Source organism: Shewanella psychrophila (assembly GCF_002005305.1).
In the GTDB taxonomy this organism is placed as follows: Bacteria; Pseudomonadota; Gammaproteobacteria; order Enterobacterales; family Shewanellaceae; genus Shewanella; species Shewanella psychrophila.
Map to the genome: position 1 here is coordinate 2,133,844 of NZ_CP014782.1, position 115,343 is coordinate 2,249,186.

General features: G+C 44.3%; 96 protein-coding genes and 2 pseudogenes (2 of these 98 only partly in view). 43 read left to right on the forward strand and 55 right to left on the reverse strand.

Annotated elements, in window-relative coordinates; translation table 11 throughout:
• The 8 genes from sps_RS09300 to sps_RS09335 form a co-directional block, all read left to right on the forward strand.
• A protein-coding gene (locus sps_RS09300; RefSeq protein WP_418346769.1) for a DmsE family decaheme c-type cytochrome crosses the window boundary here: on the forward strand, window positions 1-369 show its end. The gene continues 594 nt to the left of window position 1, outside the view; the window shows 369 of its 963 coding nt (coding positions 595-963); the start codon falls outside the window, past its left edge; its stop codon occupies window positions 367-369.
• Between the two features lie 10 nt (window positions 370-379).
• The gene (locus sps_RS09305) at window positions 380-2,509 is read left to right on the forward strand and encodes an MtrB/PioB family decaheme-associated outer membrane protein (RefSeq protein WP_237158039.1); all 2,130 of its coding nucleotides are present in this window, start codon (window positions 380-382) and stop codon (window positions 2,507-2,509) included.
• 89 nt (window positions 2,510-2,598) lie between these two features.
• On the forward strand, window positions 2,599-4,524 hold the full coding sequence (locus sps_RS09310) for an OmcA/MtrC family decaheme c-type cytochrome (RefSeq protein WP_077752277.1): 1,926 nt from the start codon (window positions 2,599-2,601) through the stop codon (window positions 4,522-4,524).
• Between the two features lie 113 nt (window positions 4,525-4,637).
• A complete protein-coding gene (locus sps_RS09315; protein WP_077752278.1) occupies window positions 4,638-6,797 on the forward strand; it encodes an OmcA/MtrC family decaheme c-type cytochrome in 2,160 nt (719 codons plus the stop codon).
• Between the two features lie 598 nt (window positions 6,798-7,395).
• A complete protein-coding gene (locus sps_RS09320) occupies window positions 7,396-9,609 on the forward strand; it encodes an OmcA/MtrC family decaheme c-type cytochrome (protein ID WP_077752279.1) in 2,214 nt (737 codons plus the stop codon).
• 431 nt (window positions 9,610-10,040) lie between these two features.
• On the forward strand, window positions 10,041-12,050 hold the full coding sequence (locus tag sps_RS09325) for an OmcA/MtrC family decaheme c-type cytochrome (protein ID WP_077752280.1): 2,010 nt from the start codon (window positions 10,041-10,043) through the stop codon (window positions 12,048-12,050).
• A gap of 93 nt (window positions 12,051-12,143) precedes the next feature.
• On the forward strand, window positions 12,144-13,145 hold the full coding sequence (locus sps_RS09330) for a DmsE family decaheme c-type cytochrome (RefSeq protein WP_077752281.1): 1,002 nt from the start codon (window positions 12,144-12,146) through the stop codon (window positions 13,143-13,145).
• Window positions 13,146-13,159: 14 nt separating this feature from the next.
• Complete coding sequence (locus sps_RS09335) at window positions 13,160-15,271, forward strand: MtrB/PioB family decaheme-associated outer membrane protein (RefSeq protein ID WP_077752282.1); 2,112 nt, start codon at window positions 13,160-13,162, stop codon at window positions 15,269-15,271.
• Between the two features lie 664 nt (window positions 15,272-15,935).
• Here sps_RS09335 and sps_RS29220 read toward each other — a convergent pair.
• Window positions 15,936-16,007: pseudogene (locus sps_RS29220) on the reverse strand (transposase); the annotation flags it as partial.
• A gap of 388 nt (window positions 16,008-16,395) precedes the next feature.
• Here sps_RS29220 and sps_RS09340 point away from each other — a divergent pair.
• A complete protein-coding gene (locus sps_RS09340) occupies window positions 16,396-17,313 on the forward strand; it encodes an IS5 family transposase (RefSeq protein ID WP_077751965.1) in 918 nt (305 codons plus the stop codon).
• Between the two features lie 45 nt (window positions 17,314-17,358).
• Here sps_RS09340 and sps_RS09345 read toward each other — a convergent pair whose 3' ends face one another.
• The 4 genes from sps_RS09345 to sps_RS09360 all read right to left on the reverse strand — a co-directional run bounded on the left by sps_RS09345 (window position 17,359) and on the right by sps_RS09360 (window position 19,796).
• Window positions 17,359-17,727 carry a hypothetical protein gene (locus tag sps_RS09345; protein ID WP_149027251.1) on the reverse strand — a complete coding sequence of 123 codons (369 nt, stop codon included), beginning with the start codon at window positions 17,725-17,727 and terminating at the stop codon, window positions 17,359-17,361.
• A gap of 404 nt (window positions 17,728-18,131) precedes the next feature.
• Window positions 18,132-18,455, reverse strand: a complete 324-nt coding sequence (locus tag sps_RS09350; RefSeq protein ID WP_077752284.1) for a hypothetical protein — start codon at window positions 18,453-18,455, stop codon at window positions 18,132-18,134.
• Window positions 18,456-18,471: 16 nt separating this feature from the next.
• Complete coding sequence (locus tag sps_RS09355) at window positions 18,472-18,792, reverse strand: hypothetical protein (protein ID WP_077752285.1); 321 nt, start codon at window positions 18,790-18,792, stop codon at window positions 18,472-18,474.
• 86 nt (window positions 18,793-18,878) lie between these two features.
• Window positions 18,879-19,796: an IS5 family transposase gene (locus tag sps_RS09360; protein ID WP_077751965.1), complete on the reverse strand. Its 918-nt coding sequence runs from the start codon at window positions 19,794-19,796 to the stop codon at window positions 18,879-18,881.
• Between the two features lie 196 nt (window positions 19,797-19,992).
• Between sps_RS09360 and sps_RS09365 the strand changes: the two genes are divergently transcribed.
• The 4 genes and pseudogenes from sps_RS09365 (at window position 19,993) to sps_RS09380 (ending at window position 24,025) form a co-directional block, all read left to right on the forward strand.
• Window positions 19,993-20,667: a uracil-DNA glycosylase family protein gene (locus sps_RS09365; protein ID WP_077752286.1), complete on the forward strand. Its 675-nt coding sequence runs from the start codon at window positions 19,993-19,995 to the stop codon at window positions 20,665-20,667.
• A gap of 94 nt (window positions 20,668-20,761) precedes the next feature.
• On the forward strand, window positions 20,762-21,751 hold the full coding sequence (locus sps_RS09370; protein ID WP_077752287.1) for a sensor domain-containing diguanylate cyclase: 990 nt from the start codon (window positions 20,762-20,764) through the stop codon (window positions 21,749-21,751).
• 144 nt (window positions 21,752-21,895) lie between these two features.
• Window positions 21,896-22,696, forward strand: a complete 801-nt coding sequence (locus tag sps_RS09375) for a hypothetical protein (RefSeq protein ID WP_077752288.1) — start codon at window positions 21,896-21,898, stop codon at window positions 22,694-22,696.
• Between the two features lie 179 nt (window positions 22,697-22,875).
• Window positions 22,876-24,025, forward strand: a pseudogene (locus sps_RS09380) (sugar diacid recognition domain-containing protein).
• Between the two features lie 886 nt (window positions 24,026-24,911).
• Here sps_RS09380 and sps_RS09390 read toward each other — a convergent pair.
• Both sps_RS09390 and sps_RS09395 read right to left on the reverse strand, forming a co-directional pair.
• Entirely contained in the window at window positions 24,912-27,971 is a 3,060-nt protein-coding gene (locus tag sps_RS09390) for an efflux RND transporter permease subunit (protein ID WP_077752290.1), read from the reverse strand.
• A 2-nt stretch (window positions 27,972-27,973) separates the two neighbouring features.
• The gene (locus sps_RS09395) at window positions 27,974-29,122 is read right to left on the reverse strand and encodes an efflux RND transporter periplasmic adaptor subunit (RefSeq protein ID WP_218919641.1); all 1,149 of its coding nucleotides are present in this window, start codon (window positions 29,120-29,122) and stop codon (window positions 27,974-27,976) included.
• A 324-nt stretch (window positions 29,123-29,446) separates the two neighbouring features.
• On the opposite strand from sps_RS09395, the gene sps_RS09400 reads away from it, so the two are divergent.
• The 6 genes from sps_RS09400 (at window position 29,447) to sps_RS09420 (ending at window position 35,319) form a co-directional block, all read left to right on the forward strand.
• Window positions 29,447-30,172: a TetR/AcrR family transcriptional regulator gene (locus tag sps_RS09400; RefSeq protein ID WP_077752291.1), complete on the forward strand. Its 726-nt coding sequence runs from the start codon at window positions 29,447-29,449 to the stop codon at window positions 30,170-30,172.
• 571 nt (window positions 30,173-30,743) lie between these two features.
• Entirely contained in the window at window positions 30,744-31,343 is a 600-nt protein-coding gene (locus tag sps_RS09405; RefSeq protein ID WP_077752292.1) for an RDD family protein, read from the forward strand.
• A gap of 102 nt (window positions 31,344-31,445) precedes the next feature.
• Complete coding sequence (locus sps_RS09410) at window positions 31,446-31,781, forward strand: DUF2489 domain-containing protein (RefSeq protein ID WP_077752293.1); 336 nt, start codon at window positions 31,446-31,448, stop codon at window positions 31,779-31,781.
• A 55-nt stretch (window positions 31,782-31,836) separates the two neighbouring features.
• Window positions 31,837-32,118 carry a hypothetical protein gene (locus sps_RS28090; protein ID WP_149027252.1) on the forward strand — a complete coding sequence of 94 codons (282 nt, stop codon included), beginning with the start codon at window positions 31,837-31,839 and terminating at the stop codon, window positions 32,116-32,118.
• A gap of 183 nt (window positions 32,119-32,301) precedes the next feature.
• Window positions 32,302-33,330 (forward strand): transposase, encoded by a 1,029-nt coding sequence (locus tag sps_RS09415; RefSeq protein WP_077752294.1) that lies wholly within the window; start codon window positions 32,302-32,304, stop codon window positions 33,328-33,330.
• Window positions 33,331-34,089: 759 nt separating this feature from the next.
• Window positions 34,090-35,319, forward strand: coding sequence for a glycosyltransferase (locus sps_RS09420; RefSeq protein ID WP_077752295.1), 1,230 nt, complete (start codon window positions 34,090-34,092; stop codon window positions 35,317-35,319).
• An 86-nt stretch (window positions 35,320-35,405) separates the two neighbouring features.
• Here the strand turns inward: sps_RS09420 and sps_RS09425 are convergent, their stop codons facing one another.
• The 11 genes from sps_RS09425 to sps_RS09475 form a co-directional block, all read right to left on the reverse strand.
• The gene (locus tag sps_RS09425; RefSeq protein ID WP_077752296.1) at window positions 35,406-36,410 is read right to left on the reverse strand and encodes an OmpA family protein; all 1,005 of its coding nucleotides are present in this window, start codon (window positions 36,408-36,410) and stop codon (window positions 35,406-35,408) included.
• Window positions 36,411-36,481: 71 nt separating this feature from the next.
• On the reverse strand, window positions 36,482-37,585 hold the full coding sequence (locus sps_RS09430) for a hypothetical protein (protein ID WP_077752297.1): 1,104 nt from the start codon (window positions 37,583-37,585) through the stop codon (window positions 36,482-36,484).
• Window position 37,586: 1 nt separating this feature from the next.
• Window positions 37,587-38,357: a fimbrial biogenesis chaperone gene (locus sps_RS09435; protein ID WP_077752298.1), complete on the reverse strand. Its 771-nt coding sequence runs from the start codon at window positions 38,355-38,357 to the stop codon at window positions 37,587-37,589.
• 3 nt (window positions 38,358-38,360) lie between these two features.
• Window positions 38,361-41,288: a TcfC E-set like domain-containing protein gene (locus sps_RS09440; protein ID WP_077752299.1), complete on the reverse strand. Its 2,928-nt coding sequence runs from the start codon at window positions 41,286-41,288 to the stop codon at window positions 38,361-38,363.
• Window positions 41,285-41,818: a hypothetical protein gene (locus sps_RS09445; RefSeq protein ID WP_077752300.1), complete on the reverse strand. Its 534-nt coding sequence runs from the start codon at window positions 41,816-41,818 to the stop codon at window positions 41,285-41,287. Before sps_RS09445 ends, sps_RS09440 begins: the two co-directional genes overlap by 4 nt.
• A 39-nt stretch (window positions 41,819-41,857) precedes the next feature.
• Complete coding sequence (locus tag sps_RS09450) at window positions 41,858-42,436, reverse strand: hypothetical protein (protein WP_077752301.1); 579 nt, start codon at window positions 42,434-42,436, stop codon at window positions 41,858-41,860.
• Between the two features lie 375 nt (window positions 42,437-42,811).
• Window positions 42,812-45,703, reverse strand: coding sequence for a hypothetical protein (locus tag sps_RS09455; protein ID WP_077752302.1), 2,892 nt, complete (start codon window positions 45,701-45,703; stop codon window positions 42,812-42,814).
• A 320-nt stretch (window positions 45,704-46,023) separates the two neighbouring features.
• Entirely contained in the window at window positions 46,024-46,953 is a 930-nt protein-coding gene (locus tag sps_RS09460; RefSeq protein WP_077752303.1) for a hypothetical protein, read from the reverse strand.
• A gap of 218 nt (window positions 46,954-47,171) precedes the next feature.
• Window positions 47,172-47,654 carry a nuclear transport factor 2 family protein gene (locus sps_RS09465; RefSeq protein WP_077752304.1) on the reverse strand — a complete coding sequence of 161 codons (483 nt, stop codon included), beginning with the start codon at window positions 47,652-47,654 and terminating at the stop codon, window positions 47,172-47,174.
• A 40-nt stretch (window positions 47,655-47,694) separates the two neighbouring features.
• Window positions 47,695-49,353, reverse strand: coding sequence for a 2Fe-2S iron-sulfur cluster-binding protein (locus tag sps_RS09470; protein ID WP_077752305.1), 1,659 nt, complete (start codon window positions 49,351-49,353; stop codon window positions 47,695-47,697).
• Between the two features lie 200 nt (window positions 49,354-49,553).
• Window positions 49,554-50,099 (reverse strand): carboxymuconolactone decarboxylase family protein, encoded by a 546-nt coding sequence (locus sps_RS09475; RefSeq protein WP_077752306.1) that lies wholly within the window; start codon window positions 50,097-50,099, stop codon window positions 49,554-49,556.
• A gap of 192 nt (window positions 50,100-50,291) precedes the next feature.
• On the opposite strand from sps_RS09475, the gene sps_RS09480 reads away from it, so the two are divergent.
• From sps_RS09480 to panP, 4 genes are all read left to right on the forward strand, one after another.
• Window positions 50,292-51,191, forward strand: a complete 900-nt coding sequence (locus sps_RS09480; protein WP_077752307.1) for a LysR family transcriptional regulator — start codon at window positions 50,292-50,294, stop codon at window positions 51,189-51,191.
• Between the two features lie 273 nt (window positions 51,192-51,464).
• Entirely contained in the window at window positions 51,465-52,823 is a 1,359-nt protein-coding gene (locus sps_RS09485; protein ID WP_077752308.1) for a GntP family permease, read from the forward strand.
• A gap of 99 nt (window positions 52,824-52,922) precedes the next feature.
• Window positions 52,923-54,092 carry a glycerate kinase gene (locus sps_RS09490; protein ID WP_077752309.1) on the forward strand — a complete coding sequence of 390 codons (1,170 nt, stop codon included), beginning with the start codon at window positions 52,923-52,925 and terminating at the stop codon, window positions 54,090-54,092.
• Between the two features lie 256 nt (window positions 54,093-54,348).
• A complete protein-coding gene (panP, locus tag sps_RS09495) occupies window positions 54,349-56,001 on the forward strand; it encodes a pyridoxal-dependent aspartate 1-decarboxylase PanP (RefSeq protein WP_418346726.1) in 1,653 nt (550 codons plus the stop codon).
• 40 nt (window positions 56,002-56,041) lie between these two features.
• Here panP and map read toward each other — a convergent pair whose 3' ends face one another.
• Together map and sps_RS09505 are read right to left on the reverse strand one after the other, a co-directional pair.
• On the reverse strand, window positions 56,042-56,815 hold the full coding sequence (gene map, locus sps_RS09500) for a type I methionyl aminopeptidase (RefSeq protein WP_077752310.1): 774 nt from the start codon (window positions 56,813-56,815) through the stop codon (window positions 56,042-56,044).
• Window positions 56,816-56,848: 33 nt separating this feature from the next.
• Window positions 56,849-57,067: a ParD-like family protein gene (locus sps_RS09505; RefSeq protein ID WP_077752311.1), complete on the reverse strand. Its 219-nt coding sequence runs from the start codon at window positions 57,065-57,067 to the stop codon at window positions 56,849-56,851.
• Between the two features lie 272 nt (window positions 57,068-57,339).
• On the opposite strand from sps_RS09505, the gene sps_RS09510 reads away from it, so the two are divergent.
• From sps_RS09510 to sps_RS09525, 4 genes are all read left to right on the forward strand, one after another.
• A complete protein-coding gene (locus tag sps_RS09510) occupies window positions 57,340-58,233 on the forward strand; it encodes a metal ABC transporter substrate-binding protein (protein ID WP_077752312.1) in 894 nt (297 codons plus the stop codon).
• The gene (locus sps_RS09515; RefSeq protein WP_077752313.1) at window positions 58,226-59,089 is read left to right on the forward strand and encodes a manganese/iron ABC transporter ATP-binding protein; all 864 of its coding nucleotides are present in this window, start codon (window positions 58,226-58,228) and stop codon (window positions 59,087-59,089) included. The genes sps_RS09510 and sps_RS09515 overlap by 8 nt, the downstream gene beginning before the upstream one ends.
• A 69-nt stretch (window positions 59,090-59,158) precedes the next feature.
• Window positions 59,159-60,088: a metal ABC transporter permease gene (locus tag sps_RS09520; protein ID WP_077752314.1), complete on the forward strand. Its 930-nt coding sequence runs from the start codon at window positions 59,159-59,161 to the stop codon at window positions 60,086-60,088.
• On the forward strand, window positions 60,072-61,010 hold the full coding sequence (locus sps_RS09525; protein ID WP_237158040.1) for a metal ABC transporter permease: 939 nt from the start codon (window positions 60,072-60,074) through the stop codon (window positions 61,008-61,010). Before sps_RS09520 ends, sps_RS09525 begins: the two co-directional genes overlap by 17 nt.
• Window positions 61,011-61,028: 18 nt before the next feature.
• On the opposite strand, the gene sps_RS28480 is transcribed toward sps_RS09525, so the two are convergent.
• Genes sps_RS28480 through sps_RS09535 form a run of 3 tightly spaced genes read right to left on the reverse strand, consistent with a single transcriptional unit; the run spans window position 61,029 to window position 62,346 of the window.
• Entirely contained in the window at window positions 61,029-61,208 is a 180-nt protein-coding gene (locus tag sps_RS28480) for a hypothetical protein (RefSeq protein WP_169915728.1), read from the reverse strand.
• 58 nt (window positions 61,209-61,266) lie between these two features.
• Entirely contained in the window at window positions 61,267-61,899 is a 633-nt protein-coding gene (locus tag sps_RS09530) for a GNAT family N-acetyltransferase (protein WP_077752315.1), read from the reverse strand.
• A 45-nt stretch (window positions 61,900-61,944) separates the two neighbouring features.
• Complete coding sequence (locus sps_RS09535; RefSeq protein WP_077752316.1) at window positions 61,945-62,346, reverse strand: thiol-disulfide oxidoreductase DCC family protein; 402 nt, start codon at window positions 62,344-62,346, stop codon at window positions 61,945-61,947.
• A gap of 250 nt (window positions 62,347-62,596) precedes the next feature.
• Between sps_RS09535 and sps_RS09540 the strand changes: the two genes are divergently transcribed.
• The gene (locus sps_RS09540) at window positions 62,597-63,076 is read left to right on the forward strand and encodes a hypothetical protein (protein ID WP_077752317.1); all 480 of its coding nucleotides are present in this window, start codon (window positions 62,597-62,599) and stop codon (window positions 63,074-63,076) included.
• A 149-nt stretch (window positions 63,077-63,225) separates the two neighbouring features.
• On the opposite strand, the gene sps_RS09545 is transcribed toward sps_RS09540, so the two are convergent.
• On the reverse strand, window positions 63,226-64,497 hold the full coding sequence (locus sps_RS09545; RefSeq protein WP_077752318.1) for a transporter substrate-binding domain-containing protein: 1,272 nt from the start codon (window positions 64,495-64,497) through the stop codon (window positions 63,226-63,228).
• A 223-nt stretch (window positions 64,498-64,720) separates the two neighbouring features.
• On the opposite strand from sps_RS09545, the gene sps_RS09550 reads away from it, so the two are divergent.
• From sps_RS09550 to sps_RS09565, 4 genes are read left to right on the forward strand one after another with little or no spacing between them, the layout of a single operon-like run.
• The gene (locus sps_RS09550) at window positions 64,721-65,638 is read left to right on the forward strand and encodes an AraC family transcriptional regulator (protein ID WP_077752319.1); all 918 of its coding nucleotides are present in this window, start codon (window positions 64,721-64,723) and stop codon (window positions 65,636-65,638) included.
• Between the two features lie 46 nt (window positions 65,639-65,684).
• Window positions 65,685-66,401: an AzlC family ABC transporter permease gene (locus tag sps_RS09555; RefSeq protein WP_077752320.1), complete on the forward strand. Its 717-nt coding sequence runs from the start codon at window positions 65,685-65,687 to the stop codon at window positions 66,399-66,401.
• Window positions 66,398-66,700: an AzlD domain-containing protein gene (locus sps_RS09560; RefSeq protein ID WP_077752321.1), complete on the forward strand. Its 303-nt coding sequence runs from the start codon at window positions 66,398-66,400 to the stop codon at window positions 66,698-66,700. Before sps_RS09555 ends, sps_RS09560 begins: the two co-directional genes overlap by 4 nt.
• A gap of 55 nt (window positions 66,701-66,755) precedes the next feature.
• Window positions 66,756-67,064, forward strand: coding sequence for an NIPSNAP family protein (locus tag sps_RS09565; RefSeq protein WP_077752322.1), 309 nt, complete (start codon window positions 66,756-66,758; stop codon window positions 67,062-67,064).
• A 45-nt stretch (window positions 67,065-67,109) separates the two neighbouring features.
• Here the strand turns inward: sps_RS09565 and sps_RS09570 are convergent, their stop codons facing one another.
• From sps_RS09570 to sps_RS09590, 5 genes are all read right to left on the reverse strand, one after another.
• Window positions 67,110-67,796: a helix-turn-helix transcriptional regulator gene (locus sps_RS09570; protein ID WP_077752323.1), complete on the reverse strand. Its 687-nt coding sequence runs from the start codon at window positions 67,794-67,796 to the stop codon at window positions 67,110-67,112.
• A 154-nt stretch (window positions 67,797-67,950) separates the two neighbouring features.
• The gene (locus sps_RS09575) at window positions 67,951-68,475 is read right to left on the reverse strand and encodes a GyrI-like domain-containing protein (RefSeq protein WP_077752324.1); all 525 of its coding nucleotides are present in this window, start codon (window positions 68,473-68,475) and stop codon (window positions 67,951-67,953) included.
• Between the two features lie 115 nt (window positions 68,476-68,590).
• The gene (locus tag sps_RS09580; RefSeq protein ID WP_077752325.1) at window positions 68,591-68,974 is read right to left on the reverse strand and encodes a VOC family protein; all 384 of its coding nucleotides are present in this window, start codon (window positions 68,972-68,974) and stop codon (window positions 68,591-68,593) included.
• Between the two features lie 122 nt (window positions 68,975-69,096).
• Window positions 69,097-71,952 carry a M16 family metallopeptidase gene (locus sps_RS09585; protein ID WP_169915730.1) on the reverse strand — a complete coding sequence of 952 codons (2,856 nt, stop codon included), beginning with the start codon at window positions 71,950-71,952 and terminating at the stop codon, window positions 69,097-69,099.
• 244 nt (window positions 71,953-72,196) lie between these two features.
• Window positions 72,197-73,147 (reverse strand): hypothetical protein, encoded by a 951-nt coding sequence (locus tag sps_RS09590; protein ID WP_237158041.1) that lies wholly within the window; start codon window positions 73,145-73,147, stop codon window positions 72,197-72,199.
• Window positions 73,148-73,644: 497 nt separating this feature from the next.
• Between sps_RS09590 and sps_RS09595 the strand changes: the two genes are divergently transcribed.
• Window positions 73,645-73,851, forward strand: coding sequence for a cold-shock protein (locus sps_RS09595; protein ID WP_077752327.1), 207 nt, complete (start codon window positions 73,645-73,647; stop codon window positions 73,849-73,851).
• Window positions 73,852-73,917: 66 nt separating this feature from the next.
• Here the strand turns inward: sps_RS09595 and sps_RS09600 are convergent, their stop codons facing one another.
• From sps_RS09600 to sps_RS09615, 4 genes are all read right to left on the reverse strand, one after another.
• Window positions 73,918-74,793, reverse strand: coding sequence for a helix-turn-helix domain-containing protein (locus sps_RS09600; RefSeq protein ID WP_077752328.1), 876 nt, complete (start codon window positions 74,791-74,793; stop codon window positions 73,918-73,920).
• A gap of 127 nt (window positions 74,794-74,920) precedes the next feature.
• Window positions 74,921-75,757 (reverse strand): GNAT family N-acetyltransferase, encoded by an 837-nt coding sequence (locus tag sps_RS09605; RefSeq protein ID WP_077752329.1) that lies wholly within the window; start codon window positions 75,755-75,757, stop codon window positions 74,921-74,923.
• A 370-nt stretch (window positions 75,758-76,127) separates the two neighbouring features.
• Window positions 76,128-77,045 (reverse strand): IS5 family transposase, encoded by a 918-nt coding sequence (locus tag sps_RS09610; protein ID WP_077751229.1) that lies wholly within the window; start codon window positions 77,043-77,045, stop codon window positions 76,128-76,130.
• A 30-nt stretch (window positions 77,046-77,075) separates the two neighbouring features.
• Window positions 77,076-77,351 carry a hypothetical protein gene (locus sps_RS09615; RefSeq protein ID WP_077752330.1) on the reverse strand — a complete coding sequence of 92 codons (276 nt, stop codon included), beginning with the start codon at window positions 77,349-77,351 and terminating at the stop codon, window positions 77,076-77,078.
• Between the two features lie 251 nt (window positions 77,352-77,602).
• On the opposite strand from sps_RS09615, the gene sps_RS09620 reads away from it, so the two are divergent.
• From sps_RS09620 to sps_RS09630, 3 genes are all read left to right on the forward strand, one after another.
• Window positions 77,603-77,827, forward strand: a complete 225-nt coding sequence (locus sps_RS09620) for an amphi-Trp domain-containing protein (RefSeq protein WP_077752331.1) — start codon at window positions 77,603-77,605, stop codon at window positions 77,825-77,827.
• A gap of 246 nt (window positions 77,828-78,073) precedes the next feature.
• Window positions 78,074-78,361: an HU family DNA-binding protein gene (locus sps_RS09625; protein WP_169915732.1), complete on the forward strand. Its 288-nt coding sequence runs from the start codon at window positions 78,074-78,076 to the stop codon at window positions 78,359-78,361.
• Between the two features lie 2 nt (window positions 78,362-78,363).
• The gene (locus sps_RS09630; RefSeq protein WP_169915734.1) at window positions 78,364-78,642 is read left to right on the forward strand and encodes an HU family DNA-binding protein; all 279 of its coding nucleotides are present in this window, start codon (window positions 78,364-78,366) and stop codon (window positions 78,640-78,642) included.
• A 90-nt stretch (window positions 78,643-78,732) separates the two neighbouring features.
• Here the strand turns inward: sps_RS09630 and sps_RS09635 are convergent, their stop codons facing one another.
• Window positions 78,733-80,454 carry a phospho-sugar mutase gene (locus sps_RS09635; protein WP_077752334.1) on the reverse strand — a complete coding sequence of 574 codons (1,722 nt, stop codon included), beginning with the start codon at window positions 80,452-80,454 and terminating at the stop codon, window positions 78,733-78,735.
• A gap of 390 nt (window positions 80,455-80,844) precedes the next feature.
• Between sps_RS09635 and sps_RS09640 the strand changes: the two genes are divergently transcribed.
• Together sps_RS09640 and sps_RS09650 are read left to right on the forward strand one after the other, a co-directional pair.
• Window positions 80,845-81,171 (forward strand): DMT family transporter, encoded by a 327-nt coding sequence (locus sps_RS09640; RefSeq protein WP_077752335.1) that lies wholly within the window; start codon window positions 80,845-80,847, stop codon window positions 81,169-81,171.
• A gap of 454 nt (window positions 81,172-81,625) precedes the next feature.
• Window positions 81,626-82,498: an RluA family pseudouridine synthase gene (locus sps_RS09650; RefSeq protein WP_077752336.1), complete on the forward strand. Its 873-nt coding sequence runs from the start codon at window positions 81,626-81,628 to the stop codon at window positions 82,496-82,498.
• 778 nt (window positions 82,499-83,276) lie between these two features.
• Here sps_RS09650 and sps_RS09660 read toward each other — a convergent pair.
• The 10 genes from sps_RS09660 to sps_RS09705 form a co-directional block, all read right to left on the reverse strand.
• Window positions 83,277-84,485 carry an IS256 family transposase gene (locus tag sps_RS09660; protein ID WP_077751066.1) on the reverse strand — a complete coding sequence of 403 codons (1,209 nt, stop codon included), beginning with the start codon at window positions 84,483-84,485 and terminating at the stop codon, window positions 83,277-83,279.
• Between the two features lie 423 nt (window positions 84,486-84,908).
• A complete protein-coding gene (locus tag sps_RS09665; RefSeq protein WP_077752338.1) occupies window positions 84,909-85,769 on the reverse strand; it encodes a LysR family transcriptional regulator in 861 nt (286 codons plus the stop codon).
• A 76-nt stretch (window positions 85,770-85,845) separates the two neighbouring features.
• Window positions 85,846-86,721, reverse strand: a complete 876-nt coding sequence (locus sps_RS09670; RefSeq protein WP_077752339.1) for a DMT family transporter — start codon at window positions 86,719-86,721, stop codon at window positions 85,846-85,848.
• A gap of 104 nt (window positions 86,722-86,825) precedes the next feature.
• Complete coding sequence (locus sps_RS09675) at window positions 86,826-87,308, reverse strand: hypothetical protein (protein WP_237158042.1); 483 nt, start codon at window positions 87,306-87,308, stop codon at window positions 86,826-86,828.
• 71 nt (window positions 87,309-87,379) lie between these two features.
• A complete protein-coding gene (gene oleD, locus sps_RS09680; RefSeq protein ID WP_077752340.1) occupies window positions 87,380-88,456 on the reverse strand; it encodes a 2-alkyl-3-oxoalkanoate reductase in 1,077 nt (358 codons plus the stop codon).
• 3 nt (window positions 88,457-88,459) lie between these two features.
• Window positions 88,460-90,223 carry an olefin beta-lactone synthetase gene (gene oleC, locus sps_RS09685; protein WP_149027253.1) on the reverse strand — a complete coding sequence of 588 codons (1,764 nt, stop codon included), beginning with the start codon at window positions 90,221-90,223 and terminating at the stop codon, window positions 88,460-88,462.
• A 93-nt stretch (window positions 90,224-90,316) separates the two neighbouring features.
• Window positions 90,317-91,204 carry an alpha/beta fold hydrolase gene (locus sps_RS09690; RefSeq protein ID WP_077752341.1) on the reverse strand — a complete coding sequence of 296 codons (888 nt, stop codon included), beginning with the start codon at window positions 91,202-91,204 and terminating at the stop codon, window positions 90,317-90,319.
• Window positions 91,205-91,316: 112 nt separating this feature from the next.
• Window positions 91,317-92,366, reverse strand: a complete 1,050-nt coding sequence (locus tag sps_RS09695; RefSeq protein WP_077752342.1) for a 3-oxoacyl-ACP synthase III — start codon at window positions 92,364-92,366, stop codon at window positions 91,317-91,319.
• 248 nt (window positions 92,367-92,614) lie between these two features.
• Window positions 92,615-93,874, reverse strand: coding sequence for a methyltransferase (locus tag sps_RS09700; protein ID WP_077755625.1), 1,260 nt, complete (start codon window positions 93,872-93,874; stop codon window positions 92,615-92,617).
• 129 nt (window positions 93,875-94,003) lie between these two features.
• A complete protein-coding gene (locus sps_RS09705) occupies window positions 94,004-95,191 on the reverse strand; it encodes a chemotaxis protein (RefSeq protein ID WP_077752343.1) in 1,188 nt (395 codons plus the stop codon).
• Between the two features lie 325 nt (window positions 95,192-95,516).
• On the opposite strand from sps_RS09705, the gene sps_RS09710 reads away from it, so the two are divergent.
• Window positions 95,517-95,762, forward strand: coding sequence for a DUF1289 domain-containing protein (locus sps_RS09710; protein ID WP_077752344.1), 246 nt, complete (start codon window positions 95,517-95,519; stop codon window positions 95,760-95,762).
• A 70-nt stretch (window positions 95,763-95,832) separates the two neighbouring features.
• Here sps_RS09710 and sps_RS09715 read toward each other — a convergent pair whose 3' ends face one another.
• The 6 genes from sps_RS09715 to sps_RS09740 all read right to left on the reverse strand — a co-directional run bounded on the left by sps_RS09715 (window position 95,833) and on the right by sps_RS09740 (window position 104,680).
• Window positions 95,833-96,195, reverse strand: coding sequence for a YajD family HNH nuclease (locus tag sps_RS09715; RefSeq protein ID WP_077755626.1), 363 nt, complete (start codon window positions 96,193-96,195; stop codon window positions 95,833-95,835).
• A 158-nt stretch (window positions 96,196-96,353) separates the two neighbouring features.
• Window positions 96,354-98,330 carry a BCCT family transporter gene (locus sps_RS09720; RefSeq protein WP_077752345.1) on the reverse strand — a complete coding sequence of 659 codons (1,977 nt, stop codon included), beginning with the start codon at window positions 98,328-98,330 and terminating at the stop codon, window positions 96,354-96,356.
• Between the two features lie 615 nt (window positions 98,331-98,945).
• On the reverse strand, window positions 98,946-99,656 hold the full coding sequence (gene phoU, locus sps_RS09725; RefSeq protein ID WP_077752346.1) for a phosphate signaling complex protein PhoU: 711 nt from the start codon (window positions 99,654-99,656) through the stop codon (window positions 98,946-98,948).
• Window positions 99,657-99,733: 77 nt separating this feature from the next.
• Complete coding sequence (gene pstB / locus sps_RS09730) at window positions 99,734-100,552, reverse strand: phosphate ABC transporter ATP-binding protein PstB (RefSeq protein WP_077752347.1); 819 nt, start codon at window positions 100,550-100,552, stop codon at window positions 99,734-99,736.
• 140 nt (window positions 100,553-100,692) lie between these two features.
• On the reverse strand, window positions 100,693-102,345 hold the full coding sequence (gene pstA / locus sps_RS09735) for a phosphate ABC transporter permease PstA (protein ID WP_077752348.1): 1,653 nt from the start codon (window positions 102,343-102,345) through the stop codon (window positions 100,693-100,695).
• Between the two features lie 79 nt (window positions 102,346-102,424).
• On the reverse strand, window positions 102,425-104,680 hold the full coding sequence (locus sps_RS09740; protein ID WP_077752349.1) for an ABC transporter permease subunit: 2,256 nt from the start codon (window positions 104,678-104,680) through the stop codon (window positions 102,425-102,427).
• A 182-nt stretch (window positions 104,681-104,862) separates the two neighbouring features.
• Here sps_RS09740 and sps_RS09745 point away from each other — a divergent pair, with 182 nt between their 5' ends.
• Together sps_RS09745 and sps_RS09750 are read left to right on the forward strand one after the other, a co-directional pair.
• Window positions 104,863-105,363 carry a glycine cleavage system transcriptional repressor gene (locus tag sps_RS09745; protein WP_077752350.1) on the forward strand — a complete coding sequence of 167 codons (501 nt, stop codon included), beginning with the start codon at window positions 104,863-104,865 and terminating at the stop codon, window positions 105,361-105,363.
• 220 nt (window positions 105,364-105,583) lie between these two features.
• Window positions 105,584-106,399 (forward strand): DUF2797 domain-containing protein, encoded by an 816-nt coding sequence (locus sps_RS09750; protein WP_077752351.1) that lies wholly within the window; start codon window positions 105,584-105,586, stop codon window positions 106,397-106,399.
• Window positions 106,400-106,782: 383 nt separating this feature from the next.
• On the opposite strand, the gene sps_RS09760 is transcribed toward sps_RS09750, so the two are convergent.
• The 5 genes from sps_RS09760 to sps_RS09780 form a co-directional block, all read right to left on the reverse strand.
• Complete coding sequence (locus tag sps_RS09760; protein ID WP_077752352.1) at window positions 106,783-107,187, reverse strand: cupin domain-containing protein; 405 nt, start codon at window positions 107,185-107,187, stop codon at window positions 106,783-106,785.
• A 75-nt stretch (window positions 107,188-107,262) separates the two neighbouring features.
• On the reverse strand, window positions 107,263-108,462 hold the full coding sequence (locus sps_RS09765; protein WP_077752353.1) for an outer membrane protein transport protein: 1,200 nt from the start codon (window positions 108,460-108,462) through the stop codon (window positions 107,263-107,265).
• 11 nt (window positions 108,463-108,473) lie between these two features.
• Window positions 108,474-110,600, reverse strand: a complete 2,127-nt coding sequence (locus sps_RS09770) for a hypothetical protein (protein ID WP_077752354.1) — start codon at window positions 110,598-110,600, stop codon at window positions 108,474-108,476.
• 240 nt (window positions 110,601-110,840) lie between these two features.
• Complete coding sequence (locus sps_RS09775; RefSeq protein ID WP_077752355.1) at window positions 110,841-111,281, reverse strand: hypothetical protein; 441 nt, start codon at window positions 111,279-111,281, stop codon at window positions 110,841-110,843.
• On the reverse strand, window positions 111,274-111,927 hold the full coding sequence (locus sps_RS09780) for a transcriptional regulator (protein WP_077752356.1): 654 nt from the start codon (window positions 111,925-111,927) through the stop codon (window positions 111,274-111,276). Before sps_RS09780 ends, sps_RS09775 begins: the two co-directional genes overlap by 8 nt.
• A 265-nt stretch (window positions 111,928-112,192) precedes the next feature.
• Between sps_RS09780 and sps_RS09785 the strand changes: the two genes are divergently transcribed.
• Window positions 112,193-114,340, forward strand: coding sequence for a TonB-dependent receptor (locus sps_RS09785; protein ID WP_077752357.1), 2,148 nt, complete (start codon window positions 112,193-112,195; stop codon window positions 114,338-114,340).
• Between the two features lie 443 nt (window positions 114,341-114,783).
• Window positions 114,784-115,343: the 5' portion of an esterase/lipase family protein gene (locus sps_RS09790; RefSeq protein ID WP_077752358.1), read on the forward strand. It continues 370 nt past the right edge of the window; the window shows 560 of its 930 coding nt (coding positions 1-560); it begins with the start codon at window positions 114,784-114,786; its stop codon lies beyond the right edge, outside the window.

The window sequence follows — 115,343 nt, forward strand, 5'->3', positions numbered from 1 at the left end:
CAACAGATGGTCTGTAGTGATTGTCATAATCCCCATGGAAGTTTAAGTGATTCTAGCCTTAAGCAGATGAGTGTGAATGAAAACTGCTATTCATGCCACGCAGAGAAACGCGGTCCAAAACTGTGGGAGCATTCACCAGTCACCGACAATTGCGCCAATTGTCATAACCCCCATGGTAGCGTGAATGAAGCCATGCTGATCAGTAAACCACCTCAGCTATGCCAGAGTTGCCACGCTTCAGACGGCCATGCATCAAACCCAGTATTTGCCAATCAAAAGAATGCCTTCAATGCAGGCCAATCTTGTATGAACTGTCATAGCCAAGTCCATGGTTCTAATCACCCGTCCGGCAAGCTACTACAGCGTTAATAGGGAGTAAATGATGAAACAGAATATGATGAATACCCTAGCGCAACACTCGATAAAAATGAGCATAGTAGCAATCGCCATTACTGGTGTATTTTCCCCCGCCATGGCCGATGGCTACGGCCTGACACAAGTGAATCGTACCCACTTAAAACTTGATAAGTGGGAATGTAAGCGCTGCAAGGTTTCAATTGACGCCCAAGGCAGTATCGGTACAGGTGTTGCTTATAATGACGGTTCAGATAGCCACTTCGGGAATTCTAGCGGAACAGATAAAGACGGTATCCTAGGCCACTTAGATGCCAACGTGACGTTAAAGAGTGAGTCTGGTTACCGCACCGAAATTTTGGCAGATAAACTCGGTTATGACAATGGCAGTGCAGCACTGACCACTGGTAAACCTGGACAATATGAAGTCGCTTTTGGCTATCGAGGTATCGCAAATTACGATACTGACAGGGCTATGACACCTTATAGGGTAAAAAGTGATGCCATGATCCTTGCTGAAGACTGGCAAACAGGTGCCACTACAGGGCAAATGGTTTCCCTAACCAATAGCGTTAAACCAGCTGAGCTAATGACACAGCGTGACAGGTTTTCTCTGGATGCACATTATAAAGGCAATTTCTATAAAGCTGAGCTGAATTATCAGCACGAAGTACGCTCAGGACAGCGTGCCTTTAGCGGTAACTTACTCACAAACAGTGCCATGTTGGCACAACCAATCGATGACTCCATCGATAATCTAGGGGCAAAAATCTACTTCAATGGCGATGGCTGGCTTGCGGGCATAGATACCATGATCAGCCTATATAATAACGATCATGATGCACTAAGCTGGGATTCAGCGTTTAGCCCAACCTTTGGCGCAGCCTATTCGGGCCAAAGTGCAACAGCACCAGATAACAAGGCCTACCGAATAGCGGGCAATGCGCAATTTAGCGACAATGGCCAACAAATTCTAATGCATTCAGGTTTTAGCCGCTTCACCCAAGAGCAAACATTTCTACCAGCGACGATTAACGGCCCCTCTCCAGATTTACCTACTGCCAATCTGGATGGTCAAGTCGATATGATTGAAATGACCATTAAGTATTCGGGGCGTATAACCAGTGAGTTAAGTTTACGTGCCAGCTATGACTATAAAGACAGGGATAATAAAACAGAGGTAAATGATTATCCTCAGGTGATCACCGACAGCTACTTTGCAGGTACAGCTGCAAACCCTGACTATGATCGCACCCGTCAAAAGGCAAAACTTGCGGCTAAATACAGATTTAGTCGTAATGTCTATCTCGATGTCGGTTATGAATATGATCATAACAATTATAGTGGTTTGGACAGGGATACATTACATGAGTCCAGCATATATGGACGTTTACACTATCGGCCTTCTCAATCATGGTCATTTGGCTTTAAAGCCAAAGCACAAGATAGAAGTGGCAGTGAATACAAGCCAGTCAGTAGAACAGATAGCCCCAGCAATCCATTACTGAGAAAAACCTATCTTGCAGATAGAGAACTTCAAGAATATAAGCTCTCGGCAAATTACACCGGCTCAGCATCATTCTCAGCCTCTGCAAATCTACACATCAGCCAGCAAGACTATACCGACACCCAAATCGGCCTAACCGATGTCGACACTTCCGGTTATGACATTTCTGGCCAATATCTTATCAATGAAGATCTGAGCTTCAACGCTTTTCTCAACCAGGACTGGCGTGAGAGCGAACAAGCCAGTAGCAGTAACTTCAGTACACCTAACTGGTACGCGAATGCGGATGAGCAATCCACTGTCGTCGGTCTTGGAATGCTCTACCAAAACCTATTGGATAAGCAGTTATCTCTGGGGGTCGACTACAACTATTCAGATGGCCAAAGTGACACCGAAGTCACCCAAGGCTTAACGACCCCTTATGGTGCTTATTTCTCCACCAGCCATAACGTAAATGCTTTCGCCGATTACCAAATGAGTGAATCAATGGGTATACGCTTCGATTGGATTTTTGAACAGTATCAGGATGCCGACTGGAGTAACCAGGGCTTGAGTGTTGATTCCATTCCAAATGTATTGATATTTGGCGATCTCAGTCATGACTACAATGCTCATTACTTCGGAGTGACATTGAGCTATCAGCTATAAAGATTAACGATAAATATAAGATTTAAATGATTTATTTAGTAGCCGTTTTTTAGAAAACCAGTGAGTGAGGATGTTCCAAGGAAGAGATGATGAAACTAATGACCAATCTAATGTGTGTATTTAACGTAAAACACTCAGGACCGCTTATCCTTGCTGTACTCCTAACAGCGTGTGGAGGGGATGACGGAGAGCCAGGTAACCCAGGAAATCCTGGAGGCCCACCCGCTACCGATATCTCTTCACTTAAGGTAGAAGTCGGTGCAGTGACTTTAACCAATGGCGTAGCGACAGTTAACTACAGCGTCAACAACCAAGACGATGAGCCTGTTGTCGGCATTCCTAGCTCAACCTATATTGCCGCTCAGCTTCTCCCCCAAGGTTTTACCAATGCAGGAAACAGCAGTCAGTGGCAATACTTTACTTCTGAGAGTTGCACTACGACTTGTACTGGCGAGCTTATCGATCACAAGAATGGAAAATATAGCTATACCTTTAGCGCAGCTTTTGATGGCATGAATGAGATGAGCTATATGCCGGGGGCTACTCAGCGCATAATCATAAAAATTGGCGGAGATAGCCTACCTGACGGAACAGCATTACCAACAACTAACCAAAATTTCGATTGGCAAGACTCAGGCGCTCCAGCTTACACTCGTAATTTGATCGTAATGGAGACGTGTAACACCTGTCACAACGATCTCGCTTTTCACGGTAGCAAGTACAACGAGGTTGAAACCTGTGTGACTTGCCACAGTGAAGGTAAAGTGAGTAGCAATGACAATATCTTCCCCCAGATGATACACAGTAAACATCTGACAGGCTTCCCGGGCTCCTTGGCTGATTGTCAAACTTGTCATGCCGACGATGAAACACTGACTGAAAATATGAACTGGGCCCGTGTGCCGGGAATGGAAGCATGTGGTTCATGTCATACCGATATTAACTTCCCAGCAGGTGAAGGACACCCAGCCCAAGTCGATAACAGCAATTGCGTGGCTTGTCATAATCCCGATTGGACCATGAGTGTACATGATGGGGGTAACGATGAGGCATTAGCGCAATTTAATGCCCAAATAACCGCTGCTAGCCTATCTGGCACCACAGTCACTTTCAGTATCAAACTGACCAACCCAGAGACGGGTGAAGTATATACTGACAGTGTAGACAAACTTAATTTCGTCTCCAGTTTAGGGATAGAAACCAACTGGGGAACCAGTTTTGACTATTCCAGCAATTCAGCAAAACGATTAACAATAAGCAGTGATGCTCCTGATTCTGGCGCCGATGGCATATACACCTATCAAGTAACGGGGCTAACCATCCCCGCAGGAAGTGAGACAGATAAAGGCACAATTGTAGTCAAAGGCAGCATCTGTGCTAATGGTAATCAATTAGCGGACTGTGAACTGGACACGAGTACCGCTTTAGTTTTACAAGCCAGTCATGAGTTTTTCGATACCACCAACCTCACAGCGACAGGCCGCAGAGTCGTAGTCAGCAACGAGACTTGCTCCACATGTCATGTACTGACTCAATTGAAGAAACACGGCGGCGAGCGTAACGATGCAGAGGCTCAATGCCAGCTTTGTCATAACAACTTCAAGACAGCAGATGAAACCGCCGAGAATCCTCAGGCAACCACCAGTGACTATAAACACTTAGCCCATACCTTACATGCAGGGATGAGGTCTAACTATGCCGATATCAAGTACCCCGGTGATATCGGTAATTGTGCTCAATGTCATATTGAAAATGAAAACGGTGTGCTTACCGCAGCACTACCACTTAATTCCGCGGTGCAGCCGTTAATGTTAAATGATGGTTCATTCACAAGCCCAACAGCTGCCATCTGTAGTGCTTGTCACACATCAGATAGCGCTAAGAACCATATGACTCAACAAGGAGCTGTATTTATGGGAACTGAGGCAGATGCAACCGCAGGCACTGAAAGCTGTGCGACCTGCCATGGGCAAGGTGCTGCGGCGGACGTACTGGCAGTCCATCCAATACAGTAGCAATACAGTAGCAATACAGAATGAACTTAAAGAGTGAAGCACTCATAAACTCTGCCATATAAAAGAGTGAATGCTTCAATCCGAGATGATATATAGATAATGGAACGCAAATTATGGATATCAAAAGAAAAGGTTCGAAGCTAAGCCTTATCGCACTAACCTGCTCTGCCCTGCTGCTTGGCTGTGGAAGTGATGGTAAAGACGGTGAAGATGGACAAGATGGAGAGGTCGGCTTCTCTGTTGCACAAGCTAATGAGCTAGTCACCAACATCAGTGCAGTGGACATTATGGATGGTGTTGTGAAAGTCAGCTTTAGTGTTGAAAATGCTAATGGTGTGCCCATCACAGATTTTGATACCTATGAAGGCGTCGACACATTAGGCATGGGGATAGCCAAACTGCTTCCTCAAAGCGGCAAAGGATATAAAACACCGCAATGGATCAGTTATATCAACAATATGGTTGAGCCGGTAACCGACAATATACCTGTCGGTTATGAAGACATGGCAGGTTCTCAGATCCAACCATCTCTTGAAGGAAGTTGTAAACAAGCCTGTGTTGAAAAAATCTCTGGGGGTGAATATACCTATACCTTCCAACTGAATCTCAGTGCCATTGACCCTGTCGGCGATTTAGACCTGACATTTGATGACAGTTTAACTCACAGAGTCACCATGGAGATGCGCGCCGATGGCGACATCAATAAGCTGGTTAATACCCATTATGATTTTTTACCGTCATCGGGTGAAATGGTCAGCGCCGATGCCACACGCACGGTCGAGTTTTTAGAAGACTCCTGTTTACGCTGTCACAGTGATAATTATGGTCACGCCTGGGCACCTAAACTCATCATGCATGGTTCAAAGCGTTACGCCATCGAAAACTGTCAGATATGTCATACCAGCTATGCGGGCGATCCAGAAACGGGAGCTCCAATAGACATGGGTTATATGGTGCATAAAATTCACAAGTCCGAGTATTTTATGGTGGGCTATGGCGGTAGTGTCCATGACTACCAAGATGTCACCTTCCCTGCCGATATGTACGACTGCCGTACCTGTCATATTGAAGGAGAAACTGCGCCAGCCGATGCAGCAAACTTTAAACATCACAGAGCCCTCGCTTGTGGTTCCTGTCATTCAGACTCGACCGATCCCGCGGTGATCAAAACAGAGATGCATGATAGGTATCAACCCGACCACAATTGTAGCACCTGTCATGCAGACCAAGGCCAGGAAGGTGCGGGGCACCATATGACAGATGCGATAGCCAAAGATAATGCCAAAGCAAGCTACTCGGCGAGCTTAATGCTCGGCTCAGTATCCATAGCAACAAGCATGCTCACCTTCGATGTCGAATTTAAAGACAGCTCGCTAACCAGCGCGGTCATGAGTCCCGACGCAGATGCTCGAATTTCATTGAGCAACCTCTATTTTGGTTTTGGTAATGACATCGACTTTGGCGCTGGCACACAAAAAGTAGACCTTAGATCAATCACTCCCACTCCAGTCAGTGATGGTGTGTATCGATACACCACCTCAACCTCATTAACACTAGATACCGACCAAGCAGCCACAGGGGTTATCTCCACTAAGATGTGTGTCGACCGAGATACACTGATGGGAGTGGATTGTGGTACAGGAAGTGATGAATCTATTAATCCCGCTGTTATCACAGGCGATCTAATTGCATTTAATCTCAATGGCGATACCGATGTGATGGCAAGAAGAGTTGTTGTCAGTAGCGACACTTGCGCAAATTGTCATGATGAGAAGTTTATCGGTAAATTTGGTATCGACTTCAAACACGGCGGCAGTTACAGCAACTTTGAAGGCGAGTGTCAGATGTGTCATAACCCGACTCGCTCGGGCGCAGACTCGAAAACGATTGTCGATCATATCGATTTCAAAATCCGTATTCATGCACACCATGCCAGCAAGCGCTCAACGCAAAATCCTGTGACCTTCCCTGAGCATTATGGTAACTGTGCAGTCTGCCATGATAAGGGTCAATTAAAGATGGATGGACTTAGCGCTATGGTCGCTACACCATCAACTGACTCTGTATTAGATGCTGTTGAATTTTCACCTATCGCAGCAACCTGTGTGAGTTGTCATGGCGTAAAAGACGCTTTAGTGGCGCATATACGTGCGAATGGCGGCGCAGCTAATGACACAAGAGGCAGTTATGTGCCAGGCAGTGAGAGCTGTGCAACTTGCCACGGTGAAGGTAAAACTAATGGCGTCGATGCGGTACACCCAACTCAGTATTAATCTCATGTAGCTACGAGCTACGAAAATCAATATAAGTCATCCCCCAAAAGCAGGGAGTTTACCTTCCTGCTTTTTCATACCTATTTATACCTACATATATCGTTCACCTGAACGTAACCCTCCATGCTACCTTCCAAATTCAATCGCTATTATACCTCTTTTCTAAACAAGTAAATTTGTTTCATGCTCATCAACTTCTGACACACCGACAAGACACAATCAGTAAAAACAATGACTCTCTACAAGCCAGTCAGCCAAAGCTCTTACAGTCCTGCATGAAAGAGCAGCAGACACAAGCAGATAACCATAAACAAAAAATACTAACTCTCAAGCCCACTTCAGTCTTAAAACAGCTTTAAAAAACGTACCCGAGACTACCCCTAAAGAAATAGTCAGACCTAGTTCACATAACGCGATTAAAACAAATGCTAAAAATTCGTTGCTTAGTTAGCCTTACTGAGGGAAATAAATTCCACACACTAAGTTACTGTTTAACAAGAAGTTGATAATGAGAATCGATCTTATATATCACCAAGCTTAAGTAGCAAGCTATTAAGTAATAACTCAGTGATGATTAAAACTATTGCAGGGAATAATCATGATGAAACAGTTCAACTCTTTTAATCCAAATATCAGTGCAGCAGCCAAGGCTATGCTCAGTGCGGGGATACTCTCACTTGCACTTTCTGGTTGCGGCAGCGACGGCAATGATGGGGAAGATGGCAAAGATGGTGTTATTGGCGTCAGTATCGATTCTGCAAAAAGTGTCAATGCCGTACTTACTAATGCAGCTGTTGATGCAGGCACGGTTACCGTCGACTTTACACTCGAAAATGATAATGGCGTCGCTGTACTCGGCCTGACTAAAGATCACGATCTGCGTTTTGGTATTGCACAGCTTGCACATGTTACCGAAACAATGAATGACAAAGATGGCGTACCGACGCAATACGATCGTGGTTTCCAGTGGCAGGCTTATATCAATAGCCAAAAAGAGCCTGGCACTATGCCAGACGAGACTTCGCATTTAGATCCAAAAACACAGTTTCAAGCTGAGGTAGAAAAAGCCAGTGATTGTGGAACCTGTTTTGTTGATAATGGCGATGGCACTTATACATACACTTTCCAGCAAAATATCGGCAACGTCACCACACCAGTTGAAGTCATCTACAATGCCGATGACACTCAACGTGCCACATTAGAACTTGAGTTATCTAGTTTTGCAGCAAATGCTAGCTTCGACTGGCAGCCATCTACAGGGGCCACCGAAGATATTCAGACACGTGAAGTGGTATCAATAGAAACCTGTTACACCTGTCACCAGCCAGAAAGTTTAGCGCTGCACGGCGGCCGTCGTATCGACCTTGAAAACTGTGTGTCATGTCATACTGCAACATCGGGCGACCCAGAAAGTGGCAACAGCGTAGACTTCACCTACCTAATCCACGCTATCCATAAAGGTAATAGCAGAACAACATACAGCCCTGACTCACCAGATGCTGATGAAAATGGCAATATTGCAGCCCCGTACAAGATTGTCGGCTACGGCGGCAAACTTATCGATTACGGTAAGGTCATGTTCCCGCAAGGTCCAGCTGCCGATTGTAGTTCATGTCATGTAACCGGTGAAAGTGCACCGGCTAATGCTGATCTTTTTGAAGCTAATCAAAGCAACCAAGCATGTATTGCCTGCCACACGACTATGCCTAAGGCATACCATGACCCAAGCAACGAAAACTGCATGTCTTGTCATATCGAAGAAGGCTATGCACGAAGTGCTAAAGAAGCCCACGGCGATATCATGAAAGCCTACAATGAAACCCAAGAGATGAGTGTACAGTTCTCAGATATTGGTGTGGATGCTGATGGTAAGTTCACCACGACTGTTCAGGTGCTAGGTACCGATGGTCTGCCGCTAACGGCTGAGTTCGTCGATACAAGCTCTCGTATCGTGATGGCATGGGACAGCGATAAAGACTTCCCTTCATATGCTGAAGCCTCCTATAACAGCCGTCGTATGAAGCTAAGCGAAGGCAGCTATGATGCTGCAGCTAATGCATGGGTGATGACCTATTCGGGTATCGAACTTCCAACTGACGCCAGTGGCAAAACCTTCGAGCTTTGGTCTGCACTAAAGGTTTGTTACAACAATGGCGGCTACGGACGTCCTCTTGTTGAATTAACCGATTGTACAACTGAAGGTGTGCGTAAAGTTGAAGTTAAAGATGAGCCATTCCATTTTGTTTGGAGTGATACTGGCGCAGATTTAGACACAGCTCCTCTTGCTCGTCGTAACATTATCGACCCAAGTAAGTGTGCAGGTTGTCATAATCAGGAAATTTATCACTACAACAATGGCGTGAATTGTCAGACATGTCATACATCAGACAAGACCACCAAGAGTAATGCCAGTGATCAATATCCAAATGCTAAAAAGCCAACCAGCTTCGCTTATAAAGCCCACGAAGCCGAAGGCCATTACCTCAAGTATGCCGGTGTAGGTTCGAGCACTGTGGTTAAAACCGATTGCATGACTTGTCACACCGATGACGGCATTCAACTTGGCCGTGCACCTGAGCGTACATGGCGCTACGGTAACATGATGACAGGTGATGATATCTGGGTTTCTTCTGATGCAGGTGCCTGCATGAGCTGTCACCAGAAGTACTTAAGCGACTCAGGTAAATCTCACATCGAAACTAACGGTGGGATCTTAGACGGTATCAGCGCAGAAGATGTGCAAAACCGTGCAAAAGAGACCTGTTCAACTTGTCACTCTCCAGAGAAATTGATGCAGCTACACGGTAATTGAGTATCCTGTATCGCTTTCTCAATATGTTCTATCAACTACTCCTATGTAGTAGTTGATTATCATATTTCATATCCAAAGGGAGGCTTAGGCTCCCTTTGTTTTTACTCAGTAAAAATCGAACAATAAAAATAAACACTTACCATACATAACATCAACTTATGTGATAACCATTCTCAACTACTGAACTCATTTATTGATCTAAATTAAGGTTTAACCCCACACTAAACTACCACTTTATAAATAGACAGATCTTGGTCACACATTAACACCTGATTTGCAGATTTTACCCCCCTATTACGTTAGCCTTCCCCTAGGGAATTATATTTCCAGCATCGACTTAAGTAGCCACTAATAATCAAATCATCTAAATGATAATCGGTTAGTTCAGCTAACCAGCACTTGAGCCAATGTCAAACCTATGCAGGGAAAAAATGATGAACGTTAAAAATAATAAGTTTGCGCTGCTATTGGCGGCAAGTGCTGTATCACTAGCCTTAGCGGGTTGTGGTGGCAGTGACGGTAATAATGGTGATGACGGTAACCCAAGCGGCCCCGCTGCCGATGTGGTTAATGTCCTCAACCTTGATGTGACAAAAGTGACATATCAAGACGGTAAGCCAACCATTGAAGTTTTCGCAAGTAATGAAGAAGACCTTCCGGTTGTTGGTTTAAAAGACTTGGAAGTTAAAGCCGTTGCCCAACTTCTGCCTCAAGCTTCTACCGGCGCAGGTGACAGCGCTCAGTGGCAAAAAATTGGCTCAGAAAAAACCTTTACCGACCACAAGAATGGCAGCTATAGCTTCACTATTGAAGTTGAAGGCTACAATGCAGAACTAACCCAAAGATACAACGTGATTGCCAGCGCATCGACATTGCAAGATGGCGTCACTTCTGTACCACGCACCGAGCTGTCAGAAGATTTCTCAGGTGACGGTTACCAAGCGCTTTATACCAAAGACATAGTGTCAACTGAAACCTGTGCTTCTTGTCATGCCGCAGGTGAAGCTATCTATCACGGTTACACCTCAGCAGAAACCTGTGCATCTTGTCATACCCAAGAATGGGCCGAAGGTCGCGGTAAGCCTGAAGTTGCCTTTACTCATCTAGTTCACAACGTTCACAACTCAGCCAAAGGCTATAAAGCTGACAGAGATACAGGTGAATTTACCCAGGATGCAGAAAAAGCGCACGCTTTACTGCAAGACAACTGCCAAACTTGTCACGTCGAGCCAGACGCTGATAGCGGAAAACTCACTGAATGGGGCAACTGGACACGGGTTCCAACTATGGAAACCTGTACCAGTTGTCACGTTAATATCGACTTTAAAGCCGGTGAAGGTCACTCTCAGCAAAATGACAACAGTAACTGTATCGCTTGTCATAACGCGAGTTGGACAGAAGAACTTCATATGGGGGTCTTCGTTGAGAAAAAGGCGCTTATCGACCAATACGGTATGGAAGCGACTCTTACGGCGATAGCAACTGATTCAGGTAGTGATACGACCCTCAGTATTACCATCACAGATGCCGACGGAACAGTCATCGATGCCACCTCTTTATTGGCTAACATCGAGCAGCTAGAATCTATCACTAACGTGGGTCCTAACTTCCCGATAATGGGTTACAACCCGAATCCTTCAACAGGTGAGCATAAGGTGCTTATCGACTTGGTTAAGAACGGCATTCTGGATGATAAAGCCTCAATCGTTGATGATAAATTTGTCACAATAATCGCTAATCTTCCTTACGGTGAAGTCGGCGCAGATACTGATACAGCGTTTAGCTTTATCGGTTTAGCCCTGTGTAATGACGGGACAGATCTGGTTGCTTGTGGTGAAGGCGTTGAAAGTACATCAATGAAAGCTGAACTTGCCCACGGCACACTTTCTGGTGAAGCACCGAGTGTACGTCACACTGACTCAGTTAACTTTGCAGCCTGTGAAAGTTGTCACGGCACCGAGTGGGAACTCCATCAAGAGTACCATGCAGGTTTCGTGATGACAGATCAGCTAGGCCGCATCAACGAAGCTGGTGACATGATTGTCGGTGTTGATGGCTGCGTCGCTTGTCATACCCCCGATGGTACTTACATGAGCGGCGGTAACAAAGGTGCGCTTGAAATGAAACTGCACTCGGTCCATAGCTCAGGTGATTACGGCATCATCTCTGGCATGACCTGTAGCCAGTGTCATAACGACTTTAACCTTGATGCTTTCAAGGTGAAAGGTGCGCTAGCAACCTCATCAGGCAAGTACAGCACGCCAATCGCGGCGACATGTAGCTCGTGTCACGGTTACAGCGATAGCTTCAAAACACACGCAGAAGGCCAAGGCGCTGTCATCGACGGATCTTATGAAGCCGCCAACGATGCAGCCCAGCTTGAAACCTGTTTCTTGTGTCACAACCCAAGCATCAATGATCACACTTCGGTGAAGATGTAATTTGCTCAACTCTTAACGATAAATAGAGAGTTTGAAAGGGGGAGTCCTCTCCCCCTACTTTCAAGCGAATTTGTGCAGATTAGGAAGCCAAATATGAAAATAATCAATACACTAAAATCTGTTTCACTGTCAGTGCTACCCGTACTGATCGTGTCTGCCGTCTTGTCTCTCGGTGTGACTTCTATCGCTCACGCGTCGAAGTGGGATGCCAAGATGACTCCCGACGAAGTCGAAGCCACTTTGGATAAAAAGTTTGCCGAAGGTAAATACTCCCCTAAAGGCGCCGACTCTTGCTTAATGTGTCACCGTAAATCTGAAAAAGTGATGGATCTGTTTAAAGGTGTCCATGGCTCAATCGATTCAAGTAAGAGCCCAATGGCTGGTCTTCAATGTGAAGCCTGTCACGGCCCTCTGGGTAAGCATAACCGCGGCGGTAATGAACCAATGATCGCCTTTGGCCCAGACTCGACGCTCTCAGCCGAGAAACAAAACAGTGTTTGTATGAGCTGTCACTTAGATGATAAACGCATCGAGTGGAACGGGGGACATCACGACAACGCCGATGTGGCCTGTGCTTCATGTCACTCAGTTCATACAGAAAAAGACCCAGTTCTGTCTAAGAACACCGAGATGGAAGTCTGTACCAGCTGTCACACGAAGCAAAAAGCAGACATGAACAAACGCTCAAGCCACCCGATGAAATGGGCCCAAATGGTCTGTAGTGATTGTCATAATCCACACGGCACCATGGCCGATTCTGACTTAGTTAAACCTACAGTTAACGAGACCTGTTACTCCTGTCACGCCGAGAAACGCGGCCCAAAACTGTGGGAGCATGCACCCGTAACTGAAGATTGTGTCGCTTGTCACAATCCACACGGTTCGGTGAACGAAGGGATGCTGAAGACTCGTGCTCCACAGCTTTGTCAGCAATGTCATGCCAGCGACGGTCATGCCAGTAGCGCCTACATGGGCAACACAGATCAAGGCTCAACCGTAGGTGGCAATGCATTCACCGGTGGTCGTAGTTGTTTGAACTGTCATAGCCAGATCCATGGTTCTAACCACCCATCTGGCAAGCTATTTCAGCGTTAAACGGAGTCGAGAAGATGAAATTCAAATTAAATTTAGTCACCCTCGCCCTACTCGCTAACGCTGGTATAGTCAGCACAGCAATGGCGGCTGGTGGCTATGGTATTCAAGATGCGAATACCGACAAAGTTAAATTCGACAAATGGGCTTGTAAGCGCTGTGTCGTTGAAACTGGCGTTAATGGTACTGTCGGTATAGGCATGGGCTATAACAACAGCGATGATATTCGCTCAGCCAACGCATTTGCTGCCGAAGACGAGTTTGCCTATAAGGTCGATGCGGATCTTAAATATATCAATGAATCCGGTTACCGTGCCACAGTTGAAGCCGATAATCTCGGCATGGAAAATGGCCGTCTAGATGTTAATGCCGGTAAAACGGGTCAATACAACCTAAACCTTAACTACCGTCAAATTGCAACTTACAAAACCGATAGCGCCATGACGCCTTATCAGGGGGTGGGTGGAGACCATCTAACCCTACCCGATAACTGGCAGACGGCAGGTTCGAGTCAAGATATGACTCAGCTATACAGCAGCCTGAACCCTATGGAGTTATCACTTAAGCGTAAACGAGCCGGACTTGGTTTTGACTATACATTCGATGCTGAGCCAGGTGAGGAGCTATGGACCACTTATCTTAATTACCAGCGTGAAGATAAAACCGGACTTAAGCAAGCCTCTGGCAGCTTCTATAACCAGTCTATGATGCTAGCAGAGCCCGTTGATTACACCACAGATACGGTAGAAGCAGGTATTAAGCTTAAAGGGGACAACTGGTTCACGGCACTGAACTACTCAGGCTCAAGCTTTAAAAACCAGTATAGCCAGCTGACATTTGATAATGCCTTTAACCCAACCTTTGGGGCACAAACTCAAGGCACAATGGCATTAGATCCTGACAACGAAGCGCACACGGTTTCATTGATGGGCCAAGTCACTGCAGATAAGACAATCTTGAGTGGACGGGTTCACTACGGACAGATGACCCAAGATCAAGCATTTGTCACCTCAGGTTATGGTTACCAGATGCCGGCAGAATCCCTCGATGGCCGCGTCGACATGACAGGCGTTAATTTGAAGCTAGTCTCTCGCTTAAATCGCAGCGTGCGTATCAAGGCAAGTTATGATTATAGCGACCGTGACAACAAGACGAATGTTGAAGAGTGGACACAGATAAGCATCGACTCAACCTCTGGCCAAGTTGCCTACAATACGCCCTATGACATCACCACACAAAGGGCTAAATTAAGTGCTAACTACAGTATCACTCGTGGTATGCGACTCGAAGCAGGTTATGACTACCGTCAGGATGACCGTAGCTATCAAGATAGAGAAACCACCAACGAACACACGCTCTGGAGCAAGTTCCGTCTGAGCAAGTTCGACAACTGGGATATGTGGATCAAGGGGAGTTATGGTCAGCGTGACGGTTCTGAATACCAAGCTTCAGAGTGGACTTCAAACGAGTCAAACGACCTGTTGCGTAAATATAATCTAGCCGATCGTAAACGAACTATGGTAGAGGCGCGAGTCACTCACAGCCCTACCGAGGCGTTAACTATCGACTTCGGGACACGTTATGCACTCGATGACTACAACGACACTCAGATTGGTTTAACAGAATCTAGAGATCTTAGCTACAATGTCAGTGCAAATTACCTGATCAACGATGATATGACATTGACGGCATTTTATAGCCGTCAGAACATAGAATCAGATCAATCAGGTAGTTCGAACTTCAGCACACCAAACTGGTTTGGCGTGGTCGAAGACGAGGTCGATGTCATAGGTGCAGGCTGGAGCTATAACAATCTGATGGAGAAGAAATTACGCTTAGGCGTTGATTACACTTACTCTAAGTCAGACAGTAATACTCAAGTCACCCAAGGTGTCACCGGAGATTATGGTGATTACTATGCAAAATCTCATAACATCAACATCTATGGTCAATACCAAGCCACCGAAAAGATGGCGCTACGTGTCGACTATAAGATGGAGAAATACCAAGATAACGATGCTGGCAATGAGATAGCACCTGATGGGATCTGGAACGTTGTGAGCTTTGGCTCTAATAGCCACGATTACAACGCCCACCTGATCATGCTGAGTATGAGCTATAGACTTTAGACTTTAGACTTTAGACTTTAGACTGATACAGTTTATTGAATATAAGTATTAAAAACCCGCTTTGGCGGGTTTTTTATTGGGTAAACGAAAAAGCCCTTAAACGGACACGCAGCTTAAGGGGGACCAATGGATATCAATGGTTAAGGTTGGGGATGAACCTGTTTTGCAAAATCTCGATAATAGTTTTCGTTAATAGGTCTCGCTTATAGCAGATAGCCTATTTGACCCTTATGGTTAACTCGCCGCTTATCACGCCTTCACTTCTGCCGCGCACGGCGACATAACAAGTGCCAGCCTCGGGACTGGCAACAGAGAGATATTTACCACTATTGTCTCTGCTCAGATATGCTCGTAGCTTTTACCTGTGAGTTTATCCTCTCCGCACAAAAAGCCCTTCTAATCCCAATCGGTATAAGAAAGTGGTCAGTTCAGAGTTATTTTTGGCCGCATAATTCAAGGCGAATGAGTGAGGGAATAGTGATCCCTTTTGAACTTATTCAACACAGAAGTAGGCAGCCAAAAACACTCCTATTAGGCGAGTTTTAGCACTTCTGATACGGCGTTAACGAGCTTAAACGTAGAATAACTATGTCTCTCACACGTTGCCTTGTCCCACAATCGCTAAACTCTCGCTGAATGGCCACATCTTTATACCGATTGGTATAACACAACGATTTATTATGTGGTAAAACGGAGTCGGTTCTGCATCGATAAGGATTCTTCGAGCTGAAGTCATAATCTTTATCCTGAAAAAAACTAAGTTGAGGTAGTTTAACGCCTAGTAGGCAATAAGCTAAAGCACAAAAGATATGGCTGTCCGTCTTTATTTTAGTTGTATTCATTATTTTGGTGTGTTGTTTAACAAAGACAACGAAACCCTAAATGAAAACTAGATTATTCCGAGCCTAATATAATTGAAAACAGCTGAGAAATAGGAGCCGTTTTAGTCCCGAGTTAATTAAATGAAATTTATACTACGGTTAAATTTTATTGTATCTCATATTTATTTTAAGCGGTGTAGCATGTACTAATTATAGTATTAAGGGGCCTTGTTTCCTAAATCGATTGAACCTTTTGCAGCTTATGTGATCTGATCTTCCAATGTGGTTATTGGAAACATCAAGATGGGTAAAGCTAAGCGTAAAATGACCAATTGGTCTCAGTACAACAAGGCATTGATTAATCGAGGGTCCTTGACCTTTTGGATTGATGAGCACGCCATTAGCTCTTGGTGTTGCTCTGAACATCACGGCCGCCGTGGCCGTGGGTATATTTACTCTGATGTTGCTATTGAAACTGCATTGGTTGTTAAAGGTGTATTCAACTTATCACTGAGAGCACTAGAAGGTTTCACTACCTCGGTTTTCCAGCTTATGGATGTGCCACTAACCTCACCAAGCTATAGCTGCATTAGCAAACGTGCCAAGACCGTAAATATCAAATATCGCTCACCGAGTCGTGGCTCTGTGGCACATGTAGTGATTGATTCAACGGGCCTCAAAGTTTACGGCGAGGGAGAATGGAAGACTCGAAAGCATGGTAAAGAAAAGCGTCGTACCTGGCGTAAGTTACACCTCGCAGTAGATGCTAATACGCATGAAGTCGTAGCAGCAGAAGTCACTCTGGTTAACGTTGCTGATAATGAAGTGTTACCCACATTAATCAAGCCGTTAAGAAGACAGATTAAACAAGTTTCTGCTGATGGAGCATACGACACCAAAGCGTGTCACAAACTACTTCAGCGTAAAGGTTGCAAACCCACTATCCCACCAAGAAGCAGTGCTGGGTTTTGGGAGGATGGGCATCCTCGAAACGAGGCAGTGAGAGCCCTCAAAAATAATGAGTTAGCGCAATGGAAGAAGGAAAATGACTATCACTTACGGTCACTATCTGAAACAGCAATGTACCGATATAAGCAACTAATTAGTCCGAAACTTAGCCTACGAGATTATAATGCTCAAGTAGGTGAAGCGCTGGCAGGTGTAAAGGCAATGAACAAAGTCATAAGACTAGGAATGCCAGTTAGGAAAGAGGCTGCCTAGTTAGCTCAAACCCTTGGAGTAGCTGCATCTATAGCGAGGATTTGATCAACAACGCCTATTTGCATTGTTAATAAATGCGACATGGGCGGCAGCAATCGCAAAAATTGCAATGGGTTGTATCAAATAGGAGAGAGCTAGGAATCCAGCAGCGCCAATAGTGAGTAATAGACTGGTGTAGCTATGCTCTCTTTTTTGGTGCAAACAGAGCTGAAGAGGTAGAAGAGCTAACCCAATAGCCATTATGATAAGGCCGATATTCAGTGCCAAATCAGCAAAGCCCACATGATCGACTACAGTCCAGAACAGGGCTACAGCAGGCAAACTGAGACTGATAATAGTGTGAGTTTTGCTAAAACGCTTACTCTGGTATTTCCCTGCAAAAAAGAATAACCCATTAAGTACAAGGTTCATCAAGATAAACCCACCCAGTACCAAGATAATAAAAGCCGTCGCGGTATAAGCGGTGCCATCAATTGCATAGGATCAGAAAGAGGCTGTTAAAAGGAGACTAGATAGTGCAGCTTTATGCGTTGTACGTAGAAACATATAAGTTTTGCAGGTTAAATAATGGTGGCTTAGCTTCTCCTAAAGTGCCGATGATTTCAAGCTAGAGTATTGTTTTATGGGATCTGTATTAGCGGCCTTTTCATTCTAAAATGGGGCATGGGGCTTAGGCAAGAAGAATAACATACCGGAGCAGATCAGGCTTTTCTAGAAAATTCCCCCTGTATTAATAAGGTATGATCCCGCCCTGATTTCGCTATTACAGCTTGCCACGAAGAACAATGATAGAATAAATATATCTTATTTATAAATAGTTAAAACAAGTTATATTGGGGGCTGGAACGAATATCATTCGTTGACTCAATATTATTATGGTGATAAATCCATGCCATATTGCTCCGAGGGAATTCGACTTTAAGTGCCTTTTTAATCACTTTCCCAACCTCGGTAATATCACCTATAATAACTTCCTCTATATAGCCAAATTGCATTATTATGAATTTATCATTCGTACTCTTAGCGACTCGAAATCCACGATCTTTTTTAAACGTCAACACTTCGAATACATCACCCAACTGCATTGTTTTCATAAAACGTTCGCATGAAGATTTAACCTGACCAATATGTAATTTTGACATACCTACCTCATTCTTTTTAATCAAGAAGAGCAGTTTTGGCTAATAACTTACAAAACTGTGCTTTAAATAATATATCGCTAATAAAGATCACCTTAATAGTATGCTTATCAACAGTAAAAGCCACTCGACAAGCCATACACCCATCAAAAACCACTTTATATTCCAACACTTGCAACTGGTGATGTTTTGCATGCTTTACGGGCTTAATTTTACCGTTATGCAACGTTAACAAACGGGGTAAACGTTCAGTAATATCGGAAAGAATCTCAGTATGATAATCAGCATACTGATAGAAAAACCTACGCAAGTGACGATTATCATCAATACAAATATTCATCGACTACCTAGTTTGAAAACACCTTAATACGGCGTTGTTGATCAAATCCTCGCTATAGATGCAGCTACTCCAAGGGTTTGAGCTAACTAGGCAGCCTCTTTCCTAACTGGCATTCCTAGTCTTATGACTTTGTTCATTGCCTTTACACCTGCCAGCGCTTCACCTACTTGAGCATTATAATCTCGTAGGCTAAGTTTCGGACTAATTAGTTGCTTATATCGGTACATTGCTGTTTCAGATAGTGACCGTAAGTGATAGTCATTTTCCTTCTTCCATTGCGCTAACTCATTATTTTTGAGGGCTCTCACTGCCTCGTTTCGAGGATGCCCATCCTCCCAAAACCCAGCACTGCTTCTTGGTGGGATAGTGGGTTTGCAACCTTTACGCTGAAGTAGTTTGTGACACGCTTTGGTGTCGTATGCTCCATCAGCAGAAACTTGTTTAATCTGTCTTCTTAACGGCTTGATTAATGTGGGTAACACTTCATTATCAGCAACGTTAACCAGAGTGACTTCTGCTGCTACGACTTCATGCGTATTAGCATCTACTGCGAGGTGTAACTTACGCCAGGTACGACGCTTTTCTTTACCATGCTTTCGAGTCTTCCATTCTCCCTCGCCGTAAACTTTGAGGCCCGTTGAATCAATCACTACATGTGCCACAGAGCCACGACTCGGTGAGCGATATTTGATATTTACGGTCTTGGCACGTTTGCTAATGCAGCTATAGCTTGGTGAGGTTAGTGGCACATCCATAAGCTGGAAAACCGAGGTAGTGAAACCTTCTAGTGCTCTCAGTGATAAGTTGAATACACCTTTAACAACCAATGCAGTTTCAATAGCAACATCAGAGTAAATATACCCACGGCCACGGCGGCCGTGATGTTCAGAGCAACACCAAGAGCTAATGGCGTGCTCATCAATCCAAAAGGTCAAGGACCCTCGATTAATCAATGCCTTGTTGTACTGAGACCAATTGGTCATTTTACGCTTAGCTTTACCCATCTTGATGTTTCCAATAACCACATTGGAAGATCAGATCACATAAGCTGCAAAAGGTTCAATCGATTTAGGAAACAAGGCCCCCTAGTGCTTATCTGCGGGTATTTAGTTATCGCTAACTGGGGAGTACAAGCCTGGCAAGCCTTCACTCAATAAATGAGTCATAATGATGTTTCATCGCAGTGAATTATGATCATGAATGCAATCATCAGATAGTTGTCTACAGCTCAAACAGCAAATATTGGCCTGTCACTTATGTCAGGCTGAACTCCCCTTGCCTGCAAAGCCAATTGTTCAGTTCTCTCAACACTCGAAAATACTTATCGCCGGACAAGCACCTGGGTTAAAAGCTCACGAGAAAGACGCGCCGTTTCACGACCCTAGTGGTAAAAGACTAAGAGACTGGTTAGGGGTGACAGAAGATCAATTTTACGATGACCAGCTTTTTGCCATTCTGCCCATTGGGTTTTGTTTTCCTGGCACGGTTATCCGTAATGGCAAGAAATCCGGCGACAAGCCCCCCATGCCCCTATGTGCCAAGACGTGGCGAGCTGATGTATTAAAAGAACTCAATCAAATTGAGCTAATCATCATTCTTGGTCAATATGCTATCGACTATCATTTAACAAAGAGTCATATAAACCAAAGCCACTTAGCAAAGAGTCATTTAGTAAAGAGCCACTCAACAAATACTCAGCCAAAAAAGCTATCGGTAACAGATGCAGTGATGAACTGGCAGGAATATTGGCCGCAAAAGATGGTTTTGCCTCACCCTAGCCCGAGAAATAATATTTGGATAAAACGCCACCCTCAGTTTGAAATAGAGATACTGCCAATCCTGAAACAGAGGATTGCGGATATCATAAGATCATAACTCACGCCATTTTATTTAATATTCTTACCCCGCAGCCCGCAAAATAATCTGTACTTGCTAAACTTAATAAAAATGACACGGAGCAGAGGCTATTGTGAGTCAGCATGTCAAAACCATTCCAACTCCATACCCCTATACTTCAATTTTAGAACTGGAAATTGAAGAGATTGATTGGTACCGATGGCAACGTTTGGTCAATACTGTCGCCGACATGTTTAATGCCCCTGCCACCTTTATTAATCAAGCGAATCTCAAAGGCATCGAAGTCATCATAGCGTCAGAAAAACCCGAAACCCATTACCAGCCCGGCAGTATCGATTTAGACACTAATATCTATTGTCATCACGTAGTTGAGAACTCAAGCGAGCTGTACGTTAAAGATGCCAAACTCGATCCCCAATGGTGCAATAATCCCGAATATACCGAAGACAACTATGTGTCCTATTTAGGCCTACCAATCTCATGGCCCGATGGCAGCATTTTCGGCACGCTTTGTGTACTGGACACTAAGGTCACCGATTACCCTGAAACCTATATCAATGCTCTCGGAGTGATAAAAGAGGTGATCGACAGTGACCTTCGTCATCTGTATAAAGAGAATCAACTGCTCACACTCAGCTACACAGATCCATTAACGCAAATCTATAATAGACGTGGCTTTGAAGACTTACTTCTTAGCACTCAAGACCTAGCCCAGAGGCTCAACAGGCAGCTTATCTTGTTGTATTTCGATCTAGATCATTTCAAAGAAGCCAACGACATTTTTGGCCATGAAATTGGAGATGACATCTTAAAGGTCTTCGCAAAAACACTGAAAGTGAACAGTCGGAGTTGTGACTTAGTCGCCAGATGGGGCGGCGATGAGTTTCTGGTGTTGATCCATGCTGAAAACGAGCACTGTGTCGAGCTATTCAATCATAGAATGGCGGAGCACTTATCGGCTTGCTCCATAAAGGCCGAGATAAAGTACTCTTTCGGTTATGCAGTACTCAAACCAGGTGAAAATACCGATCTCGAATCACTGTTAAAAACAGCCGACGAGTACATGTATCAACATAAGCTTGCCAAGAAATCTCAGACGTAACCCGAGAGGAAGCTGCCTCACGATAGTGACTTAATCAATAAATGCGATAAATATTAGGTCCAACAATATATATACCTTGATGTCATACCTGTAACACATATAAAATCACATCAAAATGGATTAGTTTAGACGGAACCTAAATTTATGGCCTCAGCAGTAGCTTCTCGCTCCGCACTATTTCACTTACCTTTTTTATTTACCCTATTATCAGTGGGCATGCTCACAGCATGTGGCGGTGGCGGCGCAAACTCCAGCGAAGAGACTAATGGTGCTTCTGGCAGTTCAAACACCCACCAATTTACAGCTGATTTTATTAACCTCATCCCCAGTACGAATACTCAACTTGCCACTAAAGTCGACCTCTTCTACGAGCATGTGGGCATAGATGAAGTTGAAATAGCCACCAATATCGATTATTTAGAGCAACAAAGAACATCTAACTTTGGCTGGACTGGCCTAACTCAAGCTAATTTAAGCTTCACAGTAAAAGACTCACTCAATAATCAGTCTTTGCTCAGCTCAAACACCATGACTTATAGCAATACTCAACAAGGCTTATTCCTACTTGCTACAGGTGAGAAACCTTCATCTCAAGCGGTGTCGCTTATCCGTGTCAACAAGCTGGAAGGTGAACAAACGAGTTATCGCTTGTTTCACGCTAACGCCTTAGATAGCCGCAGTCTCGATATCTATAATGCTGATGCTCAAACCGCTATCGCCCTCAACTTGGCCTTTAATCAAATATCGACAGCTATCGAATATGATCAAAGTCTGGCAGAGGTCAATATCTTCGCGGTGCCAGCTGGCACAACCCCGAATTACAGCAATACCAGTGGCTACCTGCTACAGGCCGTTATCACACAAGAGTCGAATGACACTCTCAGTGTATTGGTCGCTAAACCTGGAACAACATCTAGCTGGCAAATAAATCACTATTCCGAATAGCGTTATTTATACCATCGAGCCATAAAAGCCCCTGCTCTTGTTTGCCCCCAGTCTTTGGACAAACAAGAGTTGTAAATAAGATCGATAAACAAGAGTATCACCATAAAAGTTTGCCATCTCTCATAGTTAGCCCAGCCAAAATACCTTAAGCTAATGAAAACCCCTTCGAGACGCTCAATGTGTATTTTCTAGATCCTAGCCTAGCCCAACAGATCGTTGAACGCACAATGAAGATTATTGGCCATAACATCAATGTGATGAATAATCGCGGCGTGATTTTAGGCTCTGGCGATCCCCATCGTATTGGCTCGACTCATGAGGGAGCCCTGTTAGCCATAAGTCAAAACCGCACAGTGGAGATAAATTCAGCCGCAGCAGCCAATCTTCATGGGGTAAAAGCCGGTATTAACTTACCCCTGCACTATAAAGGTGAGATCATTGGCGTCATCGGCATCACAGGTGAGCCTGAAACCTTGCACAATTACGGCGAGTTATTAAAAATGACCGCCGAAATGATAGTCGAGCAAGCCAACTCCATAGAACAGGCTCAATGGCAATATCGCCAGAAAGAAGAATTTATTCTACAGCTGATTAAATCAGACGCTGAGTTTTCACCTCAGCTCAAAGACTGGGCACTGCAGCTCAATATCGAAATAGACGCCCCTCGTGTCGTCGCAGTAATTAAAGTCCAAGGGGATGAAGAACAAACCTCGGCAAACTCGCTGCTGAAAAAAGTGCTCAACCTACTGGAAACCCCCTCACGTGGTAACTTAGTCGCCATGACCTCTATGACTGAATTGGTTATCTTAAAACCCGCGTTTTTGGATGGCAACAAATGGGATCCACACCTTGAGAGTCAACGTATCGATCAGCTTCTCACCCGTATCCCCGAAGAACTTAATGCCCGATTAAAGATTGCACTAGGCCACTTTTTCCCCAGCCCTGCCGATATTCAGTCGCTCCTACACCACAGCTAGAGAAACCTTAGCCCTAGGTCAACAGCTCAGACCCGCTGAAAGTAAATATCTCTATGAAGACTTCTCGCTACTTGTATTACTCTCCGGACTCAAGGGAGACTGGCGGGGACAAGAACTAACAACACCCTATCAGACGCTCGTTAATGGGGACAAGAATGGTCAACTCAGTAAGACCTTAACCGCTTACCTGCAACACTTCGGTGATCTACAGCAGTGTGCTAATGAACTCTTTATCCATAGAAATACCTTAAGATATCGCCTGGATAAGATCCAACAACTGACTGGTGTCGATATTCAAACACTCGATGGCCTACTTCAGCTATATCTAGGGTTGGTATTAAACAAACAATGAGTTTGGCCTTCGAATGAAGGCTGATTACATTTTTACTTTGGTTCATTTTGTTTTGCTTGTTCCTTCTCGTCATTCCGGTAGAGCTTTTGAGCCGGAATCCAGTCTTGTATGTTGGGCAGTATGTTTGAACGTCGTACCTTCAATTTAACCTAACGCCTGTCCGGCGAGGAATGTACAGCTACTTCTGCGAGACGCCGTGAACACATCCATGTGGGCTCTACCAAAACATCCCTGTTTTGGAAGCTCGCAGCCGCATCTGCACTGAGTTATTTTCTCTCTTCGATTGAGCTTTTTATGCTCTTCTTCGTGTCCTCTGTGTACTCCGTGGTGAATTGCTTTTGCCGAAAGTTAGCTAGCCTTCGAATGAAGGCTTATTGCATTTTCTTGTTGTTTGTATAATCGTCATTCCGGTAGCTCTTTTGGGCCGGAATCTGACCTCCATGGATGGAGAAAATGTCGAATGATGTCTGGAACATTTTCGACCAGCTGTTGTTGGGTAGTGTGTTTGAAGGTCGTACCTTCATAGCTACTTATCGCTTGCAGCGGGCTTTTATGTACTCTGGTTTTGAGAAAGTTCTGCGAAACGCCGCAAGCACTTCTGACCTCCAGGGATGGAGGAAATGCCAAATTTTGTATGGAACAAAATTGGCCCTGTGGGCTCAGCCAAAACATCTGACCCACATGGATGTGGGGAATGCCAGAAAATGTAGGGAACATTTTTGGCCATGTTTTGGAAGCTCGCAGCCGTATCTACACGGGGTTATTCAAAAGAAGGTTATTTATTTAACTTCCCTGTAAACAATCTTGAATCGTGAGGCCTACCTAATTCGATACGACCCCTTTGTTTCTTGAAATGGTGAGTTACTACACTCACCATTTTCAATGTTTACTTAGTTAACACGGCTTGCCTCTCATCAAACGAGGCATCTGTAGATTTATTAAGATTTTCTGCTAGAGCCAAATAGACTGCCGGTAACACAAATAGGGTAAAGATTGTGCCGATAAACATGCCTGCTACCAAAATAATACCGATACTATTCCTGGCTTCTGCGCCTGGTCCGGTCACTAAAACTAAAGGAAAGTGACCAAGTACTGTCGCAGCTGTTGTCATCAAAATAGGTCGTAACCTTAACTTTGCGCTATATACGACAGCGTCCAATTTTCGATACCCTTTTTGTTGAAGCTCATTCGCAAACTCTGTAATTAGTATTCCATTTTTAGCGACTAAGCCCACGAGAGTAATAAAACCGATTTGGGCGTAGATATTCATCGTTGTCATACCAAGAAACGAAAACGACATACCGCTAGCAAGAGCCAAAGGTACGGATCCGAGTAATACCACTAATGGCGAACGAAAGCTGTTGAACTGTATAGCTAGAACCATATAAACCATGAATAAAGAGATGGCAAGCACAGAGAATAAACTGTTTCCTTCTTGGCGTAGTTGACGAGAGCTTCCCGCATAATTCACTTGGTATCCTGGCGGTAATATCTCCTCTGCCTTTTGTTCCAGAATACTCAGCGCTTGATCAGGTGTTGTCCCTGGCACCAATCCACCTAAAACACGAAACGAGTTAAGTTGATTGAATCGGTTCGCGCTGCGTACGCTAGCAGTTTGCTCTAAGTTTGCGATGCTACTTAAGGGTACAAAATCGCCATTCGGTGTTTTTATTTGTAGGGTGAGTAATGTTTCACTGCTATCTAGCTGTTGCTCCTCAATCATGGGGATCACACGATAGGCCCTACCATCACTATCAAAACGTGTCACGTCTTGCTCTGACACCATCAATGATATTTGGTCTGTTACCGCTTTGGTTGTTAACCCCAAGTCCATCATTTTTGTACTGTCAAACTCGAGTCGTGCATGAGGCATATCTAGCTTCAGGTCCGTATCAACAAACATGAATTTGCCACTTTTTTGCGCGGCCTCTAGCAGTGCATATGAATACCTAAGCATATCGCTGTGACTATCTTGCGATTGAATGACCATTTCTACATCAAATTGCCCAGCCGTCGGCAGTGGCATCGGTGACGTTGGGTAAACTCTCAAGCCAGTGATTTCTTTGAGTGCAAAATAAATATTTTGTACAACATCTGAGGTTGAGTATGAGCGTTGGTCGTATGGAACGAAGTTAATGCCACTGAAGCCGCCTGACTCAGTAAGGGTCTGCCATACCATGTCTATGCCTTCCATTTTCTCAATAGAGCTGACCGCCTTTTGCATAAATTGATTGCTATAGTCTAAAGAACCACCTGAAGGGGCTTCAGAAATAACAAATAGCGAACTTTGGTCTTCAACAGGCGCAAGCTCTTGCTGTGAAAATAGATAGAAAGGAACGATCAAAAGCGAAAGAACAAATGCTCCAGTCAATAGGGCTCGGTCATGAGAGAAAACACGATATAGTCCACTCTCATAACGCGCTGACAACCGATCGAATATCAGGTTGACCTTGTGCGTTAGGCGACTTTCTTTCCCCTTTTCTTGAGAGACGTAGGCACTCATGATTGGCGATAAAGTAATAGCAACGATACCGGAAACAAGAACAGCAATGGCTAACGTAAACGCGAACTCTTTAAATAGAGCCCCAGACAAACCGCCGACAAAACCAATGGGGACAAATACTAAAGCCAAGGTGATTGTCATAGAGAAAATAGGGCGCAGCAGCTCTCTTGAGCTTATTAATGCAGCTTCAATTCGGCCTTTACCATTTCGCATATGACGTGCGACATTTTCTACGACGACAATCGCATCATCGACAACCAGTCCTACAGATAAGACGATTGCCAAAATGGTCAGTAAATTAAGTGAGAAACCCGCTAGTAGCATCGCTGCGATACTGCCTAAAATTGAAATAGGAATAGTCACCAAAGGCACCAACGCCGTTCGAAATGATCCCATTAGCAACAGAATCACTACGCCTACCAGCAATACAGTTTCGACAAGAGTGGTGAAAATTTCTTTGAGTGCATCTCGCATATATTGAGTGCCATCATAGCCAATGGTAATACTTGTTCCTTCTGGTAAGCGTGAATTAGTGACCACAAGTTGCTCGTATAATGCATCACCAATTGAAATTTCGTTCGAACCCGGTGACGTTACGATGCCGATAAAAACCGACTCACTAAGATTTAGGCGTGCAGAGTCGGTACCGCGATCCTCTCCAAGCTCTATACGAGCGAAATCGCTAAGGTAAATAAAAGTATCACCACTCTTTTTCACGATCATTTGGCGAAAATCATCGGCGCTTTGGTACAGTGCATTACTCATGATACTTATGTTTTGGCTCGCGCTTTCTACATGACCTAAAGAAGCGATAACATTGTTATCGATTAAAGCCTGATGAACTTGATCGGCACCAATATTCAAGCTTGCCATTTTCAGAGGATCGAGCCATACACGCATAGCCGGCTTGCGTCCACCAAGTACATCCGCACTTTGAACGCCAGGCACAGACGCAAACCAAGGTGTTACGTCGCGTTCTAAAAAGTCGGTGAGCTCTGATCTGTCCATTGTAGTGCTAGAAACATTCAGATAAAAAGTGGCTCCTGGCCTATCGACACGGGTAACAGAAACGCTTGGGTCTTGCACGCCATCTGGCAGTTCATAAGAGATCTGGCTAAGGCGTGAGTTGAGTTCAGCAAGCGCATTGGTGCTATTTTCGTTGAGCTTGAGCCATACCGTTACCTTACTCAGCCCTGCTGTTGTTGATGAATCGACGTAGTCGACGCCCGGAACACTCATTGCAACTCTTTCGATTGGTTCTGTAACGAAACCTTTTACGACATCAGCAGAGACACCAACATACTCAGTGGTGATGATAAGAGACGAACTTTCGATCTGGGGGAACTGCGAAATCGATAGTCGTTGCGATGCCATCAAACCGGCAATGATAATGATCAAAGAAATGACGATTGCTATAACTGGCTTTTTAACAAAGATATCCACTGTTATTCTCCAACAATAGCTGCAACGAGAGGCGGCTCTTGTGGTAAAGCTCCTTCCCTTGAGCGAACCAACAAGCCTTCATAAAGTTTGAATGCGCCAGCCGCCGCAATTTTCTCACCTTCATGAACGCCTTCAGTGATTAGTTTCGATCCATTAATCTCTGAGATAACCTGTACGGGAACGCGTTTTGCCCGGTAAGCTCCGGGCTCACTGTCGAGTGCGATTAGCTTCATGACATATGAGCCATAAAGATCCTGATTAACTGAAATAACAGGGACTTGATATACCGTCTTGTTCTCACTTATCGGAATGAGCACTTCCAATGGCATGTTTGGTGTGTAGGGGGCGAGGGTTCGGCTAATCTCTGCGCGATATCTCAGGCTACGAGTTGTCTCCGATATTTGTGTGTCTTTTGCTATGACTGTTGCCTGCTGGAAAGACGATGTACCAAGAGAATCAATGTTTCTTACTCGTATCTGAGAGCTTATGTCGAGCTCTGGGTAGAATTGTGGAACACTAAAATCTACCCAGACTTTATCACTGTCTCCAATAAACGTTGAAAGTACTTGGTTAGCAGAGACATAGTCGCCTAACTTGATATCATGAAGCCCTATTACCCCATCAAATGGCGCAATAACGGTCTTTTGTTTGATTGTGACTTGTAGTACCTCAATTTCAGATTCAATCACGATAAGGTCAGCGTAAGCTTGATCATATTGCTCTTGGCTAATCGATTTTTTTTCTAGCAAAGTTAGATAACGTTGAAGTACTGATTGAGCATGTTTTTTGCGTGCTTGTGCCGATTTTATTCTCGCGCGTTCTTCAGAAATATCGACCTGAAATAATAGATCTCCTCCATTAGCCTTTCCACCAGCTTGGAAACCAACAGAGGCAACTTTCCCCGACAGCTCCAGTGATAAATTAGATTGCAGTGGCGATGCCGCACTGCCAAGTACGCTGACAGTCGGTGTATGCTCCGAAACTTTTACGTAGGTGGCATCGACGACTTCGTAGTGCTCAGGGAAGGAGGACGCTATATCTATTGCGACTTTTATTTGATTGTATTTGTAATACCCTAAACCACCTATAATCAAGGCTAAGCTTGATAGCACCCATAGCCAACCTACGAATGAAGACCTTTTCTTTTTCATATAATCACCACAAAAGTTTAAATAACCGCATTCGAACCACATTAGAACCACATTCGAACCACATTCGAACCACATTCGAACCACATTCGAATTATGAATTGTTGGAATTTTTTGTCAAACTGAAAGGTTTAAGTTTCAAGCAATGGTGAGAGCTGGAAGGTAACTTTACTCTTTAAATATCAATTACTTTAAGACGGCATACTTGTGTTGAAATTATATTCATTGACAACCTTTTCGTATTCATAGCAGCTTATCCATAAAGATTGACTCAGGTAGGGAGATTTATTAGCATTCACCCGAATATTATTCGAATGAAGGTCCACTATGCCAGCCCCTAAACACACTATCGCTGAACAAGAGAAGCTAATATTAGATGCTGCTGCACAATGTATTCTCGATACTTCGTTGATCGATTTTAAGATGTCGGCGATTGCTAAAAAAGCTGGTTTATCAATGGGCTCAGTTTATAAGCACATCCAATCTAAAGAAGATGTATTGGTTGCCCTGTCTGTACGTCTTGATAGTCAAGCATCCAATGTTATTCGATTCATTCTTGCTCTACCATATTCACTTCCAGCGAAGATCGTGGCAATTAATCTTGTGTCACAAGAATCAATGTATATTTATTCTTTTTCTTATCAGCTTCTTACGATGATAAGCAGTAGAGACTTGCTAGCCAAAGCCTCTGATAAATGGCTAGCTAAATTATCTTTAGTGTCTACAGAAATTAGGTTTCAGTTTCAAGATGCGTTACGAGAGGCAGTAGGTTCAGAAGAATTACTTTGTGAAGAGGAAGAAAAAGAAGCTCTGATTGAAGAGTTTATGCTGCTGCATTGGGCCGTAAATATAGGCTCCCCTCAAATCCTTAACCACCCCCATGAGACTCATATAAATGAAGCTAAGGTAAACGTTAATGTACCGCTGACATTGGGTCACCCATTAATGAGAGCGACTATCCGTATGACAAATTGCTACCCTTGGAAATACCCAGTGACACGAAAAGAGCTATCTGAAATTGAGCAAGTGCTCATCAAAAATGATTTACGATAGATTTAGATTCTTTCTTAATTTATATAGCCCTTTTAGGATAAAGGAGAGAAGACGAGACAACCATATCTTTTGTTTGTTTCTGGTTAAATCTTTCACTAAAAGCTATATTTTTCAATAAAATAACGGCTTGTATATTGTAACCCACAACAAAAGTAGGTTATTGTGTGTGCAGTTAGGGAAACGCAGGTGAGACTCAACTTCTTAAGTAAGAGGTAGAAAGTAGCCATTCAGGGATGAAGACAAGCTAGCAGCACTCACTCTTTGCAGAAAAGAAGAAAAGCAGAGAGAACTGCTCAAGCAATTGATTCATATCAATCTTCCCCATATTTTTTCACGCTTTGCAACGAAAGCCTTTCCCCAAAACACCCAACCAGTTAGATTTAACAATGGGCGCCTTAGATATTTTACATTTTACATTTTACATTTTACATTTTACATTTTAAAACAATAGGTTATGGTAAGGGGAGAGTATTATCAAGACGCATTAATAATATTTAAAATGCAAATATGATCATAATATTATCGCCGCGTCTGTTTAATAAGCAGTTATATTCCAAGGGGTTGTCAAAGAATGGATTCAAAAATTGATTTTTCATCGTACACTTTAGATGATCTTTATTCATCTTCCGAATCTATTAATCGTGAAAGGTTTCCTGAAAGAGCAAAAGAAATAGATGAACTGATACGACGAAAGAAAAAGGAACTACCAGAAGAAATAGACCATACGAGAGATATTGGAGAGAAAGCTACTAAATCAGATCGGTTAGTGGCGGCCATAATAGATGGGGTGATTGGGATGTTAACCATGATCCCGGTGTTTCACTATATAGGTTTGGACGCATTTAAAGATCCATCATTTTCATTGCTGGGATCATTTTTTTTATATGGGGTCTCAACCACATTATTATGTCATGGTTATCTTCTATATTACTATGGTCAGACTATTGGAAAAAATATTATGTCTATTCGTATAGAGAATTTAGATGGAACAAAAGCCAGCCTAGTTACGATATATTTCAAACGAATGTTACCTATGCAACTTATAGGCTTAGTCCCTTCTGTTGGGCAGTTAGTTACAGGTTTTATAAATCCAATATTTATTTTCGGTAAGCAAAGACGTTGCTTACATGACTATATAGCAAAAACAAAAGTTAGCTATACAAGCAAATAACAAGGTCAGGCAAGCCGACTCCATTAGCTGTCGCATTTCTTGCTAAATCCGCAACAAATCGCGCCAACTACTCCACGGTTGTTGGCGGGCGTTAAGCATTCTATGAAAATGAGTCACGAAGAGTACATAGAGAAAAATAGAAAGAGAGCTGTTGAAATTGCATCAGGCATGATTGATGGTTCAGTTCATTATCTTGAAGGCGTAATTGAGCTTTCTTCATTACGTTTTAAAGGTTGCTTACCAGAAGATGATTCTGACTTTATTGCGTTTAGTGTAGTTGCTTCTGAAGTCGATCATCTTCCTATTGGTGCTTCTAGGCAGTATTGGTCTAAAGAGGCGCTAGAGAAGCATGAGCTTGAGATTCAACAGTCAATTAAGTGGGCAAAGGAAGTATCTTTGTCTGAATGTAAATCGTTAGTGGCGCGGTTCGGTGCTTAACAATCGCCAGTTTGCTATTTAGTTGATGGCGACGTTATGTACCAAGGAGGGGAAATTGGAGTTTTCAACAGCTTATATTTGGTTTCTAGCTAGTCATGTCGTACTCGCTTTTTGTATTTCGCTATTGGTTTTAAGTTGCCCGTTTAGATTTTTTGGTGAAAAGTTTGGCTTGTTTTTGCTTACTTGGTTAGTTCCATTTTTTGGTCCAATATTTGTGCGTTATCGACTCGGAGAACTGGGTTCATTAACAAGCCATAGTTCTTCTGATGGTTCGTGTATTAGTAATGGCGTAGAATCCTCTCCAAACCGTAGTGGTACCAGTGGAAGCTCTGATTAAATTTTTATGTATATAAAAACCTGCCAAATTCAGCCTTACCAATGCCGGCAAAAGTCGGGACAGAGGCAAAAGTCGGGAGACAAAAGTCGGACAAAAGTCGGGACAGCCATATCTTTTGTGCTTTAGCTTATTCCCTACTAGGCTTTAAGTTACCTCTACTTAGTTTTGTTCAGGATAACGATTATGACTTCAGCTCGAAGAATCCTTATCGATGCAGAATCGACTCCGTTTTACCACATAATAAATCGTTGTGTTAGAAGGGCTTTTTTGTGCGGAGAGGATAAACTCACAGGTAAAAGCTACGAGCATAGACGCGGCTGGATTGTCGATAAAGTTAAGGCTCTATCTGCTATTTTTTGTATTGATGTTTGTGCCTATGCGGTGATGAATAATCACTATCATTTAGTCCTTAAAATCGATACCGACAAAGCCAAGTCATTGAGTAACCATGAGGTTATTAGTCGATGGTGTAAGGTAACAAAAGGGCATGATGTAGCGACTAAATATATGAATGGAGAGACCTTAATCGAGGGGGAGCGTTTACTACTTGATGGGTTATTGGCTGAGTGGCACGAACGTCTATCCAGCATCTCTTGGTTTATGAGGTGCCTCAATGAAGAGATAGCGCGTAGAGCCAATCGTGAGGATGGATGTAAAGGGGCTTTCTGGGAGGGGCGCTTTAAGTCACAAGCTCTACTTGATGAACAAGCACTATTAGCCTGCATGATGTATGTTGATTTAAACCCTATTAGAGCAGGGATTGCTAACACACTTCAAGCTTCTGATTATACGTCTATTCAGGAGCGCATTAACGAGCTAAATACACCTGATAAAGACACTAAACCAAATGATGAATCAGAACTAACCTCGAGTGAGCGACTCAAACCCCTTGCCCAATTTGATGGTGCAGCTCATTTAGCGACTCAATCAGGCGTCCCATTTCATTTCTGTGATTATTTACAACTTATCAATTGGACTGGCAGAGCCATTAGGCCAGACAAAAAAGGTTTCATCGACTCAAGTCGTCCTAAATTACTTGATGAACTTGGTATCTCATCCGATGCCTGGATTACCTCAGCAAAAGAGTTTCGCCGCCAATACAGTGGTATTAGTGGTCGTTGGGATGCTATGTGTGCCTTCAAAAGACAGCATCACTGTGGTCAATGGAGCAAAGGTAAAGCCAGCAGTAATGCACTTCATCCATGGCCTTAGAAAGGTCTTCGAGGCTGAAGCCGCACCTAAATAATGTGGGGTCATTCTCCATCCTTAACCAGTGAGTCAGAAAGCCTCTCGTCCCCATAAACTTAGCTGTTAAAACCAGTGTGAATAAGTGACTGGTTACCATCACCCCCGATATAAATGGTTACTGTAAGTACTTTTACTCTAACAAGCTTTTGTCCAGTTATGAGATTAAGCACTGCTAATCACATTCCCACAGGCTTCTTCTAGAAAATAAACCCAAATCGGAGAAGTAAATAATCAGGTGTGAACGCGGCTGTGACCTTCGACAGCATGGATGCTGTCGCAGAGACTATAGGGACACTTTTTACGAAATCAAAAGCCGCGGCGTGTCGCAGAAGTGTTTGCACTTAAGGTCGCTTTTAGGCATCCATGCCTTCACGACATTCGTATATCCCTATACAGCACACACGGCAGGTGATAGATAAACATGAAGTAAAATGATTCCGTAAGCTAACCAAATACTCATTCAGCCCAATGAAACCTTAAAAGATACTTCCCACTTATTATCAGACAAGTGATTTGAATGGCGTGTCACAGAAGTGTTCGCACATTCCTCGCCGGGCAGGCGTTTGATAACAATACTGTATTGGTACTCAGCAAACTAACCAAATACCAAAACCAGCCCAATGAACCCACAAAAGATATTTAACCAACTTGTTATCCGACAAGCTTGAACCTTCAGCTGGTATACAATACCCTCCCATTAAAGTACCTATTATGTGAGAAATGATGAAGAAAGTATTAGTGATCGGCTATGTGTGGCCAGAGCCCAACTCGTCGGCGGCAGGTACACATATGTTGTCGCTGTTAAGGCTTTACAGGCAGCAAGGTTGGCAGGTCGAGTTCGCCACCCCGGCGCAGCCATCAGATCACATGATAGACCTAAGCTTAGAAGGTATAAGCAGTAAAAACATTAGCCTTAACTGTGACAGCTTCGATGCTTATATCTTGGAGTATCAGCCAGACATTGTCATGTTTGACCGCTTTATGATGGAGGAGCAGTTTGGTTGGCGCGTCGAAAAAAACTGCCCTACTGCATTAAAGATACTCGATACCGAAGACCTGCAGTGCCTGCGTAATGCACGTCATCAAGCCGTTAAGGGTGAGCGAGCGCTAACTCAAGCCGACTTGTTCAGCGATATCGCAAAACGTGAAATAGCCGCTATTCTTCGTTGTGACATCTCACTTATCATCTCCAGTTTCGAGATGGAGCTTTTACAAAGCCAGTTTAAAATTGACCCAAGTATTTTGCATCACTTGCCGTTTATGGTGGACTTAAACAAGTGCCCGTCTCAGACAAAAACCTATACTGAGCGTCAGCACTTTATGACCATAGGCAACTTTCGTCATGCCCCAAACTGGGACGCCGTGTTATACCTACAAAAAATCTGGCCATTAATCAGAAAACAGCTGCCCCAGGCCGAACTGCATATCTATGGCTCCTATCCGCCACCGAAAGCAACCGCACTCAATAACCCCAAAACTGGCTTTATCATTAAGGGGTGGGCGGAAGATGCCTATCAGGTAATGGAGCAGTCTCGAGTCTGCTTAGCACCCATTCGTTTTGGTGCCGGTATCAAGGGAAAGCTACTCGATGCCATGATAATGCAAACCCCAAGCGTCACTACAAGTGTTGGCAGTGAAGGCATGATTCAAGATGAGCTGTGGCCAGGTTGCATCACTGATGATATGCAAGATTTTGCCCAAGCCGCGGTGGATTTATACGCTCAAGAGTCGCTCTGGACAGAGGCTCAAAGCCATGCCTCGAGTCTATTAACGGCGCGATACGATGGTGAGATATTAGGACAGAATTGGATGGAAAAGTTGGCTCATACAATAGAAAATATTGACCAGCATAGGCTGAATAACTTTACCGGCGCCATGATGAAGCATCATTCCATGGCGAGCACTAAGTATATGTCTCAGTGGATAGCCGCTAAGAATGCCAACGGCCAATAAATTGAAGTGATGAGAGACAAGGGTGATAACACCGATAAGTGTTATCACCCTTTATCTATAAGCCTAAATCTATAAACCTAAATCATCTATTCAGCTAACTTGAGACTTATCTCCACGCGACGATTCTGAGCACGTCCCTCGGGTGTACTATTGGTCGCAACTGGCAATGCCTCACCACTCCATGATGTATGCAGCATTTTCGCTGGTAAACCAAGGGTTATCAATGCGGCTTTCACCGCTTCAGCGCGCCGCTTAGAAAGCTTGAGGTTATAACTTTTATCTCCGACTGAATCCGTATGAGCCGTGATATCGATACTAGCGATATGTTCCAAGTCACAGATTTTGATCGCAAGTGTATCGACGAAATTAACCAATGATTTGATATTAATCAATCGATTGCTATCGAAGGAAAATAACTCACTGGTATCGATGTTCACCTGTGAGGCAAGAGGCGGTTGAATAGGCTCAGCCTTTGCTACAGGATTTATCTCAACTGCAATCTTACTTTGATGCTTAAGACCAAACTTATAGGTCACTCCAATCGTAAACTCATAAAGATCATCACCTGAATCTGGCGTATCTTGGATCCAACGATAACCCGTATCTAACTCCCAACGGGGTGACATGCGATATTTAAGCCCAAGGCCACTACTGAGCGACACCAGCTCATTAACCCAGGCAGGCCCAAGCTTAAAGTAAAGGGCCGCATCATCAGAGAGCCGATACTGAGTCGACAAATAGGTCGCAATTGAGAAGAGCTCTTCTGAGTGATTAACTTCTTCTGAGCTATTGGCTCCCTCTGAGCGGTAACGCCCCAAGTAACTCATGTCAGCTTCAATGGCTAGATAATTATTGAGGTGATAGCCAAAGGTTATTCCTGTTGTCGCATTCACTGGGTTCTGTTTATCTTGGCCGGACTCTTGACTATCCAGTGGCCTGAGGTCCAGTAAGGCGCCTCCAAACTTGCCGCCTAAATAAAAATCACCTTCACCGTAATAGCTTTCAGCCAACACTTGAGTAGAAAGCAGAGACAAGAGCACTAATGCAGGTGATTGCTTTAACGTTTTTGCTCTCAAATACTTGGATCTCATAGTTCTACTATTCATTCGCCTTTGTTTTATCAGTCTAAGATTTATACGTTTGAGTTTCATTCGTTTCAGCTTCACAGCAGTACCTCAAACATCACGGTAAAATGGTCGTTATAACGTTTCTCTTCTACATCTTTAACTGACACATCTTCAAAGCCCACGTTCAGCATAAATGGGATAATGCTGGCGCCAGGGGCATCTATCTGCCCTATGCCTTCATCGACTAAGCTGCCATTGTTAACCAGCTCAGGTGAAGAGCTACATCCCTGGCAGGTAATGCTATAGGGAATACTGGTGGAACCGCCCATATCTGGTTTCAATGTATAGTCGTTGGCATCTTTACTGATGAGCTTGAATTTAAGTCCGTTTTGAAAATAACCCAACGCCGAGATCTTAAAGCCTGTGGTACCACTCACGGTATGCTTACAGGTGTCATATTCCGGTGTGATATGGCCGTTACCTAGCACATTGATACGGCTGATCACGCTCGGGTTATAGGCTATCTGCATCGAAAATGTAATGGGGATATTACGATAGGTCTTAACCGCCTCAGAGATGTTCGCCTTAAAGCCATAACTGATAACCGCGGTAACCGTGCCGGAATATATTCCTTTGGGCTTGCCCTTCATACGCTCGATTAATTCCCCCTTATCTAAACTGATTATGGGCTGGTAGCGTTTAAAAGGAACCGTCGGGTTATCGAAATTAATACTCTGGTTTGCAATGCAAAAACCGCTACCACTAGTACTTAGCACAGTACTGGTTCCGGCAATCGTTGATTGATCACACACTAAATAGCTATCGGCATACGGCGTCTGAGTAAACTGACCTGAGACTTGATACTTAACCCCACTCATTTTTATCGGCATCGACACATGGTCTGAGCCACTCGATAGTTCAATATTCATATCTGTGGGTGTGGTATATGTCCCCGGTACCCACTTAGTGGTCTCAGGTAGCCTAGCAGGGGTGAACCAATAGTTAGGACGAATAAACTCGCCATCATTGCTGGCATTGGCCCACTCCAGCTTGTCGCCTGTCAACTTACCGTTGATGGTGAACGCTGCGGCAGGCTTGGCACATAGCAATGAAGATAGTGCCAAGCAACTAATAGCGAACAACTTCTGTACAGCAACAGTGTGAGTACCTAAAAATGGCTTTAACGATAGCGTATGCATCTTATTCTCCTCGATTTAAGGTGATCTCTTCCTTGAAAGACTCATCATGATTAAGCACCATCACTTCGAGTTCATCACGCTGTAAATCGTTTGGCACATGCACATTGCGAGTACGGCCAGCAAGAATGGTAAAGTTGGCCTTACACAGGGCCCTATCACTTTCATCACCCCCCTTCCCATTACTATTAGTACTAGTATTAGTATTAGTAATCGATGCTTTATTTTTACTGCACTGGTCGATAACGATATCTATCATGGTATTACCGCTATTTTTCGCCATGATTGTCTCGCCTTTATAGGCCAGCAAGTACTCAACCTTGCTCTCTTTAGCCGGCACTATGTAATAAGGAGAAAAGCCGAACAACATACTGATTTTTGATTGCTCTTTGCCTTCGGTGCTGTAAGACACTGGCTGAATATTGATCTGGTAAACTTGATCTCTATCGGTCACACACTTATCACCACAAATACTTTCCACCAAAATCTCTTTGACCATATTTGGCTCGATAACCAGTTTCGATGGTTTAGTCGCGATCCCCCATGAGTCGAGGTTTTCTCTGGTGTAGGGGATCTTGATTATTTCATTATCCACAATCTCAACTTTGGACATCGAGGTTTGGAGGAAGTAGGTAATTTCGTCAGTATTATCTAGGGTAAATACCCCAGCCTGATTGTCTGCATTGGTTAGCATTAAGCTGCTGATCGCCATCGCCTGAGTATCAAACACAGATAAGGATAAGCAAATAAACAATAAACTTTTAAAAGCATTCATAATTTAATTCCAGTTATTTGCAAAGTTGTCCTGTTTAATCAGACTCTTCGCATAAAGACTTAATTCATTTAATACCGTTTCCTGCTTAGCCGTTAAGCTAGACTCATTGGTGGCATAAATGTATTTACGCTGACCTACGATGCGGGTGATAACAGTCAAACCAACATCGCTGAGTGTTCGTCCTGTATTAATCAAATCGGTTTCATTGGTGAATACACCAACAAAGTAATATTCGCTGCCATCGATAGTGACCGGCTCAAGCTTGTTATCACGGACAAGGGTGAGTGCCTCGTCATTATCTAAGCCGGGGAGACAGTAGTTATTACCTGTATTAACGATATAGGTTAAATCTCTATCTAGACTTGGCGTCACACAGGTTTGGTTCTGTGAGATCAGTTGATAATCAGACCCTGCAATCACAGAGATCTTAAATACCCCCTCCTCTATTTTCTCTACATCGACACACCCTTCGCCGCTACACTGGACATGAGAGATAGCCTTGTTATTCACATCATCAAATGAGGAGATAAAGGTTTTAATCTTAACCAGATCGATCCCTAAAGAGATCACGGTACCAGGTAAGCTATACCCAGTGGTTTCATGGGCTTGATCACTGATATAATTCGATGAATCAGTATCCAGACGTACATTGAACGCCTTATACTTGTCGACAGGAATGACGGTATCTTCTGTGTCTATATTCTGGTTGTAACTTAAGCTGTTATCGTTATAAACCGACAGCAGGCCACGGTGGGCATCTAAACTATTTTGGTTGTCGGCATCGACAATGATATAGGAGTCACTTTTCTGTGAAGTGAAGTAAAACTCGCCCTTACCCGATAATACCTGCGTACTGTTGAGGCTAGTGCTAACCGAGCTGGTACCATCCGAGCTGATATAAGCATAAGTATCAGACATAATATGCTCATCGTTATAACTAATATTACTCGAAAGATCTGAGTTCATGTTTTGATCAATGCCAGTGCCGTTATAGGTGATCCCGACCTCATTGTTCATCGACAATGAATCACCAAATTGCACATCGTTAGCGACACTATTTCTAAACTCATCAAGGCCTTGATGACTTATTGAAACCGATGAGCTTGCGCTCCAATTAGCAGAGAGTGGCACAGTCCACTGCACGCCTGCATACCAATCATCATTCACACCAAAACTATCACCCCCCTGGAAGGTCGCAGAGAAGTTAATGGTTGAGTCGGCAATAAATGAATGGGAGTAGCCTGCACTGACCGACCAGTAGTTACTTTGATCGACAAACTGCCCAGGCGCATTATCCCCATCCACCCTGTTATTGACATAAAGCAGATAACCTTGGCCGCCCAAGATATTAGAGGACACATTGACATTGAGACGCTCATAACCTGCGTTCGATAACATGTAGTTATCTAAGCCATAATCACTGTCGGCAGAATCAAACTTCTCATAGCCAACGCCGACATTATAAAAGTTGGCGTCTGCCGCAATAAACTGGCTGCCATTTGAGTAAGAAGCATATTTAAGTTGGGCTGTAGACACATCATTAATCGACTGCTTAAAACCAATTTCCGCCATGGTGTTATCAGAATTAGAAAGCACCCGGCCGCCAAGCATGATGCTGTCGGTTAACTGATAGGCGGCTTTTCCCTCTATAAAATTATTGGTCTCTAACTCAAGCTGCTGACTCTGATTAATACTTTCAAAGTAGCTATCAATTACCAGCCCATTTGTATCCTTATAGATACCAGCATTAATAAAGCTATCTACATCGATGCGATAACCTAACTTATCTTGAAATGCCCTAAGCTCACGACTCTGGCCATCGAGTGTATCTTCAACATCGTCGTAACGATCATTTAAAATACCCACAGAGAAACTGTAATCATATTCGCTTTTATTGAGTGAAAAAGCGCTGTTATTAAATATTTGCTGACGCTCTCTTAAGATCTCACGTCCCGATGACACTACTACAATTGTTGCCGTATATGAGCCATAAGGCAGATCACGAAAAGCAATGCTCTGCTGTCCGGCATCGACATTCTGGCTATGGATCAGGTGGCCATCACGATATACTTCGATGCGTCCCTTATTAGGTAAGATATAAAACAAGCGTCGGTTGTTCTGCTTACCGCCATCAATCAGGTTTTTAGAGGAAGAGTAATTGATCACATCCTGAGAATAGCCACCGGACAAGTCCATAAATGAGGTGGAATTTTGCTCGTAACCATATTTGAAATGACCCATTTGAAAACGGCGATTACCACTCTCAAAGTCATAGGAAAGCTGCTCAGCCTCAAACTTATCACTGGACGTATCGGCGTAGATACTCGACGTGATCGAGCCATACTTTAAGCCCACCAAAGTTTCATCACGGGCAATCAGAGACGAGCCTCCGTCGCTGAAATAGTGATAATTTACATTGATACTATTAATCGCCCCATATTGATCGTTAGTGGCATCATGGAAAGACTTAGCTGCCTTATGGCTATCAATTAGCCCAGCATTAATAAATAGAGTGAGATGTTTTTGCTCAAAGTCATAGGTAAAAGCGTAGCGTTCTGGCATCAAGCTACATTCAGATACTTTGCCTTGACACAAGCTTGAAGTGGCTATGTTTTTCATCGCCGAGACTATCTCAAAGATAGACTCTTTCTTAACGTAATAGCGGGATAAATATTGCTCTACCCTCCCAAGACTAGCAGAGTTGAGTGAAGCAGATGTCGGTGTTGAGTTTAGTTCAATAGAGACTTGCTCTGTTGCACTGGCAAGCTCGAAGGTAAAATGCTCTGTACTGCCCGCATACATGTCGGCAAACTCTGCAGGGATCTCAATACCTTCACTCTTTACCGACGCATTAGCAGGTAATGAAAATAAAGGGTTAAGGGTAGAAGAGAGGCAAAATAGAATCGATAAAGCTAGTCTGTTATATCTCATAAATCTAACTCTATGCTCATCTTAATGATCCCTTTGCAGTAGTCATCCATTAAGCTCACAGGCTTAAAATTAAGCTCTACATCGAAGTTGCTATACTTACCTACTCGGCCTACACCATCGAACTCCAGATTACTCAGGCCTTCACCAATCTTTATCTCTGCACCATCAACTTTAACCGTCACTAAATCTTGGCTTTCTGTCTGTGTCCCTTTCACGTCATAACAAACAGACTTATTTTCAATAAGATAGAGAGAATATGAGTTAAGTGGATCACTCTTACCGATAGTGGTTTCCAGTTGCAGTACATCGGAGATATCATTAAATTTGTAATTGCGTCCATCGAACTCCAGTTCCCAGTTCTTTTTTACAAACTCAAATTTGATAATGTCTCTGTCGTAAAACTTGTCCAGCTCAATCTTGGTATCGACGCTGAATTCGTGTTGCTTATCGGATGAAGATAAATCAAGAGCCGAGGCATCATCTGCCGCAAACCATAGAGATACAAAAAAGAAAACTTTTAAATATTTCATAAGGGACTCTCGATTTATCAAATACAAAATGCGCGGAACTTAGATAGCTTTCGCTGAATTGATCACTGTGTGCACTTCGATATTCTGGCCAGCAACTAGCTCTGCGCCCATAGAAGTCACAACACTCTCAGTGTTCTCAGTGGTAAAGGTCACTGTGCCAGTTGTCGCAGTGACAGGAACAGACTTGTCCATCTGAGTGCCTTCCATCTTAACTACAGTGCCCATACCAGTCGTATCAAGCGTACCAATCACAGTCTCTAGTGAACTCATGGTCCATTCAGCATCAGGAATGATTTCGCCAACAGCTTCAGCTACTTCACCTTCCATAAAGCCATCAGCACAAGCACCTGCAACGGCTGCAGTACCATCGGCACAGTTACGGTAGTGAAGCTCTAATGAGATCTGATCTGAAGTGAACACACCCGTGCTATCTTTAACATCCAATCCAGCAGAATCGACATAAGGTAGGCGACCTGAAGGACCTGTGATAATCACGCCTTCACCAGGTGCCACTGTCGGTACGATACCTTTCCAGTGCAGCGTAGTGGTTGCATCATCAGCAAGTGCAGAACCAGAAAGTGCGATTAGCGCGAGTGGTAATAAGATTTTTGCATTCATAAAATACATCCTTTTAAAGTTCGATTTACATAGCCTGCATGGCGAAGCAACTTTTTGCGTCACACACCTTGCTAGTTGCATGTATGTTTGATAGGTCAATTTTCAAGTCACATATTAGCGCTTGGAGATATTATCGACAGGTCAAAACTGAATTTTAAAAATCAAAAACGCCTACCTAGTTTGAAAAATATACTAGACAGTCATCATTTATGATCTAAAAACTACAATTCGAATAATAAATAAGCATTATTAGCCTGTTCGCTTGAAGCAGATATTTGAAGGTTTTGGTACTATTTGAGCAAAAAAAAGCAGCGCTTGAATAAAGACGCTGCCATTTCTGTTTCTACGCATATTTCGGTATTACATAGGATTAAGCTAGTTATCGTACTTATCTAGTTGACTATTACTATTAATATCTTTATTGCCATCGTAGGGGCCAAATTCATTTTTCTTATAATCGCCGACAATGTGGCTAAAGCGACTATTATAATTGCCTTTACCGATATCCTGATGAAGAAGCTCAAAACTATCTAATACATCGTCACCATCACTGTCCGATAATATAGGTTGTGAGCAGTATTCAATATCACCACTATGGTACTCTGTGCGCTCAGCCAAACACTCTTCAACTTCGATTTCAGTAGATAAGCCATCATTATCTAAATCCACTAAGTCAGGATAAACCTTACCCGCGGCATCTTCGTTAGCAAAACGCACTTCTGGATAGACAGTAATGTTAGAGCCAGGTGATGCGATTACCGCGCCGTTCATTTTAAAATCAAGATAGATACATCCGGTTAAAATGTACGGATAAGAAACTTCACCATGTTTAGGTTTGTCACAGCTTAAGCTACTATCAAGCTCTTCCAATGGGCTGTATAACTCCCAGTGGTCTTCATGAGCGGTTTTATTACCACGGGCAAAAAAGGTGCTTCGGCCTTGGCCAGCGGTAGCGGTATAAACGCCAAAAGAGTTTCCTGAGTCTCCAATAATATTATTATGATGATCTCTACCACCATACTCCTTAAGGCCTTTACTGGTTAATATATTGAGTTTGTCATCAATTAACAAAGCAACCGCGTTGGCACTGTTTTCATAAAAACGTACTTTTTTACGTTTACTGTGACTTATGTCTTTAAAATCCAGTGTCATGTTCAGGGCTTTACCATCCGGTAATTGCTCTCGGTGATACTGTGCATAACCGTTAAATTCAAGGTAATAATCATCACGTGGCGTATTACTGTTCGCATCATTTTCGTCAGTGCGATAATCATCTTCGACCATATGCATATAAGTGACATAATTGGATGCTTGCTGATAATCCTGCACTTTCGTCGCTACTTTTTTTACCTTGTATGTCTCTCCGTCTTTGTTTTTGCCATCAAAGAGTACATACAGTTCACCACTGGTCGTTAATGCTGCAATACCTTTGCTGACTTGGGTACTCTTAACTATCTTTTTACCCGTGTTTTTGAAGAAATTGGCGAACTTAAGATAGATATTGCCCTTCTCATCCACTTCCTGAGCACCAACTACGCGCACAAAAGCCTGTTCACTTTGATCTTTATTCAAGCAATAAAATGAGCCGTGCTGTTTGCCATTATCTGATGCATCCCAACATTGTGATACCTTACCTATCTGTTTAGTCCAATCAGAACTGATAAGTTTGCCAGTACTACCACAGTCAATACTGTAATAGGTCGCCGTGCCATCATTAAAATAAACGACCGCAGAGAAAGTGCCAAAGCTTTCAATCTTTGCTACATCACTTAGGTTTAATGCATTAAATTTATCGGTAAAATCACCATAACAAGCATTAACGGTACCGTATATTTGGTTATGTGCGATAGCATTACCATATTGCGTTACCTCGAAGGCAATACCGCCGTATCCCATGATGCGATCGGCATAGGTTAAACCGTAATAGACTTGGCTTGTGGCAGGCAGCTCAATGAGTGTTTCAATCGGCTGCAGTGCATTTAATGCTGTAAATAGGACTATCTTATCTTCACCGCCACTTTCACTACTCATGTCGATTCGGTAATTACCAAAACCGATATTTTTAAGCGCTGTGGCATATAAGCCATTATTTTCCATATAGGGAAGCAGTGTCTCTTTAAATGGCTTAATCAAAGTATTACGCCCTGCAGCCCCTAAGGCGCCATCTCCAAAGAGTTTGATAAAGCCGTTAAAGGAAAACTCTAAAATCCCCTCACGTACATAGCCTGTTTCTATGGTGATAAACCCACTGCTCACGCCGTCGACCTCATGGTCATAAACCGTGTACTTAACTTGATATAGTCCCTTTTCACTGGCTGAAAAAGTAAACTGGGTATTATTGACATCACCCGGATTAACTAGGCTGACATTGGCGTCATACACCTGCACGCCAACAAGTTGCACCTTGTCACCTTCCTTGTCGTTAACCAATGAGCCAACACCTGGAAAGTGTAAAATATCCAGCGTCAATGAATCCTCAACGGGAACTAATCGAGCATAGGTTTCATCTTTGGTTTCAGGAGCAGTATTACTATCCCCTGAAACATCAATATTGATGACGCCGCTAAACACCAGTTTATTATCATCGACCACGGAATAGGTCACCGTCGTGAGGCCGATTTCAATCCCTTGATAACTAAAATCCCCATCTTCAGAGACGTTAGCGGTGCCGCTGCCAACGACCACAGTTGACGCTTCAAATCTTGGGTTCGTCATCGGCAAAAACTCTGTGGCGAGTTCATCTTGAATGTTAAGGATCAGCGTCTTGCCCACTGCGAGGAATTGACTTAATTCCGGTAATACACCACCAACAGGAAGCACTAGCCCTTGCTCTACAGCCATCTGCTTAGCACTTTGACTGGTAAACAAGATTGAAGCCAGACCAGAAATCTGCTCCTCCCCATCGGTCACGGTATAGCGGTAATCACAGCTCACAGACTTATTGGGCGTAACCGAGAAGGCTAGCCCTTGTTTATCTATGTTTGTTACCTGACAGGCAGGCATATTTCCGAGCGGCGTAACGTTCTCCAGACAGAGCTTATTCCCCGCTTTAGAGGTCACATAGTTAGATAAATTAAAGGTCAATGGCTGCGCGGTATGATCAGCTATCGTCACAGAACGGCGAAAATCCATCGCTGTCACGCCCTTTTTGACAACTGGTTGCGGAGGCGGAGGTGTTATATCGCCGCCATCACTCTCAGCCCCCCCGCCACACGCACTTAGGATAGTAAGTGATAATAATATGCATAAATGATTAAAAAATTTCATTGTAAACCCCATTAAAAGTCCATTTTACAACGCAACGCCAACGTCAATTTTCTAATGATTTGAGGAAACTTAAAGGTTCACGATTAGCTCAGCAGTGAAGAGCCTGCACTGATAAAGCGTGCAGCTAATGCTTTTCAAGCCAGTAATACCAATCGGTAATAACCCAGAGTTAACGCAATTTGAAAAAGGAGATGGTGCAGTAATTTCGAGCAGATGTTAACAATTGGACTAGGGCTTCTACAGGGCACTGTAGGAATAAAGAATTTAACTATGCCTATAGAAGCGAATATGGGGAGCTATCTTTTAAATATGTTGAACCTCTAACTTTCAAGTAAATCAGCGTGTGCCTTCAACCAAGCGATTATCCCATGGTGTGATAGGAAATCATCTCGGCTAATACTGATAAGCTTTCGTCTGCCGCCGAAGGGATTCATATCTTCATTCTCAGTCTTAGCTTCAACCTTAAAACCAAAGTTGGTATATATTTGTGCAGAACTTTTATCTCTAACGATAAAAAAGATCTCTTTTATCTCAGGATCATGACATAAAACCTGAAGTAAATATGCACAGGTATACTCCCACCATTTGAAACTAAACCGCATTGCCGAATGAAAAAACATCACTTTTTCACCACGCACTTCGGCGTCACGGGGGGCATTATAAAAATGTCTAAACTCACTCCTCAGCAGCTCTCTCTCATGCAGGTTATGCACCGACAACATGGCATGAGCATAAAGAGAATCATCTTTACCCTCACAGGTTAATATATGCAGTGCATGCTTTTCCTGCAAGATAATAGAACGCTCACACCTCTCCCGCACAGCAATATGATCGAGTTTAAAAAAACGCCCACTGCTATCGCAAATTCTCTGTAATTTATCCATATCGGTCAAAGGCTCAGATCCACAATGATGCTTAAAACTGGCATCGGGAATGGGATAAAAAGCCCCCTGAATCAAGTCATGTTGATCGTAAGCATGAGCCACTATTCGTCTCATCTGATTTATCTTGGTTTTAGACAGCTTGAGATCTAACTTAACCAGATAACGTATCACATCGTATTGAGCGAAAGAGAGTAGATGTATGATCCGCAGTGTAGAAGGCATGGAAACGCCACGCTCCCAACGACTGTAGGTGATCAGATCGAGATTGGCAAAAACCTTATGATGCAAAGACAGCTTTTCAACCATCTCGGCTTGAGTACATTCAATCTCTGTACGGATTTTTAAAAGTAAGGAGAATAGTTCCATTAATCTCTCATAAAGTGACTGAGGATAAGGCGTTTTACACCTTAATATCTAATTTAAATATTATCAAAAAAGTCCGGGGATATGGAAATTTATCACCTTTTATTTATCAGAGTTTGAAGTCTGTCCTAATAGCCTAACTTTTGATTTAGTTTTGATTTATCAGGGGGCCGCGCTTAAGCCACAACCCCTAGATGAATTAGCCTAATTGCTTGGCTAAGCTAAAGTCCTAATTCCGTCAGCCCTGGATGTTGATTCGGTCTACGTCCTATGGGCCAATGAAATTTACGTTCACTCTCCTCAATCTTCAGATCGTTAATGCTGGCGTGGCGTTGATCCATCAAGCCGTTTTCATCAAATTGCCAATTCTCGTTACCATAGGCTCGGTACCATTGCCCCTGATCATTACAATATTCATAGGCAAAACGCACCGCGATGCGATGTTCATCAACTGCCCACACCTCTTTGATCAAGCGATATTCATGTTCTTTCTGCCATTTAGCGGTAAGTAACCCGATAATCTGCTCACGCCCCTGCACGAATTGATCACGATTACGCCAAGTTGAATTTTCACTGTATGCCATGGCTATTTTCGTTGGTTGCTGTCCATTCCAGGCATCTTCGGCCATTCTTGCTTTAATCACTGCACTGGCTTGGTCATAGGGTGGCAATGGTGCTTTTTTGTCTTTATTTATGTTATTCATATCTATTTCTCACTGTATGTCTTGCTTGCATCATTAATGATTAAAAATCCAGAGTCAGCACTTGTGTCTTTGCTCGGGAAACACAGGGACAGAACAGCTGTAACTGCTCTTTTTCAATATCGGTCAGCACACTGTCTCTATGGTCAGGTTTTCCCTCTATCACAGGTATCGCACACTGTTTACAGCTTCCAGACTGACAGCTAAAAGGTGTATCAATATCGGCAGCGAGTAAGGCATCGAGAACCGACTCATCGGCAGCAACCTTAAGTTTCAGTTTCGACTTAACAAGATCCACTGTAAATGCCTTATCCTCTACAGAGGTTTCTACAACGCCACCGAAGCCTTCACTTCTTATCCGGTCGCTGTCGATACCCAACTCATTGGCCATAAACTTCATCTCACTGAGCATCTTTTGTGGGCCACAGATATAGAAGATGGTGTTTTTTGGCGCCATCGATAACACATGACTTAAATTCATTCGCCTGTTTTCGTTGCTGGGATAAATTGATATCGACTCACCAAACTCTCGTTCTAGTCGGTCCCTAAAAGCCATATCCTGAATACTTCGGCCACAATAGTGCAGCGAAAGCGTTACGCCTCTCGACTTTAAATATTGAGACAGCGGCTTTATGACAGTGATCCCAACCCCTCCAGCAATCAAGATTGCAGGCTCAGATCCTGAGTGCACATCGAAATGGTTGCTTGGTAAATCACAGTTAATCACCATTCCAATTTGAAAGTTATGATGGATCGAATAGGATGCACTCTTGTGGAGATCTTGCAGCAAAACATCATCGACCTGGCTGCTTTGTCGTCTAGCGAGTACGGCTATCTCATAGAAGTTTCGGCGCGAGGGATTAGAGCAGATAGAATAAGAGCGATGCACCAGAGAGCCATCATTGAACAGAACCGGCACTCGAATATGAGAACCTGCAGTCACTAAAGGCAACTCTCCTCCACCAGCCGCTTTAAATTCAAAGGCACGTATTTCAGGTGTCAATTGACGTATGCCGCTGATAACCAGACTCAGTGGCCCCTCACCTAAAGTCACAGGGCTTAATCCGCCAACGTTTTCAGGCTTTTCCACTGGCTTATTTTCAAGTTGCTTAAGCTGTTTAACCTCAAGTTTTTTAGCTTCGGCAAGCCTAGCCGCTACAATGTCCTCTACCTCAGCTTCACTATATCTAGGCGTGATATGTTTAGGGCAGTTCCAATCGAAGGCTTCAACTTTGATAACAAAGGCGCGCTCGACTCTGGCCCGATAATCATCATCCTGCAACTGACCCAACATTTCTGAGTCATTCACATCCACAAGCTTTACCCTGCCGAGCAACTTAAGTCGGGTCTTGTTCGGATAATCCATAAAAAACAGTGACACCTTGTCATTGTTAGCGAAGTTACCTGTGCTGATATACTGGCGATTACCGTTATAATCGGCAAAGCCAATGGTCTTCTCATCGAGCACTTTCATAAAGCCCTTCGGCCCACCTCGATGTTGGATGTAAGGCCAGTCGGTTTCACTGATACTGGCCATATAGAAACTGTCACGGGCCTGGATAAATGCTGTTTCAGCAACGCCAAGGCGATCATTAAAGTCCTTGCCACTTTCCATCCGCTCATAGCCTTTACGGCTGCCAAGCCTCGCCTGAACCTCTTTCACGGCAAGTGTGAAGCCTATCTCAGCAAATCTATGACCCATGACTTTATCTCCAATAACTCGATAAACTTATCCGACAGCTATGACCTCTTAGCTGATATCCCAGCTAAAGCGTGACAGCAGCGTATCTCACCTGACAGAGTTGAAAATAGCCCTTTAAGACAGGTGAGAATATCGCTCTAACACAAGTGAAACAAGTATTTGACACAAGTGTCAAGTTTTACCGTTTCAACTCACAGCAATTAAGCCACTTTGTTCAGTGACACTTTTGGAAAGTCGATATCTAATTGACTCGCTTTACCGAGAATATTGGTCATCACGTTCATGCCTACATGGGTAATGATTTCGACAATATCTGCTTCGGTGTAGCCCGCTGCGCGCACCGCGGTTAACTCGGCATTGGTCACATTACCGTTATGTTCGGCGAGAGATGTAGCAAATTTAACCGCCGCAGCAGCCTTTGCATCTTGGCTGATGCCAGCGCGATTGGCCTCTATTTCATCACCATTGAGACCCGCTTTACGACCCAATGCAGTGTGAGCAGATAGGCAATACTCACAGCTGTTTTGTTCAGCCAAGGCTAATGCAATACGCTCACGAGTCAGCGGCGTTAAGCTACCTTCGCCGGCAATGCCATGTAAGCCAAGAAAAGCGCGAAGCGCAGCGGGTGAGTTGGCGAACACTTTCAAGAAATTTGGCACCATACCCAGCTGAGACTGAATCGCCTCTAAAAGGGCTTTTTGTTCATTATTGGCAGTATCGTTTTCGATTAAATTAATGCGGCTCATGGTCGTTCTCCATTATATGAATTGCTCGTTGGTTTATCGGTAACAAGCCTTCTGTACTTGCTTGGTAACTAGATTGCCAAGTTTCACTTTAAAGAAGAATACCCGTATATTACATTTGATAATTCCAATAAATGGAATAACCACTCTAGTAAATTAATAGGCTAGTTAACTAACAAGCAAGTGGAATAACAAATGGATAGGTTTCATCTTCTCAAAGTATTTATTGCCGTAGCTGAAGAGCAAGGGTTCGCTGCTGCGGCAAGAAGACTGAACATGTCGCCACCAGCGGTGACTCGTGCCATCGCTGGGCTCGAGCAGCAGCTCAATGTCAAACTTCTCAATCGCACCACACGTTTTGTTAGGGCGACCGATGTTGGGCTGCGTTACTTAGATGATGCCAGGCGTATCTTGGCAGACCTAAGCGCTGTCGATGAAGCGGTAACGGGCATAAATGCAGAGCCACAGGGACATCTTGCGGTCACGGCACCTGTGATGTTTGGTAGCCTGTTCGTTATGCCTTCAATAGTCCGCTACCTGCAGCTGCACCCCAAAATGGAAGTCTCAGCCATCTTTCTAGATCGGGTGGTTAACATGCTCGAAGAAGGTATAGATGTGGGAGTAAGGATAGGTCAACTGCCTGATTCGAGTATGCGTGCCAGACGGGTGGGCTCAGTCAGACTGGTACTTTGTGCATCACCACAATATATCCAAATCCACGGCCTTCCCCAACACCCGGAGGAGCTGCATCAACACACGATTATTGCCTCAAAGGCCGGCAATAATGGCCTGGACTGGCGTTTTCCTGATGGCAAAACGATTAAGTCGGTTAAGGTCAAACCCCGTCTAACGGTCACCACCAACGACGCCGCCATCTCATCGGCCATCGAGGGCTTAGGGATCACCCGCTTACTCTCATATCAAATCGCCCCGCAACTCGCCTCGGGTGAGGTTAAAATTTTACTGGAAGACTATGAGCCTGAGCCAAGGCCTGTGCACATCATCCATCGAGAGGGCCCCAATGGTTCGGCCAAGGTGCGCAGTCTGGTTGACTTATTAGCAGAACAGCTTATGAATGATCCCGCATTAAACTAGATTCTGAGGTGGATGCGCTTGTTCCTCCAGGCAGCTTTTTACCCAAGCTTTATGACAAAATGATGTAAAATCACGTAATTTTAGTGCTTACGCACAAATTAATAATAGATAAAGGTGATAAATTAGTCTCTAATCACGATGCCTGATTGTACTCGGCACAGGATAATAGCCAAAGCCTGCGATACCTTAGCCGTGGACCTTAAATACGACTAGCGAGCCGGGTTAACCTATAAAAATAGCTATTAATAATACCCATAAACCAGGGACCCCACTATGAGCCAAGTACTAGTCTTGTTGGCAGTGATATTTTTCATTGTTATTGCCACCTCAAAATTCAAGCTACACCCATTTTTGACGCTGATTTTAGCCTCATTCCTTACCGCATTTGCCTATGGCCTTCCTAGTGCAGATATTGCCAAGACTATCACTAGCGGATTCGGTGGTATTCTTGGCTATATCGGTCTGGTTATCGTACTCGGTACCATTATCGGTACCATATTAGAGAAGAGCGGTGCGGCCATCACCATGGCAGATGTGGTCATCAAGGTGCTGGGGAAGCGCTTTCCTACCCTGACCATGTCGATTATTGGCTACCTAGTTTCAATTCCGGTATTTTGTGACTCAGGTTTCGTTATTTTGAACTCACTCAAGCAGTCTATGGCCAATCGCATGAAGGTCTCGAGCGTTTCAATGAGTGTCGCCTTAGCAACGGGTCTGTATGCGACTCACACGTTCGTACCGCCAACTCCAGGTCCTATTGCCGCTGCGGGTAACTTAGGCCTGGAATCGAATCTTGGCTTAGTCATCTTGGTCGGTGTCTTTGTCGCGGCAATAGCCGCACTTGCAGGCACGCTTTGGGCTAACCGTTTTGCCAATGTTGAGCCTGATGGTGAAGGCGCCGATGAGCTTAAAAATAATGTCGAGGACTTTGACAAACTCAAAGAAGCCTACGGTACATTACCTAGTCCTACTCGCGCATTTGCCCCTATCTTCGTGCCTATTTTACTTATCTGTTTTGGCTCAGTCGCTAACTTCCCTTCGGCGCCGTTAGGCGATGGCTTGTTATTTGATGTGCTGGCCTTCCTAGGTCAACCTGTAAACGCCCTGATGATTGGTCTGTTCTTGTCGATTTCACTACTGAAAAGCAGCGAAAAGATTAAAGAGTTCAGCGAGCGTATCACTCAAGGTTTAGTGGTTGCAGCGCCCATTCTGTTAATCACAGGTGCAGGAGGTGCATTTGGCGCCGTGCTTAAGGCGACTGAAATCGGTACCTTCTTAGGTACATCACTATCGGCATTAGGTATCGGTATCTTTATGCCATTCGTGGTGGCTGCAGCACTTAAGTCTGCCCAAGGCTCATCGACCGTGGCGTTAGTAACCACATCGGCCTTAGTGGCACCTATGCTTGGCGATATCGGCCTTGCCAGTGACATGGGCCGCGTACTGACAGTAATGGCAATCGGTGCTGGTGCTATGACTGTTTCTCATGCTAATGACAGCTTCTTCTGGGTCGTGACTCAGTTTAGCCGCATGAGCGTAAAACAAGCCTATAAAGCGCAAACAATGGCGACGCTGGTTCAAGGTCTTACCGCGATGACCTTAGTGTATATCTTGAGTCTCATTCTACTTTAAATGCTCGGCCCACAGTACAGTGGCTGTCACAGCAGCCACTGACATTTTATACCTCACTCAATACTTTGTTTTTCTGACAGCGCTTTAGGATCCCAATCAATGAAAATAGTTATCGCTCCCGATTCATTCAAAGAAAGCCTGAGTGCGATGGAAGTAGCCAAGGAAATAGAGCGCGGCTTCAAGTCTGTCCTGCCCAACGCAGAATATCTTAAATTACCTGTTGCCGATGGCGGCGAAGGCACAGTGCAGTCTATGGTCGATGCGACCAAGGGTGCCATTATCGAACTCGACGTTATCGGTCCGCTAGGCAACAGAGTTGCAGCACATTACGGCATACTGGGCGATGAGTATCAGTCAGATAGAAAAACCGCCATTATCGAGATGGCTGCTGCCTCTGGCCTGCACCATGTTTCAGTCGAGAAACGCGACCCTTGTATCACCACCAGCTATGGCACAGGGCAACTTATCTGTGATGCACTAAATCGTGGCATCACGCGCATTCTTATCGGCCTTGGGGGCAGTGCCACCAACGATGGCGGCGCAGGTATGGCCCAAGCCCTTGGCATTCATCTGCTCGATAGTTCAGGCAAGGCGCTCGGCGTGGGTGGCTCGGCACTCAGCGAGCTTCACAGCATCGAGATGAAAGATCTCCATCCTCTTATCCAACAATGTGAATTTATCGTCGCCTGTGACGTAGACAACCCCTTATGCGGAGATAAAGGTGCATCGGCTATTTTTGGTCCACAAAAAGGCGCCACTCCCGAGATGATTTCCAGACTGGATGCAGCCTTGAGTCGATACGCCGACATTATTGCCCAGACGCCTATCCGAAACAGCAAGATTGAAGATAACCGTAACACCCCAGGTGCGGGCGCGGCTGGCGGAATGGGATTAGGGGTCATGGCATTCCTCAATGCCACACTCAGAGCCGGCATAGATATCGTTATGGAGACAGTTAAACTCGATGAGAAAATACAAGGCGCAGACTTAGTGATAACGGGGGAAGGTAAACTCGACAGCCAAACTCTACACGGTAAGACCCCCATGGGAGTCACACGTGTGGCCAACGTACAGGGGATCCCGGTTATCGCCATCGCAGGCTGCGTCAGTGATGATGCAAATGTGTTGCTCGAACATGGCATATCAGCCATCTTCTCTATCACGCCAAGGGCGCTTCCCTTAAAGGAAGTATTGGCCAACGCTAAACATAACTTGTTTAGCGCCTCACAGAATATCGCCGCTCTCTATGCCATGAAAATAAAGGCGTAATACCATCCCTGAAGACGATAAAATGACACTAGCTGCTATTTATCGTCTTCAGCTACACTGTCAATTTTCAATGTTCAATTTTCAATGTATTAGTGCACCACTGAGCCTAAACAATCGCCATCGCTTTACATTCCCCATGAATCGTTTTAACTTTGCCACTTGATGCACCAAAGCGCATAAAGTAAAGTGACCCCCCTTTGGAAAACTGCAACAAATAGCAGTTCCTGTTGATTAGTGTGATAGTTAAGAGATAACCATGTCGATGACACCCAGACGAGCCACAGCTTCTGAAGAGGCATTACTGCGCATCTTCACCGTACCGGAAGCCCCTGATTCAACATTAAGCGTCATCGAGCAAAACATATCGCAAAATTTGATGGGCTTCCTGCAAGAAAGTGTGGTTGCCATCGAGAAGCCTCTGTCTGAGATAGAGTTGGACTTTCAGCAGCATCAGATCCCCTCGGCACCTCAGTTTGTCTCAGATTATGCCGACGATATGATGAAGACCTTAGTGGCCCACTCGGTACATACGTCATCGCCTAGCTTTATCGGTCACATGACCTCAGCGCTGCCTTATTTCGTCTTGCCCCTGTCTAAGATGATGGTTGGCCTCAATCAAAATCTGGTGAAAATTGAGACCTCTAAGGCCTTCACGCCACTGGAACGTCAAGTCTTAGGCATGATGCATCACCTTATCTACAGTGAAGATGATAAATTTTATAAAAGCTGGATGCACAGCGCTAACTACTCCCTCGGAGCATTTTGCTCAGGCGGCACAGTTGCCAACATCACCGCCCTATGGACAGCGCGCAATCAGCTGCTAAAAGCAGATGGCGACTTCAAGGGCGTGTCGGCTCAAGGCCTAATGAAAGGTTTGCGCCACTATGGCTACGATGATCTGGCCATCTTAGTTTCCGAACGTGGTCACTATTCATTGGCAAAAACGGCAGACTTGCTGGGCATTGGCCGTGAGAACATCATTCAGATCCCCACATCAAACGACAACAAGGTCGATGTGGATAAGATGCGCGCCATGGCGAAACAGCTTGAACATGACAACATCAAGGTGATGGCCATCGTCGGTGTCGCAGGCACCACTGAGACAGGGAATATTGATCCCTTAGATGAGCTTGCAACATTGGCAAGCGAGCTTAAGTGCCATTTCCATGTGGATGCAGCCTGGGGTGGAGCATCGCTTTTATCGAACAAGTACCGCCATCTGCTTAAGGGCATAGAACGCGCGGACTCTGTCACAATCGATGCTCATAAACAGATGTATGTGCCCATGGGCGCAGGTATGGTTATCTTCAAAGACCCAGCCTTTGCCAATGCCATCAAACACCATGCAGAATATATTTTACGAAAGGGCTCTAAAGATTTAGGCAGTCAAACCCTGGAAGGTTCACGCCCGGGTATGGCCATGCTGGTTCATGCCTGCCTGCAGGTCATTGGCCGTGATGGTTACGAGATCTTAATCAACAATAGTTTAGAGAAGGCACGTTATTTCGCCGAACTTATCCAAGATCATAGTGATTTCCAGCTGGTATCAGAGCCCGAACTCTGCCTGCTCACCTACCGTTATGTACCAAAGCAAGTGCAAGTAGCAATGCTGCAAGCCAGAGAAAGTGGTAACGCAGACAAGTTAATCGAGTTTAATCGTGTGCTCGATGGCCTGACCAAGTTTGTGCAGAAACGTCAGCGAGAACAAGGGACTTCATTTGTCTCCCGAACACGAATCAATCCTGAAAGTGAAATAGGCCTTAACATCAAATCTGTGGTATTTCGTGTTGTATTGGCTAATCCGTTAACCACTCATGAAATACTGCAACAGGTCTTAGCCGAGCAGATAGAGATAGCCAGCCAAGATGATAATTTTTTACCTCAGCTACTCGCTCTGGCATCCGAATAAGCTAAATCAACCCTAAACACCAAAGTATTGAAGCCGTTAATCAAACGGCTTCTGTTTCCCTTAAGGTCAGCACTTCATATCCTGTTTCAGTCACGAGTATCGTGTGCTCCCACTGCGCCGATAGCTTCTTATCCCGGGTCACCACAGTCCACCCATCTTTCTTGGTTTTTATTTTGGCATTGCCCTGATTGATCATCGGCTCTATGGTGAAGGTCATTCCTGCTTTCAAGGTTAAACCTAAACCCGGACGACCATAGTGCAATACTTGCGGCTCTTCATGCATCTCACGGCCTATACCATGACCACAATACTCCCGAACCACGCTATAGCCTGATTTCTCGGCATATTTTTGGATTGCATGGCCAATATCGCCCAGAGTCGCTCCAGGTTTAACTGTATTAATTCCCTGCCACATGGCTTCGTAAGTGGTCTGCACAAGCCTCTTAGCGAGTGGGCTCGCATCGGGCAGCAGGTAAGTCTTACTCGAATCAGCAATAAAATCATGCTTTTCCAGGGTGATATCGACATTGACGATATCAGTGCTCTTCAACCTATAGGTTTCAGAAGGCACACCGTGGCAGACCACTTCGTTAACTGAGGTATTGAGGGAATATTGATAGCCATATTGCCCCTTGCTGGCGGGGCGAGCATCGAGCTCGTTAATAATAAAACCTTCGACTCGATTATTAATATCCATGGTGGTCATTCCCACTTGAATATAATCATCTAACATCGTAAACACCTGAGCTAGTAGCTTACCCGATTGCCTCATTAACTCAGCTTCAGCGGCCGATTTTATCTGAACATCACTCATGACTTTACTTTCCGCCTTATTCTAGATGGCTATTTATATTGGCTTAGCTTCTTGAAGAATGCTTTCCAAAGACACGTTTTCATCTCTGAGGCGCTGCTGCAATATCTCATTGAAGGTTAACGTCGGATTCAGCTCGGCTAACATGCCAGTTTTTATCCAAAACTCCACTTGGGAGTTGATCGATCTCGACATAACATGACTCGACTTTCTGATCTCTTCATGGAGTTCATCGGAAATTTTAACCAGTCCCACAACACACCTTTATATGGTTTATATATAAAACGTATACGTATTGTATGTAAACCAGGTATTTCCATCAAGACCCTATTTAAATGTATTTTCGGTAAAGCATGAGTATTAAGCGAGAACCCTACCCTGCGTTACGTATCCACATATCTATGCTCTCACTACTTTTCATTCTCAACACTGGCTGATAATAGTTATCATTTGCATTGAGATATCTTTTATTCCCTGCTAGCCTTGTGTCAGTCCCCCCATATAGCCGCACATAACAAGGAAAAAATATGCTTCGTACATTTGGTTTGCTGCTCACTATCACCCTCTCCTTCTGGTCTCAAGAGCTGCTTGCCAGCCAGAGTGATAAGTTTAAGGTCATCACCACCTTCACCGTTATCGCAGACATGGCGAGAAACGTGGCGGGGGATGCCGCTATTGTCGAGTCAATCACCAAACCAGATGCCGAAATTCATAACTATCAGGCGACACCGGGAGATATTCGCCGGGCTCAGGGAGCCGATCTCATTTTGTATAACGGTCTCAACCTGGAACTCTGGTTCGACAAGTTTTTTCATAATCTCAATGAGGTCCCCCGCACCATTGTCACCAAAGGCATAGTGCCTATGGGTATTTCTCAGGGCCCTTACTCAGGTAAGCCTAATCCCCACGCTTGGATGTCTGCCCCCAATGCTCTGATCTATGTGGAAAATATCCGTCTGGCCTTGGTCCGCTATGACAGTAAAAATGCGCCAAGCTATAACGCCAATGCCAAACGGTATTCGGCGCAAATCCTCGCCGCCGTTGAACCATTCAAGGCGCAGTTAGAGGCGGTCGCAGAAGACAAGCGGTGGCTGGTGACCAGCGAGGGGGCATTTAGTTACCTGACTCGAGACTATGACCTAAAAGAGCTCTACCTTTGGCCTATCAATGCCGATGCTCAAGGCACCCCGCAGCAGGTAAGAAAGGTTATCGACCAGATGAGGCAGCAAAAAATCCCCGTCATCTTCAGTGAGAGCACGGTATCGGCCAAACCCGCTCAGCAAGTGGCACGAGAAACCGGAGCCAAATACGGCGGCGTGCTTTATGTGGACTCTCTGAGCAGCAGCTCTGGACCGGTGCCGACCTATATAGAGTTACTCACTACGACACTGAGCACCATAGCCAGGGGGCTAAATGAGTAAATTAGCAAGCGGACTCACAGTCAACGACATTACTGTCACCTATCGCAACGGTCACACCGCGATTCATGATGCCAGCTTTGACTTACCTAAGGGCTCTATCACAGCGCTGGTCGGCGTAAATGGCAGCGGTAAGTCCACCCTGTTTAAATCCATCATGGGCTTCGTCACTTTGGCAAAGGGCAAGGTTGAGATATTAGGTTTGTCAGTTAAACAGGCGCTAAAAAGCAACCTAGTGGCCTATGTACCTCAGAGCGAAGAGATAGACTGGAACTTTCCTGTGCTGGTGGAAGATGTGGTCATGATGGGGCGATATGGCCATATGAACATGTTTCGCATCGCCAACAAGCGTGATGAAGAGATGGTGAATATTGCCCTGGACAGAGTCAACATGAGGGCATTTCGCAAGCGTCAAATCGGTGAGCTGTCCGGCGGACAGAAGAAACGCATTTTTCTAGCCAGAGCCCTAGCCCAAGAAGGCCAAGTCATCTTGCTCGATGAACCTTTCACTGGCGTGGATGTGAAAACTGAAGATCAGATCATGGCGCTACTGCGTGAGCTACGCGCCGAGGGCAAGGTTATCTTGGTATCGACTCATAACCTAGGCAGCGTGCCCGAGTTTTGTGACAGAACAGTCCTCATCAACCGCACCGTACTCGCCGCCGGTCCCACCAAGTCGGTATTCACTCAGGAGAATCTGCAGCAAGCATTTGGCGGCGTGTTGCGCCACTTCGTATTAGGCGGCAAAGATCTTCATCAGGATGATGACGCCAGACAGGTAACCTTGCTGACAGATCATGAACGTCCTGTGGTGTTATACGGTGACGACAGCAAGACTCAAGTTGTCAGCAGCGAATAGCGCTTAGTAAATAGTCCTTTAAAAACACTTAAAAAAAGCATTGAGTAAAAAGCAATAAAAGTGAACCCTATGATTGAAACTCTATTACAGCCATTCGAATATGGTTACATGGTAAATGCCATATTTATCAGCGCCTTGGTAGGTGGTGTATGCGCCTTCCTATCTGCCTATCTGATGCTTAAGGGCTGGTCCCTGATTGGCGATGCGCTGTCACACTCTATCGTTCCCGGTGTCGCCGGCGCCTATATGTTAGGCCTGCCCTTCGCGCTGGGCGCCTTCTTCTCCGGGGGGCTCGCGGCAACGACCATGCTATTTCTCAGTCAACGCTCTAAGCTCAAAGAAGATGCCATCATAGGCCTTATCTTCACTTCCTTCTTCGGCCTCGGCCTGTTTATGGTTTCCCTCTCTCCCACTTCGGTGAACATTCAAACCATAGTGCTGGGCAATATTCTGGCAATCACTCCGGAAGATACCCTACAACTCCTGTTGATTAGCGGCATATCTCTGGTCGTATTAATGTTGAAATGGCGAGATCTTATGGTGGTTTTCTTCGATGAACACCATGCCAGAAGCATAGGCCTCAACCCCAATGGCCTTAAGATCCTCTTCTTCACTTTACTGAGTGCATCGACGGTGGCGGCGTTACAGACTGTGGGTGCGTTTTTAGTTATTGCTATGGTCGTGACACCGGGGGCTACCGCTTATCAGCTTAGCGACCGATTTGGCATTGTCGTCATTTTAAGTGTCGCCATAGGCACGATGACTTCATTAGTCGGCGCCTATCTGAGCTTTTTTATCGATGGGGCTACTGGCGGCATCATAGTGGTATTACAGGCGTGCGTCTTCGTGCTGACATTTGTGTTCGCGCCTAAACATGGCTACCTGGCGACAAGACGAAGGGGCAAACACGTCTCAGCCCCTAACTTAAAAGCCGCCTCTAAACCAAAGTCGAAAAATATTGCAGCCAGTACAGGAGTTCCCAATGACCAGCTTATTTAACTCGGGTCTGGACGCATTGCTCTTACCCTTTAGCTTTACCTTCATGCATCAAGCCTTCGCGATTGTCCTGTTAGTGGCAATTCCCACCTCTGTGCTCTCCTGCTTTCTAGTGCTAAAGGGCTGGTCGCTGATGGGGGATGCCATCTCCCATTCGGTACTCCCCGGAGTTATCTTGGCCTATGTGCTGTCTATCCCCTATGCCATAGGGGCATTCGCCGCCGGTATGTTCTGCGCGTTAGCCACTGGATTTATCAAGGACAATAGTCGTCTCAAGGAGGACACAGTGATGGGAGTGGTGTTTTCCAGCATGTTTGGTTTAGGCTTAGTGCTAATGACTAAGGTTGAGACCGGGGTGCACCTAGATCATATCTTGTTCGGCGATGTACTCGGTGTGAGCTGGACAGATGTACTAGAAGCCGGTGGCATTGCGCTGCTTGTCATCAGTTTCATTCTCTTCAAGGGGCGGGATCTGCTGGTATTTGTGTTCGATCACCAACATGCCAAGGCCATAGGTCTGCCAGTGGGACTGCTACATTATGGTCTACTGTCGATACTCTCCCTCACCATAGTCGGTGCACTTAAGGCTGTAGGTATGATTTTGGTTGTCGCCATGTTAATCGCTCCCGGTGCCATCGCCTTCCTGTTAACCCGTAAGTTTCAATCTATGATGCTAATCGCGCTGCTTATCTCGACCCTGACTTCCTTCTTGGGGGTCTACCTCAGCTTCTTTATCGATAGCGCCCCAGCGCCAACCATCATCATGCTGATGACACTGATCTTCATCTGTGTGTTTTTCTATTCCGGCTATCAGACGAGGCGTGCCTCCTCTCCCCTCTACTTTCATACAGAAAAACCAAAGCTCAGAAAACCAAAGTTCAAAAAACCAACCAGAACGCCACATAGTGTAGAGACGGCCAGATAGCGAGTGACGAACTTCGGTCTATAGCTCGTGACTCGAGGCTTTCTTAGCCTTGTCTTGAGCTCGGTAGTTTATTGGATAGCGAGTAGCGAGTAGCGAGTAGCGAGTAGCGAGTAGCGAGTAGCGAGTAGCGAGTAGCGAGTAGCGAGTAGCGAGTAGCGAGTAGCGAGTAGCGAGTAGCGAGTCAATCAGATTAAACAAAGAGCGGCTAACTTGTCCCAACTAGTATTTGATTTAGAGCTAGAGTTAGCACTAGCCGCTATTGTTGAAAATGCTGAAAAACGATCTGATAAAAGGCCTGTTCGTCATCGTCGTCAACTCCCTTTGCTGAATCTTCTGATGATGGAGCGCAGAGGCTGAATCCATTTTTCACTAATACAGCAATCGATGCCAGATTACTGCTTTCAACCCCGGCAATAATTTTACTAACTTGAGCCTTATCAGTATTAGCTCCGCTGTTCGAAGCGCTTACCCAGGCCACCAGCCCCTTAATTACCTCACTGGCAAAACCTTGCCCCCATTGTGACTCACTAAGCAAGTAACCAAGGTGTAATGTGACCATATTATCAATTAGCAGCTGTTGAGCCTGTTGCTCTTGATACTGCTCTTCATGTAAAAAAATAAAGCCTATCACTTGGCTGGCTTCACGCTTTCTCACCACTAAGAAACTGCACTCCTCGGCCCTCGCCTCTAGCCAGCCCTTGGCGTCCTCAAGACGATGAATATTTTGCCAACCCGGAGGCAAGGCGCGGGTCACATTTGGGCTGAGAATATCCAGCGCCATACCAGCAAGCTCAGTCTGATTCAGAGCTTGATGTTCGGCTGAGCCTGGCCAAACTGAAACAACCAGCCTTGGAGTCTCGAATCGGCACAATGAAGCCGCATTTTTCATATTCCCTCTCCTAATATCAATCAGTCTAATTAAAGCAAGTTAACATCAATCAATAAACCGGCTGCGCAGCTCTTCTGTAGGCAACATACAGGTATCACGCTTACCGAACAGAGAGTAACGCCGACTGCCCAACCCGTTATAGAAAAAATCCCTAAATGAACGTGGCAATACCTTAAAAATTAAAAGTAATTTCCAAAAAACAGATAAGTCCTTGCAGATCTCAAGCGCCGCATCGGTACGGGTATAACATTGCCCTTGCTTGATAAGAAAAAAGGTATCGCCATAATCACTCACAAGGGAATATCTGCTCATCAAGTCTTTCGCAGCCTCGCTTTGCATAGGCGTAAAGCAAAACCTCTGTTGAGGATCGCGCTTAATGATGAAGTTGACCGCGCCATTACAGAGATTACACACCCCATCGAAGATAATGATATTTCTGGTTTCCATGGCACTCCTTTTTTACTTAACCATGCTTCTCTTAAACCAAACGTTACGCCAAGTCCTAAACCAAGTGGCTAAGTGGCTAAGTGGTTATTGAGTTTGAGGTTTGAATTTGAGATTTACATTTAATCCCTACTATTTGGTTCAGAAATTGCTAACTCTTTAATTTAAAAAATGTCGTTAGAGAAATAGCTAAAGAACTTGCTAGATAAATAGCTTCAGGTTTAACAATCGTATCCAGAGGAAGGACAGTAACATGATGACAGTTAATGGCTACAATGCTTATTTAAATACAGGTACACAAATTAATAAGCCTGCACAGATTCAAACTAGCCAGCCAATTGTGTCAAACTCAGTCAAAACGCCCCACGCACAGAATAATGTCATCGACCCAGACAGACAATATCAAGACATAGTCATGCTTTCATCAGACTCACAAGCCTCAAAAAAGCCAGAGCCCGACAGCTATGAACAACTTGGTTCACAAGCCAAACAAAGAACCAGCTTACAAGATGTAATGCAGACCATACTGGACAAACGCACTGGCATTGACCGTGAGAGATTAGATGAGATCGAAGCTCAAATCCAAGCTATTGCAAAAAGTGACACCTTAAGCAAAGAGCAGAAGGAGGCACAGATCAAACAGCTAGAGGAGCAAAAGACCCAGCTGATACAAGAGTTTGTCGAGAAAAATGAGCAAAACCAACGGCAATTTGATAATCGAGATATTTCGTAGTTACATGCATTCATAACAACTGACTCTCGTCGTTACAGGCATTCATAACAGCGGCAAAGCAGATGCCGCTAACGGGCAAAGGTTCGCCGCATTAACGGCAATGAGCAACCACTGAGTGAGTGGCTACTACAGCTTGCCCTTGATAATCGTTAAATGTAACGAGCGAACACACTCGCCATGGTGCCGTCTTTAATGGTGATTTCTAACCAAGCATCTACGTATTCTTTCCAAATAAGATCTCTGCTCATCAAGAACGCCTTGGCCGAATAACTCAGATTAGTATCAGGCATTGCCGCGCATAGTTTAGGATGCTTCTTAGATTGCAGCTGCACCTCAATACGATCAGTTATCATCACATCGGCGCGGCCATCGAGGATCTCTTGGAACACGGTCACATTACTGCCATGAACAGTGACCTTAGCTTGCTTAATATTGTCATCGACGAAGCGCTGATTAGTGCCACCTTTATTCACTATCACTCGAGTGCTTGGCTTGTCTATCTTGGCTAAGGAATCATACTGACTCACGTTAGCACATAAAGTTATCGGAGTTTTCCCCCCTTGCAGATAGACATCTGACATCAAACCGACCTGCTGTCGAAATAGCTTCTTCGAAATGCCACTCATCATAATATCAAAATTCTGGCTTCGAAAATCTGTTATCAGGCTGGCCCAGCTCGTATGAATAAATACTGCTTTTGCCCCCAGAGAGGCGGCTAACTGATTGGCCAGATCTATGTCTACCCCACTCCTGTGCATATCCTCTAAATATGAGAATGGCTCGTAGTCGCCGGTCGTGCCGACAAACATAATCTTTTGAGCCAGTATCCGGTCCAATACCGACGAATAAGCTTTGGGCTTCACTGAGGTTAGCGCCCTAAACAACAAAGCTTTATCTTCAAGACTCACAAACCGGGTATCTATGGCTTGATCAAATAACACAAAGTCATGTTCACCTTGGTGGCTCGCAATCCCTTGAATAATCGATTTGCCTAACACTATCAATTGGGGGCGTATTTCAGACAAGCTAAGTTCGGAATTAGTGGCCCCTTGTAACTCAGCTGGCAAGCCATGCTCTGTCCATTGCTGATAATAATTCCTCTGTATCTTCTTCGCTATTTCGATTTGAACCCGAAAAAAATCCTCAATCGCCTGAGATGCTACCCCTTGTTCCTTTGCCATCGAGACGCTCTTCTCAATTACCAACTTTTCTCTGGTGAGGTCTTCAATGGCTAGCTTATTTTGCCATTTGTATAAGGCCACCGCTTTCATGTACCCCAGACGTGTATTCATTTCCGAATAGAGCGCCAGATTTTCATCCTCCTCGGCATAAGCTGAGAAAGAAAAAATAGTCAGCAAGCTAAAGCACAATATTGCGTATAAACTAGCGAAATTAACGGTATAAAAACGAAGATATGCCATAAGAAAATTCAAGATGACTGAAATGGAGCACAAAGATATCAGTTACACCTAATATTGCAACAAAGACACAAGCTAACTGACTAATCCATAGGGCAACGAAAAACAACAGGCTAGCCAGCCCCATTGGTAGACAACGAAGCAAGCTAGCACTCACTGAGCACAATTTTGTACAAAAGCATTAGTCATTTATGCGCTATGATGACTCAGCACAACGAGGAGCATCATGGCGCAAACGGCACTTAAGGCAGACAAGCAAGATTCTGCAAAGCAGAGAAACAGTATCGAAAAAGCGGATTTTACCTTGGCTCAAGAGCTAGGGGGTATTGAGCTGCTCGATGCTAGTTATCAAAAACAGAACTTCTCCCGTCACAGCCATGAAGGCTACACAGTGGGGGTGATCGAAACAGGTGCGCAGAAGTTCTTCCGTACCGGCAGCAATCACTTAGCACCACAGAACAGCATAATACTGGTCAACGCCGATGAGGTACATAACGGCTGCTCAGCCACTGACAATGGCTGGTCTTATCGTGCCATGTACCCGCTGCCTGAGCAGTTCTCCTCGATTAACCAAGAATTAGGACTTTCCTCGAAAGGTGCACCTTATTTTCCCGAGGCCGTGGTCCACGACAAGTCGATGGCCGACATGCTCCGCATGACGTTTCAGACTCTTAAAGAGTCCGATAATAGGCTGCTGCGAGAGTCTGTTGTCTATGCCACTATGATTAAGCTCATGGCGCGTCACAGCAAGCACAAAGGCGAGCAGCAAACACAGACATTAGCTCAGCCTCAACTGGCACTGGTAAAACAGTTTCTCGATGATCACCCTGGCGCCGATATATCTCTGGAAGAACTGGCGCTATTAGCAGGACTTAGCCCTTTCTATTTGATTAAACAATTTCAGCACACCTTTGGTCTGCCTCCCCATGCCTATCAAATCCAAGCGCGAGTCAGGCTCGCCAAAAAACAAATTAGAAATGGCAATAAACTGCTAGATGTCGCCTTAGCCTGCGGCTTTCACGATCAGAGCCACCTTAACCGTCACTTTAAACGCACCATGGGCGTTACACCGGGACAATACGCAAAAGAGTTTACTGGTATGAGAAAAAGTGCAAGTTTGTACAAGCCAGCGTATCTCAGTTAAGTTAACTTAATGGCTAATGTTATCAATAGAAGTGATCAAGAGATTAATGAGTTCCCAGACACAAGTAATAAAGCAAGAGGGGAAATTTAACGGTTTCTTAAAGGGCGCCTTAGCTGTGATGCCACTCACCATAGCCGTGATCCCTTGGGGGATTTTAGCAGGCTCTTTTGCTCTAGATGCCGGCTTATCTCCTTTCGAGAGTCAGGCCATGTCTGCCATTATTTTTGCAGGTTCAGCGCAGCTGGTTGCAACAGGAATGATAAAAGCAGGAATTGGTTTAACCAGCATTTTAATCACCACCTTACTCATCACATCACGGCACTTCCTCTATGGAATGGCCATGAGACCGCAAATAAGCCCCATGCCACTAAAATGGCGACTGGTCTTAGGCTTTTTGCTTACCGATGAGCTGTTTGCCATCGCCAACCAAGGTAAACAGCACAAGCTAAATCCTTGGTACGCCTTAGGCGGTGGATTTAGCTTTTACTTAGGTTGGAACCTCGCCACAGCAGCCGGTATTATTGCGGGTCAAACAATTCCAAACCTGGACACGTGGGGACTGGATTTCGCCATTGCAGCGACCTTTATCGCCATTGTCGTGCCTTCGGTGAAGAAACCATCGGTCTTATTTTGTGTACTGGTCTCTTTAGTCGCCGCTGTGGTCTGTGAGCTATTAGCCATTCCCGCAGGATTACTTATCGCAGCCTTGCTTGGTATGACCTGCGGCACTCTCTACGCCAAACTTACGGGAGAGAAAACATGATCTGGTTGACAATTTTTGCCATGGCGGCTGTAGTATTTGGCAGCCGATACCTGTTTTTAGAGCCCAAACTTCCGGTACGACTCAGCAAGAATACGTTGGCATTCTTGAGTTATTCAGCCCCGGCCGTACTCACAGCCATTTTTGCTCCAATCGTCTTTATTCGGGAAGAACATTTAGATTTGAGCTTAGATAACAGCTATTTGATATGCGCTATCTTAGCCGCATTTTTGGCATACACAACGCGCAGTGTCTTACTGACGACAGTGGTGAGCATGGGACTGTTTTTTATCATTCATTAATCATTCATTAATCATTCATTTATTAGATAGAAATTTAACTTTGGAACACTCAACAATGAACGTCACTTGTCATGTTAAATATATAATCAATCCGGATATGATTGAAGAATTTGAGCACTATGCCCAACTCTGGATCCCGTTGGTTGAAAAGTTTGGTGGCCAGCATCATGGTTACTTTCTGCCTAGCGAGGGAGCAAATGATATCGCGTTAGCCTTATTTTCATTTCCTAGTCTGGCTGATTATGAGACCTACCGAAATGAATCAGCCAATGATGCCGATTGTCTCGCTGCATTTGATTATGCCAAAAAGCACAAATTCATCTTAAGGTATGAGCGAAATTTTATGCGGCCAATCTTAAACTAAAGAAAGATTAGAGCAGAGTCTGTCTACAAAGCTGGATTCCCCTCCCTACTCCGTACCATACTTAGCTTCCATCATCGCGATGTAATCATGCATCTCTTCACCCGGCGACACCGCAAAGTGTCGCTGCTGATTTATGAGTCCGGTGATCCTATCGACTCTGAAGTTACGAAAATCATCTCTGAGCTCACACCAAGCCAGCAAGGTCCAAGTTCCCTTCCAAAAATAGATGGCCAGAGGACGTATCTCCCTTTGACTGGTATCTTCTTTAGCATCGCGATAATCCATCAATAGATACTCTCTTAATCGTGAGGACTTTCTAAGCACATCGAGAAACTTAAACTCATCGGAATCGATATAAAAATCCGGAGCAAACATCAAGGATTGATAATCCTGCAAGCGTTCTGGCAAGACTGCTTCAACCTTGATCATCGCCTGTTTAGCGGCGCTGGAGAGCTCTTTGCCCCCCCAGGCCTGCACCATGCGCATGCCAACCTGAATCGCCTCAAGTTCAGCCTCATTAAACATCAGCGGAGGCACATTCACCTCTTGGCGCAGCAAGTAACCCACTCCTGCTTCACCTTCGATAGGGATGCCGCTTAAACACAGATCTTGGATATCGCGATATATGGTTCGGGTCGAGACTTCCAGCCGTTCAGCCAGCTGCTGCGCCGTAGTTAATCGCCGAGTTCGAAGAACTTGTACTATCTGAAATAACCGATCCGCTCGACGCATATCTTTCCTTGATGTTTGTATCTACCGCTTTAAACAGTAACCTATTTGTGTCTCACACCTTTGTTTTATACCTATGTAGATATCAACCCCGTTTATAATCGGTATAGCACTCATAATAGGTCTCTGTATCTACAGCATTAAACAGCTACTTAACCTATTTCCTTTGTTTCACACCAATGTAGATATCAACCCCATCCATCGAGGTATAGCATTCATAATCAGTATTATAGCTGCGCTCAAACTGACAGTGACTAGCTTCGAAGTACTGCCATATCTGGCCCCAGAGGCTGATCACAATCCCAGGCACCTCACCTTTAGCACTAAAGCACAGGTATTTACCTGCAGCTAACGTCAGCTCAGTTAACTCATTGGTCTCACTTAACCCATTCAAGTGTGAGCCATCGTCTACTACTTTACTCACACCTGCCGCCAATCCCGCGAGAACAGAAAACTCACCATTATGATTGGACTCGTAGCCGTAATAACAGCCATACATGGGTGAACTTGTATTGCTCTGTACCTCACTACGACTCATCAATTGCTGCCAAAGGGGAGCTATTTTCTGTGTCTCTACATCTTGTTCGGCGTGATTCGAAGTTCTTACTGCTAACCCCCACACACCAGTGACCGCTTGATTAACCAATACTGGTGATGCCATGACGTCCTTAATCTCACTCATTCACTATCCTTACTTCAATACAGTCTTACTTTAATAAAACCATACAGTTTAAGTGGAGATTAAGCCGAATATAATTCGGCTTAATCCTTATTCATCGATACAAATAAATTTAGCACTATCTGTTTTTTGACCAGAGACCTACCGTGTTGCCTTCACTGTCTTCAAATAACGCGATGAAGCCGCACTCGCCTTCCTTGATTGGCATCACTGGCAGTAATACTTTTACGCCTGCTTTAGCAATACTGTCTACCAAAGGGGTTAATTCATCACTTAAGTGAAGATAAAGAACACTACCATGAGCCGACGGCTTCATCATTTCATGTTTAACCAAGCCAATACTGGCCGCTTCCTTATCCTCAGTTTCCAGAATGGCCATTTCCATATCGTTCATGACTTCACGTCTAAAACTGACACCAAAATGCTTACCATAAAACTCAACGGCTCTATCCATGTTTTCGACGGCTATTTCGCCCCAGACTAGCGGTGCTTGATGTAACATATTGAACTCCTTGTAATAACTAAGATTACACTCAATATGAGTGTTTACCCCTTAGCGATGAAACAAGGATAAACCAGGCCTACTGACAGCATAGTGTCAGTAGGCCTTCAGACAGGACAAATTTATTGCTTTATAACACTGCTAGATATTTTCTCAGGAAGAACCTTAACAATCACTTCTCTTTCCGGAACTAGGTACCGGTTTGCAGTTTGGGTGATATCGGCCACAGTCACGGCACTCAACTCTTGTGTAAATAGCTTAAATCGATCAAAACGAGCCGGGGCACTATAAGCTTGGCTAGCCAAGTCTAACCAAAACCAGTTACTACTCACTGCATTTTTAACATCTTTAATGATAGGAGCTCTGGCTCTCAATAACTCATCATCTGTAATTGCGCCCTCTTTCTTCACCTCGTCAGTTATCAGTTTATAAGCCGCCTCAACTTTATCTATATCACCAAGCTTTATGTTACTGCTCATACCAATGAAACCGTAACTATCCAGAGAATCTGAATTAGTGCTAAATGCATAGGGAGAATAAGAAACGCCCATTGACTCTCTTAGCTTTTTCGTCAATTTTAATGTGAGTATCTCTTGCAGAAGTTGTAACCTGCGCATGCTCTTCACATCACGATCGTCATCAGTTTTCCAATAGGTGTTTAGCAACGCGGTGTCCAGCCCCCCTCGATGAAACAAGATAACAGTTTGGGGTTCAGGAAAATCTATTCCCTTTAGATAATGGTGACTTGGGAGCTTAAACCGCTGTGGCAAGGCGCCAAATGTTTCAGCTACCGCTGAAATTGCTTTTTGATTATTGATATCACCCACAATCGCAATTTCAATCGGCCCATTCTTCATGATCCGTTCGATAACGGGTCTAAGTTCAGCAAATGTGCGCTGCTGAATCTCAGATAAGGGTCCAAGCCCAAAACGCTTATCCTCACCATATAAAGTGCGCATAAATTGTGTATCAATTACATGTCCTGGACTGGAGCTAGCCATTTGCTCACTGACTTTGATCTCATGTCTGAAAAAAGATTCCCCTTCCGAACGATAAGCTTGTTCCGTCAAGAGTGCAGTCAATACTTGCAGCTGCAGCTTTAATTCATCAGGTGTCGTGCTGTAAGTTCCACCTAAACTGTCTAACCCGACACCTAAAGCCATTGAGACATTCTTATCGAGAAAGATATTATGCAGCTCATCGAATGTGTGTTTTTTCAACCCACCTGACTGGTAACCATAGTCAAAAAGATTAATTAACCCATCTTTGTCGGCAGGAAAATCCTCAATGCCATGACCTACACGTAACGAGATAAACACCAGCCCCTTATCAAGCTCTGTTTGCTTTACGTTTACTACAACACCGTTTTTAAACTGGGCAGTTTTGATCCCACTCACTTTATTTATTTTTTCAGATACCACTTTCCCTTTATCACCAAAGTTTACGTATTGAAACTCAACCTCTTCACGTGCCTCCAAGGGATAAACTTGAGTATTTAAGCTTTGGTTATATACCTTTAATATTGCCGCTTCTGCATCTTCAATTTCAATATTGCTTGTGAGATAAACACTGGGAGCAGCCCCTGACCATAACAGTCTAAAATGCTCAGCGACCTGTTCCGCTTTAATACCCACAATGTTCTTTTGAAAGAACGCTAAATTATCCTTCGCCGACAACACAGATTCTCGATTTTCAACAGCTTGAGTCACCGAATCCGCAATAACATAGTTCGGAACAGTCTCTTCAGATTGGACAGCCAGTTTCAAATCAGCTTCAAAGCTTGCCACTAACCGATCTATCTCTTTTTGCGTAAAACCAAACTCTAAGGTTTGACCTAAGCTTTGCTCAATCAACTCAAGTGCTGATGGCCATTGCTCTGCATCGATATAACTTGAAACACTACTAATGCTTGCCAGTTCCGAGCGCTCTTGATAGGCCGCAGCCCCCGTCAGCAGGTTATCGCTGTTAATAGCAATATCATTGAGTCGAATAGACAGGGCAGTATTAGCAAGATAAGTTAACAGATCATCAAGACGTTTTTTACGACTATCTGGCTCAACGTTAGCTGGTGTGATCACATTAATGGAGATACGACTATCGATACTCTTATCGATAAAAGCATGGGTACTAATTTCAGTATTGACGACCAATTTCCCAAAGTCCGGTTCATCGAGGCTTTCATCCGCCGTCCAATCTGAGAACTGCTTTTGAATCGCTTTTTTGACCCGTTCAGGGTTAAAGTCTCCTGTAACAATCAATGTTGTACGCTTTGGCGTGTAATACCTGTGATAAAACTCCACCAGAATGTCTTGAGTAACAGACTTAATACCTTGAGATGAGCCAACCGGGATCTTGTTGATGTAATCAGTCCCCGGATAGGCAAACCGAATCCAATCAAGAAAACTGTTAAATTCAGGCCCCTGCTTGCCTCTAACCTCGGCGTTTAATACCCCTCTTTCTCTTGCAACCGCAGCTTTATCAATCGTCAGGTTACTACTGGTTTCCCTCATAATAAATAAAGCTTTTTCAATAAGCTCTTCTTCAGCACTAGGCAGTGACAACTGATAAACCGTCTGCGTAAATTCGGTGAACGCATTGGTATGAGCACCGAAAGCGAGCCCATCCCTTTGCAACATAGTGATCATTTCACCTTCAGGAATATTTTTAGACCCATTAAATGCCATATGTTCCAAAAAATGTGCCACACCAGGCTGCGGGCCTGTTTCCAATGCTGACCCTGCACGGATATGCAGCCGGATTTCCACCTCATCTTTCGGAGATTGACTTTGAATGAGTATGTATCTCATACCATTCTCTAACACATATGGCTTAACTCTGGGATGCAGTGTCAGATCCGTTTTCGGATACCAAAGTGCGTCATTCTTATCTACTGGCTGTAAGGGAGCAGCATCGATAAAACCAATAGGAATAACCAGTGTAAAAATGATGACTAGTAAACTCGATCGAATACGCAACATATTCCATAACCTCATGAATTTATATAATTAAAATAAGAAGCGAATAGTATTTTAAAGTCTCTATTTCATACTACTGCTAAAAGATTGGCGTGAGATTAGCACGAGGAGGATACAAATTGTTTCAATATGAGGCTGCAGACTATGTAAAGGCCAACAGTAGATCACAATAAGATCAATTAACAAAAGAAAAAACAACAAACAACTTAAAACTAGAGATATGTCACATCAATATTAATACAAAACATTAAATATTCTGAAACATCACCTCTAACCGTAAGGTAATGATGGCTTGATCTAGCCTGTCGATGTCCACCTCTTTACTCCAGTTATATTCAGGGGTGATCTCGAAGAACAACCATTCACGTAAGAAGTTTTGCCGATAGGTTACCGCGATTCTGGCATTTTCCACATAGTGATAAGGCGTGTCGACGCCATAGATGCTGGCAATATAGTTAATCGCCTGTTTACTACTGATGTAGTGATAGAGATTTAGACTACTACCAAACTCCCAGCCATTATTACGGTTTTCATACTGGGCCACGGCGCTCCAACGCAATAGAAAGTCTTCATCGAAGGAGTGTTCAATATCAAACTCAGTGGACTCCCCAGTTACCTTTTTCTCTTGATAAATCTTCTGGGTCAACCGAGTAATCGTGCTTTGTGAAATGGGATAGGTATAACGCCATCTGGCCTCTAACTTAGGTTTGATGTTGGCCTTAATATTGAAGCTGACTCTGTCTTTAGCATACCAGTCATACCTAAGCCCGATATCCCGCTCGCCTTCATCGTCTGGGCCTTTCAAAAATGCAAAAGGATCATCCTCCCCCTGGGAATCTATGATGACCTTAAGTTTCTGGTTAACTCCAGGAAGATTAAATCTCGCATTCAAATTCGCCCTATATTTAAACCCTTCCTTGCCGTAATAGGAGAAATCATTGGTCCAGCGAACTAAGGTCCCAGCCCGAGCATCTTCTTGAGTCCGCTCATCGACAAAAAAGCTGTCGAACCAGATAGCGGGTTGACAAAACTTAGTATTGAGATAGTCGAAGGCTTGATCGAAGGCCGTATCATCAGCTGTATGGGTTAAACAGGGATCGATGACCTCCAGTGCATCGGCCTCTTGTTTAATCACTGCAGGGTTAGTAGCTTCATGATCAATAGATAATCCGTGACCCAGAGCTTTTGTCACGGCCATAAAGGTAACCGATAGTGAAAATAATAAGGTTTTAACCTGCAACAGCCGACATCCAATTTTATAGAAAGCGTTAAGAACTCGCGATAGAAAGAGTAAGAACTCAAATAGTAACATTTGCAGCTTACATTTGTTAACAAACTATCTCTTAAATACTGCAACCAGATTAACTCTGTGATACTTGATTGCCATCGAGAGGGGGCTGTGTGGCACACATTAGAGAATTAAAGGGGGCTTATGGGTTATAGGGCATTGATTTGCGGGTGACTCATGTAGTATCTTATTGTCACACATGGTGTTGTTATCTAGTTTGTTTTTTGCGAAATAAACTAGATCCTATAGCAACATACGTGTCTAGTTTTTGAAAACAAAAGAAATTATCTGGGGTTCCCCTAGATTAGGGCGTTATGTGGCTTGTTCATATATCACTCACAAATATTCGAACCGGTGAATTCGACTATAAAATTTATATTATTTCACCAATAAATTGAGTAAAGAAAATGGCTAAAGGTACAGTTAAGTGGTTCAACGCAGATAAAGGTTTTGGTTTTATTACTCCTGAAGATGGAAGCAAAGATCTTTTTGTTCATCATTCAGAAATTCAAGCTGGCGGTGGATTCGCAACATTGAATGATGGCCAGGCCGTTGAATTTGAAGTTGGCCAAGGTCAAAAAGGTCCTTGTGCAAATAAAGTAGTTGCTATCTAGTAGCTGCATATAACGATCAAAGACAATCAGATACGCTAACGCGTGCCTGTTGCTTTGATCGTTATCTTACTCATTTTTTCTATTACATTTAGAAGAACTAACACCACCATAAACATCTATGGTTAATCCCCTCTCTTTAGCGTAAATTTTGGGTGTAAGACCTATCTGCTTTTTCAAGTGACGTATGAGATGAGGCTGATCGCTAAATCCAAACTCAAATGCGACCCCAACCCAATCAATTTCATTCGTATTACGTTGATAAAGATATTCCAGCATCTCCTCTAACTTGTTCATCGTCTGACACTGTTTCAATGTTAGGCCTGTTACCCGGCTAAAACTTCGCTCTAATGTTCTTTGGGAGCAAAAGAGTTTATTGCCAAGTTCTGAGACTGATGTGGAATTCAAAAATTGAAGTGCTTTTCTAGTAAGCGCGCTATGCTGGTCTTCTTTACAATCCCCGAAACAAGGCAGAAATAAAGCATCCAATTGATTACGACATAGTTCAGAATCATTTCTTGCCACTTCGATAAGCCTGTCTCCATCAAATGTATTGAAATTCAACTCATTTGGATGAAATAGATTTTCAAGGTTCACTTCTTCAATAGCATCTAAGTTTGGATGGGAATACGCTGGCAAGCCAAGAGAGTACAATGCGCCAATATGGAATTTGATGCCTAAATGAACAAACGGTTTTGAATGATCGAGCTCAAAAGTTTGCAGGTGAGGAAACAACCAATGGCTTCCATGACCATCGGCAATGCTATGATCCAGAGCATAATGATAGGCTTGTTTACTTGGAGAGATAATTAAGTGAGCCGCTGGATCTGGGTTTAACTTGGGATACTGATAACTTTCTGCATCAATGCGTTTTTCAATAAGCCAATAACACTCAATATATTTAGCGACGTCTTGGGACTTGGGCGCCTGAAGCCAGTTGATCATTGTATTCTCTAACCGTCATCTTGGATGACGGTATTATACCAACCTCATTAAATATCTGCTAAACCATCAATAATGACAGCTCGCTTACTGACTTAGCGTAAATAGACTCACCTAAATAAGAATGAGCCTATAAACACCGGCCCTCCCCCTTAGAAAACTCAAACTGAATGATTCGGTTTGCAGAACTTAGCCCAGCTCTGTTAATGATTTTTTGAGCAGCAAGGTTGCTACTTTCTGTTGAACAAATCGGTATTAGCCCTTGCTTTAAAGCCTGATTAATTAAGTGATAAAGTACACGGGTCCCAGCGCCTTTACCTCGCTCAGATTTAGCAACGATCATACCTAGATCGGCATAGTTTGTTTGATAATCATCAAATAAACGGCACTCCCCTGTTGCCAATAACTTGCGATCACACCAGTAACCCCATAGCTCTTTTCTCTGAATCAAGTTACCGAAATATTCCAACAACCACAGCTCTGGTGCACCTATAGTTTTTGCCGCAAAACTAACAAAATCATTTAGTTGTTCCTGACCTGCTAAAATCATTTCCAACGGCTCTCTTGTCTCTATATTTTGCAGCTTATTTTGCTGATACATTAAGGCATTAACCTTGAATGAAGACGAGTTATCTAAACATAGAGAAAGATAATCATTTTCTGCAGTGCTAACGAATGCACCAGCCACTCTCCCAATAACAGTACAATTTTGCTCAGCAATCAAAGTAAACAATTCTGTCACTTGGCATTTTGCCCTTGGTGATAAATAAAATTGCAACATATAGCCTTCACCATTAATGCAGCAGAAACCCACTGGAATATGGTTCTCGTAAAAAGCAAAATGGGCAGACATAGGTGCAAAACCGAAATGCCACATTCCATCGAGTGGAGCGGTTGAAAGGGAAAAATATTGCTGTTTTAGTTCACTGATCTCGCTTAATGATTCAACTGATTTAATTTCTAACATGACTTTGCTCTGTACCTAATAAAGTATTTGTGAAACGAATTGCCTTGTTAATAGACGACTCGCTTGCGATGGGTAAATAATACGAGATAGGCTGAACATAAGATTGAATAAAAACGACAGTTTGAGCAAAGGGATGATGGCCGGAATAAACTGAATAAGGCTATCCTCAAACAAAAAGCCAAGACTGGCTTGGCTTTCATCTTGAAACAGTGACTAGCTCAGTGAGTTAACAGCTCTGCTTTATTGTCGTTGTTGTCGAAAAATCATGTTGTGTGGAAGCAAGAAGATGATGTGCTTTCTCGGCCGCTTGGTTAGGCGTTGTTGATCAAATCCTCGCTATAGATGCAGCTACTCCAAGGGTTTGAGCTAACTAGGCAGCCTGTTTCCTAACTGGCATTCCTAGTCTTATGACTTTGTTCATTGCCTTTACACCTGCCAGCGCTTCACCTACTTGAGCATTATAATCTCGTAGGCTAAGTTTCGGACTAATTAGTTGCTTATATCGGTACATTGCTGTTTCAGATAGTGACCGTAAGTGATAGTCATTTTCCTTCTTCCATTGCGCTAACTCATTATTTTTGAGGGCTCTCACAGCCTCGTTTCGAGGGTGCCCATCCTCCCAAAACCCAGCACTGCTTCTTGGTGGGATAGTGGGTTTGCAACCTTTACGCTGAAGTAGTTTGTGACACGCTTTGGTGTCGTATGCTCCATCAGCAGAAACTTGTTTAATCTGTCTTCTTAACGGCTTGATTAATGTGGGTAACACTTCATTATCAGCAACGTTAACCAGAGTGACTTCTGCTGCTACGACTTCATGCGTATTAGCATCTACTGCGAGGTGTAACTTACGCCAGGTACGACGCTTTTCTTTACCATGCTTTCGAGTCTTCCATTCTCCCTCGCCGTAAACTTTGAGGCCCGTTGAATCAATCACTACATGTGCCACAGAGCCACGACTCGGTGAGCGATATTTGATATTTACGGTCTTGGCACGTTTGCTAATGCAGCTATAGCTTGGTGAGGTTAGTGGCACATTCATAAGCTGGAAAACCGAGGTAGTGAAACCTTCTAGTGCTCTCAGTGATAAGTTGAATACACCTTTAACAACCAATGCAGTTTCAATAGCAACATCAGAGTAAATATACCCACGGCCACGGCGGCCGTGATGTTCAGAGCAACACCAAGAGCTAATGGCGTGCTCATCAATCCAAAAGGTCAAGGACCCTCGATTAATCAATGCCTTGTTGTACTGAGACCAATTGGTCATTTTACGCTTAGCTTTACCCATCTTGATGTTTCCAATAACCACATTGGAAGATCAGATCACATAAGCTGCAAAAGGTTCAATCGATTTAGGAAACAAGGCCGCTTGGTTATTCAAAAAGTCATACTCACGACTCGCAGCCGCAGTTTTGGAGAAATCGTGTTGCGCCGAATTCGGTTGCACATTATTCCCCTTGGCAGGCTGGTTCTTTGAAAAATCATAACTAGATTGTGCAGCGGCCGTTTTTGAAAAATCCGGTGTCTCGGCAAAGACGCTAGCCGAAGTGCATACTAAGATGGCTGATAGGGCTGCACTGGTCACTAATTTCATTTTTAACTCCACAATTTAAGGTTCGATTAACTACTAATATCTGCAAATCACTTGCAGTTCACGAGGGCTGTTATATATGCCGATTAGTCGCCTCGTTCTCAATAACAGCAGGATAATCTCTCCCCTAACTGGAGGGTCAAGCACCGTTCCCTCTTTTTCTAAACTATTATTTTATTTTTCTAAATGAGGAGTGTTACAGCTAATTTTTAAGTAAAGTGGCAAAGCAGGCTACCCTATAAAGGAATAAATCAATGACGAAGAAAGCAGATAGAGACATAGAGAAAGACTATTCGACAACTGAGTTTGTCGCCAAATTACGAAGACTCGCTGACTCCCTTGAAAGCGGAAGTAAGTTTGAGATCCAGATCGCCGGCGAGCGTATCTATGTTCCCGTGCGTGCAAAGTACAACATAGAACATGAGCGTGAAGGTAATGAAGAGGAAATTGAGTTCCAGATAAAATGGAACAATTCTTAAAATTCATCACTACAAGCTCACCATTAAAGCCTCGCTCCGTACATTAAAGAAACAATCAACTCCACTGTTTCGACTATAAATATACCAGAGGTTCTTAAGAAGCCTCACCCTGTTGCTATTTAGTGCTCTTTACCTTCGCAAGTTTAGAGCCTTTTTTTCAACCGATTAACGAGTACTTATTTCCCAACTGACTGCTCAAGTCTTGCCTATTCCTAATGACTACAAATTCTTATGACTATAAATCAAATGACAAAAACCAAAAAAGATCTTGTGGTTCGAGTAAAGCAAGACATCCCAAAGTACCAAGCTAATCAGCTAAAAGAGATGACTGATTTTTTGCTTAATGACATAGTTGAAATAGCAAAATCAGGCTATGTCGTTAGTCTGAAAAACCTAGGTAATATCCAGCAGATCCATAAAGCGGCTAGGCCCGGGAGAAACCCAAAAACGGGCGAAGATGTACTCATAGCTGCCAGAAGTAGAATTTCATTTAAATTTCGTCCTAGCCTGGCACAAATACAGGAGGAGACATAAACGTGAAAATCCACCTCATAGACCTAGCTCAGCGTTTGAGCGATGAATTCTCCATACCACACAGGGATGCCATGTTGATTGTGGAAGCTACACGAGATTTTTTTGTCGAATCAATCAGGGAGCAACAGCGAGTTGAAATTCGAGGCTTTGGGGTCATAAAGTACAATGCCCGCCCATCGGGGGTTAAACGTAACCCTAAGACAGATCAACAAATAATTGTTCCTAAAAAGATTGTCCCTTGGTTTGTGCCTTCCCGCTCCACCACTGATATAAGCTCATAACATTTATCTGAAAAGCGACTCCACTTGATTTCAAACTAGGCAGCGATTCACAACTGCCTAGTTTGGTTAAGTAAGTAAAAACAATGGGTATTACTGAGGTAATGATGCCTGATGAGCTGAGATAAAGTCGTCCATTTCGGCTTGAGCCCGAGCCTGAACGCTATCCAGACTGTCATCACTCGCCATGTTTACTACCACTTCGTAGTAACACTTAATCTTGGGCTCTGTGCCGGATGGTCTGACGATGACACGGCTCCCACCTTCTAGCTTAAAGATAAGCACATCGCTGGCAGGCAGGTCGATAGCTTCAATAGTGCCATCTTGGAAAGTTCGCAAGCCAGAGCTGATATCATCTGTGCTCATTACCTGCTTCGCGGCGATTACACTCGGTAGCTTCTTACGCAAATACGCACCAATATTAGGCGTCGTTGGCTTAAGCGCTATACTCACCTGAGCATTAAGGTGAAATCCATGCTCACGATAAATATCTTCTAATCTATCCCATACAGTTTTTCCCTGACTGGCAAGCTCCGCAGTTAACTGAGCAAACGCCACTAGCGCAGACAGGCCGTCTTTATCCCACACCATAGAGCCAACCATGTAACCTAAAGCTTCTTCATAGGCAAACACGCACTGGTTATCCTCAGTCTGCTCGGCCATACCAACATTAGTCAGCCACTTAAAGCCCGTCAATGTTGTCAAGCAGGTCGCATCCATACTCGCCGCGACTTTCGATAATAGGCTAGAAGACACAATAGTGGTACAGGTCAGGCGCTGATTTTTTGCGGCGTGAGTCATCAAATAATGACCAAACAGCACACCCACCTGATCACCAGTCAACATCAGATAATCACCGGCCTTCGTGCGAACCGCAACTGCAAAACGATCGGCATCGGGATCGTTGGCACACGCCAACATGGCACCGTGCTTCTGCGCCTCGGCTATCACAAGGTCCATTGCCCCTTTCTCTTCCGGGTTGGGAAAATTCACCGTAGGAAAGTCACCATCGGGCTCACGCTGAGCTGCCACAGAATAAACCTGAGTCACGCCAGCATCAGCCAGTACTGTCTCTGCCATCTCGGCGCCAACACCATGCATGGCGGTGTAAGACAGGCTTACCAACTCAGGCTGAGTATGGTTTTGCAGCACTGATGCAGCTTTGATCCCTTGACGATAGCTTTGATAGAAATCATCTTCGAGCATAATCAGCTTGTCATTGGCCTTAGCAGTTTCGAGATCCATTAAATTAATTGACTCGGTCGCCGCCCTATCGATACAAGCAGCAATCCCAGAATCCTGTGGCGGGATGATCTGCGCCCCGTTGCCCCAGTAAACCTTATATCCATTGTACTGAGGTGGATTATGACTCGCGGTCACCACTATTCCTGCCGCCGCATTGAGATGAGTCACCCCGAATGCCACTAGAGGAGTCGGCGCGACTTTATAGGTCAGATAAACTTTAATTCCCATGGACGTGAGTACGCCAGCCGCATCATGAGCAAACTGCTTTGAATCGTGGCGTCCATCGTATCCTATGACCACACCACGAGTATCGACATCACTCACCTGTTGCTTGAGATAGGCTCCAAGGCCTGAAGAGGTCTGCTGCACTACTAGGCGGTTCATTCCCATAGGACCCGCTTTTACCACGCCCCTGAGCCCAGCAGTACCGAATGCGAGTCGACCTAAAAATCGCTGCTGTAACTCTTCTTCGTTGCCAGTATCTATGAGCACCTGCAATTCCTGTCGAGTACTAGGGTCTGGATCGTTATCTAGCCAATGTTTAGCCCGTAATTTTAACTGTGTATCCATTATTCACTTCACTTGGTATAGATTGTACTGCCTCACGTAAATGCCAGGCAGTTTGAAATAGTTATCATTAACCCTAAACCTAGCATCTAAAGAGAACAAGCAAATTTGCACTTTAAAACGACGAGTGAAAACCATGAATGCAAAAGACCAAGTTTAATCAATACTCTTAATGATGTCTGATAGGCTCGCACAGGTCATTATCAATCCCGAAGTCGTCAACTCTACTTAGCTAAACCCTGATGGTTTTAACTTAAGTAGGCTTGCCCTGCAGAGGCGTTATTCGTCTTAGCTTCTCCTTTATGATTTTATTTTGGCCCTGAGCTTGTCAGGGCCGTTTTTTTACTCATTAGAGCCACTTCTAAAGCCTACTTTGACCTTCAAGGATTAAATATGAACAGCTACTTCTATTTAAGTATCGCCATCATTTCAGAAGTTATTGCCACCACTTTACTTCCGGCGACATTGGGCTTCACCCGTATTTTACCAACATTAGGCTGCGCTATTGGCTATGCCTGTGCTTTCTATTTCCTCTCTCTGGCCACCACTACCATTCCTACAGCCGTTGCTTACACCATCTGGTGTGGGGCAGGCATAGTGCTTATCGCGTTGATAGGCGCTATAAAAGGAAATATGCCCAATCTAGATACCATTTTTGGCATGATATTGATCGTCATCGGCGTATCTTTAATCAATATGAATGCCAAACCTGTGTGCTAATACCAATCAGTATAAGAAAGTGATCTACTCAGAGTTATTTTTGGCAAACTAATTCAAGGTGAATAGGTGATGGAATAGTGTTCCCTTGTGAATCTATTCAACGACGAAGTAGGCAGCCAAAAACACTCCTGAAAGGCGAGTTTTTGCGCATCCGATGCTGTGTTAACGAGCTTAAACGTAGAATAACTATGTTCTTCACTCGTTGCTAGCAACATGAATGTTGTGAAGGTCATTCATGCAGGAGCAATTAATGACCTTGCCTCTGAAGCGCTAAACTCTCGCTGAGCGATCACATCTTTATAGTGATTGGTATAAAGCCATCATGTACTGAGGCTTATCTACCTCAGCTCACTCAGAGTCGATCATTTTCTAAAGTCGATCGGTATAATACCCAAACCTTGTCGACCAATTAATGTAAAATAGCGGCTAACACTATCTGCTAGCTCTTTACTTTATGTCCCAAGCCACTAAACAACAGCTCGAACTCCACATCACTATCACATCACTTGATAGCGATGCCGCCTCATTACTCGCATCTGAGACTACTTTGTCTAAACAGCAGATAAAACAGGCAATGAATAAGGGAGCGGTTTGGTTAACGCGGGGCAAACAGACCCAGAGGCTTCGCCGTGCTAAACGCGCTTTAAAGCTCGGTGATGAACTACATCTGTATTACAATCAGGAAGTGTTAAACCACAAGGTTGATGCACCTGAACTGATATTTGATGGAGGACAGTACAGTATCTGGTACAAGCCCTACGCCATGTTGTGTCAGGGCTCTAAATGGGGCGATCACACCACCATCAACCGTTACGCAGAGACTCACCTCACTCCAGAACGTCCCGCATTTATCATACATAGACTCGATAGAGCCGCGACTGGATTGGTACTTATTGGCCATAGCAAGAAAACCACCGCGGCACTGGCTAAACTATTCGAGCTGAGACAGCTCGATAAGTACTACCAGGTGATAGTAGAGGGGCAATTTAACTCAGGCGTTTCGGAGTCTGTCACCATAGAGACCGATGTCGATGGCAAAGCAGCCCGTTCACACGCCAGCTTGTTAGCCTTTGATGAAGAGAAGAACCACTCTCTAGTGCAGGTTATTATCGAATCGGGACGTAAACACCAAATCCGTATCCATATGGCATCAGTTGGACACCCTGTTGTTGGAGACAGACTACATGGTGTAGCAAAAGAAGGTGAAGTCAATTTGCAGCTCACTTCTTGCTACCTAAAGTTTGCTTGTCCCATCACAGGCGAAACGAAAGAATTTGAATTACCCCAGCGACTACGGCCTAAATTGCAAATCACTGAGTTCATATAGACCTCTATGTTTCAGTCTTAAAATTTTTCCCTTAGTTTTGTGATGGGTCTTTCAAAATATTTATATATCAGGATCGATATCAGCATCGTCGAGACATAGTATAAGACGTAATTTAAATACCATGGGATATTGGCCATTAGTACTTTTTTAATACCTGGGATCACAAAAGAAAGATGAACGAGGTACATTGAGTATGAGGTAATACTTACATAAGAAACTAATTTTATTGTAAGTTTATTATTTGAACAAATATAATTAAACCAAGGCAAGAGCAATGCCAAACTACTATTAGTAATAGTAAACAATAATGTTTTATTGAACATAGTTTCGCGTGTGGTCAACGTTGAGTATGAAAATACTATTATTGATAGCATTAGAAGTAACAAGCCAGTAAACAACATATTCTTTTTATGGATAAGAACAAAACCTTCATAATAATAACAAATCCATGCTATTAATACGCCAAAACCAATAGAGTCCAATCGAAATATCACAACTTTTCTAATCCCTGAATCCCAACGAACAATTTGATAAATAGCTTCATGATACCTAAGAAAGGTAAACAGAATTATATACAAAACAATACTACTTAGAATCAAATGTTTCCTTGACTTTATAAGAGTAGAAAATATAAAAATGAATAAAGGAAAACTAATGTAAAACCACTCTTCTACAGCCAAACTCCAAGATTCTGGCATCAATGCAGAGATCGGATAGGAAAAATTTTGTAGAAAGATAAAGTACAGACCCTGTAGCAGATTCTGTGTAACTACCTAAATTATATATAGTCTGCTATTCGATCTTCAAATTCAATAATAAAACGATTGAGTGCTGGTTTCCAGTTTCTTATCGGCATGGTCCACTTCTTCGAAGCTTGCATAATCGCCAAGTAAACGACTTTCTTCGCTGAGTCATCATTTGGGAAGAGCTTACGATTCTTGATTGCTTTCCTAATCACACTGTTTAATGACTCGATAGCATTAGTTGTATAGATGGCTTTCCGGATGTCTTGAGGGTAATTAAATAGCGTATTAAGATTAGTCCAGTGCCTGTGCCAGGATGCTGAGATACTAGGATATTTAGCGTCCCATTGCTCGCCAAAACGTTCCAAATTAAGCAACGCTTCCTCTTCGGTCACTGACTGGTAAATCCTCTTTAAATCAGCTGTCACCGCCTTGTAATCTTTGTACGGCACAAACTTCATCGAGTTTCGAACCATATGGACGATGCAGAGCTGGATTTGAGTGTTTGGGAACACGGTATTTATGGCATCAGGAAAACCTTTTAGACCGTCAATGCAGGCGATGAGGATATCTTTGAGTCCACGATTTTGAAGCTCTGTCAGTACATTTAACCAAAACTTAGCGCCCTCGTTCTCTGCTATCCACATGCCAAGTAACTCTTTATGGCCTTCGAGGTTAACGCCAAGCGCGAGGAAAATAGCTTTGTTGATGACCTTACTGTTCTCCCTGATTTTAACCACAATACAGTCAAGGTAAACGATAGGATACACGGGTTCTAGCGGACGAGATTGCCATTCGACGACACGCTCAAGGACTGAGTTAGTGACGCGAGAAATTAGCGTTGGTGATATCTCTGCGCCATACATCTCATCAAAGGTATCGACAATATCTCGTGTCGTCATTCCTTTCGCATAAAGATGTAAAATTTTGTCATCCATCGAGGTGAAGCGGCTTTGGTTCTTTTTAACAATCTCAGGCTCAAAGCTACCATTTCGGTCACGGGGAGTGTCTAACTCGAAGCATCCATCTTCGGTCTTTATTTGTTTGTGGGAGTAGCCATTGCGGTTATTACCAGCCGCGACCTTCTCGTTTTTTTGATAGCCTAAGTGATGATCGAGTTCAGCATTTAATGCGGCCTCAACAGTGACTTTGGTTAGCATAGCCCTAAAGTCATTTAAATCGGCTTCGGTTTTAATGCCTTTAGCGGCTTGTTTAGCGAATGCTTCTAGTTCTTTTTTATTCATACTCTACCTTCCATTGACCCACATAGGGTACTGATTGAAAGGTAGTTACACAAAATTATTTACAGGCTCACTGATTAATCGCTTCGATCTGTTATTGATACATCAAAGTGAGATAAGTCATCGCTATTCAGCACTCAACAAACAAAATTCAAATAGACAGCAATGTACACAGCCATGGAGTGTGAAGCTTTTCTTATGCAGCTTGAGTAACAGGTTTCAATCAATATTGTTTTAGCCTTATTTGCAACTAATAACCAGTACAATATGCAATGAATACGTCTGATGTTTCATGGATTAATTCTTCTATCCCTGAGTCATCTTGTCCGTGGCTTAACTTCAACAGACCAATAGCCATCTCTCTAAAGCCCTCGGAATCACCTTCGAGAGCACACTCATCGATGTCACCAAGTTGAGCAATACACGCTAAACTTCATTCTTCAAAATTGAGACTATTTCATCATAGAGCAAGTGTGCCAGAGACCCCTTAGTGACTGAAGAGCTGGTCATGACACCGACGTCCAGGGCCGATAACTTGGGTAACCTGGTATTGTTTAGCACTTGCAAGTGCACCGGTACGCTGCACCTTGTTAACACAGCGATGGCCATACCACTCTCGACAGCGGCTAGCTGACCGGCAATATTCGGGCTGTTGTAGACGATGCGATAGCCGAAGGTGAGTGATTCGAGTTTATCGATTACCTTAGCTCTTGCCTGACTACCAAACTCATACATGGCGACAGGCAATGGGCTCCTGTTCCAGATCTGCTGGGATTGCTTGCCCACCCAGACCAACTCCTCAGAAAAAAGATGCTCGCCGCAATCAGCTTTATCTTGAGTGATAACGGCAATATCTAACTCATTGGCTTCTATCTTAGGAATAAGCAGTGATGAAGGTTCACAACACAAGGTGATTTCAATGGCCGGATATTTCTCTGAAAATATACTGAGTAAGGCAGGAAGATATGCCATGGCATAATCATCAGGAATGCCTAAGCTGATATGCCCTTGCACACTTGACCCCATAAGCTCCCGCATAGAATTACTATAAACATAGAGAATTTTTTGGGCGTGAACCAGTAGCTCTTGTCCAGATGCATTCAAGGTCAGACGTCTCGAACCACGGCTAAATACGGCTCGGCCTAAAGTGTCTTCAATGTTCTTGATGTGCATGCTGATCGCAGATTGTGAGCGATACAATATTTTCGCCGCATCCGTCATAGAGCCTGTCTTGGCAACTGTCACAAACGAGCGTAGCCAGCTGATTTCAAGGTTAAGTTCACTCATTATGGTTTCTCTCTATAGGACCCATTTTGACTATAAGCAGGAATATGAACAAGAATATAAACTGGTATTTTAAGTATCATACTCTAGCCGTTTCTTGCCTCTTAGAGACTCGCCTCTGTGACGAAATTACCACGGCAAGAATAATAGCAACACCACCAGATAACACGATCCAGGAAGGCTGCTGCGAAAATATAATCCAGGCTAACAAGATGGCATAGACAGGCTCTAATGCAATAACCGTCGCGGCAACTTTAGCCTTAACGCCTGAAACACCATAAATAAACAAGGTGTAGGCAATACCAGTACATAAAATCCCTAACACTGCCAGTAATAGGCACTCTTGTAACGTGATATTCATCATGCCTTCGAAGCCAAATGGCAATAGCATAAGAGTAATGACCAGACATTGGATCCAAGATGATTGCATAGGATTAACCCCGTCGATTAGATAGCGGTTGGTAAGCATCATGATGCTGTATATCACACCGGATCCCAGCCCCCAAAGCATGCCTAGGGCTGATGCATCTGACAAGTCAAAGCTAGGGGTGATTAACCCTATCCCGATGCCTATCAGTAAGATGATGGCCCCATCATGGATTGTGATTTTCACTTCAAAGAAAAGGGCTTCCAATAAAATCACAAATGCAGGGAAACAGGCAAAGCCTAATGTGCCTATGGCTAATCCTCCTAGTTTTACACCCAAAAAGAAACTGAACCAGTGTAATGCCAGCAGAGTAGCTGAGGCGGCTAGTTTGATTATTTCGTTAACAGATAATGGCGAGAGTAACTGATGTCTAAAAAATGGCACTAAGGCAGTCAAAGTGAGTGCAGCAAACAGACAGCGAGCGAACACTATCACCACCACCCCAACCGCCAGTTGCTCAGCAATTAATGCTGAGGCGCCAAAAAGGAAAGCCGCAGTCTGTAATGAAACCTGATATTTAGAATGCACTCGTATTAGCCCTAGTAAAAATGTATCAAAGGAGCTTAATCAAATAGGTCTGATTATAAAAACGAATAATAATGGATGATAGCATTCGAAATGCTAATAGCTAGTTAATCCAACCTCTGCCACACCTCAACTTCTTTAAGCTCGCCCTCCTCGACGCGTTTGGTATGCAGCTGTTGGCCTTTAATCTGATACTCGAAGGCAAATGACTCTCCAGGCGATACGCCGAAAGAATTAAGTTGAGGATACTCGATATATTGGCTTTCTGTGAACTCATAACGTCCGGTACCGGCAGCCCAGAACTCTTGCTTGTTCTCACCACCAGTTTGCTCAATCTCTTTCATGGTCGTGAAACTAAAGTGAGATGCAGAGATGACTTTAATGGCTGTAAGATTAAGCGACTGGTAATTCTGCCATTCCCCCTTGTCATCCAGGTACTTACCCGATGCTAGCTGCCAGCTACCGATAAAGGGGTTAGCCGATTGCTCAGTTGCCAGCACTGTGGAGCTTAATGAAAGTAATGAGAATAGAGATAAAGCCAACGAGATTGAGAATACAGCAGATAAGCGTAGCCGGTTTAAAGCGAGCATGTTTCTTCCTTGATAGCACTTAGGGATAACACTTAGGCATGTTTCATTCTGCATGCCTAAGCTAGATTTACTTAAGACTTAAGATACTGTCTCAGTTTCACCATTCCTTGGTCAATGCTAATAATAGGAGAATAGTCGAAATCTGTTTTCGCAGCCGAGATATCAAAATAGTGACTGGTAGACAATTGTTTAGCCACAAAGCGGGTCATCATAGGCTCATTTGTCTTGCCAAGAACACCATAGACGCTCTCAAGCACGACACCGACGACGTAGGCTAGACTAGCAGGAACCCGTTTGTTCACTTCAGGCAAGTCGGCACAGGCTAAAATTTTATTTAGCATGGCAGCCATAGTGATAGGCTCATCATTACTCAAGAAATAGGCCTTTCCCGCAGCCGACGCCCCTCCATTACAGAGGTTTACAGCTGCTAAAATATGGGCGTAGGCGGCATTCCCCACATAGATGGTATCCACAAGCTTATCTTCTTTGCCGACCAGCTTAAGTCGTCCGGCCTTCGCTCTCTCAATTACACGCGGCACCAGATGAGGATCTTCTGGTCCCCAGATTAGGTGAGGACGCAGTGAAACCGTTTTTAGATAGTGACTGTTGGCCTTTATCACCATCTGCTCGGCGATGGCCTTAGACTCACCATAATGATTCAGATAGTTAGCGGCATAAGGCGCGCTCTCGTCTATCCCGGATTCATCTGTACCTGCAAAGGTCACACTTGGCGTACTGGTGTAAATAAGCTTGCTGATATTGAGTTGCTGACAAGCGCTTATAATATTAGCCGCGCCATCTACATTAGGTGAGAAATAACTCTGTTTACTGCCCCAAACGCCCGCCTTAGACGCCACATGAAAAACCAGATCACAGCCTTTCATGGCATTAATAACCGCAGTTTTATCGGCAATATCGCCTCTGACCATAGTCACGCCCAAAGCGGTCAATTCTGGATAATCACCTCGGGCGAAACCTGTCACCTGGAGCCCAGCCGCCAATAAGCGTTGGCAGATAGCTTTTCCTAAAAAACCGCCCGCCCCCGTGACGAAGGCATGATTAGCTGATGATTTAAGTGATATAAGCGCATCTTGCTCTAAAGTGTGAAACTGCTCCAGAGAAACAGGGGCTTCTAGCGTATCAGTCATGGACTACTCCTTATGCTTATTCTGTGCCCAGACGGCCAGTTTTTCCCTGAATATTTTAGCGTTATGACGAATATCCACGGGGAATTCAGGATGAATAAGAAAACGTTTTATCTCTAGAGTCTGTTTATGCTGTTCGGCGATGGCATTCAACTCAGCATATAAGCCAGCGCCTAAAGAGCATGCCAGAGATTTATCAAGCTCGATACACAACAGTGGCACAATTTCTGGGATTTCCGATTGGCCATTAACTTCGACGCCCACCAGAGCTGAACGCTTCACCTGAGGGTGAGTGTTAAAAATTCTCTCAACGGGAATAGAGAAATAGCGTTTACCGCTGCTGGCATCGACTCGATGTGCCTTACGTCCACACATCCAAAGTTTGCCTTCACTGTCGAGATAACCAAGATCGCCCATTCGATGACGCGTATGTTCACCATCTTGAATCTTAGCCTGCTCAGTGGCACTATCACGGCGATAATAACTACGGCTCACCATGGGGCCCTTAACGACGATTTCACCTATCTGTCCCGCCTGGAGTTTAAGGTCATCGCTCCAAATTCCGATAGGTTTTTCGGTGATAGCTATGATGGTAATATCCACACCTGAGATAGCATCACCAACACAAATTCCGCCCCCCCCATCAGTGATAGCTGTAGTGCCGAAAAGAGCCTGACTGGCCATCTTGCTCAACGGCAGCGACTCAGTGGCACCGTAGGAGTTAAGCACTTCCACACCATCACTCAGCATCTTACTAAAATGCTTGATAGAGGAGATAGTTGCTGGTGCGCCGGCTGATATGACACGCTTGATGCTCGGCAATTTATGCTGGCTAGCCTCATCGACCGCACCCGCCCCGACTGGCACACCTGCCTGCCCCAGTCTCTCAATCAGAGCCGGATTAACAAACATATTGCTACATTGATACTTCTCGATAGCGGCGAACAGATAGTCAGGATTAGCCGTTATCGGTTTGCTGGCATCCATCTCGGGAATAATCGAGGCCATGCCCAGTGCAGGGCCAAACAGGGAGAATAATGGAAATGTAGCTAAGTCACGTTCGCCAGGTTTAATCTTATAATCATCTCTCAGCGCACTTATCTGAGCCTCAAACATCTTGTGAGAGTAGATTACCCCCTTGGGTGTCCCTGTACTGCCACTGGTAAACAAAATAGCAGCCATCTCATCTGCGTCTAACCAGATCATATCATAGGGCTCTGATGAGCCGTGAACAGCGATATCTTCTAGCGTGACGCCCCCAAATAAGCTGCGACCACCTACAGTAACCAATTTCTGAACCGATCCCTTACCCCAACCAAATAGCTTACGAGCCAGATGCGCCTTCGGGATACCGATAAAGGCATCGGGCTCTGATTCGATGAAACATTGCTTGAGATTTTTCACGCCCATACCGGGGTCGACCAAGATAGGCACTACACCCGCTTTAAACAGGGCGAAAGTTAATGTGAAAAAATCGACACTCGGTGTCACCATCAACACGGCCTTCATGCCACGCGTTATCCCGTAGGCATTTAAACCATGGGCTAGACGATCACTTTGTTGATTGAGTTCTGAAAAATTGAGCTCTTGATATTCCAGCGTCTTAGTAGAGAACATTGACCCGGTAGCAGTTTGTACCGCTACAGCGAGATCGTCTGGATTATTTTTAGCAGCGCTAATGAGGTGACGGCAGAGATTAACACCGGCTCTTGTGTGGATCTCGCTGTCTTGTTCTGTTGAAGAATGGTTGGCAGTTAAAGAGGCTGACATGTTCTATGACCTTTCTCATTTTATATGCAATAAGCGGCCAACTTGACCGCTTATTTGTATCTTATCCTCTCGCTAAAAAGCTAACCGCGACGATTAAACGGCAGCAGAATCGCGACTCATAAACTGAGTGATATGACCAACAACTTCATCACTGGCATCTTCAAGAATATAGTGACCGCAGTCTGCAAATTCATGCACGGTCGCATGGGGCATCTCAACTTTCCACTGAGCAAGGAAATGCTTATCGAATACGAAGTCTTTCAGACCCCAACAGATCATCGTCGGCACATTGGAAAATTTGGGTAAACTTGCAGCGATCTCCGACACCAATTCATAATTCCGATCACCCTCTTTCAACGGGATATCTTGCACGAATCTCAAGGTTGAGATGCGGTTTGCCCATGAGTTGAACGGCGCCACATAGGCTTTACGTATCTCACTCGACATTGGCTTACGCTTAACGCCAACATAAGAGGCGATAGATGAAAATGCGTTGAAACCGCGAACCAGACCTGTGCCTAGTAAGGTATTACGACAGATCCATAAAGCCCAAGGAAAAGGCTTAGCTTTGGGTAGATGAAAAGCACCGGTATTCAGAATGACTAATTTCTTAATCCGCTCAGGATAGCGAGCGGCGAACCCCATGCCTATCATTCCGCCCCAGTCATGCACCACTAAGGTGATATTCTCTTTCACATTCAGATGCTCAAGCAAAGCTTCGAGATCGTCAATACGATTTTTTAGGGTGTAGTCATAGCCGCTGTCATCTGGTTTATCGGACAATCCACAACCAATATGGTCCGGTACGATACATTGATGGTTACAGCTCAGCGCAGAGACCACATTTCGATAATAGAATGACCAGCTTGGGTTGCCATGAACCATAACCACTGGCTCACCTAGACCTTCATTGACGTACTGTAGCTTATGACCATTTCTGTCGAGATAATTGCGCTTGAAGGGAAACAGAGTGTCTAACATGACTCTTCCTAAATATTCTTTTCATCATCGCGCCTCTATCTTGAGACGCATAACGTGATTATGTGAGGTATGGGACTGAAATGTACTAAGCGTGCACTAATAGCCGCTTTCGTTACCACTTAATCCCAAGCATCATACAGTTAAGGCCACTGCCTATGCCTAAGAAGCTCACTTGGTCGCCTTTTTGAAGGAATCCCTGATCGTGAGCCATCGCAGCCGTCACAGGTAAAGACACCGTGCCCATATTGCCCAGCAGTTGATAGGTAGGGAACTCTTTTTCTTGAGGGATATTAAGTGCATTGAGCACCTGACGACGATTTGATGAGCCTACCTGATGGCAGATCACTTTATCGACCTGCTCCACCACCCAATCCCGCTGTTCAAGGAAATGGCTCCAGGTATGACGAGCGAGTTCTACGCCCTCTTTGAGCAGTGCAACACCATCGGTGCGCATAAACTCACGATACAAGTGTAATCCGGCTTCCTGCAGGCCCCATTGACATAAATTATGATGTTCAGGGGCCGATAAGTGACTAGCACCGAGTAGCTGATGCTGACGGTCACTCATGAGTGGCAAACTGCCATCGGTCAGCAAGACGGCAACCGCGCCCGAACCACCGGTTAAGGTTGCTAAGGATTGCGCATAATTCTGCATGGTTTGCTCGGCCAACATATTATCTATGGTGATATCCACAATATGACGTGCAGATTCACATGAGACCACTAAGCCAGCTTTAATTTGACCAAGTTCAATGCGGTTAGCAATATCTAAAATACCTGAGAGTACGCCAAGGCATGCATTGCTGATGTCATAGATGGCGGTATCTTTCGACACCCCAAGCTCTGCTGCGATGCGACACGCCGTTGCCGGTTCGTGTTGATCACGGCAGACACCTGTGTATACCACAGCGCCTAAATCACTCACTTTCACGCCAGTTTCATCAATAGCCTTGTGAGCAGCAGCCAGAGCACCGTCTGATAATCTATGACCTTTTGGCCACCAACGACGCTCGGTGATCCCGGTTAATGCGGCAAGCTGCCCCATAGGGATGCGAAACTTCTTATATAGGGGTGCCAAACGAGATTCTAATTCAGAAGTGGACACCACTTCAGGTGCCAGTTCATATGCCAGGCTATTGATAAATACTCGGGAATATTTCATGAAACAGTATTATTTCGCTCACAATATCGGCGCGACTTCAGCCAATAAGTATTATTATTTAGTATTAACCCATCATTTGAGCAAGAAAAGGCTAATGATTCAATAAAAAACCGTCATACCTACGCTTTTTTCACTAATAAACTACATATTTTATCAAAAAAATAAGGTCTAAAAGAAAAAAACAAACATGACTTATTATATCTTCACTATAAAAACATAGACTTAGTTAATCCTTCATACGCTGGGTGTTAGTTTGTTTGTTTTTCAGCCGATATTAACGAATTTCTCGGCGTAACCGCTTTTTTGCAGAATTGAGTTAACTTTACCGAGTAGCCTTGCTCCTCGAGAAAACAAACTCTATCGAGCAGTAACCATTGTTCCAATATGCCACGAAACAGATGGGCTACCAGGTCAATTCGACGGGTTAGTCTCTGCCTCTGAACGCCTACCTCAAGGTAAGTGTTAATATCTAGATCGACAGGTAAATCCACAGACTTTTTCTCCGCCGCCCAATGACAAAACGCCTCAAAATCTTGGTTCAATTGGCTCTGCTTTATCGATGGAATGGGTAGATATTCCGTGCTTTGATTAACCTCACGCTGCAAGGAGTCGAATCCCAAACGCCAAATAACTTCTCTGTGACGATATTCCACTTGTTTCGCGTTAGCAATGGTACTGTGCTGCAACGGCACCTGCAGATCATGTCGGGATAACACCAGTTCACTATCGAGTACCACTTGTGACATCCCCTGATACTGCTCAGCTTGAATAAGGTGGTAACAGCAAGGAGAGATGATTATGGCTCTGGTGTTTGCTTGAGATGCCAATCGTAGTAAGCGCACATGGAGATCGCCACAGGCATGCAGTGCCACGGCTTGCTGATCCCTCTTTAGCTTGGATTGTTGAGGTGCGAATGCATTGCCGCAGATAAATTCCTGAGGCAGATGCCATTTATCGGCAAATTTTGTTCCCTCGTCGCACAGATTCTGCTGCCACTCCAGACTCACAACTGGACGAGAATGAGCCTTGGAAATCAACCGACCAAGATGCCCTTTTCCGGCGCACCACTCCAGCACTTCACTGGTATCAGGCTTAATTTGTGCTGCAAATGCCGTGATTTGTGACCATTTCCGCCCTTTTATGCCGGCACTGAAATGAGAAGCTTCCTTATGAGACAAGAGTTCAACCGATAGCTGAGCTAGATCTGTGTCCCCTTTTGTTAAAGCGGTTTCCACTTGCCCTAGCAAGTCCAATTGCCATGAAGCATCACTTCTCTGCAGATCTTGCTGTAACGCAGGCAGCAACTCAGCGTTTAACTCAGCTTGTGTCTTATCCAATTCATCGATATCGACATCAGATATCGACCAAACCTTATTAGCCAAACAGGGGAACCGTTTCTCCCAGGGTAATAAAGTGCAATCGAATGCCTTCACCTGCCATAGTGTACGGCTCTGAACTAATAACGTATCGAGTTTTTTGAGCCGATGGCGGTGTGAATTTTCTTGCAAGGTTATAGGCACTCTTTTTCTAAATAAAAACACAGGAAAAGACAGGAATAAAAACAGCTGCTAGCCCTACATGATACAGGGTTAGCAGCTAGTTCCTAGGAGCTAGGGCGTAGGAGCTCGTCTTTTTACTTAATTTATAGCCTTGCTACTCAGCTTACTCCTCTTCTTGCTTTCCATGCGTTTTCCCAAGAAAACACCTAGACCAAGAGGAGCAAAGAAAACCACGACTAAGAAGAGTACGAAATAGAGGATCAGACTCTTAAGTGTCTTGGTTAACTCCTGAAACACCACCTCTACCGTATGTTTAGATATATCATCCAGGTTAGCCGCCGCGGCGACGCGCTCTCTGGCAACCATTTCCTCGAGAGCCAGACGCTCATTCTTAACCATCAACTCTAATGCCTGACGCTCTACAGATAGTTGTTTAAGCTTATCATCGGTCGAGTCACTCAGTTGCTGCAGTAGAGGGCTCAGCTCTCGTCGCATATCTACGGCTAAGCTTTGCATCATCTCAGGGCTCTGTGCCATCAGCTCCTGGAACCTTGCCGATGTCTCGCTGATACTCACAAGCGTTGCCTGAACTTCTTCGGCATTGATATTTGAATGCAGCGCATAGAGTTCGGCTTTCCAACCTAATATTTTAGGCATCTGCTCAGAGATCATCGCCATGCGATCTGAAATATCGCTCATCACTTCCGGCACTGAGCCAAAGGTAGTCACAGCTTCGAATTCATTGATCTCTCTGAACTTTAACCAGTCATTAAATGCTGACTTGCGACTGAAAGTGATATCAGTGAGAGGGTTCTCCAACACGTATTGTTTGATAAAATCGCGGTTCTTGTTGAAGTCGCCCTGAGATAAGAAGCCTTTAACTGTCTTCTCAAATTGAGTCTCTAATGCTCTACTGGTCTCGATAACCTTCGATTGTTGTTCACCAAATAGCGCCTTACCTGCTCCAGTTTCATAAAACTCACTCATCTGCGCTGTGTAGGCCCAGGTATCAACCATGGCTGCCACCGGTGAAGCCTGGAAAATAGTCCTTTGTAACGCCTGTTCAGAATTTATTTTCCACATCAGAGCGTTAGATTTCAGATATATATCTTGCTGATCGGCAGATTCAAGCGCTGAAATCTGGTCGGCAGTCTGTTCTACTCGACTATAAAAAGTACTGCTAAAATCACGGCTAAATACCCGCATATTTAGTTGCTCTTGAGGCAGAGGCACCACACCACTCTCAAGTTTTACCTCTAACAGAGAACATGCCGTCGTAAGCAGACCCAGCACAACAAAAACACTTAAGCGTAGCAACGCTTTCATAAAGCCCCCAGTAACTTTTCACAATCCATTGAAAAGCTAAATAAATGAAAAAACAATCGATAAAAATTCAATCGAGTCTAGCATTTGAAATCTATTTTACCTATAGCTTACAGTGCTATAGATCATTCATCAGCTAAATATACCTCACCCTGTTTTCATTAAGAGTTAAATATTAACATCATGATAAACATCACCTTTACAATGGGAAGAAAACACAGGGTTTCAATAACTGAGATTGGTATAATTCATCCTCCCTTGAAAATCGTGACAAGGATCACTAAAATCTCGGTCAATAATTTAACAATAGAAATCTGGGCCAAAATAGATGATTCACTCCCCTTGCGTGGCTAAATGTGGTTTAAATGACGATGACATCTGCGTGGGCTGTTATCGGACTATCGATGAGATTGTCGGCTGGAGCGCAGGCGATGATGTATTTAAAGCTGAGGTGTGGGAAAAGTTAGCGAAGCGCAAAACCGAACTAGGCAAAGGTGAGAATAGTGAAAGTAAACGTATCAGTCGACAAAAGTGGCAAGAAACCGAGGCGCGATTAACATTGAACGAACTTTAATTGGTATAAAAAAGCTATTAAGAATACACAGCCGAATCGGCACGTATCACTTAATAGCCTGGTTGATAAACTACTTTTTCATCATGCCTTTGAGATCGGCGAACGGATTATAGGTTGCCGCTTCCACCTTAGTCTCAGTGGTCGCACCATACTGAATCAGCTCTTCAAATTTCGAATGCTCATTATCATGGCAATAAAGGCAAAGTAACTCCCAGTTTGAGCCATCGGATGGGTTATTATCATGATTGTGATCTCTATGATGCACGGTCAGTTCACGCAGGTTAGCGTTATTAAACTCACGAGTACAACGACCACATATCCAAGGGTATAACTTCAGCGCCTGCTCGCGATAACCCGTTTCGCGTTTCGCTTTATAATCTCTGGCTTGAGCTAATACTTTATCTAATTTGCTTTGACCTTGGCTTACCGACATACACATTCATCCCGCTCATAGCTATCGAAACTGACTTCATCATGGCCAATACGATAGCAAAAAAATACCCTGTGGCAATAATAACATTGCTACAGGGTAAATTTAACTGTTTAACCGACTTTCCGCTAAAAGCCTACTGCTAAAAATCTAACTTAGGCTTATTCATCTCCGCCCAAGTATTCTGAACTTGAAATATGCAGGTAGTGGGTGTATTTCTCATACTGAGTCACTACATCGGCTAAGATCTGTTTCTGATTGAATCCCATCACATCATAGTGTTGTCCACCATGCTCAAGGAAGACTTCAGCACGATAGTAATCTGTCTCCCCATCATCAACTTCACTCACTAGCGGGTTGGTAATGGTAAAGGCTCTGATCCGCAGGCCGTAGACAAAATCATTATGATCTTCACTGGGAATGACAAACCTGACTCGATTGTCTAAATTGACGACCCTGGCTGGGATGCCCCGACGAGTGAAACTATCACATACTTTAATCAGCGCCGGGGTCGCCACCTGCTCGAGGAACTCCTGCACATCATCTTCACTTGGGTGAGACACTAGGACATCGAGATGGTCTTCCCAGTCCACATCGGTCTTGCTGTACTGCACACTGGTATTATGAGACTGGACACTGTTGAGTTTGATCCAATCATCTTGCAGCGCCTTATAAAGGCCTAAGCACATTAACAACATCACCAGTAAGAAAGGCAGTGCACTGGCAATAGCTACAGTCTGCAAGGCCTGTAGACCGCCTGCTAGCAAGAGCACAGAAGCAACCACGCCTTGGAGCAAGGCCCAGAAAACACGCTGCCACACAGGAGCATCTTGATCGCCACCCGAGGTAAGGTTATCGATAACCAGAGAACCGGAATCTGACGAGGTGACAAAGAAGGTTATGACTAAGCACAGAGCTATCGTCGACAACAGGGTCGAGAACGGCATATGTTCGAAGAACACAAACAGGGCGACAGATACATCCGTTGACACAGCTTCGGACAGATAAGTGGCGCCATGATTCATGATCGCATCTATCGCCGTGTTACCAAATACCGTCATCCAAAGGAAGGTAAAAGCCGATGGCACTAATAGCACGCCAATCAGGAATTCCCTGATGGTTCGCCCGCGGGAAACACGCGCGATAAAGGTGCCGACAAAAGGTGACCATGAGATCCACCAGCCCCAATAGAGCAAGGTCCAACCACCGATCCAGTCATTCTTCTGCTCATAGGCATATAAGTTAAATGTCTTGCCCACGATATCACTCAAATAGCCGCCAGTGTTTTGCACGAAAGCCTGTAGTAATTCAACCGTAGGGCCAAATATAAGCACAAAAATTAACAAGATCACCGCGAGCCCCAGATTCAGCTCACTGAGACGTTTAACGCCTTTGTCCAGACCAGAGAATACTGACAGGGTAGCGATCAGTGAGATAGCGATGATCAATCCGACCTGCACCATGGCATTGACTGGCACACCGAGTAAATAGTTGAGGCCAGAGTTCACCTGCAGCACACCAAAACCCAGGGAGGTAGCCACACCAAACATGGTACCTAGCACAGCAAAGGTATCAACTGCATGACCTATGGGTCCATGAATGCGTTCACCAATTAAGGGGTAAAGGGCACTTCTCGGCAACAAAGGTAACTTATGACGGTAGGAGAAGTAAGCCAGACTCAGAGCGACTACGGCGTAGATAGCCCAAGCATGGATCCCCCAATGGAAGAAGGTGATCTTCATGGCATCTTTTGCAGCCTGAATAGTCTCAGGCGTCGCATCAGGCGGTGCCAGATAATGCATCACAGGTTCGGCGACACCGAAGAACATCAGACCTATGCCCATACCCGCTGAAAACAGCATGGCAATCCAGCTTTTATAGCTGTAATCGGGCTCAGCGTGATCTGGTCCGAGTTTGATATCGCCGAAACGGCTAACCATGACAAAGATGATAAAAATAAGGAAGATGGCTACACCTAAGATGTAAAGCCAGCCAGCTTTTAACTCAAACCAAGATTGAGCCGACTTAAATACATTTTGAGCTTGCTCGGGCCAGGTGGCACCAATAAATACCATTAAAACAATTAAAAACACGGACGAGAAAAAAACGGGGGGGTTAATACTGGATTTGATCGACATATTACTCTCGCAAATTAGCAAATAGTTGATACAACTCACTCAACTACAAGAGATCCCGGCCAACATTAGACGGTGAGGCATCATACAGTTTAATATACTTGTATCTGTGCCGGGACTCACAATTTGTGAACGCCATTAAGGCTATATACTCAGGTCATTCAGTAGCACTTTTCCAAGTGAAAATTCTCAAGGCAAACGCTTGAAAGCTGAAGACAACAAATCCCATTGAATAGTGACCAAACTCTAGGCTAATCTACATAGGCCATGAGCTCGCCTCTATTAAATACAATCTGTGTATACACAAAGATTCGAGTATTGTACTCCAAATTTATTAATAAATCTGAGCAATAGATCTTACTTATCGATAAAGAGCTAATAAATACAAAAAAGCAGCTATAAAGCTGCTTTTCATCATAATCATCTATAAAAGCTACTAAATCAGTTTATAGGTTCAGATCTTTTTCCATCTCTTCATAAGACATGAGGTTGCCGGACATCTTTCTACGACCTGACTTTTCTACTAATCAGTTCATAGGTTCAGATCTTTTTCCATCTCTTCATAAGACATGAAGTTGCCGGACATCTTTCTACTACCTGACTTTTCTACTAATCAGTTCATAGGTTCAGATCTTTTTCCATCTCTTCATAAGAAACGTGGCGTACATCTTTCCCTTTGACATAGTAGATGATGTATTCACAGATATTCTGGCAGCGGTCACCGACACGCTCTACGGCTCTTGTTGCCCAAAGCACGTCAAACACCTCAGGAATGGAGCGAGGATCTTCCATCATATAGGTCATAAGTTGACGAATAGTACCTTCATACTCTTTATCTAACTTAGCGTCCTCCTTGTGTAGCTCGAATGCGGCATCGGCATCCATACGAGCCAAGGCATCTAAGGTGCCGTGGAGAAAGCGGGTCGCGTGGCGCCCCATGCTATCGAGACTCACAAGTAAGGGCTGTTGTTTCTTCAAACGTTTATCCAGCGCAACCTTGGCAATTTTCACACAAGCATCACCGATACGCTCTAAATCTGTTATGGTTTTAGAGATGGCCAGCACTAACCTCAAATCACTCGCTGCTGGCTGCCTTTTGGCGATAATACGGGCACACTCTTCATCGATAGCGACCTCCATGCCATTAACCTTATGATCGCCTTCGATCACACTCTGAGCCAGCTCTGCATCTAAGTTCGAAATCGCATCCAGAGCTTGCTCCAACTGACGTTCGACTAGACCACCCATTGCCAATACTCGGTTACGTATATCCTCCAGCTCGGCGTTAAATTGACCCGAAATGTGTCTATTTAAATTCATATTGTCCATCGGTGTTAACCCTTTATCTCAGTATCTCATTCCCAGGGAGCGAAGCTCTCTGGGCTTAGATTTGTTGACTAGCCCAATTACCCGTAGCGACCGGTAATGTAATCTTCCGTCTTACGTTTCTGTGGCGTGGTAAAAATGGTATTGGTATCGGCATACTCAACCAACTCACCCATGTACATAAATGCAGTTTGATCTGATACACGAGCCGCTTGTTGCATGTTATGAGTCACTATCACCACGGTATACTTAGACTTAAGCTCAGTGATCAGCTCTTCAATCGTCAGAGTTGAGATAGGATCCAGAGCCGATGTAGGTTCATCCAGTAGTAGCACCTCAGGCTCAATGGCGATGGCACGAGCTATCACCAGACGCTGTTGCTGACCACCCGAAAGGCCGAAGGCATTATCATGAAGCCTGTCTTTCACTTCATCCCATATCGCTGCACCACGAAGAGAGCGCTCTGCGGCGTCATCAAGATCACGACGATTGTTTATTCCTTGGAGGCGCAATCCATAGACCACATTTTCATAGATGGATTTAGGAAAAGGGTTAGGACGCTGGAATACCATACCAACGTTACGACGTAGGGCCGCAACATCGACCTTCTTGTCATAAATATTTTGTCCGTGTAGCAAGACTTCACCACTAATATGGCAATTATCCACCAGATCATTCATGCGGTTAATACAGCGCAGCAGAGTCGACTTACCACAACCACTGGGACCGATGAAAGCCGTAACTTGTTTTTCCGGTATCTTCATCGATACATCAAACAGGGCCTGTTTATCGCCATATTTCAAATCTAAGTTACGGATCTCCAGGGCTGTGTCTTCCTGGCTCAAGTTTTTCAGATCCACAAATTTTGTACTCATCGCTGACTTATCTATCGAAATCATTTTATGTCCTATCACTTATAGAGCTGCTACGCATCTCTATTTGAGTCACTGTGTGACAACTTTTTGGTTTATAACTGCAACTTAAAAGTATGATTTAGTTTCTCTATCATACTGGGTTTACATTACTCCGATAACCGATATTAGTGCTCCAGTGAGCGATATTTCTCACGTAGATGGTTTCGAACCGCTATCGCCGTCAGATTCAATGACACTATGACAGTCACTAGCAGGAACGAAGTGGCATAAACCAGAGGTCTTGCAGCCTCTACGTTCGGGCTTTGAAAGCCCACATCGTAAATATGGAAACCTAAGTGCATAAACTTTCGCTCTAAATGCACGAAGGGAAAATTCATATCTATGGGTAGGGTCGGCGCAAGCTTGACTACGCCCACTAACATCAAGGGAGCCACTTCACCCGCGGCGCGCGCCACAGCCAAAATAAGTCCTGTCATGATGGCCGGGCTCGCCATAGGTAAGATGATGCGCCACAAAGTTTCCGCCTTGGTTGCGCCCAGTGCCAGACTAGCTTGGCGTACCGAACTGGGGATACGGCTCAACCCTTCCTCGGTCGACACGATAACCACTGGTAAGGTCAGGATAGCCAGAGTCAATGCTGACCAGAGTACCCCAGGCGAACCAAATGTCGGCGCTGGCAAGGCTTCGGGAAAGAAGAGTTGATCTAAGCTACCACCGAACATATAAACGAAGAAACCTAAGCCAAATACTCCGTAAACAATCGAGGGCACACCGGCCAGGTTAATCACCGCAATGCGGATCATCTTAGTGATAGGGCCTTTCTTTGCATATTCGTGCAGGTAAACCGCCGCTATCACCCCAAATGGTGTAACAATCACAGCCATCAGCATAACCATAAATACGGTGCCGAAAATAGCCGGAAATACCCCGCCCTCAGTGTTGGCTTCCCGAGGATCGTCACTAACAAAACGACCTACACCGACAAACCAATGACCCAGTTTGTCAATCAAGCCCAAACGATTGGAATAGGTCACATCCAGAATGCTATCCAGCTTGAGGGTAACCTCCAAGTCGCGCATGTCTTTGATAATAACCGAGTCTCGTCCCGCTTCTGTTCTAAGCCCAAAAAATTCTTTCTCTACAATCAGATATTGTGATTGTAGTGCCGCCCTCTTCTGGGATAAGTCGGCCTTAATAGCAGGTGTTAGCTTACCATCAAGTTCATAACCACGTTCCTGTAGACGAAGCTTCTCGATGGCGTAATTTATCGAGCCTATCTCCCCCTTCTGTATCACAACCGACTTATCATTGAGCTCAACAGCCCGTGTTATGTGCGACTCGAACGAGGCCTCGACATCATCGAAGTCGAGTCGTTTACCATCTTCTATAACGGCAATTGGATAACCGTAAAAGTCACCATTTTTACTGCGTTCGATAACCGCAATATCTTCGGGCCGACTACGAGAAATGATATCTGTGGCTAATATCCAGCGGAAATCCAGGCCAACAAATTCACGGTTACCAGTTTTAACTAAATAACGGGTAACCGTATCCCCCGGCGTCTCTTTAAATACATGACCTGCCGAGAGCAGCTGCTCAGTAGGAACCTGTTCGGTATCGTATACCTCACCTATCAAGGTGTAAGTTTGTCCCTGTTGATCTTCCATCTCCCATTGATAGATCTCCGCAGGCCAGAAGTAACTCAAGCCTCGCCAAGCTATCATCAGCAGCAGACCTAAAACGGCAATCAAACTGATACTCACAGCGCCGCCTGTCATCCAGATCCACGGCGATCCAGATTTAAACCAGTTACCCATGAGAAACTCTCCCAGTTAGACCTTGCAAAAACACACACATATCCAAGTTCATATATCTAATCATCATGTTCATCGCTATTTAAAGTGAGCTATAACGTTCGCGAAGACGTTGTCTCACGACTTCAGCAATAGTGTTGAAGATAAAGGTGAAAACAAACAATACAAAGGCCGCGAGGAAGAGTACCCGGTAGTGAGAGCTGCCGATGGCCGACTCAGGTACTTCCACGGCAATATTCGCCGCCAAGGTTCGCATGCCTTCAAACACACTCCACTCCATAATGGCCGTGTTACCTGTGGCCATGAGTACAATCATGGTTTCGCCAACCGCACGCCCCACTCCCATCATGATGGCGGAGAAAATACCCGGACTTGCAGTTAATAAGACTACGCGAGTCAGTGTCTGCCAGTTGGTAGCACCGAGCGCCAAGCTGCCATTAGAAAGATGACGAGGCACAGAGAACACCGCATCTTCGGCTATGGAGAAGATAGTTGGAATGACCGCAAACCCCATGGCGATACCGACAACCAGAGCATTACGCTGGTCAAAAGTGATGCCCAGTTCATTGGTGATAAACAATCTTGAATCACCATCGAAGAAGGCGATTTCCAATGCCGGACTGATGGCAAAGGAGAACCAACCGACGAATAAGATCACCGGGATCAACATCAACTCCTGATAGGCTTCTGGCAATAACTGCTTAGCCTTATCCGGCAAGTTATGCCAGATGAAAGCGCTGGTCAGTATCGAGACTGGCAAGAGGGTCAGTAATACTAAGATCCCCGGCAGGTGATCCTCTATCAAAGGAGCCAGCCATAAACCGGCAAGAAAGCCGAGTATTACCGTAGGCAAGGCTTCCATTATTTCAATGGTTGGCTTGACGACGGAACGCACCTTAGGCGTCATAAAGTAGGCGGTATAAATAGCGCCGGCAATCGCCAGGGGAGTGGCAAAAAGCATGGCATAGAAAGCGGCTTTCATGGTACCAAACGCCAATGGCATCAAGCTCAACTTAGCTTCAAAATCATCTGAGCCAGAAGTCGACTGCCACACATACTTGGGCTCAGGATAACCTTCGTACCACACCTTGCTCCACATGGCGCTCCATGACACCTCGGGATGAGTATTTGAAACGCTGAACATGTGTAACTTGTTGTCGGCTTCCACCACCAAGGCATTTGAACGTGGACTAAAGCCCAGCGTGCCCGGATTTTTTAAGTTGAAATCCTCAGAGAAGAGTTTTCTTTGACTGGTAGTATAAAGTAACGACAGCTGGCCATTATCGCTGATAGTAACGAAGCTCTTACGATAAAACTCAGAAGCTACACTCTTAATGCCTCCATGATTTTTAAAGTCGCGTATCTCTTGATACTGACGCCCTTGTTTGCCGTTGACCTGAAAATACTGTTGCACTAAGCCTGAGTCGTAGCTCACCAGCAAGGAGCTTGCCCCTGCAAGCAGGCTAACATTGGTGACGTTAACGCTTGTACGCCCCAGCTCTAATACTTGGCTCAGAGATACCGCTTCGGCATCGCGAATATCATAGATAAACAACTTATTACCCGATCTAAGCAGGAGTTGGCGCTGATCTGGGGTCATCAGCTGCTGCTGAACATCTACAGGTGCATCCTTAATAATGCCGTTGTAAGCAGACCATTCGACCTCTTCGGTCATCATGTTCTCCTCGCCCTCCTGACGAGACAGACGCCATACATTATCATCGTCTTGATAAGCAAACGTCATCATATCGCTACTGTAATCGAATGCGAGATGATTAATCGCTTGCCCTTGCTCATCGACCGTCATGGCCGCCTTACCGTTAGGAAATCTCAATTTAGGCGTAATGAGGCGGTTATTATTTGGATAAGTCACACCGAACTCGATTCCTGAAATGATCACCTGACCATTATCAAGGCCGAAGGCAAACCTCTGCTCACTTGGTACCGAGGCTGCACTACTGACAACCTGACTTCCCTCAGGAAATTCCAGCTGTTCAGTTTCAATTAATTTTGATGAGCTAACATCATAAAAATCAACTTGGCCAGTTTGAGAGACACGATACATAATTTCATTTTGCTCATCGCTTCCAACCATCAGAGCCGGAACTGAGTCATGAAGATCCACGCTTGATACGGGCGATACTTCGGCGTCATCGAAGATAGGCTTGATAACATAGAGCAGATAAAAAAAGATCAACAACAGAGCGATAAATACCATGGCTCCGCCGATAGTCACCCCGACTTGAGTCAACTTATCCTTAATCGCCCTTCTGCTTGAGCCTCTCCCCATCAGTAGGTTATTCGCCTTAGAATCAGGTTGTCTTACCTGAGTTTCCATTAGAACCTCGTTTATTAAGTAGCCAGTAGACTTTTCACTGGGATTGTTTCAATTGCTATGCTAACAATAGTTTAGAAACATTCTCATTATTCTGATGTGTGGCATTATATGACGTAAAGATGACACTAGTGTTACAGTGCCTAATCAAGGATGGAATAATTAAAATCATACGGAGTATCAATATGTTACGCTATTTAATCACACTACAGGTCGCAGATAAAAAAGGACTCGTGGAGCAGATAGCTCACGCGGTAAGCCGCCACGGGGGGAATTGGCTGGATTCTGAGCTACGCCATATCGATGGTATCTTTGCCGCCATACTCCTTTTAGAAGTGCCATCATCCAACTGGGATGTCTTAATCGAGACCCTGGAATGTATCGAAGGATTGAGTCTAACTTATTCCAAGACCAGCAAGCAGCCCAATAAACTACAACATCTTAGCTTCTCATTGGTCGCCTACGACAGGCCGGGCTTGGTACATGAAATATCTAATAAAATAAGTGCGCTAGGGATCAATATCGAACACTTCAGTAGTCGCTATGAGACGGCAAGCCACACGGGCATCGCCTTGTTCAGAGCAAACTTCGATCTCGGCATGAAAAATCCCGAACAAGAGGAACAACTATCCGAAGCCCTGTATGCCTTAGGTGACGATGTAGTACTCGATAAAATAAGCCACTAAACCTGCCTCTGACCAAAGTAAAAGTTAGACTCAACCTCAACATCGAAGAGAAGCTTTCTCTTCGATGGCTCCTCCTTTAGCCTCTTTACAAAACCACCTCGCAATCGATTAAATCAATCAAGAACAAAGTCAACAATCTGGTATACTAAATATAAATGCCAATGTCATGCAAATACCATTGTCAGGGACCGTCAGAGTCCCCTCAATGATAGGAAAAAATATGTTAGGAACCATCAAGAAGATGCGCGCCACACTGGATGATAACCAGCAGGTGCAGTATCAGTTGCCAGTGGGCGACGATTTATTAGATATGAACCCACTCATCGGCACCACAGTGACTTTGACCCATACCGGTAAAATTTGCTGTAGTAACTGCGGAAAGAAAACCAAAAAAAGTTACTCACAGGGGCACTGTTTTGTCTGTATGAGAAAACTGGCCAGCTGCGACATGTGTATCATGAAGCCCGAAACCTGTCATTTTGCCGAGGGAACCTGCCGCGAGCCAGAATGGGGAGAGGCTAATTGTTTCGTGCCTCACTATGTTTACCTGTCGAATACGTCGGGATTAAAAGTTGGCATCACTCGTCATACCCAACTGCCGACCCGTTGGATAGATCAAGGTGCGACTCAAGGTTTGCCTATCCTCAAAGTCTCGACCAGACAGATCTCTGGCTTGGTCGAAGTCGAACTTGCCAAGATGATCGCCGATAAGACTAACTGGCGCACCATGTTAAAGGGCAATGCTGAAGATATCGACCTAAAGGCCAAGGCTGCAGAATTACTGCCTGAAGTCGAAAACAAGATCCATGAGATATGCATGGCCCATGGTGATTATGCCATAGAGAAACTCGATGAAGAGATACAGAGTATCCACTTCCCCGTTACCGAGTTTCCAACCAAGATAAGCTCACATAACTTCGATAAAGAGCCAGTCGTCAGTGGCGTTTTGCTCGGCATTAAGGGGCAGTACCTGATCTTCGATACTGGTGTGATTAACCTACGTAAGTTCACTTCCTATGAGATTAGCGTCGGTTAGACTGACGGGTTAAATAGAAAAGCTCATACCATACCAATCAGCATAAAGATGTGATCGCTCAGCGAGAGTTTAGCGCTTCAGAGGCAAGGTCATTAATTGCTCCTGCATGAATGACATTCACAACATCCATGTTGCTAGCAACGAGTGAAGAGCATAGTTATTCTACGTTCTAGCTCGTTAACACTGCATATGAAGCGCTAAAACTTGCCTTTCAGGAGTGTTTTTGGCTGCCTACTTCTTCGTTGAATAGCCTCACAAGGGAATAACCATTCCATCATCTATTCACCTTGAATTTGTTTGCCAAAAATAACTCTGAGTAGATCACTTTCTTATACTGATTGGTATATGTCATCAGCTTTCTTTTATCTATACTTGATTGATAATTAGTGTTTATGATCTAACACCGTCACTTTATCTCCTTGCTCCGCCAGATAAAACACCACTATTTTGGCCGGCTCTGTACTGATATTCTTCCCGTAGTGAGAGGTGTTAACCAACTCAATCAGCGTATCCCCAGCTTTTAGATTTTTCTGTTTACCGTCGCGGGTGTACACCATCAATTCACCACTTAGAAGTATGCCGGCATTAATCACCGGATGTTGATGCCAAGGCAATTCTTCACCGGGGGCTATCACTATCTCTTTAATGGTCACTTCAGGTTGGGTCAATGAGTACGCAGGTAGTTTATTGCCGTCCCATGACTCGGTAGATTTGATTAAGTCTTTGGACGTCGCTGCACTCACCGACGTTGCAGCAAAAAATAACCCTAAACCAAGCATTCTAAACATGTTAAATCTTCCATTTTATTAAACAATAATAAGAAATATGGGCGCATCGACACCAGAGCCAATGCACCTTTGACATCAAAAACGATAACTGTATTGCGCCCCGATAAGCCAAGCGTCAGCTGTGGTCAGTGCCTTAATACTCGACTGTGTGCCTGGAATAATGGTCAGTGACTCTTCCACCACTTCATCTTCACCCAGTACATAACTCACGCCCAGATCAACACTCTGTTTATCCGACAAATGATAGCTTGCTCCAGCAGAAAGCCATTGTCTGTTTGAGTCGGGGATCGACAAAGAGCTCAAGCTATCTGTAGGGGCTTTGTCGTACATATACCCGGCTCTTAACTCTACTTGAGGGGACAGATAATAGGTGCCCCCTATGGATATATGCCCAGCATCGACCCATTGATATTCTTTAATACTCGACGAGAGTTCCTCTGACGTTAATGCATTAAATTCAGACCATGCAACATATTGCACACTGTAATGAAACGCAAATTTTTCAGTCAACTTATGATATCCAGATAACTCAAGCATATCGGGTAAAGGAATATTAATGCTGTCGGCTGACTCTCCACCCATCGACACTTCGCCTTTAGCTTCGATATCAGGACTATAGCGGTAACTTAAACCGATACGATTGTCGCGGTCAAATTCATAGGCCAGCCCTAAGTTAAATCCATAACCAACGCCATCAGCCTCGACATCTAACAAACCTTTACGTTTGATATCGCCATCGCCATAGATCACATCGATACCGCCACCTAAGCTGAATTTATTAGTCACTTGATAGGAGAGTGCAATACCAAAGTTGACGCTGGTTAACGAGGTTTCTCCGCCAAATTCCCTCGCAACATAGTCCTCAGGAAACACAATATTAGTGCCAAAATTGGAATACACTGACGCCCCTAAAGTAAAATCAGTCCCCTCTATAGGGTGAACGTAATAGGCATTAGGTATAAAAGCATCTTCAGCAATATCGTCGACACTGGCATCCACAGTATCCCCCACTATCGGAGTATAAAGCGCTGCAGACACATCTACACTGCTTAAAACAGCCACACCACCGAATGAGAGTTCAGGAGTTTCAATCAATGACATAGCGGCGCTGTTTTTAGCCATAACCGAAGCGTTGTCGGCAATAATCCCATCACCGGCAAATGCACGGCCAAGCCCAGTCGCCGATTGAGCATTAATTTGAAAACCTGCCGCTACCGCCTGATGAGTAGCCAAAAGAACTGCAAGACATGTATATGTTCTAGGAAAGTGTTTCATTGTGCAGACTCCTACTCAATATTATCCAGGTTATTGATCATCACTTCGCCGCCATCAGATATCACCATGCTGGCGACAGCAACCTGCTGGGTATCGGTCGCATTCCAGACTTCATCCAGAATTTCAGTATCAGGAATACCCGGTTTACCCTCTTCATCCATCGGACCTTCATAAGGGAAAAGATAGGTACCGTGACCGCCAACTGTTGCCCTGATCATCACTCTGAGTCCAGTTCCTGATTCATCGATTACACTGCCTCTTATCACTCCAAGATTTAAGGCTGTAACTAACGGATCTGTACCTGTCATCACATTGTCGGGGCTGGAATTAGGCACCACAAAATCGGGTAAGTACTCACCCACTTCACAGCTAGCATTACAGTTACCTACCGCTTCGATAAGCAATGTCGGCTGCATTGCCATATTTTGTCTCTGAACAAAGTTAGCAGGGTCTGCACTGTCGGTACTCGCTTGAATCCCTTGCTTAAAGTCTGGTAAGAGCAAAGCATAAATATCCTCTTCCAGTGCTGACACTGTGATTTGATTATGTTCAGATACGCTCTCAAATTCTCGCAATGACAAAATGCAGGTTTCGTTACTGTCGCTTGGTTGGCAAGATTGTGGCACTAAGGTTTCTGCGATACCTCTTTGAATATCCGGAGACTGCTTAATCGCTTGTTCCGTTTCTTCACCTAAGGTGTCAGAGGTTAACGTCAGATTCACCAGACCTTGTCCCGGTACAACAAAGTTAACCGTATTAAAATGCAGGGCTTCGACCTGCTGAGACATCTCACTCACCATCACAGAGACGATTCCTCCCAGTGAATGACCCACTAAATGGACATTAGTTGGATCCGTCCAGGAGACCTTGTTCAAGGCATAGCGTAAACTTAAATTATCGGATACCGCCTGAGTCAAATTCCCCCTCAGCGTCAAGGGTGAAGCTATGTTGATAAAGTTTGCCTTATCAACTTGCGCGCTGATCTCATTGCCTTCCCTGTCATACATGATCCGCTCTCCGTGATAGGGCATATCAATGGCGGCAACTAAGAAGCCTTGATCCACATAATCTTTTACCATCAAAGAGGCAGCATTTTTATCTGCCGTCACACCATGAATAAACAGCACCACAGGCAGGGGTTGCTTACCATCCCAGTCAGTCGGAGAGTGAATATCGGCAACCACATCAAGGGATGTAGATTGAGGCAAGGTATTGGTTTTGGTTAAGTGCTCACCACCGGACTCAGGCTTCATCCACCGGTACAGATCCGGACAAGCTGTTATGGGATCAAACTCATCCACCAGACAACTTGCCTCATCTTCTTTGGTAAAAGGCAGGTAATAAGGCATGGTTAAGCTGGTTTGGTAGGTATCATATTTTCTAGCATCGTTTATTTTCGTCAGTTCCCCCAAAGAGGCTGAAGCATCATGCTCAATGATTGAATCTAAGATCGGGTATACACTTTGGGTGGTAAATTGAGCCCCATAGATCACGTTTCCTTGCCCGGAAGCTTGCTGATAAGCTTCAGTGGCCAATGTTATTTGTTGTTTGATTAACAACTCTGTTTCACTGAGGTCGTCTTCATCTCTCGACAACAAACTTGTAAAGCTGGCATCGGCCATTAATGGCTCACCAAACTGAGTTTTCACTCTATCGCTGACCGCTAAAAAGTAACGACTCTCACTGTTTAAGGCCTGCTGACAAGCGATTTTAATCTCTTCTCCACTGGCGGTTATCTCTGCTGGCACAGCTTTAGCGCTTGCTGCATCTATCAGCATGATATTGTTCACTAGGCTGGCACTATCTAGCGGATACCTCTCATCGGCATCGATACTTGCAATAGGGATCCTGATTGGCTCAACACATAATCCCCAGCCATCTAGAGCGGCATAGACAGTGTCTGAACTGCGGTAAAAGTTCTCCCTATCTACACCTTCAACCTGGTTCTCGACGGGAAAGGCTATGGTATGGTCTGAGTCAAAACCATAGCCGTCATTGGGTATTGGCAGTGCATTAATTGAAAACGGGACATATACCGAAATGGGAGCCTGACTCACATTCTCTTCAGATCCGCAGCCAGCCACTAACAGACTGCCGATTAACGCAGATGCATAAGGGGCTAAAAACTTAGTCTTCATACAATCCATTCCTCTTTATGTTTAGGGGCTGTGCAGATTAGGAGGATTTAACAAAAATGACTTATCAATAATCCTTATTGATAATTAATTAAAGATAAAAATAAATATATAAACTTTAAAATCAAATGGTTAATTAAAGCTTGTAGATTTCAGCAGAAGTGAAGAAATGAATGAACAGATCAGCTTGATAACGCTAAACAAGCATTATCAAGGACTAGAATGATTGATAAAATGGCAGAGTTAATCGTTATCTATGCTTTCAAAGTAGAGTGACAAGTAGTCACCACTGAGTAAAAACGAGTCTTCATCGATAGCTTGCAGCTCGAAACTATCAGAGAAAGCACCGTTGCGTATAAAAGCCTGCTCTGTGACCGTCACCGCTTTTTCCGGGAATATACGCTCATGCTCTTCTTGAATAAATCTCAGGTGGTTACCGGACAAAGAGACGGTGCCGTTTGAATTAAAGCCAGTTCGGCCATCTAACAAGAAGAAAAGATGATATCTATCATCTGTAAATTCGATTTTAACGAAAGTAGGCACTAACAGACGTGTATTCTTTTCATTTAAATAAACCCGGGTATTAGACTCGAAACTTCCACTGGGTAATGAGTCTTGTGCGAGAAAAAACAGAGTGAGCCCACCACTAAGGCAACCTAAGATAATAAGCATGACTTTATTCACTGCAATTAACTCCTTCTACGCCCTTTTTAAATCCGTAGGATCCTTGCTCGCTGAGCAATAATTGAGTGTTACCAGACTCATATATCAAAGGTGAGCTTAACCGCTGTGCAATATCTTGCTCAGGTAGCACGAGATAACATTCCTGATAGGTTTTACCAGGTAGATATGATGTGAATGTCATGAAGACCATGCCCAATACAATAACGCCGATATAAGGGAGTACAAAATACAGCCCATGGTTCAACCAAGGCATACCTGGCACTGCAGGCTCGTGAGTGGCGGGAACAGGCAAACTTTCATTCTGATGATGCTTAATAGGATGAGGTAAGTCAGCACTCACCTCTCCTTCAAATTGATAGCCTTTACCCCTAACCGTTTTAATCAGCTGATTTGACTTATCATCGAGCAACTTGCGGCAAGCAGAAATACTTTGTAGCAGGCTGCCCTCTTCGACGATTATGCCCCTGTCTTTCCAAACAAAGGCGATGATTTCTTCCTTAGACAATAACTGGTTTGGTCGACTGGTGAATAGCTTAAGTAACAGTGCTTCATTGGTGCCTATCTCTTTCTCATAGCCAGTTGGACAATCTAAAATTTTGTTAGTTGAGAAATCAATAATGATCCGCTGTTCTACCCTTATTCTCATTTCACCACATCAATTATTAAGCACATAAAATAGTGTCATTACCTTAAAGCAATTAGCTCAGAGTGCATAGGCAGCAACAAAACAAAGTTTACATTTCAAAAATAGCGCAAAAAAGATACTAAATTAGTAAGTATTATCAAGGGTTTCATCTGAAGAGGTTTATGCATTAGATCACAACAGTAGGGAAACTTATGTAAATAAGCTTCAAATGATATTGATAATCTATACCATTTGCGCCACATTATTTACATTGTCAGGATCATCCATGTCATTTTCATTAAGTAAAACAGCCATCGCCACACGATGTGCATTGCTTTGCCTCGCGCTTCCCTCACTTTCAGTTATCGCCGACGAACATAACACTTCAGATAATTCTATGGAGCGAATGATTATCACAGGCAGTCGCAGTGTCGAACGCATTGATGAAGTGCCATCTTCGGTCACCTTGATTGACAACAAGATGCTTAAGCAAGATATGCTCGTTAGCTCAGAGCTGCAAAACATACTGGCGTTCCGTGTACCGGGAATGGCACCAAGTTCAGGAACCTCAAGTAACTCAGGACAAACATTACGCGGCCGACAGGCATTGATCATGATTGATGGTGTGCCACAGTCGACGCCACTACGAAACGGTCAATTAGGCATTCGTTCCATCGATGCCGGAGCCATTGAGCGTATCGAAGTGATCAAGGGCGCGACCTCTATTTATGGTAATGGCGCATCAGGCGGCATCATTAACTACATCACTAAGAAGGCCAGTAGCGATGACAAAGCCAGAATCCAGCTAGGTGCATCGAGCAAGTTCAGTGCAGTAAAATTCGAAGATACTCCAGGTTACCGTTTCGATGCCTCCATAGACGGCACAGTCGATAATTTCAGTTATGTATTGAGTGGTGCAATCGAAGAAACAGGTTTACAGCGTGACTCAGAAGGTGATGTTATCGGTCTTAAATACGGGTTATCAGAGACTAAATCTAAGAATCTATTCACAAAGCTCGGTTATGCCTTCGATGAAGAGAAGTATCTGCAGCTGACCTATAACTATTACGATGCTCAACAGGAAGCCGATTATGTGGACGTGGTCGGTAGCGTCAACAGTGGTGTTAAGACCTATGCCATCAAAGATACATCGGGTGTAACTAAGCTCGGTGAACCTCAGGGGCCACGTGGTAATCATAACTTGATGCTGAAATATGTTGATGAAGCATTATTTTCTAACACTCAGCTGACAGTCGATGGCTATGCCCAAGTTATCGAAAATATGTTCTTCTACTCCACACTTCTTTCTAACCCAAGTGAAGGTTATGCCGGCGGCCAATCATTAATTAAATCGGACAAGAAAGGCTTACGGGTAAACTTCAATACACAAGTCGATTGGGATGATGTCGAAGTCAGCTTCATCTATGGCCTTGATGCACTCAACGATGTAAGCTCCCAGCCTCTCGATGACGGCCGAATTTGGGTGCCAGAGATGGACATGACTAACTTAGCCGCCTACTTACAGACTAAAATAGTGCTCTATGATGACTGGATAGTGAAAGCCGGAATTCGTCAAGACAGTGTCGATCTCAGCGTAGATGACTACCAGGCACTGAAACTCTGTATCGCCCCAGATACTTGCTCGGTTCCCATGGATGTAAAAGGCGGTGATATTGATTATGACACCACCACCTTTAATGTCGGGATCAGATATAATATGAATGAGTATTTCAGCCCATTTATGAGCTTCTCTCAAGGATCCGACATATCAGATCTAGGCCAGTTACTTCGCACCGCAACCGTCGATGATATCTCGTTAATCCGCACAGAAGCCTCTATTGTTGACAACTACGAAGTGGGTATTTCGGGACAAATTGCAGACGTTAGCTATGAAATCGCTGCATATCGGAGTAATTCAGAGTTAGGAACGGGTAGCGAATACATTGAGGAGACAGGCGTTTATATGCCTGTTCGTGAGCCACAAAAAATTTGGGGCTATGAAGGACAACTCAATTATCAAATACAAGACAACTTAAGTACCAGCGTCAGCTATAGCTGGATAGAAGGTAAGAATACCGATAAAGATACTTACCTCGACGGTAAGACCATCTCAGCCCCTAAATTCACAGCAACCCTTAACTGGCAACCCCTTGAAGATGCCAGAATCGGCATCAATTACCTCTATGTTGGCGACCGTAAGCGTTTCGAGCCCATAAACGCTAAATACGTCGGTACACAAGGACCTGTCAGCAGCTATAACTTGGTAAACTTAAGCAGCAGCTATCAAATCGACAACTGGCAGTTGTCTCTGGGAGTCGAAAATCTACTGAACGAGGATTATTACTCGGCTCGCTCTCAGGCATACACATTTTCAGGCTACAACACCAAGGGTCTTGGCACCTCTGTGAACCTTGGGGTAAAGGCAACATTTTAGTCGTAATCTCACGATAACTGAAAAGAGGCAAGCAATGGTTTGCCTCTTTGCATTAACAATATGATTATCCTCGTTCAAACCAAACATAATTTAATACCCTGATTTTCCTATCGCAATCAGTCAAAAACTCGGCTACCAGCTATATTTCCAGAGCCTAATATTGAAGAAATAAAATTATTTCATTAGCCTTTGCTAAAGCACGGTCTGTCTTAAACAGGTCCGACATCTAACGCTATTACTCAGTTTACTCCTCAACCGCTAGTTTTAAACACGCCTACAACTCCTGTCTAGCCTGACTTTTAATAGAAAACATAGCTTGATTCAATCAGATTATTGAGATAACAATAATTACAGGCGGTCACTTTTCATACAGACCGCTAACAATAAAATACTAAACAACAAGACGAAGTAACAAGACAGTCAACAACACCCTGGGGAATAATATGAACAGATGGATCTACACTCTTACAATCTTGCTCTTGAGCTTATCAAGTTCATTCAATGTTACGGCCAGCACCTCTACATCGGCGACTAAGTATCCAATAGTACTGGTTCACGGCTTATTTGGTTTTGATGATATCTGGGGGATAGATTACTTCTATCGAATACCTCAAGCACTACAGCAACAAGGGGCTCAGGTATTCGTGGCGAGCGTGTCACCAGCTAATTCCAGTGAGGTGCGGGGTGAACAATTACGCAGCTACGTCCAAGCCGTTCTTGCACAAACCGGTGCTGATAAAGTCAACCTGATTGGTCACAGCCATGGCGGCCCAACCACACGTTACGTTGCCAGTATCAGTCCTGAAATGGTGGCATCGGTAACCTCAATCGGTGGCGTTAACTGGGGCAGCAATGTCGCCGACTTTGTCCGCGGTGCAGTACCAGCCGATTCGGCGATAGAATGGCTTGCTCAACAAGGCTTTAATACTTTAGCGTCTATCATTGCGGGGATCTCCGGTAATAGTGGCCTGCCAGCGGACACCATAGCAGCAATGGAATCACT

Bases quoted from the DNA above. Each gene is read 5' to 3' on its own strand.
- sps_RS09320 (WP_077752279.1), top strand. From the start codon at position 7,396: ATGATGAAACAGTTCAACTCTTTTAATCCAAATATCAGTGCAGCAGCC.
- sps_RS09490 (WP_077752309.1), top strand. From the start codon at position 52,923: ATGAAAATAGTTATCGCTCCCGATTCATTCAAAGAAAGCCTGAGTGCG.
- sps_RS09710 (WP_077752344.1), top strand. From the start codon at position 95,517: ATGATTCACTCCCCTTGCGTGGCTAAATGTGGTTTAAATGACGATGAC.
- sps_RS09325 (WP_077752280.1), top strand. From the start codon at position 10,041: ATGATGAACGTTAAAAATAATAAGTTTGCGCTGCTATTGGCGGCAAGT.
- oleD (WP_077752340.1), bottom strand. From the start codon at position 88,456: ATGACTGATACGCTAGAAGCCCCTGTTTCTCTGGAGCAGTTTCACACT.
- sps_RS09535 (WP_077752316.1), bottom strand. From the start codon at position 62,346: ATGGAAACCAGAAATATCATTATCTTCGATGGGGTGTGTAATCTCTGT.
- sps_RS09450 (WP_077752301.1), bottom strand. From the start codon at position 42,436: ATGAATGCAAAAATCTTATTACCACTCGCGCTAATCGCACTTTCTGGT.
- sps_RS09365 (WP_077752286.1), top strand. From the start codon at position 19,993: ATGCAATCATCAGATAGTTGTCTACAGCTCAAACAGCAAATATTGGCC.
- panP (WP_418346726.1), top strand. From the start codon at position 54,349: ATGTCGATGACACCCAGACGAGCCACAGCTTCTGAAGAGGCATTACTG.
- sps_RS09430 (WP_077752297.1), bottom strand. From the start codon at position 37,585: ATGCATACGCTATCGTTAAAGCCATTTTTAGGTACTCACACTGTTGCT.
- sps_RS09560 (WP_077752321.1), top strand. From the start codon at position 66,398: ATGATCTGGTTGACAATTTTTGCCATGGCGGCTGTAGTATTTGGCAGC.
- sps_RS09690 (WP_077752341.1), bottom strand. From the start codon at position 91,204: ATGTTAGACACTCTGTTTCCCTTCAAGCGCAATTATCTCGACAGAAAT.
- sps_RS09340 (WP_077751965.1), top strand. From the start codon at position 16,396: ATGGGTAAAGCTAAGCGTAAAATGACCAATTGGTCTCAGTACAACAAG.
- sps_RS09545 (WP_077752318.1), bottom strand. From the start codon at position 64,497: ATGGCATATCTTCGTTTTTATACCGTTAATTTCGCTAGTTTATACGCA.
- sps_RS09540 (WP_077752317.1), top strand. From the start codon at position 62,597: ATGATGACAGTTAATGGCTACAATGCTTATTTAAATACAGGTACACAA.
- sps_RS09455 (WP_077752302.1), bottom strand. From the start codon at position 45,703: ATGAAATTTTTTAATCATTTATGCATATTATTATCACTTACTATCCTA.
- sps_RS09565 (WP_077752322.1), top strand. From the start codon at position 66,756: ATGAACGTCACTTGTCATGTTAAATATATAATCAATCCGGATATGATT.
- sps_RS09600 (WP_077752328.1), bottom strand. From the start codon at position 74,793: ATGATCAACTGGCTTCAGGCGCCCAAGTCCCAAGACGTCGCTAAATAT.
- sps_RS09460 (WP_077752303.1), bottom strand. From the start codon at position 46,953: ATGGAACTATTCTCCTTACTTTTAAAAATCCGTACAGAGATTGAATGT.
- sps_RS09315 (WP_077752278.1), top strand. From the start codon at position 4,638: ATGGATATCAAAAGAAAAGGTTCGAAGCTAAGCCTTATCGCACTAACC.
- sps_RS09465 (WP_077752304.1), bottom strand. From the start codon at position 47,654: ATGAATAACATAAATAAAGACAAAAAAGCACCATTGCCACCCTATGAC.
- sps_RS09445 (WP_077752300.1), bottom strand. From the start codon at position 41,818: ATGAAATATTTAAAAGTTTTCTTTTTTGTATCTCTATGGTTTGCGGCA.
- sps_RS09555 (WP_077752320.1), top strand. From the start codon at position 65,685: ATGAGTTCCCAGACACAAGTAATAAAGCAAGAGGGGAAATTTAACGGT.
- sps_RS09715 (WP_077755626.1), bottom strand. From the start codon at position 96,195: ATGTCGGTAAGCCAAGGTCAAAGCAAATTAGATAAAGTATTAGCTCAA.
- sps_RS09590 (WP_237158041.1), bottom strand. From the start codon at position 73,147: ATGGCCGTGACAAAAGCTCTGGGTCACGGATTATCTATTGATCATGAA.
- sps_RS09695 (WP_077752342.1), bottom strand. From the start codon at position 92,366: ATGAAATATTCCCGAGTATTTATCAATAGCCTGGCATATGAACTGGCA.
- sps_RS09575 (WP_077752324.1), bottom strand. From the start codon at position 68,475: ATGAGTGAGATTAAGGACGTCATGGCATCACCAGTATTGGTTAATCAA.
- sps_RS09410 (WP_077752293.1), top strand. From the start codon at position 31,446: ATGAAAATGAGTCACGAAGAGTACATAGAGAAAAATAGAAAGAGAGCT.
- sps_RS09585 (WP_169915730.1), bottom strand. From the start codon at position 71,952: ATGTTGCGTATTCGATCGAGTTTACTAGTCATCATTTTTACACTGGTT.
- sps_RS09355 (WP_077752285.1), bottom strand. From the start codon at position 18,792: ATGAATATTTGTATTGATGATAATCGTCACTTGCGTAGGTTTTTCTAT.
- sps_RS09515 (WP_077752313.1), top strand. From the start codon at position 58,226: ATGAGTAAATTAGCAAGCGGACTCACAGTCAACGACATTACTGTCACC.
- sps_RS09660 (WP_077751066.1), bottom strand. From the start codon at position 84,485: ATGAATAAAAAAGAACTAGAAGCATTCGCTAAACAAGCCGCTAAAGGC.
- sps_RS09530 (WP_077752315.1), bottom strand. From the start codon at position 61,899: ATGAAAAATGCGGCTTCATTGTGCCGATTCGAGACTCCAAGGCTGGTT.
- sps_RS09435 (WP_077752298.1), bottom strand. From the start codon at position 38,357: ATGAATGCTTTTAAAAGTTTATTGTTTATTTGCTTATCCTTATCTGTG.
- sps_RS09375 (WP_077752288.1), top strand. From the start codon at position 21,896: ATGGCCTCAGCAGTAGCTTCTCGCTCCGCACTATTTCACTTACCTTTT.
- sps_RS09620 (WP_077752331.1), top strand. From the start codon at position 77,603: ATGACGAAGAAAGCAGATAGAGACATAGAGAAAGACTATTCGACAACT.
- sps_RS09470 (WP_077752305.1), bottom strand. From the start codon at position 49,353: ATGGGTCATAGATTTGCTGAGATAGGCTTCACACTTGCCGTGAAAGAG.
- sps_RS09330 (WP_077752281.1), top strand. From the start codon at position 12,144: ATGAAAATAATCAATACACTAAAATCTGTTTCACTGTCAGTGCTACCC.
- sps_RS09400 (WP_077752291.1), top strand. From the start codon at position 29,447: ATGCCAGCCCCTAAACACACTATCGCTGAACAAGAGAAGCTAATATTA.
- sps_RS09440 (WP_077752299.1), bottom strand. From the start codon at position 41,288: ATGAGATATAACAGACTAGCTTTATCGATTCTATTTTGCCTCTCTTCT.
- sps_RS09610 (WP_077751229.1), bottom strand. From the start codon at position 77,045: ATGGGTAAAGCTAAGCGTAAAATGACCAATTGGTCTCAGTACAACAAG.
- sps_RS09485 (WP_077752308.1), top strand. From the start codon at position 51,465: ATGAGCCAAGTACTAGTCTTGTTGGCAGTGATATTTTTCATTGTTATT.
- sps_RS09305 (WP_237158039.1), top strand. From the start codon at position 380: ATGATGAAACAGAATATGATGAATACCCTAGCGCAACACTCGATAAAA.
- pstA (WP_077752348.1), bottom strand. From the start codon at position 102,345: ATGGGTAACTGGTTTAAATCTGGATCGCCGTGGATCTGGATGACAGGC.
- sps_RS09705 (WP_077752343.1), bottom strand. From the start codon at position 95,191: ATGAAAGCGTTGCTACGCTTAAGTGTTTTTGTTGTGCTGGGTCTGCTT.
- sps_RS09570 (WP_077752323.1), bottom strand. From the start codon at position 67,796: ATGCGTCGAGCGGATCGGTTATTTCAGATAGTACAAGTTCTTCGAACT.
- sps_RS09395 (WP_218919641.1), bottom strand. From the start codon at position 29,122: ATGAAAAAGAAAAGGTCTTCATTCGTAGGTTGGCTATGGGTGCTATCA.
- pstB (WP_077752347.1), bottom strand. From the start codon at position 100,552: ATGATTTCGATAGATAAGTCAGCGATGAGTACAAAATTTGTGGATCTG.
- sps_RS09420 (WP_077752295.1), top strand. From the start codon at position 34,090: ATGAAGAAAGTATTAGTGATCGGCTATGTGTGGCCAGAGCCCAACTCG.
- phoU (WP_077752346.1), bottom strand. From the start codon at position 99,656: ATGGACAATATGAATTTAAATAGACACATTTCGGGTCAATTTAACGCC.
- sps_RS09425 (WP_077752296.1), bottom strand. From the start codon at position 36,410: ATGAGATCCAAGTATTTGAGAGCAAAAACGTTAAAGCAATCACCTGCA.
- sps_RS09750 (WP_077752351.1), top strand. From the start codon at position 105,584: ATGTTAGGAACCATCAAGAAGATGCGCGCCACACTGGATGATAACCAG.
- sps_RS09625 (WP_169915732.1), top strand. From the start codon at position 78,074: ATGACAAAAACCAAAAAAGATCTTGTGGTTCGAGTAAAGCAAGACATC.
- sps_RS09615 (WP_077752330.1), bottom strand. From the start codon at position 77,351: ATGAAATTAGTGACCAGTGCAGCCCTATCAGCCATCTTAGTATGCACT.
- sps_RS09525 (WP_237158040.1), top strand. From the start codon at position 60,072: ATGACCAGCTTATTTAACTCGGGTCTGGACGCATTGCTCTTACCCTTT.
- sps_RS09765 (WP_077752353.1), bottom strand. From the start codon at position 108,462: ATGAAACACTTTCCTAGAACATATACATGTCTTGCAGTTCTTTTGGCT.
- sps_RS09665 (WP_077752338.1), bottom strand. From the start codon at position 85,769: ATGAGTGAACTTAACCTTGAAATCAGCTGGCTACGCTCGTTTGTGACA.
- sps_RS09360 (WP_077751965.1), bottom strand. From the start codon at position 19,796: ATGGGTAAAGCTAAGCGTAAAATGACCAATTGGTCTCAGTACAACAAG.
- sps_RS09405 (WP_077752292.1), top strand. From the start codon at position 30,744: ATGGATTCAAAAATTGATTTTTCATCGTACACTTTAGATGATCTTTAT.
- sps_RS09310 (WP_077752277.1), top strand. From the start codon at position 2,599: ATGAAACTAATGACCAATCTAATGTGTGTATTTAACGTAAAACACTCA.
- sps_RS09720 (WP_077752345.1), bottom strand. From the start codon at position 98,330: ATGTCGATCAAATCCAGTATTAACCCCCCCGTTTTTTTCTCGTCCGTG.
- sps_RS09650 (WP_077752336.1), top strand. From the start codon at position 81,626: ATGTCCCAAGCCACTAAACAACAGCTCGAACTCCACATCACTATCACA.
- sps_RS09550 (WP_077752319.1), top strand. From the start codon at position 64,721: ATGGCGCAAACGGCACTTAAGGCAGACAAGCAAGATTCTGCAAAGCAG.
- sps_RS09640 (WP_077752335.1), top strand. From the start codon at position 80,845: ATGAACAGCTACTTCTATTTAAGTATCGCCATCATTTCAGAAGTTATT.
- sps_RS09675 (WP_237158042.1), bottom strand. From the start codon at position 87,308: ATGCTCGCTTTAAACCGGCTACGCTTATCTGCTGTATTCTCAATCTCG.
- sps_RS09335 (WP_077752282.1), top strand. From the start codon at position 13,160: ATGAAATTCAAATTAAATTTAGTCACCCTCGCCCTACTCGCTAACGCT.
- sps_RS09510 (WP_077752312.1), top strand. From the start codon at position 57,340: ATGCTTCGTACATTTGGTTTGCTGCTCACTATCACCCTCTCCTTCTGG.
- oleC (WP_149027253.1), bottom strand. From the start codon at position 90,223: ATGTCAGCCTCTTTAACTGCCAACCATTCTTCAACAGAACAAGACAGC.
- sps_RS09480 (WP_077752307.1), top strand. From the start codon at position 50,292: ATGGATAGGTTTCATCTTCTCAAAGTATTTATTGCCGTAGCTGAAGAG.
- sps_RS09635 (WP_077752334.1), bottom strand. From the start codon at position 80,454: ATGGATACACAGTTAAAATTACGGGCTAAACATTGGCTAGATAACGAT.
- sps_RS09475 (WP_077752306.1), bottom strand. From the start codon at position 50,099: ATGAGCCGCATTAATTTAATCGAAAACGATACTGCCAATAATGAACAA.
- map (WP_077752310.1), bottom strand. From the start codon at position 56,815: ATGAGTGATGTTCAGATAAAATCGGCCGCTGAAGCTGAGTTAATGAGG.
- sps_RS09740 (WP_077752349.1), bottom strand. From the start codon at position 104,680: ATGGAAACTCAGGTAAGACAACCTGATTCTAAGGCGAATAACCTACTG.
- sps_RS09520 (WP_077752314.1), top strand. From the start codon at position 59,159: ATGATTGAAACTCTATTACAGCCATTCGAATATGGTTACATGGTAAAT.
- sps_RS09605 (WP_077752329.1), bottom strand. From the start codon at position 75,757: ATGTTAGAAATTAAATCAGTTGAATCATTAAGCGAGATCAGTGAACTA.
- sps_RS09770 (WP_077752354.1), bottom strand. From the start codon at position 110,600: ATGAAGACTAAGTTTTTAGCCCCTTATGCATCTGCGTTAATCGGCAGT.
- sps_RS09745 (WP_077752350.1), top strand. From the start codon at position 104,863: ATGTTACGCTATTTAATCACACTACAGGTCGCAGATAAAAAAGGACTC.
- sps_RS09595 (WP_077752327.1), top strand. From the start codon at position 73,645: ATGGCTAAAGGTACAGTTAAGTGGTTCAACGCAGATAAAGGTTTTGGT.
- sps_RS09785 (WP_077752357.1), top strand. From the start codon at position 112,193: ATGTCATTTTCATTAAGTAAAACAGCCATCGCCACACGATGTGCATTG.
- sps_RS09350 (WP_077752284.1), bottom strand. From the start codon at position 18,455: ATGTCAAAATTACATATTGGTCAGGTTAAATCTTCATGCGAACGTTTT.
- sps_RS09580 (WP_077752325.1), bottom strand. From the start codon at position 68,974: ATGTTACATCAAGCACCGCTAGTCTGGGGCGAAATAGCCGTCGAAAAC.
- sps_RS09760 (WP_077752352.1), bottom strand. From the start codon at position 107,187: ATGTTTAGAATGCTTGGTTTAGGGTTATTTTTTGCTGCAACGTCGGTG.
- sps_RS09415 (WP_077752294.1), top strand. From the start codon at position 32,302: ATGACTTCAGCTCGAAGAATCCTTATCGATGCAGAATCGACTCCGTTT.
- sps_RS09780 (WP_077752356.1), bottom strand. From the start codon at position 111,927: ATGAGAATAAGGGTAGAACAGCGGATCATTATTGATTTCTCAACTAAC.